Raw genomic sequence first — 113,677 nt, 5'->3', positions numbered from 1 at the left:
GCTTGCTCGGATGTCAGAAACCTGCCGCGTCCACCACGCCTTGATCGCAGCCGAACGAAGTTCTGCCGGCGCTCTGGATCAGTTGCTCGAGCCGCGGCTCGCCGTCTGGCGATGGCTGGATGGCGTCTTCCGACAGGCCGATCGTCAGTTCCGAGATCACGCGAACCTTGCCGACCTGGCGGCAGCTCATCTTCACGCGGTCGCTGGCACCCTCGCCAAAACTTTTGTCGAAAGCCGCCTTGATGGCTGCAGCATCGAGCGTCTTGCCGATATTCTGCGCGAAAAGATCGCGCACGGCGGAAGCGTTGAGTTCATCGATCAACCCCACCGCAGTCCCGAAATAATCATCGGCGCTGAGCTTGGTGCAACTGCCGTGTTTGATCCACTCATGCCGCTCCAGACCGGATTGCGTGCCGGGCATGACTTTATCCAGCGATGCCTTCGTTTCTGCCGACAGTTGAACAGCCGGTAGGTCCTTCCAATCGCGGCTGCGATCGGACTGCTTCAGATCGTCGGCAACATCGCAATATTCCTGCCGCATTGGCCAGAGACCATGCAGCGAAAAATTCTTGGCGTCGAAATTACCGGGTGATTGATTTTGGCATTCCGCCTTCTTCTGGTTCGTCGCGCAGAACGCGGGTTCCCAACTGGCCGCCAGAATAAATCGCGTGCGGCCGCGATTACTCTCCTGCGCCACCGCGCTCGTCGCCATCACCACCGCAGTCAGAACCGCAACTGCAAACCCTTGAAGCCAAGGCCTCATTCGATACCTCCAAAAAAAAGCAGAACAATATGAGAACAAATAAGCAGTTTGATCGGCGGCACGCAACCCTCAATCGCAAAGCCAAAAAGATTTATTTCTGTGAGCATCACGCGCGGCGCATTGCAATCGCGGCAGCGATGACCTTTCGTCCGGTTGGGGAGGAAACGTGCATCATGTTTGCCGAAACAAGGCATCTGGACAGTCCGACGGGTGCGACACTCGCCTATCATCATGCGCCGGCCGCGGGCGGTGCGCGCGGCGTGCTTCTCATCAGTCACGGCCTTGCCGAACATTCCCGTCGCTACGAACGCTTCGCCGAGGCGATGGCGGCGCATGGCTTTCACGTCTACGCTCACGATCATCGCGGCCACGGCGAAACGACGGCTGCAGATGCGCCACTCGGCCGCTTCGCAAGGCGCAACGGCGTCGAGACGGTCATTGCCGATGTGCTGGCGATCCGCGAGCTTGCTGCCGCCGCCCACCCCGGCCTGCCGGTCATTCTCTTCGGCCACTCCATGGGCGGGCTGATCAGCCTCAATGTGGCGGTGACGCATCCCGACAAGTTCGACGCCGTCACGGTTTGGAATTCGAATTTCAATGCCGGCCTCGCCGGGCGCGCGGCACAGGTCATCCTGAAAGCGGAACGCATTCTGAAGGGTTCGGATGTCCCCAGCGGACTGCTACCGAAGCTGACCTTCGGCGCCTGGGGCCAATCGATTGCGAACCGCCGCACCGAGTTCGATTGGCTGTCGCGTATTCCGGACCAGGTGGATAAGTACATCGCCGACCCGCTCTGCGGCTTCGATGCCTCGGTCTCGCTGTGGCTGGATATTTTCGAACTGACCTTCCGCGCGCCACAAAGGACCCATCTCGATCGGCTCCGACGCGACATGCCGATCCATCTCACCGGCGGCGGGCATGACCCGGCGACGAACAATGGAAAAGCGATTTCCTGGCTGTCAAACCATTTGAACAAGGCAGGATTCTCGCATATCAACATGACCATTCACCCGGACATGCGGCATGAGACTCTGAACGAGATCGGCGCGGCCGCAGCCATTTCGGATTTTGCCGACTGGTGTCAGCAAGTCACCGCAAAGCTCTGATTCCCAAAGGAATGTTCGAATGAATGCCATCGGCAGTTCCCGGCCCCGTTTGCATCAATCGGAGCTGACATTCGGCCTGTTGATGATGTTCCTGTCAGTCGTCCTCTCGCCGATCATCGATATCTTCTCAAAGCTTGCCGCGGTTACGATTCCACCGGCGGAGGTCACCGCCGCCCGCTTCATCTTTCAATGGCTGTTTGCGCTGCCGATGATGGCTATGCTCGGCCAATGGGGCACATGGTCGCTGCGTCGCAGCGGGGTGCATGCCATCCGCGCTGCCGTGCTGACGCTGTCGATGATCTCCTTCGTGACGACGCTGCAAGTTATGGAAGTGGCCGACGCCATCGCCATTTTCTTCGTGGAACCGATCATGCTGACCATCCTCAGCAGCATCTTCCTGAAGGAGACGATCGGCTGGCGGCGTTATACGGCTTGCGCCGTCGGCTTCTTCGGCGCGATGCTGATCATTCAGCCGAGTTTCCAGGAAGTCGGCTTCGTCGCTCTGCTGCCCGTCGTCACCGCACTCTGCATCGCCGTCTATGTGATGATTACGCGCGTCGTCTCGCACAGCGAGGATGCTTGGCCGATGCAGTTTCAAACCGGTCTCTGGGGCATGGTGATCTGCCTCATCCTGCTCTCGATCGGACGGGGCACGGGCTCGCCGATCATCGATTCGGTCATCCCCGACGGCACTGCGATGCTCTATCTCCTCGGCGTCGGCCTCACCGCCGCACCGGTATTCTTACTGTCCACGCCTATCGCGCAGCGCCAGCCTCGACGCTGGCGCCGCTGCAATATTTCGAGATCGTCTCGGCGACGATCTTCGGTTGGCTGGTCTTCGACAACTTCCCGGATATGATCAAGTGGATCGGGATATTCATCATCATCGCCTCCGGCCTTTATATTCTCTGGCGCGAGCGGCGCTTTGCTTCCAAGCCCGTATCCGATACATCTGAAAGCACTTTCGCGCCGTAGCCGCCCGTCTGGACCGACATGACCGATCATAGGACCAAGAAACCGCCGCTTTCCGGCATTCGCGTCATCGAACTGGCCCGCGTTCTTGCCGGTCCCTGGGCTGGGCAGATGCTGGCCGATCTCGGCGCCGATGTCATAAAGGTCGAGAATCCCGATGGAGGCGACGATACGCGCCACTGGGGGCCGCCTTTCGTCGAGGGCAAGGATGGGAAAAACCTTTCGGCCGCCTATTACCACTCCGCCAATCGCGGCAAGCGTTCCGTCGTCGCCGATCTCAAAACTGAAGAGGGCCAAGACCTTGTTCGTCGGCTGGTCATGACTGCCGATGTGCTGATCGAGAATTTCAAGCTTGGCGGCCTGGTCAAATATGGGCTCGACTATGAAAGCTTGAGGAAGATCAATCCCAAACTGGTCTATTGTTCGATCACCGGCTTCGGCCAGACCGGTCCCTATGCCGCTCTTGCAGGCTATGACTATATCGTCCAGGGCATGTCCGGCTTCATGTCGATCACGGGCGAGCCGGACGGGCAACCGATGAAAGCAGGCGTTGCGATTGCCGATATCTTCACCGGTATCTATGCGGTCTCCGCGATAGAAGCCGCCCTGATCCATGCGCTGAAGACCGGCGAAGGCCAGCTTGTCGATATGGCGCTGCTCGACGTGCAATCCGCCGTGCTCGCCAATCAAAACATGAACTACCTGGTTTCCGGCAAGGCTCCGACGCGCCTCGGCAATGCGCACCCCAATATTTCGCCCTATGAGGTCGTGCCGACATCAGATGGCTACCTGATCCTTGCCGTCGGCAATGACGGACAGTTCCGCCGTCTCTGCGCAATTCTCGGCATTGAGACCCATGCGGACGACGAGCGCTATGCCACGAACAAGGCTCGCGTCGCCCATCGCGATGACGTCCGCGCTTTCATCTCGGCGAAAACGCTTTCCTGGAAGAAGGCCGATCTGCTGAAAGCCTGCGAGGACAATGCGGTGCCGGCCGGCGCGATCAACACCATCGAAGACATGTTCGCGGACCCGCAGATTGCGGCGCGCAGCCTACGGATCGACCTCGAGGATGCCGCCGGCACCGTCATTCCTAGCGTGCGTACACCGGTCGTGCTGTCGGAAACGCCGCTGACCTATATGCGGCCAAGCCCGCGTCTTGGTGAACATCAGGAGGAGGTCCTCGCCGAATTGGCGGAACTGGAAGGAAGGGCAAAACCATGAATCGCACCGGCGGCCAGCTTATCGTCGAAGCCCTGAAGGCAAATGGCGTCCAGCGCATTTCCTGCGTGCCGGGCGAGAGCTTTCTTGCCGTGCTCGACGCGCTGCATGACAGCGATATCGACGTGCTCGTCTGCCGGCAGGAGGGCGGCGCGGCGATGATGGCCGATGCCTGGGGCCGGCTGACGGGTGAGCCCGGCGTCTGCATTGTGACCCGTGGTCCGGGTGCGACCAACGCCTCTGCCGGCCTCCATATTGCCAGACAGGATTCGATCCCAATGATCCTCTTCATCGGCCAAGTGCAGCGCGATGCGCGCGAGCGCGAAGCCTTCCAGGAGGTGGAGTTCCGCCGCGCCTTTACCGAATTCGCCAAATGGGTCGGCGAGATTGACGATGCCGCCCGCATTCCGGAATTCGTCACCCGCGCCTTCGCCGTTGCGACATCGGGCCGACCCGGCCCCGTCGTACTGACCCTGCCCGAAGACATGCTGCGCGACGAGGTCGAAGCGCCGCATGCCAAGCGCTACATGCCGGTAGCCGCCCATCCGGGCCGCGACCAGATGGACGATCTCCATCAGCGTCTGATCGCGGCCGAACGCCCTATGATCATCCTCGGCGGCACGCGCTGGGACGAGGACGCGGTCGCGAACGTCAGAAATTTCGCCGAGCGCTTCAAGCTGCCGGTCGGCTGCTCCTTCCGCCGCCAGATGCTGTTCGATCATCTGCATCCGAGCTACGCCGGCGATGTCGGTATCGGCATCAATCCGGCGCTGGCAAAGGAGATCAAGGAAGCGGATCTGCTGATCCTTCTTGGCGGACGCCTTTCCGAGATGCCATCGTCCGGCTATACGCTGGTCGATATCCCCTACCCGCGCCAGCAGCTTGTGCACGTCCATCCCGATCCGTCCGAACTCGGCCGCGTCTATCGTCCCGATCTGGCGATCTGCGCCAGCCCCGCCGATTTGGTGGCAGCGCTTGCCGATTGGGAAGCCCCGGCAGAACTGCGTTGGGCCGAGCGGACCGAGCGCATGCATGCCGCCTATCTCGCCTGGTCGGCGACGCCGGAGAAAAGCCCCGGCGCCGTGCATATGGGCCGGATCATGGACTGGATCGAGGCCCATACCGCGCCCGATGCAATTTTCACCAATGGAGCCGGCAACTACGCGACCTGGCTGCACCGCTTCCATCGCTTTCGCCGCTTCAACACCCAGGCCGCCCCTACCTCGGGCTCCATGGGCTACGGCCTGCCTGCGGCGGTTGCCGCCAAACAGCTCTTTCCCGAACGCGAGGTGATCTGCTTTGCTGGCGATGGCTGTTTCATGATGCACGGACAGGAATTCGCGACCGCCGTGCAATATCACCTGCCTTTGATCGCGCTGGTCATCAACAACGGCATGTACGGTACCATCCGCATGCATCAGGAGCGGGAATATCCCGGCCGCGTCAGCGCAACGACGCTCAGCAATCCGGATTTCGCGGCCTTTGCCCGTGCCTATGGCGGCCATGGCGAGACGGTAAAGGCGACGGAAGAATTCGGCCCTGCCTTTGAACGCGCGCGCGCCAGCGGCAAGCCGGCGATCATTGAGATCGTGCTCGATCCCGAGGCGATCACACCCTCACGGACGCTGACGGAAATTTCGCAAACAAAAAGCCGGTGAGAGCGCCCTCACCGGCTTTTGAAAAATACGTCAAATCGGAGATTAGTCGATTGCGGCGGTGACGATGAACTCGACCTTGTATTTCGGGGCAGCGAGCTTGGCTTCGCTGGTGGCGCGGGCCGGCGTGTTGGCCGGATCGACCCAGGCTTCCCAGGCGGCGTTCATTTCGGCGAAATAGGCGATGTCGGAGAGATAGATGATCGTCTGCAGTATCTTCGACTTGTTGCTGCCGGCGGCAGCCAACAGGCGGTCGACTTCGGCGAGTGCCGACTTGCACTGATCCGTAACGCTTTCGCCTTCACCAACCTGGCCGGCGAGATAGACGGTGTTGCCATGGATGACAGCGCCGCTCATACGGGTTCCGACGTCGATACGCTTGATGCTCATGCTTCTCTCCTGATGTTGTGCTGTGACGGGTAACAAACCGGGCGCTGCCCATCGGCAACGCCCTCGATCTCTTGCATGTCTGATTGTAGTCGCTCAGCCGCGAATATGATGCGTCTTCTGATAGATCGCGGTCGAGCGCGCGCCGGAGCGGCAATAGCCGAGCATCGGCCGGGGGAACTCGTCGAGCGCGTCGACCATGCCCTGCACGGCCTCTTCGGTCACGCCCATCGGTCCGACAGGCACATGCGCGATTTCGAGGCCAAGTTCCTTGGCGCGGGCTTCGATGACGGAAAACGGCGTCTGATCCGGGCTCTCATTGTCCGGGCGATGGCAGACGATCGAGTTGAAACCCATGGCCTTGATCTGATCGAGATCCTCCAGGGTGATCTGGCCGGAAACCGAGTATTCGTCATCGATCGGGCGGATATCCATGGTTCATTTCCTCTGTGAAGCCGAGGGCCATGGTCTACGCCGCCATGGGGCAAGCGTCAACCGATTCAAGCCCGTCAGACGAAGGCAAAATTGAGCGCGAAACTCCTGGCTTCCCCAGGCTGAAGAATATTGAACTCACCCGCCTCCTCCAGCTCGGCGCGTGAGACCCAGCGATGCGAAACGGGCTCGATGCCGAGGACGTCAGCCGGCGCGCGCTGGTTGCGCCAGACCTGCAGAAACGGCAGCGTATCCCTGCCGAAGCGGACTCGCAGCGATTTGCCGCCAATGGCCGCGATCGGCCCGAGGCATATTTCGGACCAATCCTCACCCTTCGCGGTTGCCGGCACGCAGAAAAGACCGCCCAGTTCCTCGCCGAAAGTCCACGGGAAGCCGCCGTTCTCCAGCATCTGGCCAGAGAGCCGCACGCCGTCATCGAACCATTTGCCGCCGACATTCATATGGTACATCAGGAAGACCGGCATCGCCTCGATGCTGGTATTGACGACGCGGTCCGAGAGAAAAACCTCGCCTGTCGCGCCGTCGATACGCCAATGTCGCTCCAGCCGCGCCGTGCGGCGTTCGGCGGTGACGATATCGATATCGGCGCGGCACTCCGCATTGCCGTTCTCGAACCTGGTCCATAGGATCTTGGCAGGATGCGAGGAAAAGGAGCCATGCAGCGGATAGCGCTTGCCCTCGAAAGCTCCAAACATAGGTTCGGGATGGCGGATATGATCCGGACCGCAGGTGAAGAGAAATCCCTCGAGCGAATGATCGATGCGCGGATCACCATCATCCGGTATGGCGCGTCCGGGCGCGAGATTGTTGCCGTTGACGATGCAGGCGCCGATGTCCAGCACGGAGCTCTCATCCAGCGTCAGTTTCGGTCCCTTGGCTGCGGCAAAGTCCATCATTTCCTGCAATCCTCCCTCGTGGGCTCCCGATCGACCATCCTCATCAAAGTGGCTCGAAACGGCACAAGCCGAAATTAAATGGTGGTTTGTCTTACTGAACGTTAACTTGACGCCTTGATCACACAAATTTTTATCTTTTATTCAGCATGATACATTCAAATTCCACACTGGCGTCAAAATTGCCATGTGTGTGTCGGCTCAGCCACCATCCGAGGATTCGACAGACGTGAACCGGTTCCTGAAATTCAGCCTTACGCTGGCTTTGACAGCCGCAGCATCTGCTCTCGCATTGACCAATGCGCAGGCGCAATATTATCGCGGCGGGAACGACACTGTTCTGGTGACCCCCGACGGACGAATTCTCGATCAATATCCGGGACAAGGTGTCGTGACCGTAGCCCGCGACGGGCGTGGCCATCGTGTGTTGATCGATCGCTACGGCAACGTCGTCGCCACCGAAATGCGAGCCAGCACCTATTATCCGCGCGCGCCCCGCCGCGACGTTTACAACGACGATGGCTACGGCGACGGCAACCGATATGGCGACACGCAGCTTTCCACCAACGGCGGCTATCGCGACTATCGCCAATATCGGAGCAACGACTACGGGAATGACGGTGGCTATGTCGACGACGGCTATGGCCAGCCGCAGGATCGCGGCGTCGTCACCAGCGGCATTTCGCGGGACGGCAGCATCCAGCGAGAGCCGCTCGACAATCAACCGCTGCCGGACGTGAGCGGCCAATCTCAGAATTCGAACGGCAATGACTATGCCTCGATCGATCCGCAGGACCAGGCACCTGCCATCGAACGCAAGACGCCTGCCGAGCCCGTCATTACCCTGAAGGGCAAGTCGAAGATGGAGATCACGGCGCTTGAGGTCTTCCTCTCCCGCCAGGGCATTTCTCCGGGTGCGATCGATGGCCGTATGGGCGCTAACGTCACCAAGGCGATCTATGCCTACCAGCAGATGACCGGTCAGACGCTGAACCCCAACGACACGGATTCGATCCTCGAACAACTGCGCTTGTCGGGCGGGATGCCGATCATCAACTACACGATCACGCCTGCCGATGCCGCCGGCCCCTATGTTGCATCGATCCCTGAAGACTATGCCGAGAAAGCACAGATGCCGTCGCTCGGCTATACGTCGACCACGGAAATGCTGGCCGAACGCTTCCATATGGATGAAGGCTATCTGAAGGAACTCAATCCCGGTGTCGACTTCACGGTTCCCGGCACCACGATCAAAGTGGTCAACACCGGACCCGGCAAGACCGGCACCGTTGCCAAGATTCTGGCCGACAAGGGCCGCAAGCAGGTTTTCGCCTATGACGCCAGCGGCGCCCTGATCGCCGCCTATCCTGCCAGCATTGGTTCGACCGACACGCCCTCGCCATCCGGCACGGTCACGGTCGAGCGTGTCGCCTTCAATCCGGGCTACACGTACAATCCAAAGATCAATTTCAAGCAGGGTGCCAACGACAAGATCCTCGACATTCCGCCCGGCCCCAACGGCCCGGTCGGCGTTGTCTGGATGGCGCTGTCGAAGCCGACCTATGGCATTCACGGCACCCCAGATCCTTCGAAGATCGGCAAGTCGCAGAGCCATGGCTGCGTGCGCCTGACCAATTGGGATGCGACCGAACTTGCCAAGATGGTCAAGCCGGGTGTGGTGGTCGAATTCGTCGATTGATCGCGTTTGAGAAATGACAAGGCCGCCGGATAGGCTTATCCGGCGGCCTTTATATTGCGAGAATAACTTATGCGGCGCTGCGGATCGCCTCATGGCCGGCGCTGCGGGCCGAAGCTGTAAGCCGGGTCGGCACGAGCCGCATCATCTCCTCGGCAAAGACCCGGGCGTTTTCCTGAGCCTTGTCCAGATTGCTGACCCGGCTCGGATCCATCGTATAGAGCGTCCCGCCACAATCGAAGATATCGCGGAAAGCGGAGCGTTCGATGATCGGCGTTTCGAGAACCGTAACACTCCGCTCGGACAGCAGCGCTTTGACCACCTGCAGCGCTCTGGTCGTCACCATCGAATTGACGCGGGTCAGAACGACCGAATGATTGATGCGGATGCCCGCCCGCTGTTCCAGATATTGCAGCAGTTCCAGCACCTGCGCTCCGCCCCGCGCATCCATCGCGCAGCCCTGGATTGGTATGAGCACATGATCGGAGAGACCGAGCGCCGTTGCCAACAGCGGCGTGCGAGCGCCCGGCAAGTCCAGGATGAAATAGTCCGTCGCACTGTTTTCGGAAAGATGCACAGGCAACGACGCGCTGGTGACGAAATCGATGACCGAGATGTTGGGAACACGGTTGCCGGAAATCTCGTACCAGTGCGAAATCCAATGCTGCGGGTCGGCGTCAAGGATGGTGACGCGGTAGCCGCGTCTCGCCAGTTCGGTGGACAACAGCAAAACCGCAGTCGTCTTCCCCGCCCCACCCTTCGTATTTGCAAATGTGATAACTGGCATAGTCGGTCTCCGGCAAGATGGCGGTGAGCACGAACATCGCTCTTTTCAGCACCATCTGACTCATTGGTGCAGTTAACGTATTGTTTCGAGATATGGTTAATAAAGCCCTAACGGCGCGTTTCGGGCATTAAGATGTTGCATGGGCCGACTTAACCGACTGCCCCATCGGCACACCGCCTGCCGATGAGGATGCGATCGTCGACCTGCCAAACAAGCATAAAAAATCGTGCCGCAATCATCTCGCGGCACGATCGAAAACCTCGGCAATATACCTAGAAGCAGTCGCGGAACAGCGCCTTGGTGTTTTCCAGCGTCATTGCCACAGGATTGCCGCCGGCGCTTGGATCTTCGATTGCCATGGCCGAAAGCTCATCGATGCGATCGGGCGCAATGCCCATAGCCGAGAGGCTTTCGGGAACGCCGAGATCGGCGCGCAGTTTCAATACATAGTCGTAGAAACCGTCGAAACCGCCGGAGATGCCGAGATAGGCAGCGGCACGCGCAATCTTCTCCTCGATGGCTTTGCGATTGAAGCGCAGAACGGGGGGCATGACGACAGCATTGGTCATGCCGTGATGCGTGTTGTAGACGGCGCCGATCGGATGCGACAGCGCATGAATGGCGCCAAGGCCCTTCTGGAACGCGACCGCACCCATGGCGGCGGCGCTCATCATGTTGGCACGAGCTTCGAGGTCGGTCCCTTCCCTATAGGCGCGCGGCAGGAACTCCTTGACCAGCCGCATGCCTTCCAGCGCGATGCCGGCGGACATCGGATGATAAAAGGGTGAGGAATAGGCCTCCAGGCAATGGGCAAACGCATCCATTCCTGTCCCGGCGGTAATGACCTTCGGCATGCCAACGGTCAGCTCCGGATCGGAAATGACAACGCCCGGCAGGAACTTCGGATGGAAGATAATCTTCTTCACATGCGTTTCAGAATTGGTGATGACACTGGCGCGGCCGACTTCAGAGCCGGTGCCGGCAGTCGTCGGCACGGCGACGATCGGAGCGATGCCCTCGACATTGGCGCGGGTCCACCAATCGCCAATATCCTCGAAATCCCAGACGGGCCGTGTCTGACCGGCCATAAAGGCAACGCACTTGCCGAGATCGAGGCCCGAGCCGCCGCCAAAAGCGACGACGCCGTCATGACCGCCATCCTTGAACGCCTTCACGCCGGCATCGAGATTCTTCTCGTTCGGGTTCGGATCGACATCGGCGAAGATGGCACGGCCAAGGCCGGCGTCTTCGAGAATATCCAGCGCCGTCTTGGTGATCGCCATCGAGGCGAGCCCTCGGTCGGTGATCAGGAGCGGCTTCTTGATGCCCAGGCTTTTGCAGGCATCCGCCAGTTCCGTGATCCGGCCGCGGCCGAGCTTGACGGCGGTGGGATAGCTCCAATTGGCTGAGATATTGCTCATGCTGTTACCTTCTTCAAATGGTAGGATTTCGGGCGCGTCAGGTTGTGAAAACCGATTATGGACAGGGAGCCGCCACGGCCCGTTTCCTTGACGCCGGTCCAGCACAATGCCGGGTCGAGATAGTCGGCGCGGTTCATGAAGACGGTGCCGGTCTCGATGTCACGGCCGATCCGCGAGGCACGCTCGACATCCTTGGTCCAGAGCGAGGCCGTCAGACCATAAGGGCTGTCATTCATCAGTTCCAGCGCTTCAGCGTCGCTCTTCACCTTCATGATACCGACGGCGGGGCCGAAGGTTTCTTCGCGCATGAAGGCCATGGAATGATCGACGTCGACGAGGATCTGCGGCGCAAGATAAGCGCCGCCATCATCGGCCGGGAAAAGCTTGGGATCGACGAGCGCCTTGGCACCCTTGGCAACGGCATCGGAAATCTGCTCGCGCACCACCTTGGCGAAACGCTTGTGCGCCATCGGGCCAAGCGTGGTCTCCGGATCGAGCGGGTTGCCGAGCTTGTAGTTCGACACCCAGGCGACCGACTTCTCGACGAAGGCGTCGTAAAGCGACTCATGCACATAGATGCGCTCGATGCCGCAGCAGCATTGGCCGGAATTGTAGGTGGCACCGTCCATGAGGGTGTCGACGGCAGCGTCCAGGTCGGCATCCTCCATGACATAGCCCGGATCCTTGCCGCCAAGTTCGAGACCAAGGCTGGTGAAGGTGCCTGCGGCAGCGCGTTCGATCGATCGCCCGCCTTCGACCGAGCCGGTGAAGTTGACGAAGTTGAAGCTGCCGGCGCCGATCAGAGCCGACGTCGTCTCATGGTCGAGATAGACGTTCTGGAAGACATCGGCCGGAACGCCGGCCTCGACGAAAGCCTGAACCAGTCGCTCACCAACCAGAAGCGTCTGGCTGGCATGCTTCAGAATAACGGTATTGCCGGCCATCAGCGCCGGGGCGACCGTGTTGATCGCCGTCATATAAGGATAGTTCCAGGGCGCGATGACGAACACGACGCCATGGGGCTCGCGTTCGATACGACGCGCGAAATTCGCGCTGTCTTCCACCACCATCGGCGACAAGGCATCGGCCGCGATCGAAGCCACGTAATTCGAGCGCTCGTTGAAGCCGCGATACTCGCCGCCGTATTTGACCGGGCGGCCCATCTGCCATGCGAGCTCCGGCACGACGACATCGGCCATCTCGTTGAGACGGGCAGCACCCTTCAATACGAGCTGGACGCGGTCTTCCAGCGGGCGGCGCGCCCAATCCTTCTGCGCCTTGCGGGCGCGGGCCACCGCTTCCTTGGCCGCATCCAGCGACAACGCCGGACGCTCCGCATAAACCTCCCCGTTTACCGGGGACACGCATGTGATCATGGTCATGATCGAAATCCTGTTTTAATGGTCACGAATATATTCTCGACTGACCGCCGCGAAAGTACGCCAAGAGCTCACGTGGCCAAAAGAAGCGATTTATCGCAGCCACCTCCCTGCCCGCGTCTGACGACGAAAATCAGGCAGAGATCAAAACCCGCAGCAAGGCTTACGCTCTTTCGAATCCTCTCGCCACCTCCCAATCGGTGACGCGGCGATCATATTCTTCCTGCTCCCATTCGGCAGCGCGGGTGTAGTGATCGATGACATCGTCGCCGAAGGCCGCGCGCAGCATCTCGGAGCCGCTCAGCGCAACCGCGGCGTCTCGCAGCGTGCGCGGAATTTCGCGAACCTCGCGGGCACCATAGGCGTCTCCCACGAAAGGTGCTTCCAGTTCAAGCTTGTTTTCGATGCCGTCGAGACCGGCAGCGATCAGCGCCGCAAAGGCGAGATAGGGATTGAGATCGGAGCCGCCGACGCGGCATTCGATGCGGATTCCCTTGGTTTCGGCACCGCAGAGACGATAGCCCGCCGTGCGATTGTCGGTGCTCCAGATCGCCTTGGTGGGCGCGAAGGTGCCCGCCACGAAACGCTTGTAGGAATTGATGTAAGGCGCGAGGAAATAGGTGATCTCGCTGGCATGCGTCAGAAGGCCGGCGACGTAGTGCTTCATCAGCAGCGTCATGCCATGCTCTTGTTCCTTGTCGAAGAACAGCGGCGTCTTGCCGTCGGCACTCCAGAGCGACTGGTGAATATGCGAGGAGCTGCCTGCGGAATTGTAGTTCCATTTCGCGAGGAAAGTGATCGCCTTGCCCTTCGACCAGGCGATTTCCTTGCAGCCGTTTTTGATGATCGCATGACGGTCCGCCATGGTCAGCGCGTCGGCATAGCGGACATTGATTTCCTCCTGCCCCGCCGACGCCTCGCCCTTGGAATTCTCGACCGGAATGTCGGCGCCCTGCAAGCCCTTGCGGATCGCCCGCATCACATCCTCTTCCTTGGTGGTCTGGAAGATGTGATAGTCCTCGTTGTAGCCGCTGGCGAGATGCAGGTTGCGATAGCCCGACTCGCGGGCGCTGTCATAGGTCTGGTCGAACAGGAAGAACTCAAGTTCGGAGGCCATGAAGGCCTTCATTCCCATCGCTTCCAGCCGCCCGACCTGCTTCTTGAGGATGGCGCGCGGCGAATGCGCCACCTCTTCATGGGTGTGATGGTCGAGCACGTCGCAAAGCACCAGCGCCGTGCCCTCCAGCCAGGGAACACGGCGGAGGGTGGCGAGATCCGGCTTCATCGTATAGTCGCCATAGCCCTTCTCCCAACTCGTAGACTTGTAGCCGGAGACGGTCTCCATTTCGAGGTCCGTCGCCTGAAGATAGTTGCAGCTATGCGTTTCCTTCCAGGCACTCTCTACGAAGAACTCCGCCTGGAAGCGTTTGCCCATCAAGCGGCCCTGCATGTCCACCTGACATGCCAGAACCGTATCGATGCGCCCTTCGGCCACATCTCGTCTGAGGTCGTCGAACGTATAGCTGCTGCTCATGATTTGGTCCGCCTGAACAAAGAATTGAAACATCGGCCTGTCGAACGATACCGCACGGCGGCTAGCCCGCGCTCTGCAGCCTTGTCCTTGCCGGTGAAGGGGTCGCAGGCTTGCGACCCCAAGGGTTGAAGAGATCGGCCTGTACTTACTTCTCGCCGACGGCAGCTTCCGCCGCTGCGATTTCGGCCTTGCGGTTGGCGATCGCATCGCCGATCGGCGGTCCCTTGAAACGTCGCTGCTCGAAGCCGAACCAGACAATTGCGGTCAGGACAAGGAAGCCGACGGTGATGATACCGGCCCAGTCATTCGGCGGCTGAATGCCGAGAAGGAAGATCACGATCATCGAGATGATGCTCAGCACGGCAAAAAGCTTGAACACGCCTTCGCCGAGGTTCCACGGACCCATCTTGTCCCACTTCGAGGTGCCCCAAGCGAAGAGGCCGAGCGTGATCGGGATCGCGAAGGAGAAGAAGAGGAAGATGACGGTGCAGGAAACGACGATGGTATAAACAGGCGTATCGCCGATCGATACCAGCGAAGACCCCCAGACGAACAGCACCGAAAGGATCGAGCCGGTCCAGATGGCGGAAACCGGCGTGCGGTGTTTCGGGCTGACCCTGGAGAGCGCCTTCGATGCCGGCAGACCGCCGTCACGCGAGAACGCAAAGATCATGCGCGATACCGAGGTGACCGTTGCAAGGCCGCACAGCCACTGGCTGACGAAGATCAGGAGATAGAGGATGTCCTTGACGACGGGGTTCACCTGAGCATCCATCGCCCAGAAGAACACGTTCCAGCCCTGCTTTGCGGCATCGTCCATGTTCGGGAGCATCAGAACGAACGCGCACAGCATGATATAGCCAAACAGTGCCGACCAGAGCACGGAGGCTACCATGCCGCGCGGAACAGAATGTGCAGCCTTTACCGTTTCCTCCGAGGTATGCGCCGAGGCGTCATAGCCGGTGATCGTGTAGATCGGCAGCAGGAGGCCGAGGGCAAAGACCCAGAAGGTGGAAACCTGCGGCCAGACCGGTGCACCGGTCGCCGACCCATCGGCGGCGATCGTCGCCACACCCGAATAGTTCGTGAAGGTGAAGAGCCGTGCGAAATCGTAGGACGGCGCAGCGATCAGGCACACGACCGCCAGTGCGATCGAGGTCGCGAAGATCAGATAGCCGGAGAAGTCGGTGAGCTTTGCCGTCAGTCCGATGCCCATATGATTTACCAGAGCCTGAAGGCCGGTGATGACCACTAGGAACAGGATACGGATCAAAGTCGTATCGGCCATACCGAAATAGCCACCGAAGGCACCGACGAAGAAATAATAGGTGCCGACATTGATCGCGCCGAGCACGGTAACGAGACCGAGCAGGTTGAACCATGCGGTCAGCCAGCCGGTGAAGCGATTGCCGAGGATCGAACCCCAGTGATAGAGGCCGCCCGCAGTCGGATAGGCCGAGCTGATCTGCGCCATTGCCACGGCAAAGACCAGCGAAATAAAACATCCGACTGGCCAGCCGATGCCGATCGCGGCACCGCCTGCGCCTGACGTTGCCTGAGCAAGAGAATTGATGCCACCCGAAAGAATGCAAATAATGGAAAAGGATACGGCAAAGTTCGAGAACGAGCTCATGCGCCGTTCCAACTCCTGGGCATAGCCCATGGAGTGCAGAATATGCACGTCCTGCTTCTTGTCCAACTCTGTGTAATCAGACATGTCATTCCCCCTAAAACCTGGTCGCCCACGGAATTGCGGGCCACCATGTGCCACATGCGCCGCTGGCTTTTGCCATGCGGCCCGAATGCAGTTGAACTGCTCCCCGGGGTCTTTTCTTTCTATGCTCAGGTTTCCAGACTGCTCTGGATAAGCCCTGTCAGATAATCGGCCACGACCCCTCGGCCGATGTCATCTGCGATGAGGTCGTTGCGGACCTCGATCATAACGTTATGCAAGCCATTGGCGAGCCCATGCAGCTTGAGCGTATGGGTCACGCCGTCTTCCGGCCCGTAAGGCTGGTTTCGTTCAGTACGATAGAGCGGCGCGTTGGCCGCCGCATCAAGCATGCGGTCGGCCAGCCAGCGGTCTTCATCGTGCAAAATACCGAGCTCCACTGCCCGCTGCTTGCCATTGTACACAGGCGTAAAACTGTGAACGGTCACAAGCACGGTTTTTTGCGCCCTCGCCCGACGCTCTTTCAGAAGAGTGCGAATGCGGTCATGGAACGGCACATAGAGAGCGTCGGTGCGTGCCTGCCGGTCAGCGGCCTGCAGGTGCTGGTTGCCGGGAATCGTATAGATCTCGCTGATTTCCGGCATGGCGCCTGCGCTTTCCGGCGGACGGTTGCAGTCATAGACCAACCGCGAGAAGCGTTGGTAAACCAACGTGGCATCGAGGCTGCCAGACATCTTCCTAGCGACAGCCAGCGCGCCGGGGTCCCAGGCGATATGGCTGGAAAGCGCTTCGGCCGAAAGGCCGAGATCGCCGAAATGTTGGGGCAGCGTGCGCGAAGCATGTTCGCAGATAATCAAAACCGCGCTTTTTCCATCCGGTCGTTCGACCGCGACGCAATCGCCATCGGCTTCCGTCAGAATGCCTTGCCCGGCAAGCATCAAGGCGCCCTACCCCTCTTAATAAAATCTTTATAAGAAAAGAATTCTTCAGGTTTCGGCGACTGTCAACTAGGAACTGAAATTATTTCTTCATTTGTGACATTGACTCGAAATGTGACAGCGTAGTTATATTCCCTCTAGGAGACTGGCATCAGACCGGCCCGGGGAGCAAAAATCGAGTGAGCAATGCGTCGAAAACAGTTTCGGACGTAATCAATGCCCAATTTGACGGGCTGACGCGCGCCGAAAAGCAGCTCGCCAAGAGCCTGCTCGACAACTATCCCGTTTCCGGGTTGGGCAGCATTACGACGGTGGCCGAAAATGCGCGTGTTTCCACGCCGACCGTGGCGCGGATGGTGCAGAAACTCGGTTTCAAAGGTTATCCGGACTTTCAGTCGCGCCTCCATCAGGAGGTCGAGGCGACGATCTCGAACCCGCTGACCAAACATGACCGGTGGGCATCCAATGCTCCCGGGACACATATTCTCAATCGCTTCGCAGATGCCATTATGGGCAATCTCCGTCAGACGCTGGCCGACATCGATGCGGCAACCTTCGATAGCGTCGCTGCACTGCTGTCGGAGCGCAAGCGCGGGCTTTATTTCGTCGGTGGACGCATCACCGGCGCGCTTGCGGAATATTTCTTCACCCATATGCAGGTCATCCGCCCGAACACGACCTTGCTCTCCTCCAATTCCAGTTCCTGGCCGCAATATGTTCTGAACATGAACGCCGGCGACCTGCTCGTGATCTTCGATATCAGACGCTATGAGCAGGAAATGGTTAGCCTCGCCGCCGCCGCTCGCCGTAGCGGGGCTGAGATCATCGTCTTCACCGACCAATGGGCGACCCCTGCCGTCAAATATGCAAAGCACACTTTTCGCGTGCAAATCGAAGCACCTTCAGCTTGGGATTCCTCCGTCGTCACCCTGTTTATCGTCGAGGCCCTGATCGAAGCCGTGCAAAGCTCGACCTGGGACGAGGCGAGTGAACGCATGAAAACGCTCGAAGGCCTGTTCGAACAAACAAGGCTGTTCCGCAAGCTAGGTTAGGAGGAAAGGAAAGTATAAAACACAAGCTGAGGATCGGCCAGCAAGACAGAGTCTGTCATCATCGGCGGATAGAAGTAATTCCCGGTGTTTTCAGGAGACGCAACCCATTGGAACCCGTCACACAACCTTCATGCAACGTCATTAACAGCAACGCCAGACACTGAAAACCCAAAAGGAGGAATACCAGTGATCTCGAAAATTCATCGTCTTCTGACGCTCTCGACTGCGATGCTCGTAACTTCGACCGCAATCGCTGCTGCTGAACCGAGCGCAGACCTGATCGCCGCCGCCAAGAAGGAAGGCACGCTGACCACCATCGCTCTGCCCCACAACTGGTGCGGTTATGGCGACCTGATCGCTGCTTTCAAGGCGAAATACAGCATCGATGTCAACGAACTGAATCCGGACGCCGGGTCGGGCGATGAAGTTGAAGCCATCCGCGCCAACAAGGGCAACACCGGTCCGCAGGCGCCCGATGTGATCGACGTCGGTCTCTCCTTCGGCCCGACCGCCAAGAAGGAAGGCCTGCTGCAGGCCTATAAGGTTTCCACCTGGGATTCCATTCCGGACAGCGCCAAGGATGCTGACGGCTTCTGGTACGGCGATTACTACGGCGTTCTCTCCTTCGTCACCAACAAGGACGTCGTGAAGAACCCGCCGAAGGACTGGGCTGACCTGCAGAAGCCGGAATACGCAAACACCGTTTCGCTCGCTGGCGACCCGCGCACCTCGAACCAGGCTGTTCAGGCCGTTTACGCCGCTGGCCTTGCTGCCGGCGAAAAGGATGCCACCAAGGCCGGCGCTGCTGGTCTCGACTACTTCGCAAAGCTGAACAAGGCTGGCAACTTCGTTCCGGTCATCGGCAAGTCCGCTTCGCTCGCACAGGGCGCAACCCCGATCGTCATCGCTTGGGACTATAACGGCCTCGCATGGCGCGACAGCCTGAACGGCAACCCGCCGGTTGACGTCACGGTTCCGGCTTCGGGCGTCATCGCCGGCGTTTACGTTCAGGCGATTTCGGCTTTCGCTCCGCATCCGAACGCTGCCAAGCTGTGGATGGAGTTCCTCTATTCCGACGAAGGTCAGATTGGCTGGCTGAAGGGCTATTGCCACCCGATCCGCTTCAACGACCTGGCGAAGAACAAGAAGGTCCCGCAGGAACTTCTCGACAAGCTGCCGCCGGCTGCCGCCTACGAAAAGGCTGTGTTCCCGACGCTCGAAGAGCAGGATGCCGGCAAGGCCGCCATCACCACCAAGTGGGATTCTGTCGTCGGTTCGAACGTACAGTAATCAGACCTGACATGGCCTCCCCGCTTCAGCGGGGAGGTTTTCCGTTTTTTTGACGCCGCGGATCGGGCCAATCATGAGCATCGTCACGACATCAACGATCAGTTCCACTCCCATGATCAATAAACGCATGGTTGTCGATTGGCTGGGCATAGCGCCCTTTCTGATCTTCGCGCTGCTGTTTCTAATTCTTCCAACGATCTATCTGATTGCAGGCGCTTTTCTGACGCCCGACGGCAGCCTGACGCTGAAGAACATTGGCGATCTCTTCACAAAGTCCATCATGGACTCCTATTTGATCAGCATCAAAGTGTCTGTCGCCTCGGCGCTCGGCGGCGCGCTGATCGGCTTTTATCTGGCTTGGGCCTTGGTCATGGGCGGGCTTCCAGCCTGGGTGCGCCATGTCTTCCTTACCTTTTCCGGTGTCGCTTCAAATTTCGCCGGCGTACCTCTCGCTTTTGCCTTCATCGCCACGATCGGTCGCCTGGGCCTGATCACGCTGCTGCTGAAAAACTGGCTTGGCTTCGACATTTTTCGAGCGGGCTTCAATCTCTACAGCTTCGTCGGCTTGACCATCACCTATATGTACTTCCAGATTCCGCTGATGGTGCTAATCATCACGCCGGCGCTGGATGGCATGAAGAAGGAATGGCGTGAAGCCGCATCCATCCTCGGAGCGACCAACAGACAATATTGGCTGATGGTGGCGCTCCCCATCCTCTGGCCGAGCCTGCTTGGCACGACGCTGCTGCTGTTTGCCAACGCCTTCGGCGCCATTGCAACCGCGATCGCACTGACCGGCAGCTCGCTCAACATCATACCGATCCAGCTCTATGCGCAGATCCGCGGCGACGTGCTGCACAACGCCAATCTCGGCTATGCGATGGCGCTCGGTATGATCGTCATAACAGGCATATCCAACGTCATCTACATCATCATGCGCATCCGCGCAGAACGGTGGCAGAAATGAAGCTGCAAAAATTCTTCGCTTGGATCGCGGTCGTCATCGGCGCCATCTATTTCATCGTTCCTCTTATCGGCACGCTGGAATTCTCGCTGCGTATGCGGCGGGACGCCTATAGTTTCGACGCCTATGCATCGGTCTTTTCGGACACGCACTTCCTGTCCGCATTTGGCTATTCGATGCTCATGGCGTTGCTGACCATCATCTTCGGCATGCTGATCGTGGTGCCCACGGCCTATTGGGTGCGCCTCCGTTTGCCGCAGATTCGCCCGATCGTTGAATTCATCACGCTGATGCCCCTGGTCATCCCCGCGATCGTCATCGTCTTCGGCTATCTGCGTCTCTATAATTCGTCGTCGATCCTGCCTTTGACGGGCTTCGAGCAGACGACGAACTTCCTTCTCGTCTGCTCCTACATTGTCTTGTCCCTCCCCTATATGTATCGTTCGGTCGATACGGCGATGCGCACGATCGATGTCGGCACCCTGACGGAAGCCGCCGAAAGTCTCGGCGCGAAGTGGACGACCATTATGTTCCGCTGCATTTTCCCCAATGTGATGAGCGGCGTTCTTTCCGGCGCTTTCATTACGCTGGCGATCGTTATGGGCGAATTCACGATGGCTTCCCTGCTCAATCGTCCGGCTTTCGGCCCATATATGCAGTTGGTCGGCGCCAATCAGGCTTATCAGTCTTCGGCATTGGCTATCATCGCGCTTGCTGTCACCTGGCTCAGCATGGGCCTGCTGCAGCTCGTTTCCCGCTTTTCAAAACTGGCTCCGGTTACGGCGTAAGGCTTCTCACCATGGCTTTTCTCGAACTCACCCACATCAAAAAATCCTTCGGCGACGTTCAGGTCGTTCACGATTTCAATATGAAAATCGAGAAGGGGGAGTTCATCTCCTTCCTCGGACCATCGGGTTGCGGCAAGACGACCGTTCTGCGGATGATTGCCGGCTTCGAAAGCCCGACGGCGGGCACGCTGACGATCAACGGCAAGGACCAGCGTCCGTTGAAGCCGAACCAGCGCAATATCGGCATGGTGTTCCAGGCCTATGCACTGTTCCCGAACATGACCGTGCATGACAATGTCGCCTTCGGCCTCAAGGTCGCCGGTGTCGCCAAGCCCGAGATCGACAAGCGCGTCAAGGAAATGCTCGGGTTGATCAAGCTCGATCATCTTGCCGGCCGCTATCCCTTCCAGATGTCCGGCGGTCAGCAGCAGCGCGTGGCGCTTGCTCGCGCCATCGCCGTCAAGCCGCAGGTCCTGCTGCTCGACGAACCGCTCTCGGCGCTCGATGCCAAGATCCGCGTTTCGCTGCGCGAAGAAATCCGCGCCATCCAGCAGCAGCTCGGCATCACCACCGTTTTCGTGACGCACGACCAGGAAGAAGCGCTGTCGATCTCCGATCGCATCGTCGTCATGAATGCCGGCCGCGCCGATCAGATCGGCACGCCGTTCGAAATCTACAACACGCCCGCGACCCGCTTCGTCGCCTCCTTCGTCGGCACGCTGAACCTCATCGAAGGCAAGGTCGTCGACCCCGACAACAACCGCATCATGATTGGTGATCAGGGTGTGACGCTGAAGCAGTCAGTCACCGCCTATAAGCCCGGCGACACCGTATCGCTGGCGCTGCGTCCGGAAGCCGGCTCGCTGGCGGAATCGGCCAAGGGCGACACTGCCTTGACCGGTGAGGTCTCCTCGGCGCACTTCCTGGGTTCGGTCATCCGCACCCGTATGAACGTCGCAGGCAACACCATCTCGTTCGACATGTTCAACAGCCCTGGCATGATGCCGCCCAGCGTCGGCGAGCGAGTCACCCTGCGTTTCGCCTCCTCCGATCTGCTGGTCATCCAGGACTGATCGACGGGCCAATTGGACAGATTTTTCGCGAGCGCCGGGTAATTCGCCCGGCGTTTTTCTTTGATTTTTGTTGCACCGCATTTATAGTCCAGCCGTTCTCAGGGCGGGGTGCAATTCCCCACCGGCGGTATGGAGAGTGATCTTCGAGCCCGCGAGCGCCTTCCGCTTCGGCGAAAAGGGTCAGCAGATCCGGTGAGAGGCCGGAGCCGACGGTATAGTCCGGATGGAAGAGAGCAAGCTGGGTCGACGGCTCCTTCGCACAAGGGGTTCCTGCGACCTTGCGTGTTCGCCCAAGGGATATTGAGTCAAACCCTTGAAAGGCAAAGTTAATGACCATTTCCATTTCCACACAGCCGGGTCGCATAGCGTTGATCCGGGCCCGCTGGCATGCCGACATCGTCGATCAGTGCGTCAATTCCTTCGTTGCCGAATGGCAGAAGACCGAGGGGGCCTCCCCCATCGATATTTTCGATGTGCCCGGTGCCTTGGAAATTCCGCTGCATGCCCAGACGCTCGCGCGCAATGGCCGCTACAGCGCGATCATTGCGACCGCTTTCGTTGTCGACGGCGGTATCTACCGCCACGACTTCGTTGCCGATACCGTTCTCGATGCCATGATGCGCGTGCAACTGGATACCGGCGTTCCGATTCTTTCCACCGTGCTGACGCCGCATCATTTCCACGAGACGGAAGCGCATATTCATTTTTTCAAGCAGCATTTCGTCATCAAGGGTCAGGAAGTGGCAAATGCCTGCCGGCAGATCCTGAGCGAGCGCGCCAAGCTGCTGCCATCGGTGACTGTCTGAGTTAAGATGGTGGAGGCGCGGCAAAGGCTCGCCTCCATTTCTCCGGCGAGGAGCATCGCATGACGGTCCTGCGAATTGTCCCCAATCTGCATGCAGCCGATCCCGCCAGCGCTCGGGCCTTCTATGGCGACCTGCTCGGCCTGGATATCGTCATGGACCATGGCTGGATCATCACTTTCGCCTCGAAAGCACAGACCGTGCCGCAGATCAGCATAGCCAGCGAAGGCGGCTCAGACACGATCGTGCCCGATCTTTCGATCGAGGTCGACGATGTCGATCAGGTCTATCAACGCGTGCGATCGATGCAACTCGATATCGTCTATGATCTGAACGACGAACCCTGGGGTGTCCGGCGTTTCTATGTCTGCGATCCCTTCGGCAAGATCGTGAATATTCTGTCACACCGATAGGCCGTTCATCCCAAATCGACCTTGAAGGTGACCCGCTCCGCGGACCATAGTGTCTCGGCATAGGCAATGGGCATGCCATCGCTATCGATGTCCACTTTGAGGATGACCAAAACCGGTGTCGACTTCGGCTGCCGCAATAACCGTGCCTCCTCGGCACTCGGCATGCGCGCCTCGATCTCGGTCGACAGGCGCACGTAGTCATGGACTCCGTAGCTCGCCAGCGCGGCACTGATGGTCTGGTATTGCAGCCTCGCTTTATCGAAATCAGGAAAGCGATCGGCCGGATAATAGCTGTCGCCGAGTTCGACAGGAACACCGTCCGCCGTCATCACGCCGCGACGATGGATGACGGAGGCACCCCGCGCCAGCTTCAGGCGCGCCGCGACACGCTCCGATGCTGCAACGACCTCGTGAATTAATAATTCGCCACCAGGCTCGAAACCCTGCTCGATCAGATTCTGGGAGAACCGCGTCTTCTTCGAGAGCGTATAGTCGAGAGCCCCTCTATGCACGAAGGTCCCCCGCCCCTGTTCGGCGCGCACCAGTCCCCGCTGCTCTAGATGGCCGAGTGCCTGGCGGACGGTGAAGCGGCTGACGCCGAAGCGTTCCATAAGTTCCGGTTCGGTCGGCAATTTGGCGCCAGGAGCAAAGGTCCCGGCGGCGATATCAGCCGCCAGGATTTCGCCGATCTGATGCCAGAGAGCACTGCCGCTCTTGCGATCGATCGTCTCCATATCAGACGCGCTTTTCGAGCCGGAACAATAGCTTGTATTCGGCGGGATAGGCGAGCGCATCGAGGATGCTCGGATAATATTTGCGATCCTTCGTACCGCTGACGAAGCCGTCATAGCCGAAGCGCCGGACGGAGACATTGAATCCTGCGGCAAGGAAGGTGTCGATATAGTCCTGCGGGGAGCGATCCTGGACCGGCGCATTGCTGTTGCCGCCGATCAGCTCGCGCCATTGCGGCCAGAGAGGCATTTCATTGTGGCAACCGGTGACGGCGTAATAGATGCCGCCGTTGCGCATGACCTCGAACATCTGCTCGGCATGCCGCTTCAATTCCGGCAGCAGATAGACGACCTCATAGCTGAACGCGACATCGAAGCCATCGGCAAAAGGCGAAAGATCAGTGGATACATGAAATTCCAGCGGCATGTTGCCCTTCGCCTCGACAGCCGCTGCCACCGATTCCGAGGCGATGTCGATGCCGACGCCGCGGCGGAACGGCCGCATTGCATGAAGCAGCCGCAGGAAGCCGCCGCGATTGCAGCCGAAATCCAGCACGGTCTTCGACGAAAAATCCCGCTCCGGCACGGTCTCGATGAAATGCCGCCAAAGCGGACTATGCGACTCTGCCATCGCGATGTCGCCGTTCGGTTCGGTATGCCACGTTGCGTAGGTGGTTCCTGCGTTTGTCATGATGCGCTCGCTGTTGAAGTGGACTGAGGACGCAATAACGCAGCCGTGTGACAGGCATATGAATTCGTCCGGACGACTGGACTACTTCAGGCCGTCGCTGGACAAATAAAAAGAGGGCCCTGCCGAAGCAGAGCCCTCTTCAATTTACCAGATGCCGAGACCTACGCGCGAATGGCCTGATCGTTCGCGTCGAAGCGATGCATATGTCCCGTGTCCGGTGTCGCATAAACCGTTTCGTCCGGCTCATATTTGTGTTCGCCGAAAAGGCGCACCGTCAGAAGACCGGTCTGGTCGGATTCGAGATAGATGATCGTATCGGCGCCGAGGTGTTCGACATGGATGACCTTGGCCGCCCAGATGCCTTGTTCGCGCGACAACGTGATGTGCTCGGGGCGGATGCCGATGGTTTTGGCGCCGCTCTGTTCGAGCTTTTCCGCCGGAATGAAATTCATTTGCGGCGAACCGATGAAACCGGCGACGAAGATATTTGCCGGACGGTTATAAAGCTCCATCGGCGAACCGATCTGCTCGATCGCGCCGGCGTTCATCACGACGATTTTGTCGGCCAGCGTCATGGCCTCGACCTGATCGTGGGTAACGTAGATCATCGTTGCCCTCAAGCTGCGATGCAGGCGGGCGATTTCGAGGCGAGTCTGGACGCGCAATGCCGCATCGAGGTTCGACAGCGGTTCATCGAACAGGAAGAGTTCCGGTTCGCGCACGATGGCGCGGCCGATGGCGACACGCTGACGCTGGCCGCCGGACAGCTCGGCCGGACGACGGGCGAGATAGGGCCCAAGAGAAAGCATGCTCGACGCCTTCTCCACACGGTTGTCGATCTCATCCTTGGCGGTGCCGGCCTGCTTCAGGCCAAGGCCCATGTTGTCCTTCACCGTCAGATGCGGATAAAGCGCATAGGACTGGAACACCATGGAAATGCCGCGCTTGGCGGGCGGCGTCACCGTCACGTCGGCGCCGTTGATCAGGACTGCGCCCGAGGTCACGTCCTCCAGGCCGGCGATGCTGCGCAAAAGGGTCGACTTGCCGCAGCCGGAAGGGCCGACGAAAATGACGAACTCGCCATCCTTAACCTCGAGGTCGATGCCCTTCAGCACATCATGCGTACCATAGGCCTTACGAATGGATTTCAGTTGAAGCGATCCCACAGTCTCTTATCCCTTACAAATAAACGGGCTTGCCGGTGCGCACGCTCTCATCGGCGGCGAGGCAGATGCGCAGCGATTGAACGGCGTCGGCCATATGGCGGCTGAGGTCGATATCCTCGCGAATGGCCTTCAACATGAAGGCCTGTTCGCGATCGCACAGCTCCTGATGACCCGGCTCGCCGTCCATGCGCAGATCCTGATCCGGATGGATGAACTTGCCGTTTGGGCCGGTCTCGGCGGTGTGCAGCCGGATGACGGAGGTTTTGGTATGCGTATCGATGTCATCAGACTTGGCATTGGGATCCATTACAATCGATACCGCGCCGTTCGGCGACATCACATCCTTCACGAAGAAGGCGGTTTCGGAAATCATCGGCCCCCAGGCGGCCTCATACCAGCCGACCGACCCATCTTCATAGATCACCTGCAGATGGCCGTAATTGTACATATCTGGCGCGATCTCGTTTGACAGGCGCAGGCCCATGCCGCGCACTTCGACGGGCTTCGCGTCAGTGATCTGGCACATGACGTCGACATAATGCACGCCGCAATCGACGATCGGCGGCGTCGTGCGCATCAGCGCCTTATGCGTTTCCCAGGTCGGTCCGCTCGACTGCTGATTCAGGTTCATGCGGAAGACATAAGGACCGCCGAGCTTGCGCGCTTCGGCAATCAGCCGCATCCAGGACGGATGGTGGCGCAGGATATAGCCGATCACCAGCTTGCGGCCGGCTTTCTTGGCCGCGGCCAAAACCCGCTCCGCATCCTCGACGGTCGTCGCCAGCGGCTTTTCGACGAAGACGTCGCAGCCCGCCTCGAAAGCCATGACGGCATAGTCCGCGTGGCTGTCGGAATAGGTGTTAATCGAGCAGAGATCGGGCTTCAACTCTTTCAGCGCCGTCTCGAAATCAGGATGGATCGTATAACCCTCTAGCTCGTCGGCGAGCTTCGGCTTCGAGCGATTGACGAGGCCAACAATCTCGAAACCGGGATTGTTATGATAGGCAAGTGCATGGCTGCGGCCCATGTTGCCAAGGCCGGCAACCAAGACGCGGATCGGCTTATGGGATGAGCTCACTTGACTGCTCCGGAGGTAATGCCACGAATGAGTTGGCGGGAGAAGATGACGTAGAGGATGAGGATCGGCAGGATGGCGAGCGTCAGTGCCGCCAGGACCGCGTTCCAGTTGGTAACGAATTGGCCGATGAAAATCTGCGATCCGAGCGTCACCGTCTTGGTCGCTTCGCTCGGCGCCAGGATCAGCGGGAACCACAGGTCGTTCCAGATCGGGATCATGGTGAAGACAGCAACCGTCGCCATGGCTGGACGAACCAGGGGCAGCACGAGGCGGAAGAAAATCGCATATTCGCTGAGCCCGTCAATGCGACCCGCATTCTTGAGGTCATCGGAGACGGTCCGCATGAATTCAGACAGGATGAAGATTGCAAGCGGCAGGCCCTGCGCGGTGTAGACGAGGATCAACGAAGTCAGCGTATTGACCAGGCCGGCAGCGACCATGCCCTGCAGGATCGCGACCGTGCCGAGACGGATCGGGATCATGATGCCGATCGCGAGATAAAGCCCCATGATCGTATTGCCGCGGAAGCGGTATTCCGACAGCGCGAAAGCGGCCATGGCGCCGAACAGCAGGGTCAAGACAATCGAGACGATCGTCACGATGAAGCTGTTCTCGAAATAGGTCAGGAAATCCCCCTGCCTAAGAACAGTCTGGTAACCGATCAAACTGAAGCTGGAAGGCGTCGGGATGCTCAAGGGCGCACGGAAGATCGAGGCGCGGTCCTTGAAGGAATTGATGATCGTTAGGAACACCGGGAAAACGGCGAGCAACGTGTAGGCGATCAACGCGAGATGCACGAGGCTGGAGCGAACAAGGGAAGTGCGGGCCTTTGACATGGTCGCCTCTCCTCAGAACTGATAGCGGCGGATACGCCGCTGGACGATGAAAAGATAAAAAGAGACGCCGGCGAGAATGATCAGGAACATCACCGTCGCGATCGTTGCGCCCATCGAACGATCGCCGAGTTGTAGTTGGAAGCCGAAGAAGACGCGATAGAGCAGAGTCCCGAGAATATCGGTGGAACCATCCGGCCCCGCCAAAGCGCCCTGCACGGTATAGACGAGGTCGAATGCATTGAAATTGCCGACGAAGGTCAGGATCGAGATGATGCCGATCGCCGGCAGGACCAATGGCAGCTTGATCTTCCAGAATTGGCTCCAACCGGTGACGCCATCGCACTCGGCCGCTTCGATGACTTCTTCCGGAATGTTCAGCAGCGCAGCATAGATCAGCATCATCGGGATGCCGACATATTGCCAAACCGAGATCAGCGCGACGGTGACGAGAGCCGTGCCCGGCTTGCCGAGCCAAGGGGCAAAGAAAGACTTGAGGCCGACGAGGCCCATCAAATCGGGCGCCACACCCCAGAGCGGCGACAGTATGAGTTTCCAGATGAAACCGACGATAACGAAGGACAGCAGCGTCGGCAGAAACATGGCCGTGCGATAGAAGGCGACGAAGCGCAGCTTCGGCAGCGACAGCAGGGCCGCAAGCGCGACACCGATCGGGTTCTGCACGCACATGTGGATGACAAAGAAGATCAGATTGTTGCGCAGCGCATTCCAAAAGTCATGCGACCAGCGATCATCGCCGAATAATACTTTGAAATTGTTGAGACCGACGAAAGTTGACTGGTTATCGACGATATTATACAGCGACAGCCGCAATGTCTCGATCAGAGGCACGATCATCACCGCCGTGTAGACGATGAAGGCCGGAAGAAGAAAAACGAAGATATGCCAACGCATCTGGCGCTTGATCGGGGCCGCATCGTAAGCGGCTGATATATCGGCTTCGCTCATGGCTTTCTGCCTGCTTTGTATTGGCTGCTCATCGGGCGGCAGCGCAAATGTTCAAATTTGCCCGCTGTTCCGGCTCTTCAGCCAAGGTGGAGAAACAATATCGGGCGCGGCACGACTTGGTGTCGCAACAACGGCCGCTCGGCGGCTCATCGGCATAGGAAACAACGATGGCGCCTCATACACTTACTTGCCAAGCGAGAAAGTGGCGACCGACGGCCTCCATCCTTCTTCTGTCTGAATGCACCGGCTGTAGAATGAGGCGAGGAGCCATCAGGCCCCTCACCGATTTGTGTCAAAGCCGGACTACTTGGCCGGCTTGTACCACTTGTCGAGACCGTCCTGCAGCTTCTTGGCAGCAGCTTCCGGCGTATCCGTGCCGTTGATCACGTTGGCGGATTCCGTCCAGGTTTCGTTTTCCAGGTTCGGCGTGCCGCGCGACAGGATCTGGTAAGTCGAACGAACCGTCGACTTGTGATTGTCGCGCCAAGAAACGAATTCCTGAGCGAGCGGATCGGTCATCTTCACCGGATGCGAATTCAGGCTGAAGAAGCCCGGCAGCGCATTGGCGTAAATGTTGGCGAACTCATCGGAAGCAACCCAGCTCAGGAACTTCTTGGCTTCGTCCGGGTGCTTGCTCTTGGCATTCAGGCCGACGCCGATATCCGGATGGTCGGAGATGTAAGCCGTGTCGCCAGCCTTTGCGACCGGCGGCGGGAAGGCGCCCATCTTGAATTGAGCCTGCGTGTTGAAGAGAGCGATTTCCCACGAACCGGCCGGGTAAATGGCAGCCTTGCCGAGCGTGAAGAGGTTCTGGCTGTCAGAGTAGCTCTGGGCTTCGAAGCCGTCGCCGAGGTAAGGCTTCCACTTGGCGAGTTCCTTATACGGATCGACCCATGGAGCATCCGTCAGCTTTTCCTTGCCGGCAATCAAAGCCAGACGGCCGTCCTCGCCCTTCCAGTAGTTCGGGCCGATATTCTGGTAGCCCATGGTTGCAGCTTCCCAGAGGTCCTTCGTGCCCATGGCCATCGGGATGTAGGTGCCGTCGGCCTTGATCTTGTCGAGCAGCGCGAAGAATTCGTCGCGGGTCGCCGGAACCTTGAGGCCGAGCTTGTCGAAGGCATCCTTGTTGTAGATGAAGCCGTGGATAACCGAAGCCATCGGCACGCAGAAGGTCGACTTGCCATTGTCCGTGGTCCAGGCAGCCTTGGCGACGGCCGAGAAGTTGTCCATGCCCGGCAGCGTCGTTAGGTCGGTCAACTGCTTCTTGTTGAAGAGGTCCAGCGAAGCGTCGAACGGACGGCAGGTGATGATGTCACCGGCAGAACCAGCTTCGAGCTTGGCGTTGAGCGATGCGTTGTACTCGGTCGGAGCCGTCGGCGAGAAGACGATCTTGATGCCAGGGTTCTTGGCTTCGAAAGCCGGGATGATCTTCTCCTGCCAAATCTGCAGGTCGTCGTTGCGCCAGCTTTCAACCGTTAGCGTCACGTCCGCCGCATGCGCGAAGCCGACCGAGGTCAGCAGGCTGGATGCGAGGAGCAAGCCTTTCAGAACATTGTTTTTCATTTCCCTCTCCTGTTTAAGCGCCTGGAATAAGGCACTGTTCTCGATATGAAATCCGCCGGCCATATGAGAAAACAGCCAACGCTCCACAAGGACCGCCAACATTGCCGGCCCCAAATGCAAAGGGCACGCAAGGCACTATGCCTGATTGGCCCGACCAATCGTGACCCGCCGGACGTCCGGCCAAGGACACACAACTCAACACACGGGAAATTTGTGACGAACGCCGTCGCGCAGATCCTTTTGATCCACGCGACTCCTGACAACGGCAGAAGTCCGCCACCTTCCGCTGGGCCTTCCGACTATTGTTATCATGCCGGTTCTGCCGATGCCTGTTCAAACTGTTCCCTTGAAAGAATTAAGGCCAAAAAAATACCAATTGTCCAGCCGAAATTTAACTTTTGCGAGCCAGAAAAAGCGATAAAAAATTTTATTATTATTTTTCAATATGATACAGAAGCCAAAAAAGCTGCGCGCTGGCTATTGGTAAATGGTATTTTTTTGGTATTGTAGAAAAAACGGGGAACGAGCGGTATCCGGAGGGTATAATGGCGGAGTTTGCGATCGGTATCGACGGCGGGGGAACAAGCTGCCGCGCTGCTGTGACGGATAGGATGGGCAAAGTTCTCGGCAGCGGCAAGGCAGGGGCCGCCAATATCCTTTCCGATCTCGAAAATTCTTTGGTCAACATCGTCGCATCGGCCCGACAGGCCCTTAGCGATGCCGGTCTCGATCCGGAGTTGGCTCACACACTGCCCGCGATTGTCGGCACGGCCGGTGCCAATGTTCGTGACTATGGCAAGCGCGTCGAAAAAGCCCTGCCCTTCGCGAACAGTCATGTCGTCACGGATGCGATGATTGCGCTCCAGGGCGCGCTTGGCGATACCGACGGGATTATCGGCGCATTCGGAACGGGTTCGGTCTACAACGCCCGCCGCAACGGCATGATCTGGGGTATCGGTGGATGGGGCTTTGTCGTCGGCGACCAGGCCAGCGGTGCGCGTCTCGGCCGCGATCTGCTGGAACACTCGCTTCTGGCGCATGACAAGGTGCATCCACGCTCGCCCATCACCGAAAAGATCATGGCTGAATTCGAAGGCGATCCCGAACGCGTCGTCGAATTCGCGCATGTTTCCAAACCGAAAGATTTTGCGCGCTATGCGCCGATGGTCTTCGAATATGCCGACGAGGGGGATGTGGTCGCCGTCGGCATTGTCAAGACGGCGGTGAACGCCATCGCTGAAAGTCTCGATACGCTGCTCTGGCCCGAGTGCCCATCGATCTGCCTACTCGGTGGCCTCTCGAAGGCATATCAACCCTGGCTCGATCCACGGCATAAGACGCTTCTCACGGAGCCGAAAGGCGACGTATTGCGCGGCGCGGTCGAACTGGCGGCCAAGCTCCTCCAAAATGAGATGGGGAGCACGCAATGACCGAGGATTTGAGTCATATCTTCTCACCGGAACGGCTGCTTGCCGGCGGCACCGGCCCGCTCTATGTCAAGCTGCGCCGTGCGCTTGAAGACGCGGTTAAGGTTGGAACGCTGAAACACGGCGACGCCTTGCCGCCGGAGCGCGACATAGCCGAATATGCAGCCGTCAGCCGCGTAACGGTACGCAAGGCGATCGACGATCTCGTGGCCGAGGGCATCCTTGTCCGTCGCCATGGCTCCGGCACTTTCGTCGCCAAACCAGTCTCCAAAGTCGAACAGCGCCTCTCACAGCTAACGTCCTTCACCGAAGACATGGCGCGGCGCGGCATGACGGCTCGCTCCGAATGGCTGCACAAAGGCGTGCACACCCCCTCGCCCGATGAAATGATGATCCTCGGCCTTGCCGCCGGCACCAAGGTCTCCCGCCTCAGCCGTCTTCGCATCGCCGATGACCAGCCGCTCGCCATCGAACATGCCAGTGTCTCCGGCGAGTTCCTGCCCGATCCATCGACAGTGACCGCGTCACTCTATGCTGAGCTCGAAAAACGCCAGGTCCGCCCGGTCCGTGCCGTCCAGCGCATTTCCGCGACCAACATGAAAGAGGCCGACGCCGGCCTGCTCGGCGTCCCCGTCGGGGCTGCGGGCCTATCGATCGAGCGCATCTCCTACCTCGGCTCTGGCCGCGCCGTGGAATTCACCCGTTCGCTCTACCGAGGGGACGCCTATGACTTTGTTGCGGAGCTGACGATCGGGTCGACCTAACATTCATTCAAAAGTTTGCCTTAGCAGCGGCGTGAACCGCTGCCTCGCATCGCGTCTCACCAGCGTAAGCATCTTTCGCCGGGATTCTTCACTCCGCCTCAAATCAGATCGTCATGCCGCGTCATCCACGGCGGCATCGCGCTTTTCCGGCATATAATTGAGCACTGGCCCGAGCCAGCGCTCCACCTCCGCAACAGCCATGCCTTTGCGGGCGGCATAGTCCTCTACCTGATCTCGCTCGACCTTGGCGACACCGAAATAATAGGAGTCGGGGTGGCCGATATAGAGGCCGGAGACGGAGGAACCAGGCCACATGGCGTAGCTTTCGGTGAGCTTCACGCCGGTCGCCCCTTCGGCATCGAGCAGGCGGAACAGAGTCTCCTTCTCAGTGTGATCAGGCTGGGCGGGATAGCCGGGCGCCGGACGGATGCCGGCATAGGATTCGGATAGCAGCTCGTCGCCACTAAGGTCTTCATCCCTGGCGTAACCCCAGAATTCGCGCCGCACCCTCTCATGCATCCGCTCGGCAAAAGCCTCGGCGAAACGGTCGGCGAGCGCCTTTACCAGAATGGACGAGTAATCGTCATTCGCACGCTCAAAACGTTCGGCAATGGCAATTTCCTCGATGCCGGCTGTAACGACGAAGCCGCCGACGTAATCGCCGACGCCGCTCGAAACCGGCGCGACGAAATCCGACAGAGCTACATTCGGGCGGCCATCCCGCTTCGACAATTGCTGGCGCAGCGTATAGAAGGTCGCAAGCTCGTCGGTGCGGCCCTCATCGGTGAACAATCTGATATCATCGCCAACCGTACCCGCCGGCCAGAAGCCGATGACGGCGCGCGGACGGAACCAGTTTTCCGCGATGATCTTTCCCAGCATGGCCTGCGCATCGGCATAAAGCTGCCGCGCCGCCTCGCCCTGTTTCTCATCTTCAAGAATGGCCGGGAAACGGCCCTTCAACTCCCACGTCTGGAAGAATGGCGTCCAGTCGATATAGCTGGCAAGCTCCCCCAGATCGTAATTTTCGAACACCTTCGTTCCGAAAAACTGCGGCGCCGTCGGCTTGTAATTCGCCCAATCGAGCTTCTCGGAATTCTCGCGCGCCCTTGCAATCGGCAGCCGCACTTTCTCCGCCTCGCTGCGGGCATGTGCCGCGGCGACCTTGGCATATTCGGCGCGAACGGTATCGATATAGCCCTGCTTCGCGTCCGGCGACAACAGCGCCGAGACGACACCGACGGCACGGCTGGCGTCGGTCACATAAAGCGCTTGACCCTTCTCGTAGTTCGGGTGGATCTTTACGGCCGTATGCACGCGGCTGGTAGTCGCGCCGCCGATCAGCAACGGAATATCGAAGCCTTGCCTCTCCATTTCCGAAGCGACATGCACCATCTCATCCAGCGACGGGGTGATCAGGCCCGAGAGGCCGATAATATCGACCTTCTCGGCGATTGCTGTTTCCAGGATCTTCGTCGCCGGCACCATAACGCCGAGATCGATGATTTCATAGTTGTTGCAGGCGAGCACGACGCCGACGATATTCTTGCCGATATCGTGCACATCGCCCTTGACAGTTGCCATCAGAACCTTGCCCGCTGCATGACGTTCACCGCCGCCACCGTTGGCAAGCTTTTCCACCTCCATATAGGGCAGTAGCACGGCGACGGCCTGCTTCATGACGCGGGCCGACTTTACGACCTGCGGCAGGAACATCTTGCCCGAGCCGAAGAGATCGCCAACGACATTCATGCCGGCCATCAACGGGCCTTCGATGACATGCAGCGGCCGCTCGGCATTTTGCCGCGCCTCCTCGGTGTCCGCTTCGATATATTCGGTGATGCCGTTGACCAGAGCGTGTTCCAGCCGTTTTTCGACCGGCCATTCGCGCCAGGCAAGATCCTGCGCTTTGGCTTCACGACCGCCGGCGCCACGAAAACGCTCGGCTATTTCGAGCAGCCGCTCTGTGCCATCAGGCCGGCGGTTGAGCACCACATCTTCGCAGGCTTCCCGCAGCTCCGGATCGATATTGTCGTAGACCGCGAGCTGGCCGGCGTTGACGATGCCCATATCCATGCCCGCCTGAATGGCGTGATAAAGGAACACGGCGTGCATCGCCTCGCGCACTGGCTCGTTTCCGCGGAAAGAGAAGGAGAGGTTCGACACGCCGCCTGAGATATGCACCAGCGGCATCGTCTGGCGGATCGTCCGCGTCGCCTCGATGAAATCGACTCCGTAGTTGTTGTGCTCCTCGATCCCGGTCGCAACCGCGAAGATATTCGGATCAAAGATAATGTCTTCCGGCGGCAGCCCCGCCTCTTCAGTCAAAAGCTTGTAGGCGCGCGCGCAGATATCGACCTTGCGCTGATAACTATCGGCTTGCCCTTGCTCGTCGAACGCCATGACGACCACGGCGGCACCGTAGTTGCGCAACAGCCGGGCTTGCTTGAGGAAATTCTCCTCGCCCTCTTTCAGCGAGATTGAATTGACGATCGGCTTGCCCTGGACGCATTTCAAACCGGCTTCGATGATCGAGAATTTCGAGCTGTCGATCATGACGGGCACGCGCGCGATGTCCGGCTCGGCGGCGATCAGGTTGAGGAACTCGACCATCGCCTTTTCGGAATCGATCAGGCCTTCATCCATGTTGATATCGATCACCTGCGCGCCGTTTTCGACCTGGTCGCGCGCAACGGCTAAAGCGGACGTATAGTCGGCATTGGTGATCAACTTGCGGAATTTCGCCGAGCCGGTGACGTTGGTGCGTTCGCCGACATTGACGAACGGAATATCTTTGGTCAGCTCGAAAGGCTCCAGGCCGGAGAGCGACATGAACGGGCGATGAGGAGCAAGCTGGCGCGGAGGGTATTTCGAAACCGCTTGCGCGATCGCAGCGATATGTTCCGGGGTCGAGCCGCAGCAGCCGCCAACGATGTTGACGAGGCCATCGCGCGCAAAGCTTTCAACGTGCGCCGCCATCATCTCGGGCGTTTCGTCATATTGGCCGAACTCGTTCGGCAGGCCGGCATTGGGATAGGCGCAAACGAAGGTATCGGCAACAGCCGAAAGCTCCTGCAGATGCGGCCGCATGGCGTTGGCCCCAAGTGCGCAATTGAGGCCGATGGTGAAGGGGCTGGCGTGGCGCATCGAATTCCAGAAAGCCGAAGGCGTCTGGCCGGAGAGCGTCCGGCCGGAAAGATCGGTGATCGTCCCGGAGATCATCACCGGCAAGCGGACGCCCTTAGCCTCGAACCGCTCCTCGCAGGCAAAAATCGCCGCCTTGGCGTTCAGCGTATCGAAAATGGTTTCGATGAGGATGATATCGGCACCGCCATCGATCAGGCCGTCGATCTGCTCGCCGTAGGCCAGACGCAAATCATCGAAGCTTACCGCGCGAAAGCCGGGATTGTTGACATCGGGGGAAATCGAAGCAGTGCGGTTGGTGGGGCCGATGGCGCCAGCGACGAATCGGCGCTTGCCGTCTTCGCGTCCGGCACGGATCGCCGCCCGGCGGGCAACTGCCGCGCCTTCCTTATTGAGATCGTAAACCGCGCCTTCCATCTGATAGTCGGCCTGCGCAATGCGGGTCGAAGAGAAGGTATTGGTCTCCAGAATATCCGCGCCGGCCTTGGCGTAGCGGTAATGAATTTCCTCGATCGCGTCGGGCTGCGTCAGAATGAGGAGGTCGTTATTGCCCTTCTGGTGACAGGCGCAGCCGATGAAGCGATCGCCGCGGAAATGATCCTCGTCGAAGCCGAGCCCCTGGATCTGCGTGCCCATAGCGCCGTCGAGCACAAGGATTCGCTCGCTCGCTGCCTGCTTCAGGGCCGCGAACACTTCACGACCATCGCGTTTCGGTGTTTCCGAGCCAAAAAGATTGTCAAACATAAGCGAACTCCGCTGGCCTGATTGCGACTTCATTCAGATCACATAAAGATATCTTTATGTCAATATATCTATGTCTTCGTAAGGCATGGCGCAAGGATTAGTTTAGCTCCCCTGAAAGTATTGAAAGGGGACTGCCGTTTCAAATAGACACGGGCAATGCAAGGCTAGCGATTAAAGCCATGACAGCGCTTTCAGCGGGGGCTATAGGCTTATGGCAAAGAGTCTTGGGAGGATAGCATGAGCATACAGCGTGAAGCGGCAGCACTCGGCAACTGGAGCTCGCGGGCCTATCACCGCCGCTGGTTGCTTGATCAGGCAAACGGGCTTTTCGATTTCTTCCAGTATCGCGGCATCAATCCCAAGGGGGGATTCTACGATATGGACGACGCAGGCGGGCCCCTCGATGCAGTCAATCCTGTGCGGGGAATTCATTCGACCGCACGCATGGTTCATTGCTTCTCGATCGGCTCGCTGCTCGGCCGTCCCGGCTCCGACGATATCGTCGATCACGGCATGAACTATCTCTGGAAACATCACCGCGATGCCGCGCATGGCGGCTATGTCTGGTCGCTCAACAATGACGGCCCCGTCGATGCCAGCAAGCAAGGCTATGGCCACGCTTTCGTGCTGCTTGCCGCCTCCTCTGCAAAGACCATCGGCCATCCGCTCGCCGACGGTATGCTTGCCGATGTCACCGAAATTCTGAATACGAAATTCTGGGAAGAAAAACACGGCGCCATCGCGGAGGAGTTCAACCAGGATTGGTCGCCGATCGACGGCGGCAGCTATCGCGGCCAGAATTCCAACATGCACCTGACGGAAGCGCTGATGGCGGCTTTTGAGGCGACCGGCGACAAAACCTACCTCGACAAAGCCGAGAGCATCGCCGATCTCGTCATCCGCCGCTCGGCGGGCTCCGTTGGTTGGCGCGTCGCCGAACATTTTACCGCCGACTGGGCGCTCGACAAGGACTATCGCGGCAACGAGATGTTCCGCCCCTCGGGCACGACGCCCGGCCACTGGCTGGAATGGGCGCGCCTTATCCTGCAGCTCTGGTCTCTCGGCGGCAAGCAGCACGACTGGATGCCGGACGCCGCCAGGGGTCTATTCTCCCAATCGATGTCACTGGGTTGGGACAGCGACAAAGGCGGCTTCTTCTATACGCTCGATTGGGCTGATGTGCCGGCCAAACGCAACAAGCTCTGGTGGCCGGCGTGCGAGGGCGCCGGTGCGGCGCACTATCTCAACGAACACATGCCGAGCGATTTCCACGAGGAGAGCTATCGCAAGATCTGGGGCACCATCGGCCGCCACTTCATCGACCACAAAAACGGCGGCTGGCATGAGGAGCTAACGGAAGATTTGGCTCCCGCCCATACGATTTTCCCGGGCAAGGGCGATATTTACCACGCTTTGCAGGCCTGCCTCATCCCACTCTTCCCGGCAACGGGCAGCCTGACCAAAGTCATCGCCGAGGCTGGCGGCAAGATCTGAGATCCTGGGCGGCGTCTGCGAGGCATGACGCCGCGATCACCTCTATGACAGGCTGAGATTGTGCAGTTCGTGGCCGAGCGTGAGCGCCAGGGCTTCCACGACGAGATTATGATCTTCACGCTGCGGAAGTCCCGACACGGTGACAGCGCCTATGCAACCTGTACCGTGGACGAAGATCGGAAAGCTGCCGCCGGATGCGGCATAGTCGGCGCTCGAAAGCCCGTTGTCCTCGATCCTCTTGCCCTGCTGTTCCAGTCTCAGAGTGCTCGCATAGCTGCTGCGGAAATAGCGTAAAACCATATTGCGCTTACGGCGAATCCAGTTGGAATTGTCCGGCGTGGAACCGGGCAGCGCGATGTAGAAGACCGGCATGGAATGCAGCGTGATGTCGATCGCGACACCCAAATTGCGTTCGCTGGCAAGATCGTGCAGCAACTTGCCAAGCACCCAGGCGGTCGAAAGATCGAAAGCATCGAAGCGCAGCGTCTCCTCCTGCAGCGCGATGCGGCTGAGGTCGTGTTCGATCGTCATGAAAATCCTTCCTCCGAAATTGCCCGGCCTATCAAACGCGAACGAGATGATTTGTCCACTTATCTCTTCGGTATGTCGAAACCGAGCCGCCACTTCTGGCCGAGCATCAGGTCGTACTCCTGCGGTTCGAAGGCCTCGAAACCACCACCCGGATAGAAGGTCAGCTCCCCGACATAGACCCAATCGGCCGAGGCATAGAGATCGACCCGGACAAAATCGATATCGCGAGCGATCGTCTCGGCAATCTGAATCATCTCGTCCAGCCGCGGTGGCCGCGCCACTTCGCCAGGATAGAGCCTGAGATAATCCGGATCGTAGAACGGCAATTTCTGCCAGTCCGGTGTGTAGTTGCAGGAATAGCCTCGCTCACCTTCACGAATGTCAATCTCGATATGCGAGACTTTGCCCTTGAAGGTGAAAAGCCGGTAGTCCCAGGGAACGCGCCCGTCAGCGAGCAGCATGGTCTCGATGAGAATACGGCGCTCGAGCTGGCTGTAGGCCCATTCCCTATTATAAATGGCATGATCGATTGCCAGCCAATCCGCCGAAGGATTGTCCTTGAGCAAACGGTCGACATCGTTCTTCTCATAAAGAAGCCGTCCGACCCCGCTTGCATGCGTTGGTTTGACGACGGCCGGCAGCGTAATGCCGGACCAATCAACCGCCGCCAGATCGGTGCCGACCCATTGTGTCGGAATGACATATTGGTCGCCGACACGCTCGGCTATCAGCGCCTTGGCGTCAGCCTTGTCGACGAAGCGCGGAAACAAGGGGTTGCGGTCGTAAAGCTTGCGCGCCTGAATTTTATCAGTGAAGGTCTGCGGGGATTTCAGGTTCGGAAACTTGCCGCGGATGACGAAGTATTTGAGCGCGCAATAAGGCCGATCCGGCAACGGCGACATCAGCCGCCAGAGCAGATTGTGCACGCGTTCGCTCAATCCCTTTTGCAGATACCCAGGAATGAGAAATCCATCTCGATCGGCGGTCTTTTCCGTCATGCGGTCGTCTCGAATTTCAACTTTCACGTTAGTGAGAAGTATCAGTCCGCCTTTAACACAAGGTTATGAGACTACCCTCATGATTGATAGTCATGAGTACCCTTGTATCCAACCTTCTCAAGAGCTCGCTGATCAGCTTGGCGGCTACCGTGATCTCGCTTGCCGCCGGTTTCGCCAGCGGCATTATCGCCGCGCGTCTGCTTGGTCCCGCAGGCTCAGGCAAGGTCGCCTATGCGCTGTGGGTCGCAACCTCCGCCACCGCGCTCTCGGATATGGGCCTGCCGCAGACTTTGCTGCGCAATGCCGGTAATCTTTCAGGTGAAGGTGATGCCTGGAAAGCATTGGTGCGGGCAGCGCTCCGCAGCTTCTTGATATCTGTCACAATGGTCGGCGCCGCCATCCTTGTCTTCGCCGCCATCACCTATGCGTATCGCGATGCGCGGCATGCCTGGTTCTGGATTGTGACAGCACTGCTATTCTTGAGCTACGCCTTCTACGTCTTTTCGACTGCCATCGCTCGCGGCCGCCATCGCTTTGGACAGACTGCCCGCAGCACGGCGCTTGGCGGCCTGCTGCAAGTTCCACTGGTTCTTGTCGGGGCTTGGCTGCTCGGCCCGACCGGGGCGCTGATCGGATACGTCGCCCGCTATCTACCGCAGGCTTTGCAACTGCGCGGCTATATCGATCAGAGCGTTCCAGCCTCCAGCTGCGCATTGACACCGGAAATGCAGCGATATGGTCGCTACATATGGCTGAGTGATCTCATCGAAATCCTCGTGCTGTCGCGCGTCGAATTCCTCTTTCTCGGCTTTTTCTTCTCGTCCACCGGCGTCGGCTATTTTGCCGCCGGCCTCGGGCTTGCTGGGTTGATCGAGCAAGTCATGCTGCAGATCTCGCCGGCCCTGATCGTCAGCTTCGCCGACGCCCACGCGAAGAGCGATCAACGGGCACTGCAGGCCGCCTATGGGCGGGTCATCCGTATGGTCGCGCTCGTCATGCTCCCCATCAGCTTCGGCGGCGCGGCGATCATGCCCGATTTGATGCCGCTGATTTTCGGCGACGCTTTTGAGCCCGCCGTTCCGGCTGCCGCAACACTGCTCGCCTTTGTCTGGCTCGCCGGTCTCTCGGTCATCCCTTGGGGCATGATCAGCGCCTGCGGTCGCAGCGATCTGCTACTGCGCGTGCAGATCACCAGCGGTCTGCTGACGATGTTGCTGCTCGCTGCCATGGTGCCGCTGGCCGGTTTGGAAGGCGCCGCACTCGCTCGTGCAACAATTACGACGCTGACCTTCATGCTGCTGGCCCGAACCGCCTGGAAGAACGTCCACACCGTGGTGCCGCTCGGCGCATTGGCAAAGACGATATTTGCGGCAGCCTTTTGCGCGGCTGCGGCCGGTCTTGCCGTCTACTGCCTCGACGGTCTGGCTGCGATCGCGACCGCCATTCCCGCCGGCGCCATTGCCTATATGCTTGCAGTCCGGGTCTTGCGGCTGGTGGAACCGGGCGACAGTCGGCTGCTGATGGACACGATCGGCGGCAAGCTGCCCGGACCATCCCGCCCGCTGATCAACGGCCTGCTCGCCTTCCTCGCGCCAGGTTAAGGCGCGGGCTTCATCTCAAAGGCTGCTTTCAGCGTTTGCAGAGCGACATCATCCCAAGTCAGAATTCCCTTGCGAAAAGACGGTGAGCGCCGCATCGACAGCGCCGCATCGATCTTTTCACGCCAGGCGGTTTCGCCGTCCATGCGGTAAGCGATGGCATTGGAGCGGGTAAAAGGGATCAAGTCAGGCAGGAGGATTGGCAGGCCGCAATAGCTATATTGCGCAAGCTTAAGGCTCGACTCCGCCAGATAGATCTCGTCGGCCGTCAGGCGGTAGGGCGCGATGCCAAAATCCGCATGCTGGAGATAGGGCACGATACTTTCAAAATCACGTTCCCCGTAGATTTTGACATTCGATCGCGGCGGACCACGCCAGCTAGCGCCAAAGATATGGAAATCTATATCCGGTGCCGCGGCTGCCATCGCAGCGACAGCAGCCTCGTCAAACAGCATATTGCCGATCGAGACGGCGTTGCGGCTGCCGAGTGCATAGGGCGAAGGTTGCTCGCGGTCGAACAGAGCCGCGTCAACGCCCTGTTGAATGACCCGTACGCGCCCACCCGGCGGTAGCAATGCCCCAAGCCGTTCCGATGGCACGCAAACAGTATCGAACTGGTCGATCGCAGCGGTCTGGATCCGCTGCAATACCGGGGCAGCACCGACGCTTCGTAGCAGGTCACGGCAGAAATAGAGGGTCCGCGCCTTTGGATTGAGCTTCTTGACATATTTGAAGAAGGCGAGCGCCGAACCGCTTTCGATCAACACCAAGTCGGCTGCTGCGAGGACGCGCCGCGCGAAGCCCGGCAAATAGTTGCCGTAGAGCTGGAAAAGCAACTCGTTTGCGGCGTTGAGTACACGATTGCCGGAACTGAAGGCATGCAGCGGCGGCAGGTAGGCGCCTGCCTGGAGATTTGCCGCAATCGTCTCGAATCGGTTCGCTTGACACTGCGACAGCGCTCGAAACCGTGGACGGTCCTTCAGCAGTGTCAGCCAGCTATGGCCTATGGTAATGAAATGGACGTCGTGCCTCTGCTCTGCCCAGCGGGACGCAACGAAATGGATCGACGCCTTGCGGTAGCCGCGCACAAAAACATGAGATGTCAAAATGACAATCTTTCGTCGCGGCTCGACGGCACCTGCCGTCTTAACCCTTGGCTCCAGGTTTGTCATGGCCGACCCCAAAACGGCGCTTCATGGCCGGCCTCATTCATGACCGACGTCGAAAACGGTGATACAAGCTGCGGCGGCGAACGTTCATGTCCGGGGCGCGGATATCCGCAGGCAAAGCCCAATTTGCATCAAATTGAACCGGAAAGCGTCTAACAGGGGGTTAAAGTGGAATTGTCAATTCATGTAACGGCGTGAATTGATCGCGACAGTTCGGCATCTGCCGCGGATCACTTTCCGAATGCTGCTTCCTCTTGCCGAGCGAAGGCGAACAGGTCATTGATAGTGCTCCAAAATCATCCGCCGAAGGAGCCAACTTTCATGAACGCAAGATATGCACTGCCCGCCATCCTGGCCTGCACTTGCACCTGCGTCCTGACTCCTGCCATGGCCGAGGACCCAGCTCAATTGGTTCTGCACGACGGTTTCGACGGTACCGACTTCGCCCCCTCGGGCCAGCTCTATTATCGCGACAATTCCGAACAGAAGGCTGGCAAGGTCGAATTTCAATCGCAAGTAAAGCGCACCGGCACCGGCGCGCTGAAGCTCAGCGTCAAGCCGCTCTGCCAACCGGACAAGGCGAACTGCAGTGAACGAGCAGAAATTTGGGAACGCACCAAGTACCGCGTCCCTTATAATCAAGGCGTCTGGTACGGCTTCGCGGTCAAATTCGCGAGCCCCATTCCCTCCGGTGATCACCGCTATCTGATTGCGCAGTGGAAGCGCGAAATCGGGCCGAAGGCAAAGGGCGATTTCAGCCCTTTCCTGGCGCTACGACTGAACAACGGTAAACTCTTCGCCACTGTCGAAACCAACTATGTCGCGCCGCCGACGACAGAGGTGAGTGATGCGACGAAAAAATGTGACGACAGTCAGACGCCGGTCTGGTTCCGCTCGGACACCAACCAGATGCGAGCCCTTGTCGCTACCGACCGTAATTGGGGTAAGGAGGACGGCCAGGAATTTACCGGCTGCACCAGCGCCATTACCATTACTGACCGCGGTAACAAGTTGCCGACGCCGGATTCCGGCTGGATCGACTTTGCCATCTACAGCAAGCCTGGTCCCGACGGCACAGGTCATATCGAGATCTTCGCCAATGACAAATGGATTGTCACCATCAAGGGACACATCGGCCATGCCGATAAAGGTCTAGGCAAAAACCAGTATTTCAAGTTCGGTCCCTATCGTGCTGCCGATACGACGGAATGGACACTCTATTACGATGATTTTCGCCGCTCACCCCGTTGCGCCGATGTCCTGTCCGATGCAAACCTCTGCCCACTGAAATGACCGATGTCCGAGCGTTTTATCCACCATGACACCACGGCGAAAAGCCAGTTGCCACGGGTCCGGATTTTCGTAAGATTTGGGTGAACTTTTTTGCCTGTCATTGGTTATCTGCCTCAGCAGAGGAGACCACTGAAATGCTCACCACTCATCGTGACTGCAAACACCATGTGGAGAAAAATGCCATTCCTTCGCTTGGCGAAATCGAAGGGCGTGTCGCAGTCCTCGAAGTCGTAGCCCAATCTGCCCTGACCCATGTCTTCTTCGAAGGCCATGTCGATGTCGATGCGACCTTGCTTTCCGAGATTCGCAGGGCCATGCATCGCAAATGCCGGGAATTGAAACTCGATGGCGAAGATACCGCCTCCGCCTTATCTTATGCAGAGGAATTGATTGAAGCGGCGGTCGAGGCGTCGCACCCGGTTCATCAATGATGCCTTCGCGGCCAAGACTGATCCTTTTGATCATGGTGGCGCTCGCTCTTGCGCTGGGCGCCCTGCTGTTTGCTGTGCCGCATAACGGCAAGGATCAGATCGAAAATCCGGCCCCACACGCACCGGATCAGACGCCGCAATAGTCTCCTTCCAGCGAGCACCTGTGCCGATACGAAACTACCCCTGTGTCAAATCAGGCTGCCGTTAACGCCGGCGACAGAAGCCAGTTGCAAACTTTTGGATTCAAAGCAGTCTTTGCTCCGCCTCCGCTCAAGTTCGAGCTTTCAAACACGGTGCAGCGAATGTCTATGATGGTCAACTCGCCCCTATATCCCGATGATGTCGATATCCTCGCCGGTGCCCTCTACGCCTGGTGTGCCGAACGCAGCATCAAACTGCAAAGCCAGGAAGGCTTGTCTGCGGCGAACGTCGCAATCAGCCTCTATGACGCTGGCTATCATACGCAGGATCAATTGCTCGGCGCCCTTCACAACTACGAATTTCATTGAAATCGTAGCGCCGGTTCAACCAGCCACCGTGCGATTACGCCGCGTTGTCCTTTCGTAACACGCCCGCGATACAATCCCGCTCTTCCAGTATTCCCGACCATTCGTCCTCATAAAACGAAGAGTCATAGATTAACGTGAACGGGCCTTTATAGCCGGCGGCATTGGAAAGCTCGACGCAGCGAATATAATCCTCGGCATCAAGGCCGGTTGCCGAATAATGCGCCTTGGCGTGGCAGAGTTCGGCACGGCCCATGATGTTGGCAAGATCGCCATATTTGCCCGCGCCGCTCCAGTTGCCGAAATCGCCGTTGAGACCAAGCTTTCCATCAAGCGCATCAAGCACACGATGGACCTCGACCGGCCCCGGTAGCAGTGAGAACCAGTTTTCGATCACAAGGCGGACACCGGTGCCGGCGATCCGTTCGGCCAGCCAACGAAGATGTTCTTCCGCCAGGCTAAGCGCGTCGTCGGTCGGCTGCGCCTTTCCGGCGATCACCCGCATATTCTCGGCACCGAGGGGCATGGCGACCTCGATCCAACTCGCCATCCATTCCGCATCGCGACCCGCCGTTTCGGGATCACTAAGGTCGCCTTCTTCAATCAACAGCGTCTGCACCTTGACCCCTGCCCTATTTAAGGCATTCCGCAGGTCGGCAATGTAGCCGGGCGAACGGCTCGGCAAGTGAAACGAGCAGATCTCCATGCGGAAGATGCCGCGGTCAGCGAGCTGTTTCGGAAGATCGACCAGCTCCACCGAGCCTTCCCCGTAGGTCGGCTGGCGCGCCGGGCTGTTCGTGCTGCCCGGTTTATAAGGATAAGTGCCGCCGAGTGCGCGATGCAGCGACCATGTGGAAACGGCGAAACGATCTGCCAAATCAGCCGTGAAAGCCATCGATATCTCCTCCTATTTACCCGCGGCGGACATCGCAATCAGAAATAGAGCGACATAACGATATCCTGATCGAAATCGCCGAAACCCTTGCCGAAAATATTGAGGCCACCGGGATTGCCGGCTGTTTCGTCGATGCCGATGCGAAAGCGGATCGAATGATGATCATGCAGCCCGAGCGATGTGATCGTTTGCATCGAGACCATGGTGCCGTCGATCCAGGTGCCTTGGTCGTCGATGCTCCAGGTCTTCAGCTTGCCGTATTGCGAGCCACTGAGTTTCCACCAGCTTGGCGAATAAAGGCCGCGCCGGTCGCCGAAGTCGCCGGGCGATGTCCAGTGGCCGGCCTTGATGCCATTGATCCAGATAGAAATATCGGATGGCCAATTGGAATTGGTGGCCGGCGTCTCGGAACTGAGTTCCGCAGAGAATTCCACTTTGCGGATGCGACGCCCGCTGACTTTGGCATTGTTCGGAAACTTGTATTCTACATAACCACGCGTGAACCAGAGCAGCGCTGCCTGCATGCGCTGCGGCTCGAGGAATACACCCGGTACATCGAGCATGCCGATGACATTGTGAACCGAGCACAGGCCGCAGGGCGGACCGACTTCGAACTCCGTGAACAGACCGATCGGCATGCTGACGGCGACGACATCCTCGCGCAGGCTGGTAGAGCGATTTTCGAAACGGATAAGGATTTCGCCATAAACGCTGGAACAAATCTTCTGGTTGCCTTTGCTCGCTTTCATCGTATGGGTTTCGATCAGCCCCGCCTTCTCCAGCGATTTGATGTTGATTGCGGCAGTCGATTGCGGCAACTTCATATGCGCTGCGATGTCATTGACATTCAACGGGCCTTTGAGACGGAGCAGATTGAGGATTTCGATACGCGTTGCCGACCCCAGGGCCTCGACGATCTCCGTATCCTTCATCGGATCGACTGTTAGAAGCTTGGTCTCCATATCGAACTGTCATATCTCCGCGTAGCAATCTTTGGCTCATATCACGCTCTTCGGTTGCTTTCCTCTCACTTTTTCAGGGTACCGGCCCGCGGTTCGGGAGAGATACCGCGGGCCGGTCGGGAAAACGCAGCCGCTCACCCCTTGATGCCCGAAGACAGCATCAAAGCCTGCGTCACCCGTTTCTGAAACAAGAGATAGGCAACGGCAACAGGCATGGCGGCGAGGATCGCCACGGCCATATCGCGGGCATATTTGATGCCGAAGGCATCGTCGACCTGGGTGATTCCGACGGTCACCGTCATGGTGTTTTCGGAATTCGATACCAAGAAGGGCCATAAGAAGGCGTTCCACGCCATGATATAGGTTATGATCGCCAGCGCCGTCGTGATCCCCCAATTCAACGGCAGGTAAAGCCGGAAGAGAATCTGGAATTCGCCGCAGCCATCGAGCTTTGCTGCCTCGCGCAGCTCCCTCGGCACAGAATCGAAGAACTGCTTGTAGACGATGACCACAACCGGCACGATGAGCTGCGGCAGAACGATGCCGCTCAGCGTATTAATCAGCCCCAGCTTCTGCATCAGCACGAATTGCGAGATGATCAGCGCCTGCGACGGCACCATGAAGCTTGCTAGAATGACGAAATAGAGCACTCGCCGGCCGGCGAACACGATCTGCGAAAGCGCGTAGGCGCACATCATGCTGATCAAAATGACGATGACCGTGACGCTGATCGATGTCACCAACGAATTCATGTACCAGGTCGGTAGGTTGGTCTGGAATAACGCAAAATAATAGGAGGAGAAATCGAAGACACGTGGAATGAAAGTCGTGCTGGCAATGACGTCCTGCTCCGGCTTCATGGAGGTTATGATCGCCCAGTAAATTGGAAAGGCCCAGAGACCGGCGATGAAAAGCGTCAAGATCAATAGCAGCGAGTTGCCGATCGCGCGTCCTGGCATCAGCTTGCCCTCCTCACTCTCAAAAGCTGGTATTGCAGCACCGACACGACGACGATGATCAGGAACAATATGACCGCGATCGCGGAAGCAGCACCGCCATGGCTGAGGCGAAACCCCTCACGGTAGACGAGCAGCAACAGCACATAGGTAGAATTGAACGGCCCTCCTTCCGTAAGGAGATAGATCTGATCGAAAATCTTCAGTTGCAGAATGAGCTGCAGCGTCAGCACAAGGGTCGTTACCGGCCAGATCAACGGCCAGGTAATGCGACGAAATGCCTGGGAACGGGACGCACCGTCGAGGGCTGCCGCTTCATAATAGTCCTTGGGAATGTTCTTGAGCGCTGCAATGAAAAGCAGCAAGTTGAAGCCGTTCGTCCACCAGATAGTGACAAAGGCGACCATCGGCATTGCCCAGATCGGATCGCGAAAAACGCTGACCGGATGGCCGGTGAAAAGCTGGATTACATTTTGCGCAATGCCGAATTGCTGGTCCAGCACCCATTTCCAGATCGTGGTGACAACGGAGACCGGCAGAATATAGGGGATGAAGAACAGCACGAGCACCAGGCTCTGCAAACGGCCTTCCAACCGAACGACCATCAGCGCCAATGCAAGCCCGATCAGCGTATTGGGCACGGCGCTCAAAAGGACGAAGTAACCGGTATTCCACATTGAAGTGTAGAACAGTTTCTGGCTGAAAAGCTTGGCGTAGTTATCGAAGCCCAACCATTGGCCGTCGCCAATCAGCGGAGCATTCGTGAAGCTCAGCGCAAACATCTTGTAAACGGGATAGGCAAATACGATCAGGTAGACGATCACGAAAGGCGCCACCATCAGCACAGCGGTCAAACCCTTCTTTCGTCCTTCGCTCGCGAACATGGCGTCTCCTCTTGCCGACCGGAGGCCGACCGGAATAATTCCGGTCGGCTTCGCGCTCTAGGCCCCTACTGCTGGCTCTGCAGTTCTTCACGCATCTGATCGATGGCATCCTTCGGATCGAGCTGACCGTTAATTGCCGGAATGATGAAGTTCTGCGCAGCCTCGTAGACCGGCCCAGCAACACCGGCGAGCGGCGAGATCGGATCATAGACAGCGGTATCGGCAAGCTTCGAATAGACCGCATTCGGCTGCATGTTCTTGAAGTCGGCGCTTTCGGTGACAGGCTTATAAGCCGGAATATGGCCGGCACTTGCCCAGGAGATACTGTTCTCGTTCATCCAGCGGATGACTTCGAGCACAGTCTTGACCTTTTCCTCAGAGATCGGTTTTACGGTGCTGTTCGGGATCGCGAAGGAATGGGAGTCGACCCAGGTCGCCTGCTTCCCCATCAGGTTCGGAATTTCGATCGCGCCCCATTGAAAGCCTAGCTGACCTTTCTTTTCCAGGTCGACCATGGTCGGCACTTCCCAGACGCCGTTGATATGCATCGCCGCCTTGCCGGAGGTGAAGAGTGCAATTGACGCTTCATAAGAGATGAGCTGCGGGGAATAGCCGGTCTTGACCCAATTCGTTATTGTATCCAGCGCCTTCAGGCTGGCATCGCCCGGCATGATGTCCTTGCCGTCCATGAACTTCGCGCCCTGCTGCGCGACGAGCGTATAGAAGATGCGCCAGATGGAAGCGCCCTGATCACTATTGATCGACAATGGATATTGGACCTTGCCGAGCGCCTTTAGCTTCCCGAGAACCGCATTGAAATTGTCGAGGCCATCCAACCCCTTCGGCAAACCGTCATCGCCGAGCAGGCCGGCCTGCTTCAGGATATCCTTGTTGTAGTAGAGAATGATCGAATGGACATCGAAGGGAATGCCGTAGGTCTTGCCGTCTGTCGTCGCTGAGTTCCAGGCGGCATCGACATAATTCTCTTTTTTGATGCCCGCCGCCGCAAGCTCATCGGCCGTAAATGGGCGCAGGATGCCGGTCGGCACGGCCAGCGGATAACGCGAGATATGGTAAGTCATGATATCCGGCTGTTGGCCGACGGCCGCCGCCGTCTGCACTTTGGTGTAGAAGGGCACCCCCCATTCCAGCGTCGTCGCGTTGATTTTGATGTCAGGATGCGTGTCATTGAATTTTTGGATCAGCGCCTTCATGCGCACGCCATCGCCGCCGCTCAAGAAATCCCACCAGGTAATTTCCGTCTGCGCGAAAGTAGCCGTTGCCGGCAACAGGGTTAAAGCAGCCGCGATGGCCAATTTCAAAAGTCGTCTCATGTCTGTTTCCTCCAACACAGGGGCATGATTGCCATTGACCCCGGCTCGCTCCACCGAGCCGGAAATCCCATCGGAAACGTCCAGCATCCTCTTGCGGGCCGTATTCCGTCACCTCTAACTGCCTGCTCAATCAAAGTTTTCTGATAAGTATCAGGAAATTTAATATTAACGGATACGCTTGCCGCTTTCGCTGAATGCCAGCAGCGTCTCCGGCATCATCGTCAGCACCACCGCCTCGCCTGGTCTCGGGCGATGATCGCTGCGGCATTCAATCGTCAACTCGGTACCAGTGCGGGTCAGAGCATGCAGGTAGGCGATGCCGCCGAGCTCCTCGACAAACTCCGCCTTTACCTGCAGTGCAGCCGACCGGACCTCGCCGTCCAACACCAATTGCTCAGGCCGCACGCCAATAAAAACCTTGGCTCCCGCCTGCGGCAAAGCACCCTTCAAGGGCAGGACGATCGAGGTTTCGGGCTGGTCATCGAGCGAGATAGTGAGATGACTGCCGGCGTTGCCGGTGACCTTGCCGGCGAGGAAATTCATCCCCGGCGAGCCGATAAAACCGGCGACAAACATGTTGTCAGGATTGCGATAGAGATCGAGCGGCGCCCCAGCCTGCTGCACCACGCCGGACTTCAGTACCACGATCTTGTCAGCGAGCGTCATCGCTTCGACTTGGTCGTGAGTAACATAGACCATGGTCGCACCGATCTGGCGATGCAGCCGGGCGATCTCCATTCGCATCTTCACGCGCAGTTCCGCATCAAGATTCGACAGCGGCTCATCGAATAGAAAAACCCGAGGCTGGCGAACAATGGCGCGACCTATGGCAACGCGCTGACGCTGGCCGCCGGAAAGCTGGCTGGGCTTGCTCTTGAGATAATCGGTAAGACGCAGGATCTCGGCGGCCGCGCGCACCTTCTCGGCAATCTCAGCTTTGGGCCGACCTGCCACCGATAGGCTGAAAGCCATATTGTCGAAGACGGTCAGATGCGGATAAAGCGCATAGGACTGAAAGACCATGGCGACGCCGCGGGTAGAAGCTTCCTTATGTGTGACATCCCGGCCCTCGATCTCGATCCGCCCGCCGGACGTTTCCTCCAGTCCGGCGATCATGCGCAACAAGGTCGATTTTCCGCAGCCGGAGGGTCCGACGAAGACGGCGAACTCGCCCTGCTCTATCTTGATATCAACACCATGAACGACCTTCAGCGCGCCGAATGACTTGCTGACATCGGTCAACTGGATTCCCAAATTCTGAACTTTGGCATTCTGGGCTTTGGTATTCTGAACCTCGGCAGTCTGAATTCCTACCATGAGCCTGATCCTCCCGTGATCAACTCCACCTCTGGGCAGCGACCTCTTCCGCCACCGCCCAGGGGATCAGCCTGTTAGGCCAATGCGACCGACAACAGGATGAAATGGTAGGATTTCGGCGGCAGCTTGCCGGCAAGAGCGCCCTCATCCGTCAGCTTGAGACCGGAGCCATCCTTCGGTACGACGGTATGTTGCGCATCGACCGTATTTCGGGCCCTGAGATCTTCACCAGCCATAACGGTGTGCTTCTCGATCTTGACGTTCTTGAAGCCTTGAAGCGCAACGGAGAGATCGAGCGACTGATCGATGCTGCGGTTAACGGCAAAAATCGCGATGCTCCGGTTGCCTTCATGCAGCACCGCCGATATATCGAGATAGGGTACATCCTGAGCGACTTCGCAATCATAGGTGGGGCCCGAGGCTGAGACGTTGAGCGCCGTGCCGCGTCCGTACTTGGAGGCAAGTTGCAACGGATAATAGATGGTTTGACGCCAAGCAGGGCCATCGGCGCGCGTCAAAATTGGCGCGATGACGTTCACGAGCTGAGCCATGCAGGCGATCTTGACGCGATCAGAACGGCGTATGAACACGTTGAGGAGCGAGGCGACGAACAACGCGTCTTCTAGGTTATAGACCTCTTCAAGCAGCGCCGGCGCTTCCGGCCAGTTCCAACTGGCGATGCGCTCGCCATCCTCCTTGCGATCATGATACCAGACGTTCCACTCATCGAAGCAGATCTTCACATCGCGCTTCGAGCGCTTCTTCGCCTTGATATAATCTATGATACCGCCGACGGTGACGATGTAGCGATCGAGATCCATCGCCTTGGCGAAGTAGTTGAGCGTATTCTGCTCCTCATTGCCGAAATATTTATGCAATGAAATATAGTCGACGCTCTCATAAGCCTGATCGAGAACGGTCGCCTCCCATTCAGGATAGCTCTTCATCTTGTCGTTGGAGGAGCCGCAAGCCACCGTCTCGAGTGTCTTGTCGAAATATTTGAACGCCTTGCTGACTTCATTGGCGAGATGACCGTATTCAGCAGCACTTTTATGACCAACCTGCCAGGGACCATCCAACTCGTTGCCAAGGCACCAGATCCGCACGTTATGGGGGTCCTTGTAGCCATGCTTAGCGCGCAAATCGCTCCAATAGGTGCCGCTCGGATGATTGCAGTATTCGAGGAAATTGCGGGCGTCATCAAGGCCGCGCGAACCGAGGTTCATGGCAAGCATCATCTCGGTCTTGGCGAGCTTCGCCCAATCGGCGAATTCGTTGACGCCGACCTGGTTGGTTTCGCGCGTCCGCCAGGCAAGATCGAGGCGCACCGGCCGCTCATCGCGAGGGCCGATACCGTCCTCCCAACGATAGGCCGAAACGAAATTGCCGCCCGGATAGCGCACGATCGGCATATCCAGATCGCGGACATACTCTAGAACATCTTGGCGAAATCCGTTCTTGTCGGCCGCTTTGTGCCCCGGTTCATAAATTCCGGTATAAACCGCGCGACCCATATGCTCTAAAAACGAGCCGAAGACCCGCTTATCGACGCTGGAAACAGTAAAATCCTTGTTGATGACGGCTTCAGCTTTCATCGTGCTCCCTCGCTTATTGCTGTTGGTTGGTCGCGAGGTTATGATGAAAGATTTTTTTATTCAACTTTTTTGTTTTATATCGTGTTTTTTGATTTACTCGATTAATCCGCGCTTCCGAGCCGTTTCATAAGCGCGAGTGCGTCATTCGCCAAAAGAGCGGTTAGCTCGGCCGACGGGAGTGACTGCGCCAGTTTTGCGGCTTGGCCGGACCAGAGATTGGTGAAATCTCCGGAACTCGCCGCCTCGGCCTTGGCGCGCAATGGTGCCAAGGCGCCCCCGGCCGTGGGAAATGCCGGCGCAAGGTGCGAAAGTGGTCCTACCTCGCGCATAATGCGGTTCATCACACCCCTTGCCGGCCGACCCGTGAAAACATTGGTCAAAGCGGTATTGTCATCGCGCGCGTGTTCCAGAGCCGCGCGGTGAACCGAAGGAATTTTGGCCTCGGGCGTAAACAGATAGCTTGTGCCGATTTGCGTTGCGGAAGCACCAAGCGCAAAAGCGGCAGCAATTCCGCGCCCATCTGCGATTCCGCCAGCGGCAATGACGGGGACCGTGACAGCATCGGCAATCTGCGGGACTAGGGCCATTGTGCCGACCTGCGTTGTCATATCCTGCGTCAGGAAATTGCCGCGATGGCCACCTGCCTCCAAGCCCATGGCAATGACTGCATGGACGCCACGTTCGGCAAGCCACCGCGCCTCTGCCACTGTGGTCGCCGAGGAGATGATCTTCGCTCCGGTTGCCCGTACCCGTTGGAGCAGCTCTGCATCAGGCAGCCCGAAATGAAAGCTGACGACTTCGGGTCGGTAGGACTCCACGATTTCACAGAAGGAGGTATCGAACGGCGCTCGGCCACCAGCCGGAACGGGTGCGGCGGGATCAAGGCCCGCCTCGACATAATAAGGGGCGAGCCGTGCCCGCCATGCCATGTGTCGAGCGGGATCGTCTTCAGGCATAGTGTGCGCGAAAAAGTTCACATTAATCGGTTTTTTCGTCGCCGCTCGTATCATATCCAAAGCCGCGCGGAGTTGCTCGGCATTGTACTGTGCACTCGGCAGGGACCCGAGCCCGCCAGCCTCGCTCACCGCAACCACCATCTCCGGCGTCGTCGCGCCGGCCATAGGTGCCTGGATGATGGGAATGTCGATGTGGAAGAGGTCGAGAATCCGGGTATCTGGCCATGGGATCATCGCAGGCGCCTTTCGTCTTCGGTATCCATCAGCCATCATTAACAGCCCAATGGCGACGGCGATAATGATTAGTGCAGATGAATCCATTGCATTTGTCGACGGACCCAAGACCTCATACTGCGGACTCGACTTACTTGCCTCAACAAACGCAAAAAAGTCCCTCTCCTGCTAGGGAGAGGGAGACAGGGAAATTGCCGGTATAGGGAAATCGACGCATCCACCGGGGAGGCTGAAATGCGATGATGCGACATATCACGGGGTGATCAAGGAACGGACCTTCCACCGCGAATCCATCGGGAAATCGAATTAAAAATCAGGTCGGCGATCCACATGGCGCAGATACCAACCACGAAGGCTGTCGCATTCATGGCTGCGGCGTCCCTTTGCGGCAGCGGCCAATTGATCGCGCGCAAATAGTAAAGCGCAGGCTCCGTCAGATAAACCGCTGCCAGCGCCCCGCAAATAGGTGACGCAGCGACTTCCCGGATAGTATATCGACGACGTGACAGGCCGTACAAGATGCCGCCAGAGAGGCCAGCGATGGCGACGCCGACCTTGATGCCAAGCGAATCGAGAAATTCGTTCACTGTCATGACGTGCCTCTAAAACCTCTGGATTGGAACTACGGCTTCCTTCCGGCGATGTTTGCCAGTAAAGGCGCCATGATTTTGACGGCTGCGGCTGAGGCTTCGCGAAGCTGGAGAGCCAATCGTGGGTAATATTAACCACCGCCGCTTCAAACGGATCAAAACTAGGAAATTGAGAGCAAAACCTCTCAGCAGCCGGATCGGGTCGCGCTTCTAAATTGAAACGACGTCAACTTTAGTGGTTTACACTTTGAGAGATTTAGGACGGATAGACAACGTAGGTATCTCACTAAGGAAAACCGAGCGTCGCCGCATAATGGGTCTTCGCAGGTTGCGATCTTCCTATGTATTGCGCGCAATCTTAATGGGCTGCAACTCCCCAACCGGAATGATCGAACCCACGTCCGCAGCAGGGACGGCCAGTGCATCAAATCAGACTTGACGCGCCGAGAAATGAGGGCCAGCGCTCACTTATGAGCTAGCGCCAGCCGATGCGTTGAAGACTTCTCCCGTCGTGAGCATGCTGTGCATGATGACGGCAAGCTTCCTGGCGACCGCCACCGTAGCGCGCTTGAAGCCCAACCGCTCACGCAGCCTCGTTCCCCAGTCTTTGAGACTGCTTTCCGTTCTGGCGCTGGTTCTCGTGAGGATCACCACCGCTGCTTCGTAAAGCAGGCCCCGAAGATGATTGTCACCTCGTCGGGAGATATGACCGTCATAGTCGGCCTCTCCCGACTGGTAGCGCCGCGTTGTCGGTCCAAGCCAGGCGCCAACCGAGCGCGAGGTTTTGAAGTTGCCGGATCTTCAATCGCTGCAACGTAGGAAATTGCCGTAACGGCACCGATACCCGGGATCGTCATTAGAAGCTTCGTAGCCTTGCTCTTCCTTGCCGCTGCCAATAGCTGGCGGTCCAGATCTGCTGCCTGCATACGGATACCACGCCACGCCTCAAGCAGCGGCATTACAATCGGTGCAAAGTCATCATTGCCGCTCAAAAGCTCTCTCACATGACCATCAAATGCCCGCCCTTTACTTTTGGGAACAATCAGACCAAACGTCTTCAATAGCCCCCGGATCTGGTTGCTGAGCTGAGTTGAGATGCTCAGGAGCTGATTGCGTGCCCCGACCAGCGTGCGCGTCAACATGCTGTCGAATGACCTGACCCGAACCTCCGGCTTCGGCTAGCTGGGCCAGGCCATCCGCATCATTGGCATCCGTCTTGTTGAGCATCTCATCCAGAACCTTCTGCGCGTGCCGCGCTTCGATGCAAATCGCCGGCAGTCCCTCCGCCGTCAGTGCATGATAGAACCACGTCGAGAGCGGTCCGGTCTTGAAGACGACGCGTTTGACGTTCGGAGCATGCTTGCGGATCATCTGCGCCAGAACATGCGGATCGGAGGAGCCATTTTCCTCGCCAGATCCGCTTGCCATCTTCACGAATGGCCGTCGCAGTATTTTCAACGAAACGTCGAGTCCCATATATTGGTCCATGGTTGCCTCCCATTTGGTCCTTGGGCCTGGTTCGAATCGTGAGCCCGTATTTCCATCTTATCGGGGGCAACCCAGCCAAATCCGCCATCATCCAGGAGCATGACCGAGGGGATCGCGCCGCGATTACCCCGTGTATCGCTCTGGTACTGATACGGGCGGAAGAATTGACGCATCCCAATATTCGCGGGCCTACGCCCTGCCGACATGCTGCTGGTTCGTAAGTTTCAGGAACAGTTTGAACCAAAACCGGTATTCAGGGCCGCGATCGAACCAGGCATCGAGTGTGCACCAGGCAACCGAGGCGGGGCCATCTTTCCTGTACTTCTTGATCGCCGCCTCTAATGCTTCCGCCTCGGTCAAAGCGTTCCAGCTCTCGATAACGACGTAGTCCCCACTCATCCTTCATCTCCTAGACTGTTTGAAGTGCTTGTATGATCCCGATCCGACAAGAATACAGTTTCCGTATATAATAGCCAGTTATTTAATTTTGAACAAAATGGTCATGTGACGCAATGACGCCACGTGATCTCCTTGCTTGGAATGTGCGTAAGCTTCGTGTCGAACGAGGCCTCTCCCAAGAGCGCCTGGCACTCGAAGCTGGCTTGGAGCGCGTATCAATTTCTCAACTCGAGCGTAAACGGGTGAATTTCGGTATAGATTCTTTAGGGAAGATCGCGAACGCGCTAGACTGTAAAGTTTACGAGTTATTGGTTGAGCCTGCTGGTGGCGAGCGACCACCCAAGAACCTCCGCCCTGGTCGACGCTCTTAGATGTCGTAACTCGCGGCTGCTACAACGCAAGCGTCGGACGTTCAGGGTTATCGTGAGCTGTTGCCGGAGCTCGGCGCGGCGACCCTCGACTATTATGCCGCCCTGATCCGTAATGTTGTCCGAGAGTGGCGCGAGCGAACCGCGCCGGCTCACCTGAGAATCATAACAAGCGCCTTGCGCGGCTATCTTCGCTACCTCGCGGGTGCCGGCTTGTGCCGGCCCAACCTCGATCACGCCATTCCGCCAGTCTTGCAGTGGCGCCTTTCGTCGTTGCCGCGGTATCTTGCAGCCGCCGATGTCGAACGTGTCATCGCATCGTGCGATCAACTCGCCAGAGGCCGCCTGCGGGACCGTGCAATCCTGCTCCTGCTGGCTCGTCTGGGACTACGGGCCGGGCGTGGCCGCACGCAGGCTCGACGATATGGAATGAACGTCTGGTGTGCTGCGCCTGAGCGGCAAAGCGCCCCGGCAAGTTCGGCTGCCATTACCGCAGGACGTCGGTGATGCACTTCTCGCATACATCGAGCAGTAACGGCCGTGCGTGCCTCAAGAGGCGGTCTTTCTTACAATGATTGCACCCCTACCGGTCATTTGCGCAGTCCAGTCATGTCTCCCCAACCGTGGCGCTAGCGCTAAAACGCGCGGGCATTTCCGATTCCCCCGTCGACTGGAGCGTGCCTGCTGCGGCACCTGCCGCTGCCTCGCTGTGTGGGATCGCTTACCCGCTTACAGTGGTTCCTTGGTGGAGCTGTGCCATGTGATTGGTCCTAATTTATCCCGCCGTTTCTGATCCGCCTCGTCATCGCGCATGACTTTCAGCATATAGTCGAGCGGCGTGTCGCCGGCGGACGCGGTTTTTCGCCGGCGCGCACGCGGCTTGCGCAGCACGACAGGCTTGTCGGCAGTGGACATGCTTTTGGAATTTCCGATGGAACGTTGAAAGGAAACAAGCGGCTGACAGTGAGCCGCCTGCGGTCAAGTCGCTGCAACTATTCTCATCATGCCAAAATGAATACCCCAAATCGGCGCAATTGGCGACACCCTTGATCGATGACGCGGCTGCAAGGATTGGAAAATCTTTGAATATAGCCCAGATAATCACTTGAAATCACGAGAAAAATCCCACTCTGTCGTCCGACGACCGGAGCCAGATTGCTTCCCTTTACCCTTTAAATAGGCTTCAGCGTCAGACAAAACGGATGACCAACAACCAAGATCGATATCGGTCCGATCGAAATCTCTCACAGCTCCCGCCTGTGAGCGAATGGGATTCGAAGATCGACGCCGCACGGGATTTCATCTCTTCCAATCTTCCCATCCAGCCTGTCCCTTCAGCTCCGGAGATTCGCCTGTATAAGGCCGGACCGCAAAGCGGCCTGTGGCGACTTGCCGAGCAGGATCCGGAATTTGGCTCACCCTATTGGGCGCATCATTGGGGTGGAGGGTTGGTACTGGCGCGATATCTTCTCGATCGGCCTGAAGTCGTCTCTGGCCGTCGCGTGCTCGATCTCGGCGCGGGCTCCGGCATTGTCGGCATAGCAGCGGCAAAGGCCGGCGCAGCGGAGGTGATCGCGGCCGATGTGGATCCCTATGCGATCGCGGCGACGGGGCTGAATGCCGCTGTCAATAAAATCACGGTTATACCTGTTCTGGCCGATCTGACCAAAGGCGAGCCTCCCGCCACCGACATCGTCTGCGTTGGCGACCTCTTCTATGACGCCGCACTTGCTGAATGCGTCACGGCATTTCTTGACCGCTGCCTGGAACAAGGCATCGATGTGCTGATCGGGGATCCCTGGCGCGCCTATCTGCCGCATCGGCGGCTCCGGCTGCTGGCAGAATATGCCGTGCCGGATTTTGGCGCCGCCACTGGCGGGAGGCCGAGCGGAGTCTTTGCGTTTGAACGCAAAACGCCCCGGCAAAGCCGAGGCGATGAAGATCAGTCCTGACGACGAAGCCCCTGGGTTTGTACCAGCGCCGATAGCGCGAACCTAAGCTTTCATCTTTGCACGCCGCCGATTCTCTCGCTCCAGCCGCTTCGCCAACGCCGCCAGCTCCGGGCTGGCCGCATCGAAAACCGGCTTTGAATCTTCCGGCAGCCAATGCGTCTCATGCTTTACGGGCGGTGCTTTCACTCGCTCGAAACTGCCGGCCGAATTGGGCATCATCGGCGATATGCGTGACCAATTAGGCTCCTGCAGCGAGGGCGAAACCGCAAGCAGCGCACTGGCAACGTTTTGAAATGCGCTCTGGATGCGCCGTTCCGCCGTTCGCCTCACCCGGCCGGTCCTGACGCAGAAATCGCGGAAGGAACCGACAATATGAGGCGCGGCAAGACAGACCGACCATCGGGAAAGCAGGATGCGGCACTCCTGATCTCCGACATGGGTCAGCAGCCAGTCCTGCAGCACTTCTTCGGCGCGGCTGATAGCCGCCGCGTTCGGACGATAGCGGATGCGGGTGTCGGCGTGGTCTGTCGGTTCGGGAAGAACATCCGGCCAAAGCGTGCGCACCCGGTCCGGGCGTACGCCCCGCACGTCGAGATGGATCATCGTATCGGCAGCCTCGACGAAGCGGGCTCGAACGATGAGGCTTAGATCGGCGATCTCGGCCGCGCGTTCGGAAAAATCGTCAAACTGCAAGGCGCTGTGGTGCATCAAGTCGCTTCTCCAATTCCCGATAGATCAAAATCCGAAGTGTGGCGCGCACCGGCCATGGCCGACGCGCCACCGAATCGGCGCGCAGAGCGCCAAGGGCGATATCATCGAAGGCGGCCAGCAGATCACCGGGCCGATGCAGCGCCCAATCCTGTCGCTGAACCAGGATGTCGGATACGGCTCCGATCGTATCCGACCACAGTTCATCGCGGTTGTTGCCGGTCTGGCGAATACAGCGCAATACGAAAACCAGATGCCCGTCGCCGTGCTGCCCGCGAATTTCCTGCATGGTGCCGCGGGCATGGCTTTGCGCCGGCGCGCGGCGGCGATGAACGGGCACGAGCTTGATGCCGAGCCCGTCGAGAAGAATATCGAGCCTGCCTTTGCTCATGACTATATCGTCTCCCCTCCGGAAGAAAAATGAACGCAATCAACGGCTACCGCTTGGTCACGCCACCTTTCCGTTCGCCACACCGGCATCGGCAAAGGGATGCCGCGGCTTGAACAGGGCTTCCGCCTTGGACATCGCCTCCACCCTCGCGCCGTCGCGCAGCATCGGCTTGTTGAGATAGGCAACCATTGCCTCGCCGGCGGCTGCCTTGGCCGCATCCTGGGTCGGGAAGATGATGGGCTCGCCGCGATGGTCCTTGAGGACTTCATTCGTGGCGCGGTGGACCTTGCGTATCCAGCCGAGATGACCTCCGGCGACAGCTTCGGTACCGATTTGAAATTCGTTCATGGAAACCTCCTGTGGCCACTTCGACCAGGTCTTCGAATTAAGTTTTGAAAGTGGTTCAAACGCCCGGCAGTAGGCGGTTCGCGCTATGTCACCGAGCGCGGAATATCGACGGCAATCCGAATGACCAAAATGCCCGGCGTTCGCTTGAATTGGCCTTTGGCTGAAGCTCATCCTTGCGCATCCGGAAATGGACCAGATCACCCTCCGGCGCGCCGCTGGCGTCATCCTCCTGACCGGCAAGCCTCGAAGACGAAATGATCGGCTCCAGAGCAGCGAGAACGCAGAGGAAGAAAAGCGCAGCGCCAAAACAGGCAAGAAGACCTTGAATCATCTCGCTCATACCGCCTTCTCCATACTGGGCTCGCTGTCGCGATCGGATATTTCCGTCGGCTCGACGTTCTCGTCGCAAGTTTCACAGTGCCGCTCGATCACCTCTCCGAGCGACAATGCACGGCCAAAGCCGGGGCAGCCCCAGAAGAAATCGAAATAACGTGAGCTCAAACCCACTTTTGTTCCCTTCCTTGTCGAGATCATACGATCACTCCCAAAATCGTCGTTTCGCCGGACGTCCTCCGCCTCGGCACTTAAGCCTGCAGCAAATTTCACCGCCGGCATCTTGATGGACACAAAATATGTTGTTATTAATGTCGATGTCAACATGATTTATGTTAATTATTTTGCGAGTGTCGGATCATGCAAAAATCCATGGGCGAACGATTGAAGGCGGCGCGCGAAGCCGCAAATTATCCCTCGGCGACAAAGGCGGCGGAGGCGCTCGGTATTGGCTTGTCCACATATCGTGCGCACGAAAACGGCCAGAACGAATTCGGCCCCGAAATCGCCGACCGTTATGCAAAGAAGTTCGGCACCACCGCCGGCTATCTTCTAACCGGCGAAGGGCCAAGGAAAGTAGAGCGACCAGGCCCCCGTATGGTGGTCACCTCCTTCGATCCCGACGAACAATACACTGAAGGGTTTGTCGAAGGCGGCGAAGACTTCAGCTATAGCCGCGAGCATTGGCAGCCGAAGATCGAAGGCGCGATGCCGGAGGTGGACGTCAAACTCGGCGCTGGCAGCGGCACCGTGGGCGAAGTCATCAATCTGCCGGTGGGCGCAGGCACTGTAGCTGGCCATAAAATCGTCGCCGAATGGCTGATTCCCTCCGGCTATCTGCGCAATGAGGCGAAGGCATCGCCGAACCACACCATCATCATGGAGGTGATCGGCGATTCCATGCAGCCCACCTACATGCCGGGCGACCGCGTCGTCGTCGATCTCTCGCAGAACCAAATGACGACCGATACAGTCTACGCCATCAGTGATGGCTATTCCGAGCCGCAGATCAAACGCCTTCAGCGTGTGCCTTTCACCCAACCCAGCCAGGTCAGGATCATCTCCGACAACTCCGCGCTGGAAACCTTTACGGTGGAATTAGCACGGCTGACGATCATCGGGCGCATCTGCGGACACATTGCCAGGAAGTAAAGCAGAACCGCTCTTTCCTGCGACATCACCCGTCGGCTTCCATCTAAACTGGAATCGGCCGGCCGTCTCCAGCCGACATAGATGAACACTATTTGTGTGTGTTTTGCAACCGATAGACACAAATTATGTTGACATATATCGTGCCATATGACAGCTTGCCTTTCGTGAGCCGATCGGCCCGAGACGGAATGAGCCCGCGCAAGTCCAGAGATATTGCGTGAAGTCAGCGAAACCGGATCGCGATCGGACGAACGTAGATGTGCAGCCCCGGCTGCAGAAAGGGAAAATGCCATTCATGCCTGCGAATTCCGATGTCATGACGACTGCGTGGGCGCTCTATCGCCGCGACACGCGGTTGCGCCGGCACTCGACCGCGGCAGCGCGGCGTAAATGGTTCGCGCGCCCTCTCGACAGCTTGGACATGGTCGCGCGAGCAAGCAACCGATGCGACCAAAACCGAAGACCAGAGCCGCGCCGACCGCATTGCGAACTTGAGACTGGAATTGCTGCGCATCGAGGCCCGGCCATTCAGAATGTCGATCGCTAGGGATCGGGCCATGCTAACGGAAGAGATCCATTGCCTGTCCGCCAAATCACGTGCGTCCATTGCACGAATGGCCGCATGATGAAGCCTGGCGATATTTTCTCCTGCGAATATTCATTCGACGAGCTCACCATCAATCTCTGCGATCGTTGGGAAACCGGCCTGCTGCTTTATGGCTGCGCCGAGTTGACATCGGCGGGAGACGGTTATGATGGCGAGTTTTATGTCTCGGCGATCCGCTTGGATGGTGGCGCGAGATTGGCACGGCCGCACCCGTTCAGCAACGCAGGCAGTTTTGAGACCGAACTGTTCCGCCGTATCGCTGCGGTGATCGAAAACGACAAAACGCCTGATGGCCGTCATGCCGCCGAGCTTTTCGCCAGCGAGTATGAACAGTCTAAGGAGGATGACTACGACATATATCGCAAAATTGAACCGGAAAGAGCGTTGGCGCCAATGGCATGATACCCGGCTGTTTCCCTGCTCTGAAACAGGATGGGAATCAATCGCCTAAAGTTCCGCCTATCCGCAACCGAGAAGCTGCCATGCCGGCACACCTGATGTCGGCACGGCGAAATGGAGTGGCATATCTCCACTGCCATAAGCTCGGGACTGCGACAGACTCTGCCTATACATCCTTCCATTTCGAAAAGGTCGCCGCCTGCCCACGCCGGTTTCCGTCGCGGTCGATGAGCTGCCAGACAATGCCGTCTTCCATCCAGAAGCGCCGTCCCGACTTTGTGATCCGCAGTCCGCGATAACCCGAGATAAAGCCGTCCCGCGTAACCGCATCCAACAATTGCTGCCGTTCGGCCCGGTTGGGTAGTTCCGCCGAAAGCCGCGATGGCAAAGTGATGAATTCATCCCAGGGATATTCGAAACAAGCCTGACCAGCTTTATTGGCATAAATGAAACGCGGGTCGGCATCGGTGTTGTGCGCCACCACCACGAAAGGAGCATCGTAATAGAGCCAGCTCGGTCCCTGCCCTTCGCCGACGAGAAGCGACCCGACGATACGGGCGTAACTTCCAGTGAGTAGATCAAAAAATTCAGGATCAACCGACAGATCGGAGGCATTGCGTTCCGGGCTTATGGCCATGGATATCTTTCCTGTTGAGCACATCCGGCTTTCTTTAGGCCGGATGTGCTGGAAACCAAACAGGAAATCTCGCTGATAAGTGAATCGGTCTCGCTTAGAAATTCAAGACATTGTGACCCGACGACAACCGCAATCGGCGAAAATCGACGGTTTAGACGAAAGGAGAATCGAAAAGCCTTCCGCAATCAATTTCGATCGCCGCTAGGCCTATTGATAGTCGTCGTCTCCCGACGAAGACCGGCGTCCTTCGAGCCTGTTCAGAATTTGATTTAGCTCGTCTGCACATGCTTTCATTGGTTCGTCTTCGGCACATCTGACCTCTATTTTGACGTCGCCGTCCTCGATGCGGAAACGAGCCGCCTTGGAGGCCATCGGATGACGACCCATTGAGCCCCTGTGCCAATCGCGCTTCATGGCGTCGTCATCAGGCCGGCGCTGTGCCAATGGCGGTGATTGCGGCGAGTTTGTCGATGGTGCCGTTTCAGTCTGAGTTGGCGGTTGAGCTGGCTGCTGAGCCGGCTGCGTCGGCGTCGCTGTATCCGGAGTTTGTTGGGCGAAAGCGGCGCCAGCCGAAAGCGATATTGTCAGGGCGGCAATAGATAGGGTCGTTTTCATTCTCTGGTCCTCCTCAAGACTGTGTGAAGAACACGCGAAGCGGAGGATGGTTGCTGGAATGTACGAAAATTTGAACAGCACCATGCCGTTGGGCGCTAACCACAAGGGCGGCGTGACTCCTCTTGGTCGCAGAGCAAAACGAAAGCAAAAGTATCCCGCTCAGAGACGATATCCGGAGAGAAGGGGCGACGAATATGAAACATGCAAAATAAACAATTACTTAGAGAAAAGAATGGTGGGCCCGGAGGGACTCGAACCCCCAACCAAGCGGTTATGAGCCGCCGGCTCTAACCATTGAGCTACAGGCCCGGCACGATGAAAAATGATCGTGCATGCAGCGCCGGAGCAATGGTTCCCCGGGAGCCGACTTGGCTCTAGCCCAATTCGTCTTTTCCCACAAGGGACTGCCGCAATACCTTCACAATCAATCCGCAAAAGCGAACCTCAAGGAAACACCAACCAAGGAATGAGCCATGCCCATGACGAAAACCAGAGATTTTGTTTTTGCCGCTTTTCTCGGCACGACTCTCCTCGTGCCCGCCACCCATAGTTTCGCAGAGGAAGCAAAACCGCGCGAGGCGTTCATCACGGTCACTGGCGAGGGACATTCCGCAATCGCGCCGGATATGGCCGTCGTCACCCTCTCGGTCGTCAAACAGGCGAAAGCGGCGCAGGATGCGCTCGATCAGAACAACAAGGCGATGGGCGCTGTGCTGGCAACGCTGAAGGATAGAGGCATTGCAGAGCGCGATCTTCAAACATCGGGCTTCTCGATCCAGCCGCAATATGACTATCAGAACGACAAGAACGGCCAGTCTCTGCCGCCGACGCTGACCGGCTATCAAGTGACCAATGGGCTGACGGTGCGCGTGCGGGATCTCTCCAAGCTCGGCGCCCTCCTCGATCAGGCCGTCAACCTCGGCATCAATCAGGGCGGCGATATTCAGTTTACCAACGATAAGCCGGATACGGCCCTGGAAGAGGCCCGGAAAAACGCCGTGGCAGATGCCGCGGCGAAGGCAAAAACCTTGACAGATGCGGCAGGCGTCAAGCTCGGCCATGTCATTTCGATCAAGGAAGGTGCCATCGTCACGCCGCCGCAGCCCTATGTGCGTCAATCCATAGCCATGGCGTCTGCAGAAAAGGCGGTGCCGGTGGCAAGTGGCGAAAACACCTATAACGCCGCGGTCAGCATAACCTACGCAATCCAGCAATAGCCCCAAAACAAAACCGCCCTTCGCTCAAATCCGATGAGACCGAGCAAAGGGCGGTTTCGTGGCCCCCGCCGATAAGGCGAAAGCGTCAGGCGGTGGCCGTCGGACGCAATTGCGCGTCCGCAGACGATATCAGCGGCCGATCAGCGGGCAGCCACGAACATTGGCGAACATCATCGTGTCGGGGCCACGGCGGCCGAAACCGTCGACAATGACGCGGCGCGGCGTTACGTCGACCACGCGAGGGCGGTGCAGGCCGTAGCTGCGTGCAACACCCATGGCTTCGCGCGGATCACAGCCACGGCGCTCGTAGCGCGGCGGCGGGATATCGTAATCCGGCGGTGGCGGCCGGTGCCGGCCCGGACCGATATAGATATCGACGCCCTGGGCGGAAGCATATCCCGTAGTCCCCGACAGCGCGGTAACGGCGACCGCGCCAGCGATCCCCAGCTTTGCCAACAATTGCTTCATTTGTCCTCCATGGAACGAAAGGTGTTCCCTCGTGCGCTTGCGCATCACCTGAGGGAATGTCTCGGGAGTAATGGCACGATAATGAACAAGTTCAGAATCAGCCGTTCATGCGCTATTCAGGTACAATGAAAGCAAAAGCCAGACCAGTGGCCGACTCGCCGGACAACAGAAAATAAAAGCCACCCTCTTTTATGAGGACGACTCTCCTAATCTTGAAACATTGCCGCGGCAGCACGACGTGACTAAACGGCTCCGCTATCTGCCGCGGTTCACGATCAGCGGTGAATCAGCGGGCAGCCCGGCACGTTGGCGAAAACGATTCGGTCCGGACCATGTCGGCCAAAACCTTCAACGGCGACGCGGCGCGGGGTGATATTCTGGATTCGGGCGCGGCGCAGCCCCATGGCCCGAGCTTTCTGAACGGCTGTTATGGGCGAGCAAATGCGGCCGCGATGCGGGTCGTAACGCACCTGATGAATGGTCGCTGAAAGATCGTTGGCCGAGGCGGTGGAAACGGTAGCGGAGACCGCGCCGAGTGTGATGAGGGCTGCAATGCCCGCCTTGGCGAAAATGCCGATCATGGATGTTTCTCCTTCAAGTCCTACTGCGGATCGTTGCGATCCCGAATTGGTTCGATACTTTGCCGCGTCTCTGGATTGAAGGCACATTAGGTCAGCCAAGCTGAACCGAACGAGAATTGTCCATTCAGATTGTATTCAGCATAATTGACGATCGGTTAACGGGAAACTTCGCAGCGTCAGCTCGAAAGATGCAGCACGATTTCGCGCCGGTGCGGATGGTCGCGATGCTCGAAAAGGTAGATGCCCTGCCATGTGCCAAGCGCCAGACGGCCGCGCATCACGGGAATCCCGATCGACACCTGCGTCAGCGCCGCCTTGATATGGGCAGGCATATCGTCCGGCCCCTCGGCGGTGTGTACGATCCAGCGCATCGAGGGGTCGGAAGAAGATGGCACGAGCCGGCGGAAGAACGCGTTGAGATCTGTCTGCACGTCAGGATCGGCATTCTCCTGGATCAGCAGTGAGCAGGAGGTATGGCGGACGAAGACGGTGAGCAGGCCCTCACCCGATGCTGAGCCTGCCGAAGTCGCTGCACGGACGAATTCCGCCGCTTGGTCAGTGAACTCGTAAAGTCCCTGGCCATGAGTCGACAGTGTAATGACGGTCTGCGGCATGGCATCTCCGATTGTAATCGCAGCGATGCGCTTGAGGTCGGGCGCGGCGCCCGGAAAGTCAAGCCCAGGCACTGTCGCCGACACAAATCAGAGCTGCAGAAAGATATCGAAGCCGCCATAGATCATGCGCTTGCCATCGAAGGGCATGTTCGCCATCTCGTCCTTCAGCCGCGGATCGGCCATGACTTTTTCCATCACGGCGTCGCGGTGTTGGCGAGATTCATAGGTGATCCAGGAAAAGATCACGACCTCGTCTTCCTTGGCCAGAACGGAACGCGGAAACGATGTCAGCTCGCCATAGGGCACGTCATCTCCGACAGATTCAACGTAGCTAAGCGCACCATATTCCTTCCAGACATCGCCGGACTTCCGCGCCAACGCCTTGTAGATTTCGATCTTGTCTTTCGGAACGGCAATAACAAAACCATCCACATAGGGCATAGCAATCTCCTCTGTTTTGTTTCCACCCCCAAAAGACGATTGACTATAGCGCGATCCGACATGTTATGCACTTTTCCATTCCAATGATCCTGATATCGTCAGCCTTATGCCCCAACTGCAGCCGCTTGCTATGCGGATAAGCTGGGCACTGCGGTTTCAATGACAATCAACGAGGGACGTTATGACGATCGAATTCAGGATCGATCCCTACCCTGAAAACGCGGCGCTCAACGCCTTGTGGGATACGGCTTGGAACGAAGCAGCCGCGCGAGATTTCTCGGTCATTCTATCGAGGAGCCTCGCCCATATCGGCGCGTTCGACGGAGCGCGCCTGGTGGGCTTCGTCAACGTTGCCTGGGATGGCGGCATACATGCCTTTATTCTCGATACCTGCGTCGCGCTGGACTTCCGTCAAAAGGGAATAGCGACCCGACTTGTCGAAATGGCAACGAACGTTGCGCGCAAACGCGGCGCGGAGTGGCTGCATGTCGATTTCGAACCACATCTCGCCGGCTTCTATAGGAAGCTTGGCTTTGCGGCGACAGGGGCCGGCTTGATCAGGTTGCGCGACTGACGGCGATCGGCCTCTCAAGCCGCTGCGTTGACCCGCGATATCAGCCATGTGCGAAACAATGCCGCCGCCGGGTTTTGCAATGCATTTGGCGGATAAAGCAGATTGTAGCTGACGGCCGCCGGCTGAACCTCCACGAAACAACGCAGCAACTGCCCCTCCGCAATGTCTTTGGCGACAAGAGAACTGCGAACGAGCGCAAAGCCGAGGCCGTCCCGACATGCCGCAAGCATATCGGCAAAGGATTCGAATGAAGGTCCGTTCTCCGCCGCGTGACCAATATCAAAATCGGCCACTCCGCCGTCATCGTCATGAGCAATCACTTGTTCGTACCAACGCTGCCAATCCAGCACGGTGTGCCGCATGCCGGTGTAACGCAGCAGCGGTGCGGCTTTTATGGCGTTGCGCTTCGGCAGCCGCTCGGACAGTGTTGGCGAGCTGACGACGAACTCCTCGTCCATCAGCAATTCTTCGACAACGAGACCGGCTTCCGCTCGCCCGAGCCAAATCGCAAGATCGACGCCCTTAGGCCGGAAATCGGGTCGCTGATAGCCGACAACCATCTTCAGCTCGATGTCGGGGTAGTGCTGGCAGAAATCCCCCAGCCTCGAAGCAAGCCATTGGCTGGAAAATTCCGGCGTCACCGACAGCGTCAGCGTGCGAACCGATACACTCGCCCGCGCCTGATAAAGCGCCGTCTCCAATTGAGAGATCGTCTCCACAATCGCCGGGTGGAGACGTGCACCGAGCGGCGTCAATCTCGCGCCTGAGCGGCCGCGATCGAAAAGCCTGCCGCCGATCCAGCCTTCAAGCTGTGAAAGCTGGTGACTGACCGCAGTCTGCGTCAGTCCCATCCGCTCGGCCGCACGGCCAAAACCGCCGGTTTCAACGATGGCGCAAAATGTCTGCAACACGGCCAACGGCGGAAGCGGTCTTTTTCCCATGAAAATCCTTCATGTAAGATCGATGCACGCTTCATTATACACGGCAAATGCGCAGGCGTACTTTTCTGCGTCATAAGACCAAGAGGCTTATGACAGATGAGAAACATTCATGGATTCACGCCGATGTGTCGCCTTCAGAAGTGGATCAGCCGGCTGCTCCGTGCATCTGCTTATATCGGAAAGCTGCGCGCCGAAAAGAAAGCTGGACGCGAAAGTATCTTCTCGATCAACGCCCACCTTCAGCGAGACATCGGACTGGCCGAGAGCGCCTTATCCCTTGAGTGTTTTGACCTTGGTCAAATCCGGAAAAATCCGCATCCAGAGCAGGACGACCACGATCGTGCCGAGACCGCCGACAATGCCCGTGAGAACCGGGCCAAGCACACTGGCGAGCATGCCGGATTCGAATTCGCCAAGCTGGTTGGACGTGCCGATGAACAGGGAATTCACGGCATTGACGCGGCCCCGCATATTGTCCGGTGTCAGGAGTTGCACCAGCGAACTGCGCACGACGACGCTGACCGTATCCGACGCGCCGACGACAAGCAGCGCTGCGACGGAGAGGATGATGTTGCTCGATAATGCGAAGACAACGGTCGCGATCCCGAAAACGAAAACGGCGAGCAGCATTTTCTTGCCCACATCCGTTTGCAGCGGTCGGCGCGCCAGCCAGATCGACATGACCAAAGCACCGATTGCGGGTGCGGCGCGCAGAAGCCCGAGACCCCATGGCCCGGCATGCAGGATATCGCGTGCGAACATCGGCAGCAGTGCCGTGGCGCCGCCGAGCAGCACGGCGAAGAGATCAAGCGAGATCGTGCCCATCATCACCGGCCGGCTCCTGATGAAGGAGACGCCGGCAAAGACTGACCTCAGTGTCACGGGTTCCCGCGACGACGGCTGCTGTCGCTCGACGCGGATCGAAATGACATTGAGGCTCGCGATGACATACAGCACGGCAGATACCGCGAAAGGCGCGATCGGGCTGACGCCGTAGAGCAGACCGCCGAGCGACGGACCGATGATGAAGGCCGTCTGCATCATGGATGTGGAGGTGGCGATCGCTATCTGCAACATCGACGGCGGCACGATATTCGGTAATAGCGCCGCCATGGTCGGACGTTCGAAGGCAGTGGCAGCGCCCATGACGGCGACTGCAGCAAGGATGCCGGCCGGACCGATCCAATGCTGCCAGACGGCGATTGCAAGCACCAGCGCCGTCAAGGCTTCGATTAGCTGGCAGACCAGGCCAATCCGCCGGCGGTCAAACCGATCGGCAACATGACCGACGATGAAGGTCAGGATCACCATCGGCAAAAATTGGCAGAAGCCGACGAGGCCAAGGAAAAAGGCGCTATGCGTCTGATCGTAGATCATCCAGCCCATGGCAACGGTCACCGATTGGAAACCGATGGAGGAAAAGACGCGAGAGGCGGCGAAGGAACGATATCCGGGATGACCGAGCGCGCTTGCCCGGCCTTGGCTCTGCAGGGTGTCCATATGTCTTTCTTCGGCTCCAGGCGCAGCACCCAGAGCAAGTTTATGAGCAATATGAAATGTTTATCGACGTCCCCTGCTCTGCCCGAATGCCGGGCTTGTCAACTGCATTTTTGTTTCTGATCGGCATTTGCCGCGAAAGCTTGAAGAGCTACCGATCAAATCGTGGTGAAGAGCAACTAAGCACCCTAGATTTGACCTCGGCCGACCATACGGCGGCAAGTTCTGCGGCAAGGGTCGCGATCAATCTCGGCACATCGCTGCCGGCCGCCTCATGCATGGCCTCGGCAACGATCAGCACGGATCGCGTCTCCTCGCGAACGGCGGAAAGGCCGCTTTGACGATTGGTCCAGCGCCGCGCATGCGCTTGGCCGACCTCATCGGCAAAGATTACTTCGCGCGGCTCCGGATGCTCCATTTCGCCGGCGAAGGTCAGATAAGTCTCGTTGCCGGTCGCGTGCCTGACTTCGAGATTGCCGGAAATTTTCGCAAGATCGAAGACAGCAATAGGAATGGCGAAAGTAATCGAGATGGCGTTGCAGAGATCGACAAGCGGATGCAATTGCGGCAGCGATTTTTCCTGACGAAATCGCCTCAGCAAAGCCTCGGACGCACAGCGATATTGCGTCGGCTTCAACCCCATTCTCGAAAAAGTGCGCCGCCAGGCCTGGATCTCCGGCATCTCGCCCTCCCAACTGGCCGCCAGCCGCTCGCCGGCAATCGCTTGGAACTTCGCAATACGATCGGCAACGGCCGCGTCCGCGGTGATCCCTTCCACGAAAAGTGCGCCGGGGACCAGATCGGGGAATTCGTTCCACATCTCTTTCGAATGGCGGAAATACATGACTTTCCTCTGCATGGTTCTGATTGGAGCAGAAGAAAACCTCGAAGCTGGCGGTCGGTCTTGAACAAAATTGCAGATGCTTTCAGCGCTTCGTGTCGGCGTAAGTGCGGGGCGACACGCCAAAATTACGCACGAAGACCCGAGTCATGTGGCTTTGATCGGCAAAACCGCAGGCAAAAGCCGCTTCAGCAAGCGGCATGCCCCCAGCGATCAGCCCTCGCGCGCGAAGGATGCGGCGCTGAAGCAGGTAGGCGTGTGGCGTGAGCCCGGTTGCCTTGGCAAAACCGCGCAGGAGCTGGAAACGGCTGAGCCCGCTCACCTCGGCGAGATCGGCAAGCGTCACGGATGCTGCCGGATCATCGTCGATGAGGTTGCGGGCACGCATGATTGCCGCAGGAGCGTCGGCACCCTCATCCGCTTGCCGCTGCTCCCGCATCACGTCCGCAACAAGCGAGAGCAACAGCCCATCTCGCCGCAGCGCAGTTTCCGGACTGCCCTCACTGGTCACTATCGAAAACAGGGCTTTGAATCGCCCCGCGATCTGTCCGTTTCGAATGACGGGAGAAGGAAACTCCCTCTCCCCGTCTTTTCCGACGTCGCCCAGAAGATCTGTCATCAGCCGCGGATCGAAATAGAGCATCGACCAAGTCCGGCTCTCGCCAACCGGCATGCCGTCATGCACCTCGTTCGGATTGAGAGTGATGACATTGCCGGCTTCAGCCCGCACCATCCCACGCCCGCTCAGCGATACCTGCGCGCCGCGTTCGATGACCCCGATGCCGAACTGATCATGCGTATGCTTGGGAAAGCTATGTCCGGTCGCCGCCGCCACGGCCTCGACGCCGGCTAGAGAAGAGCGAAGCATTCTGAACTGGCCGGATCTCATGCGTGCCCCCCTTCCGGCCTGCTGAAATTGGTCATGCTGACGCTCGGCCGGGCAGCGATACGCGACCACCATGACGCCAATTTCGGATGATGCTCGATCATCTCGCATCCTTCCGGCGCCATGAGGAAATAGTCGAACATTGGCGCCACATAGAGATCGGCAAGCGTCAGCTCCGGACCGCAAAACCAGGGAGCATCGCCGATCAGGTCGGAAAGAGCGGCAAGGCTGATTGCGGCTTTGGACAGGCTTGCGGCAATCCGCTCTTCGTCGGCGGCAATGCCTTTGGCCGGCTTGGAGACCCGTTCTACGCAAATGCCCCACACGAGATGAGGATAGAGATATCCGTCGGCAATGCTGACGATCTGGTTCATCCGCGCCCGCTGTCGAGGCGCCGCAGGCTGCAGGCGCGGCCCATCGAATGTCTCATCGACATAGCGCGTGATCGCAGCCGTCTCATAGAGCCGAAAATCGCCATGCTCGAAAGCCGGAATCCGCCCGAACGGATGGCGCTCGAGATAGGATGCCGGCGGCCCGCCCTCGGCGAAAACGTCGATCGGCACCCTTTGATGCTCAACGCCTTTCTCGAGCAGCGCAAGCCGGGCAATTCGCACGTAGACGCTATAATCTGCACCAAAAAGGCAAGGCTTTTCCATATCGCAACGCCATTCCGTTCATCAGCCGGCATCTTTTCGAAGTCGGTCGTCGGGGTCAATGGCAACACGGTTGGCCACGTCTTCCAGCTCCCCGGTCAGCCGCCGCTGACCGGGCTTCAACAGTGTCAAGATCGCCCCAACACTATCCCAAAGACGCGATGATTTCGCGGTAAGCAGCCTCCGGAAAAGCCTTCAGCGTGCGCGATCGCACGTTGCCGTTCATCCCAAGCGTCAGGGCGAAACGGGCCATCACCGCATCATCGGGCGCCTCGCAGACGGCAACCATGTCGTGATCGCCCATGGTCAGGAAAAATTGCTTGAACGAACCGCCCATCTCTTGCAACTGCTTCTTGGCAGCGTCCAGCCGCCGCGGCGATTCCTTTACGCCACGCACTCCTTGATCGGTCCAATTGAGCAGAACGATATAAGTGGTCATCTCACACCTCCTCCGCTGCGCCGCGCACCCATCGAGACGGGCAGGCAGATGACGCAGTAACGGTTTGATCCACACGTAAGCCCAGAAAAAACCAGCCTGGCTCTCGGAATTACGCGCCGCCCTGGTGTTTCGGGCACCGTCTCGTCAACGCAGGTCGCGCCTGACAACCATAGGCTTGTCACCCTTCGGCGACAATAAACCTAATCCCCATTCATTCGGGTGACGCCGTGATGCGATCCGATCGCAGGCCAGGCACATCATCTATCCGATGTCTCGGCGGCCAAGGCGCCTTGCGTATTGGCCGCAACAACGGCAGCCGGCAGGCGTGTGCCGCGTTTGCGCTCGCGCGCGAGCGTCAGCAGGCCGGAAAAAATGATGAGGACAATGCCGAGCGCCATCGCCAGGTCGATACTGTCCTTGAACAGCAGATAGCCGAAACCGATCGCCCAAATCATCTGGCTGTATTGCGGCGGCGCGACGAGATTGGCCGGCGCCAACTGCGCTGCGCTCATCAGCAGAACGGTGCCGGCGGCGCCGAGAAGGCCGTAGCTCGCGAGGAATATCCACTGCCACGCTGTCGGCCACGTCATCTCCGTCAGCATCAGCAATCCACTGACGATGAGCGTGCCGAACAACACCGCGCCATAAAGCGAGATGCGCTTCTCCTTCGAGCCCAGTGCGCGATTGATGACAATCGAGACGGCCCCGCTCACGCCGCCGATCGCCGCGCAGAGATGGCCGATCGAAAGCTCGCGAAAGCCTGGCCGCAGCACGATGAGCACGCCGACGAATCCAAGGATAACCGCTGTCCAGCGCTGCCAGCGCACATCCTCCTTGAGGAAGACGACGGAAAGAATAGTGACGAACGACGGCAGCAGGAACAGCAGCGCGAAAGCCTCTGCCATCGGCAGCTTTGTGAAAGCCACGATCGAACATATGGTGCCGATCGCGCCACAGGCGAAACGCAGCATCCACAATGGCCGGTTCGTTGTCTTGACGACATCGAGCCAATCATCTCCGCGCCTCTTCAGGAAGGGAATGGCCGCAAAACCAAACAGCGCGCCGATGAAGGCTACTTGGTAGGACGGCAGCGTCCCGTGCAATAGCTTGATCGACGCGTCACTGAAGGCGAAAACGGCATAGGATGCGAATGCCACGAGGACGCCACGCAGCGTTGAATGGCCAACGGCCATCGACTTGGAATTAACTATTATCGTTGTCATTGGAGTTGAGCGATGCGAAGGGAGGGAAACTGAATCAAGTACTTGCGAGCAATTGTATGATGAAACGGCCCGAATTTCGACTGGCGGGCGGATAAACTATTGTTTCAAGCTGATGAGACGGGTGTTGCCCATCAATTGCTCGGAACGCCCAGTTTCTCCAATCGACTTGCAGGAATGCGTCCCTTGACGGCATATGAAAAGGCGGCAACCTTCAAAGCATCCTCGTCAACCTGGCATTTGAATTGAACCTGTTGCCATCCTTTTGGCGTTTGAATTGCAACGCCATCGCCATACAAGCCGGTCGTGGAAATCATCGCGGGCGAAAGAGCAGAATTTATGAAGCCGACAGCGCGTAGCTCATGCCCGAATTGCAGCTTTTCCTCGCTGTTGCAAAGCTGCCTGACACGCTCAAGCCGCGGCAGCTTTTTCCAGGCGTCCAATTCGTCCTTCGACATACGCGCCATTTCCGTACCGGAATAGAAGCGCTTGGCTTGGATGAATTTGCCCTGTCGTCCACCGGTCTTGTCCGCAGGCTTTTGCTGGGTCTGCGACGGACCGGATGTCGACGCCTGTTGTGTAGTGTCCGCTGACGACGACTGCTGCGGTCGTGGTTGAGGCTCGGGAACGAAGGTGGTTCCGGCTGTTGAATCGTTGGAGGTGCCGGAGATCGATTGATCCTGCGATTGTTGCTGCGGCTGTGCGCCTCCGGTCGTCGGAACAGCAACATCCGGCGCGACCTTGGGATCAGCCGCAGCCTGCTGTTGTGCATTCTGGTCAACCTGCCCTTCGGCCGTCTTCGATTGTCCCGCAACGGGATCAGACGCCGCTCCGTTCTTTTGATCCGCCTGCATGCCTGCTTGATCCGTCGAAGGCTTATCCGGCTCCGTAACCTGGGTGTCGGACGCCTGGTCCGTCGCCAGCTCCTGCGGCATCGGCGTCGATGCCGGATCACTGGAATTCGGATCCGTTGCAGACGTTGCGGCATCCGCCTTGGCAGCCTTTGCCTCTGCGTCGGTCTTCGCTGCTTCCTCTGCCGGTGCCTCTTGTGAAGCGGCATCGCTTGCGGGCGGCGTCACATTTGTCTGCGGCTGTGCATTGGCCGCTGCCGCAGCCTCGGCCGCCAAAGCGTCCAGCACCGTTTGATCGGCAGTTTGCTGTTGCGGCGGCGGTGTCTGGTCCTGCTTCTGCGCCTCCGTTGCCGGATCGGAGTTAGGCGGCGTCTGGTCTTGCTGCTTCGTTTGAGTCTGATCGCCTGTCGCCGGCGTCTGGTCTTGTGGCTTCGTTTGATTATCGGCTGATGTCGGTGATGGCGTATCACCTGGCTGCGTGGCCGGCGCCGGCTGATCGGCCTTCACATCGGCAGGCTTGTCGACCTGCGCCTGTTCCTGGGATTTGGCATCCTGATCCTGAGCATTCGGAGCGGGCCCCTCCTGCGTCTTCGTCTTGCTCTCGTCGCTCAGTTTGTCGGCGGTCTGCTCGCCCTCCGTTTTGTCGGTGGCGGAGGCGGCCTTTTCCTTCGAAGGATCTTTCTGATCAGGCTTGGGCGTCGGGGTCGGCACGCGGCCGGAGCGCTCGGTCGGTGTCGCAGCATTTTCTGCCTGCTCCTTGGGCTGCGGCACCATCTCGACATGGATGCTGTCTTCCGGCTGCGGTATCGGCATCGCCACCACTGGCAGCAGGAAAAGCGCCGCGAAAAACAGGATGTGCAGCAGGATGGAAGGGATCAGTCCCCATCGACGCTCATCCGGCTTTCGCTGTTCGGCAACGCGCTCCATCGGTCAGCGGCCGAAAGGCTGACGACGCAGGGCAGACGGAGAAGCGCTCAACAATTTCATCCAAATCTTACCGAATAAGCGGCACCCACGATGCCTAGATCCCCAACATATGGTGTTAAACATCAAGGCCAGAAAGAGGCGGCCTGGAAATTGCAGACCCCTAGTCTGACCACAGCTCCGCAGTGCCAGGAAAACAAACCTGCGTGAACCCGGCAAAGTCTGGAGGAAGACCCTCGTCAATACGCTAACATACAAAGCGGCTCCTTTAGAAGAACTCGTCGGGAACCGGTAGTGACATCTGACAAACTAAAAACCCGGCTCGCTTCCACGAACCGGGTTCTAATTTCATAACAGCACAACCGCTTAGCTATCGAGGAACGAACGCAGCTTTCTGGAGCGGCTCGGATGCTTCAGCTTGCGCAGCGCCTTGGCTTCGATCTGACGGATACGTTCGCGGGTAACCGAGAACTGCTGGCCGACCTCTTCGAGCGTATGGTCGGTGTTCATGCCAATGCCGAAGCGCATGCGCAGTACGCGCTCTTCGCGCGGCGTCAGCGATGCCAGAACGCGGGTCGTCGTTTCGCGCAGGTTCGCCTGGATGGCGGCGTCGATCGGCAGAAGCGCATTCTTGTCCTCGATGAAATCGCCGAGATGGCTATCCTCTTCGTCACCCACCGGGGTTTCGAGCGAGATCGGCTCCTTGGCGATCTTCAGCACCTTGCGCACTTTTTCAAGCGGCATGGCGAGCTTTTCGGCCAGCTCTTCCGGCGTCGGCTCGCGGCCGATTTCGTGCAGCATCTGGCGCGATGTGCGGACGATCTTGTTGATCGTTTCGATCATGTGCACCGGAATACGGATGGTGCGTGCCTGGTCGGCGATCGAACGGGTGATCGCCTGCCGGATCCACCATGTCGCGTAAGTCGAGAACTTGTAGCCGCGGCGATATTCGAACTTATCGACCGCCTTCATCAGGCCGATATTGCCTTCCTGAATGAGATCGAGGAACTGCAGGCCGCGGTTGGTGTATTTCTTGGCGATGGAGATGACAAGGCGCAGGTTGGCTTCGACCATTTCCTTCTTGGCGATACGCGCTTCGCGCTCGCCCTTCTGCACCATGTGCACGATGCGGCGGAATTCCGAGATCGAAATGCCGGTTTCGGTCGCAAGATTCTGAATTTCCTGGCGGATATCGCGGATCGTGGTGTTTTCGGCCTTGGCGAATTCCTTCCAGCCGCGAGCGGCGAGATTGCCGATCGACTTCATCCAGTTCGGATCGAGCTCGGCGCCCTGATATTGCTCCAGGAAGCTATCGCGCTTGACGCCGTAGGATTCGGCAAGACGCAGCAGCCGGCCTTCGTTCTGCACGAGGCGCTTGTTGATGTCATAGAGCTGCTCGACCAGAGCATCGATGCGGTTCTGGTTCAGCGAGAGCGACTTGACGGACTTGACCAGCTCGTCCTTCAGCTCCTTGTAGCGGCGCTCCTGCGCCGACGACAGCGTGCCGGAAGCCGACAGGCGCTGCTCGACCTGCTGGTCCTGCAGCTTGCGCAGCTTCTTGTAGGTTTCCGCGATCGTGTCGAGCGTCAGCATGACCTGCGGGCGAAGCTCTGCTTCCATCGCCGCGAGCGAGAGGCTGGATTCGTCCTCGTCCTCTTCCTCCTCCTCGACCGGCATGCCTTCGCCGCCGACATCGGTGATGTCGTCATCGCCGGAGGAACGGCCACGGCGGGCCTTTTCCTTCTCTTCAGCGGCCTTGCGGTCGGCCTCGATCTTTTCCGGGCTCTGGAACTGCGGTGCCGCCTTGGCCTCGGGACCGGAATAGGTCGTTTCGAGGTCGATGATTTCGCGCAGCAGGGTGGTGCCTTCGTTGAGTTCGTCGCGCCAGATGATCAGCGCCTGGAACGTCAACGGGCTTTCACAGAGGCCACCGATCATGGTTTCGCGGCCGGCCTCGATGCGCTTTGCAATCGCGATTTCGCCTTCGCGCGACAGCAGTTCGACAGAACCCATCTCGCGCAGATACATGCGCACCGGATCGTCAGTGCGGTCCGTCGGCTCTTTCTTCTTGGTGGTTGCAAGCGCCGAACCGCCGGAAGGCGCAAGCTCGCCGCCTTCACCATCCTCGTCGCCGCTGGAATCGTCGTCGTCGGCGCCACCGGCTGCCGCGCCCGCCTCTTCGACATCTTCGTCTTCAATGACGTTGATGCCCATATCGGAGAGCATAGCCATCGTATCTTCGATCTGCTCCGACGTCACTTCTTCGGACGGCAGAACGGCGTTGAGCTCGTCCATCGTCACATAGCCGCGCTTCTTCGCGGCCTTGATCATCTTCTTGACCGCGTCGTCGGAAAGATCGAGAAGCGGGCCATCGGAGGCGCCGTCGCGTTCGACTTCAGCTTCTTCGTTCTCTTTGACCTTGGTTGCCATCTCTATATCGTCGCTTTCCCTGACGCTTAAAACTTACACGCGGTGAATAACCGCTCTGGCCCGGCACGCCTCGCGCCAGTCCCGAATCACCGACAAACACCTAACGGAATGACCTTTAATGCCTGATTAACCACGATCACCGGCTCCCGACAGCAAAGCTGGATTGCCTTTGGAATTCCGGCCATGGTATATGTGATCCGCCTGACCCAGTTCACCGTTTTTCCGAGGACAAACGGTGATTCCTACAATTTTTGCTCTCGTCAAGCTTTTCCAGCAAAAAAGCCTGTTAAAATCGTGAAAAAGCCTTATCCACAGGCTCAACACGCCCAGAAACAATTGCTTCCCGTATTTAGGAAGTCCCCGCGCGATGACAAGGGCAGGTCTATGAAACCACCCGCATTTCCGCAGTTGGCGGCAATGCTGACGCGCTTGGACCACAAATTTGCTTAAATCCAGTCCATCACCACCTTGCCGGAATTGCCGGAACGCATAGCTTCGAAGCCATCGCGGAATTCATCGATTTTGATGCGGTGGGTAATGACCGGCGAGACGTCGAGCCCGCCTTGAACGAAGGCGATCATCTTATACCAGGTCTCGAACATCTCGCGTCCGTAGATGCCCTTCAGATTGAGCATCTTGAAGATCACCTTGTTCCAGTCGATCTCGAAGCCGGCCGGCGCGATGCCGAGAATGGCGATCTTGCCGCCATTGTTCATCTTGTCGATCATGTCGCGAAAGGCGGGGGCGGCACCCGACATTTCCAGACCGACATCGAAACCTTCGGTCATGCCGATAGATTTCATCACATCGGCAAGATTTTCCTTGGACGCATCGACGACATGCTCGATGCCGAGCTTGCGGGCGAGTGCCAACCGGTTGGGATTAATATCCGTGATGACCACCTTTCGCGCGCCGGAACGCTTGGCGACCATGGCACCCATGATACCGATCGGTCCCGCGCCGGTGACCAGCACATCTTCGCCCACCAGATCGAAGGAAAGCGCGGTATGCACCGCATTGCCGAAGGGATCGAAGATCGCCGCCACCTCGTCCGGAATATCGTCGGGAATCGGCACGACATTGGATTCGGGAATGCAGACGAATTCGCCGAAGGAGCCCGGACGATTGACCCCGACGCCGCGCGTATTGCGGCAGAGATGCCCCCTGCCCGCCCGGCAGTTTCGGCACTTGCCGCAAACGATATGTCCCTCGCCGGAGACACGTTCGCCGACATGGTATTTCGTGACCGCCGAGCCGATCTCGGCAATTTCGCCACAGAATTCATGGCCGACCACCATCGGCACCGGAATGGTCTTTTGCGCCCATTGGTCCCAGTTCCAGATATGCACATCCGTGCCGCAGATTGCCGATTTCCTGACCCGGATCAGCACATCGTTCGGCCCGACCTCGGGAACCGGAACCTGCTCCATCCACAGCCCGACCTCAGGCTTCGATTTGACCAGCGCCTTCATCATGTTCGACATGAGCTGTCGTCTCCATTCGATTCAAATGATTCCGAGTTCACGTCCCGCGTCGGCGAAAGCCGCAACGGCGCGTTCGACATCGGCTTTTGAATGTGACGCCGACATCTGCGTGCGGATGCGCGCCTGGCCCTTCGGCACGACCGGGAAGGAGAAGCCGATGACGTAGACGCCCTTTTTCAGCATCAGCGCCGCCATCTCCTGCGCCAGCTTTGCATCGCCGAGCATGACTGGAATGATCGGATGATCGGCGCCTGCCAAGGTGAAGCCAAGCTTGGTCATTTCGCTGCGGAAAAACTTCGCATTGCCTCGGAGCCGATCGCGGAGATCGTCGCCGTTTTCGATGAGGTCGAAGACTTTCAACGAGGCCGCCGCAATGACCGGAGCCAGGGTGTTGGAGAAGAGATAGGGGCGCGAGCGCTGCCGCAGCCAATCGACGATCTCGGCCTTGGCCGAAGTATAGCCGCCCGATGCACCGCCGAGCGCCTTGCCGAGCGTTCCGGTAATAATATCGATCCGGCCCTCCACGCCGCAATATTCCGGCGAACCGCGGCCATGCTCACCGACGAAGCCGACCGCGTGGCTGTCGTCGACCATGACCATCGCGCCATATTTTTCGGCGAGATCGCAGACGCCTTCGAGATTGGCGATGATACCATCCATGGAGAAAACACCGTCGGTGGCGATCAGCTTGAACCGACTGCCCTCGGCCTTCTTCAGCTCCTCCTCCAGGGCTGCCATGTCATTGTTGGCGTAGCGAAAGCGCTTTGCCTTGGAGAGGCGCACGCCGTCGATGATCGAGGCGTGGTTCAGCGCGTCGGAAATGATGGCGTCCTCCTCCGACAATAGTGTCTCGAACAATCCACCGTTGGCATCGAAGCATGAGGAATAAAGAATGGTATCTTCCATGCCCAAAAAGGCAGATATCCGCGCCTCGAGCTGCTTATGCTCCTCCTGCGTCCCGCAGATGAAGCGCACCGAGGCCATGCCGTAGCCATAGCGATCAAGCGCCTTCTTCGCTGCCTCGGCCAGTTCTTCGTTATCGGCGAGCCCGAGATAGTTGTTGGCGCAGAAATTCAGCACCCGCCCGCCGCCAGCCACGGCGATTTCGCCCGCCTGCTTGGAAGTGATGACCCGTTCGGATTTATAAAGGCCCGCATCCTTCAGACCGGCGATTTCGGACTGAAGATGGGAGATGAAGGCAGATGTCATGATGAACCCGCTTTCTCGAAAAGAGATGGATCGTCTAACAACGACATCATGGAATTAGCACATCTGTCCACATCATGTCGCGAGGAAGGCGTCAAAGCAGCGGCCAAAAGTGTCGCTGGTTTGAATATCGCGTTGATGACATACAGATATACAAGGGAGATATATCTACGGCACTCTATATTCGCGACGCCGAAGTGGACGCTTTAGCCAACGAAATTCAGAAACTGACAAAAGCACCCACGAAAACTGTCGGAAAGACCTTCCTCTGCGCGAGCGACTGGCACGCTCTAAAGCAATGGCCGACGCTCTAGGCCCAAATGACCCACATTTCGACATGAAGACGTTTAGGGATGAAATGTGGGGCGATGCCTAATGTTTATCGACGCATCGGCAATTGTCGCAATATTAGGCGAAGAGCCCGGCTACGAAGAAATTGAAAAAAGCCTGGCAAAGGTCGATGGCGATTTCTATGTATCTCCGCTCGTGAAGTTCGAGGCAACCTTGGCCCTCGCTCGCCGCAAAACTGCCGCCCCTGGACAAAAACCGTCGCTATCTCTCCTTCTGCGGGCTGGACAAGCTGTTGATGCATTTATCGAAGACATCGGCGCACAAGAAATTGAAATCTCGTCGGACATCGGCAAAGCCGCACTGGAAGCGAGCGCCCAATATGGCAAAGCTGTAGGGCACAAAGCCGATCTCAATTTTGGCGATTGCCTCACCTATGCCTGTGCCAAAATCCTGAATGTCGGCTTGCTCTACAAGGGAAATGACTTCGCTCTCACCGATATTGGATAAAGGAAAGAGCCCGCTGCTCAACTCTCCTCGAACGCCCGGATCACCTTCAGGAACGCATCTCCGTAGCGTTCCAACTTCGACTGCCCCACGCCCGAAATGCTGAGGAGAGCATCGCGACTCGTCGGCCGCTCCGTGGCAAAGGCAATCAGTGTCGTATCCGGGAAGACGACGTAAGGTGGCACGCCGAGCGCCTTGGCGATCCTGGCGCGCTCGCTTCTCAACGCCTCGAACAACGGCTGGGCCTCGCCCGACAGGCTTGACTGCCGCTTTTCGATCCGAGCCGCTTTCTTGGTGCGCCGGCCCGTCTCCGGCCTATCCTTGCGGAAGAAAACCTGACGCTCGCGCTTGAAAACCGCCCGCGCTTCCGGCTCCAGCTTCATTGCGCCGAAAGCAGCGTGATCGATGCTGACAAAACCGCTCGCCAGCAATTGGCGGAAAACCGATTGCCAGGTGCGGGCGGGAATATCTTTACCGGCTCCGAAAACCGGCATGTCTACATGGCCGAAGCGCTCCGTCTTCTCATTGACCGTGCCCATCAGCACATCGATGACGTGGCCGGTGCCGAAGCGTTCGCCGGTGCGGTAGACGGCGGCGAGCGCCTTGATCGCCGCTTCGGTCCCGTCCCAGGTCTCGACCGGTTTCAGGCAGGTGTCGCAATTGCCGCAGCCACCGTCATGCCCCTCGCCGAAATGTGCAAGGATCGCCTGGCGCCGGCAGCCGGGCGTTTCGCAGATGGCGAGCAGCGCATTGAGCTTCGCACGCTCGACACGCTTGATCTCCTCCGCCGCTCCGCCCTCGTCGATCATGCGCCGCCGCTGGATGACATCAGCCATGCCATAGGCCATCCAGACTTCGGAGGGTAAGCCGTCGCGTCCCGCGCGTCCCGTCTCCTGATAATAGGCCTCGACGGAACCGGGCAGATCGAGATGGGCGACATAGCGGACGTTCGGCTTGTCGATGCCCATGCCGAAGGCAACCGTCGCCACCAGGCAAAGATCCTCTTCCTTCAGGAAGGCGTCCTGATTGGCATCGCGGACCGACCGATCCATGCCAGCATGATAGGCAAGGGCGCGAATGCCCTGCCCGTTCAACCACGCCGCAGTCTCCTCGACCTTCGCGCGCGACAGGCAATAGACGATGCCGCTATCGCCCCGATGACCATCGAGGAAACGCAGCAACTGTTGGCGTGGCTGATCGCGCTCGACGATCTCATAGGTGATGTTCGGCCGGTCGAAGCTGGTGGTGAAAACCTTGGCGTTTCCGAGCGCCAGCCGTTCGATGATATCGTCGCGCGTGTGCGGATCGGCCGTCGCCGTCAAGGCAATGCGCGGCACGTCGGGAAAGAGGTCCGCAAGCCTGCCGAGATCACGATATTCCGGCCGGAAATCATGCCCCCACTGCGATACGCAATGCGCCTCGTCGATCGCGAACAAGGCGATCTTCGCCCTGGCGATCATTTGACTGAAGCCGTCGGTCAGGATGCGCTCCGGCGTGACATAGAGCAGATCGAGCGTGCCGCTGGAGATGGCGCGATAGACATCGCTTGCTTCTTCCCGCGACAAGGACGAGTTCAACGCCGCCGCCCGGATACCAAGCTGCTTCATCGCCTCGACCTGGTCGCGCATCAGGGCGATCAATGGCGAAACGACGATACCAACCCCGTCACGGCACAAGGCCGGAATCTGGAAACATAGCGATTTGCCGGCACCCGTCGGAAACAGCACGACCGCATCGCCGCCCGAAACCACATGGTCGACCACCTGCTGCTGCTTGCCGCGAAAGGCCGAATAACCATAAACCCGCTTGAGGATGTCGAGCGGCGCGGCTTCCGAATTGTCTCCCGCGAACAACGCATCATCGGCCGAAAATCGCGGCTCCTGTCGATCTGGCTGTGACATCTATCCCTATTTCCCCGCAGTCCCTTTGATGCGGCCGGAAAGCACGCCAAAGCCATCGATGATCGCTTCCTGATTTTCCAGGCGCAAAGCTTCGAGCTGCACTTCCTGCAAGGCGCGCATGAGCTGTTCGATGAGATCACCGTCGTCTTCTTCCGTGGCCTCGGCGATTGCGCGTTCCAGCTCGATCTTGTGCCAACGCAGCGCTTTCGAACGCTTGTGAAGCGCAAGCGCTTGACGATAGCCCTCCCGCGCATCTTCGGTCGCGGCTTCCTCGGTCGCGGTCCAGAGCCGGGCATTGCGCACCTGCTGGTCGAGGCTCTTCAGCAATGCAGCGAAACCCTGCTCCTCCAACTGCTCGAGCAGTCGCTCGCGATTGAGCTGCGGGCCAGCAATCGCTGCCGCCGTACCAAGCAGGGCGGACCACAGGCGCTGCAATTCGCGGCTTTCATAATCGATCGCGGCAATCTCATCATATTCGTCCTGCAGCAGCGCCGGATGATTGACGATGGTCAGCGCCAGTACGCTTTCGCGCAGCCCCGGTATGTCCTGATGACCCTTGATCATGCCCGAGCGGGTCAAACGGTCGGACGCTCTCATGTTGGCCGCCGGCTGCCGATCCCTGCCTTGCCCCCCACGGCCACCGAAAGTGCGGCCATTGCCGTCGCGCGAAAAACCGCGTCCCTGCTGATTGCCGCCGCGCTGAAACTGCGGCTGGAACAGCCCATTCAGCCTGTCGCGCATGTCCTGCTGATAGTGCCGGCGGACGTTCTCATCCGCGATCACCGAAACCATCTGCTTCAGCCGCGCCTCAAGTTCGGCGCGCGCCTCCGGCGTGTCGAAGGTGCCGCTGCCCGCCTCTCGGGTCCATATCATCTCGGCCAACGGCTTTGCCTGCGCCATCACCTTGTCGAAAGGCGCACGGCCGTCGTGGCGCACGAGATCATCGGGATCCTTGCCGTCGGGCAGCAAGGCGAAGCGCACAGTGCGGCCCGGCTTGATATGCGGCAGTGCCAGATCGGCGGCACGATTGGCGGCGCGAACGCCGGCGCCATCGCCATCGAAGCAGAGCACCGGCTGCGGCGTCATCTTCCACAGGAGTTCGAGCTGGTTTTCCGTCAGCGCCGTGCCGAGCGGTGCGACGGCGTTCTCGACGCCAGCCTGATGCAGCGCGATGACGTCCATATAGCCTTCCACCGCAATGATCGTCCCGGCACCGTCATTGCCCTGGGCGGCACGGCGCGCACGCGCGAAATTGTAGAGCACATTGCCCTTATGAAAGAGTTCGGTCTCATTGGAATTGAGATATTTGGCCGGTGCATCCGGCGACATGGCACGGCCGCCGAAGGCGATGACCTTTTCGCGCGAAGACAGGATCGGGAACATGATTCGATCGCGAAAGCGGTCGTAGGAGACCGGCACATTCTCATGCACGACCAGGCCACAGGCTTCCATCTGCTCTTTCAATACGCCTTTGCCGGCCAAAAACTCCTTGAGCGCATTGCGGCTGTCCGGCGAATAGCCAAGGCGGAAGGTCTCGATGGTCCGGCCGGTCAGACCCCGGTCGCGCAAATAGGCGCGCGCCCTCGCACCATTTGCCGCCTGAAGCTGATCCTGGAAGAACTGGGTCGCCATTTCCATGACGTCAAGCAGCGACGTGCGTTCCTTTTCCCGCTTTGCTTCCATGGGATCGGCGACCGGCATGGGAACACCCGCCATGTCGGCGATCTGCTGCACCGCTTCGGGAAAACTGAGACCCTCCAACTCGGTCAGAAAGCGGAAATGATCGCCCGTGACGCCGCAACCGAAGCAGTGATAACGGCCCTTGCGGTCCTCGCAGTGAAAGCTCGGTGACTTTTCGCCATGAAAGGGGCAGCAGGCCCAATAATCGCCACGCGGCACATTGGTCTTTCGCCGATCCCAGGTCACACGTCGGCCGATCACGTCCGAAATGGGGACGCGGTCGCGAATCTCATCGAGAAACGTATTGGGAAATCGCATGACTACCTCTGGCTTGCTCCCATATAATCAGGAACGGAGTCCATTGCCACGAGAACCCGCCACCACACCCGCTATTCACAGCCCCTCTGTTGCAAAGGTCGAACTCAACTTTTCCGATCACAACTCCGTGAAAACTTCCGCTTAATTCAGCTTTCCGCGCCTGTTTGGAAGGCTGTTTTGAGATCGTCTGAGGCAGTATCCAGGTCAAGTTCCTGCAGCCTATATGTGCATTGCGCAAGCCGGACGGCACAGCCTCACCGTGCAAGAAATCCTCGAAAAAGCAAAGGGTTACCGATAATCAGAGTGAATAACCAAGGACGCAAGACAACACGGCCGGTGACCATTATTAAAGATCGAAAGGCGCGCAATCTTGCCCCTCCACGGCGCATTTGCCGCACGGTTCGTAAGCCAAACATTATTTTTTTGTAATTTGATTGTTGGTGTGCGGCGCAATAGCGTTCTTCTCAAGGGACGAGACAAGCCGGCGAACGAATGGTTCGCGACGCGACATGCCGAGACGCCCCTACGGACGGGAAACCAAAGGTACAGGTTTTCAGTTTAGGAGAATTCGAATGCGCGTTCTGCTCGTACCCTTTGCTGCCGCTGCCCTCTTCGCCACAGCTACCTATAGCTCGGCTACGACAACGCAAGGTGTAGCGCCTGCAGCGACGACGAACGTGCTTTATGCCGGCGCCGACTATCAAATGCCGGTTGATATGACAGTTCCGGCCCTCAAGGCCGGCATTAAGGTTCAAATATCCTGGTTGCAGTCGCAAGGCATGGATTTGCCGCAGCAAGTCAGGATCATCAGATAAAGTTCACCCCATACTCAGGTGAGGCACCATCCCTACCCCCGGCGCCGCCTCACCTGAGTGCCTTTGCAATAGGCGTTTGATTTTTGGGCCCCACCCTGCGTCATCAAACGGCTGCAAAGCGCAAGAAGGCAGGAGCTCCCCCAGCTCCTGCCTTCTTTATTTGTCACACAAGTGATGAGAAGCGCCCAAAACCCGTTTCGATTTTCGGCGATTGCCATCGGCTCGGGTCAATCTCCAGCCGTTGCCAATATATTAGTAATTTCGATTTTACATCGTTGCATCCAAATTCAATTGACAATTGATATCGTAAGCCCAATGAATTCCCCGGCTCATCGGAAATCCCAATATGCCATTTGCTGCGGAAGAACTTGCCTCTGATCTTGGTTTCTTCACGACTGTTCTCGGCTGTGCGCGCGAGATGGTTGCCGCATACGCTGAAAACCAACGTATGAGCTCGATTTTTGCTTCACAGCAGCGATGGCTGATGGCCCAAGCCGGGCTTGGACTCTATTTCGGCGGAATCGACGGAGAGCAGCCGGGCTTCTATGCCCGCCGCTTTGTCGATTACATTCTCAAACATGAGATCGCCAGCCACAATACGGCGCTGAGTTTCATCCAGGAAATGCTGGCCTATCGCTATATGCGCTATTTGCCGGATCCACCCGACAAGCGTCTGCGGCCAATCGAGCCGACCGAAACGGCGGTCGAACAACTCTCAAAATGGCTTTATATCCATCTAATGGCGCTAGACAGTTTGGATGGAGGCCAGCGGACTGCGACGCTTGTCGAACGGCCGGGAATCGTTGCAGCACTGCAGCCGGCAATCGCGGAAAGAATCATTGCCAGCGACCGTGTCCGTCATCCCGGCGAGACTTTCGACCTCTTCACCTGGGCAAATTCCGGCGGCGTGGTGATGGATTTCCTGATCTCCCGCATCGGGACGATCGATCCGACGGCGGCAAGAATGATCATCGGCCCGATTTCGTTCAGCGATATCTGCGATCGGTTCCTGATCTCCAGAACGCATGTGAAACGGCTGATGAGCAAGGCGTCCGCTATGGGCAGCGTGGGCTGGGCCGGCAGTCCGGGCAAGAGCCCCTTCTGGCTGTCGCGGGGCTTCATTCAGGAATATTGGGATTATCAGGCCGAAAAATTCGCCATCATCGGCAATGTCTGGGAAGAGACCGTCGGCGCGCTGCCCGCGCCCGCGCCGACGGAGCAAGAAAGATTTACTTCAGCAGCTCTTTGAGGATTCCCGAAGCCTTGGCGAAATCCATCTGCCCGGCATAGCGCTCGCGAAGGGCGGCGACACATTTGCCCATGTCCTTCAGCCCCTGCGCACCGAGTTCGGCCACGACGGCGATGCAGATCTCCCGCACCTTCTCGTCGGAAAGCTGCTCGGGCATGAAGCCCTGGATGACGGCGATTTCCTCGCGTTCCTTGTCGGCGAGCTCCGGACGTCCGCCATCGATGTAGATTTTCACCGACTCTTCGCGCTGCTTAATCATCTTGGCAAGCAACTGCAGGATCTCGTCGTCGCTCGCCTGTTCCTTGCCGAGGCCACGATTGGCGATGTCTTTATCCTTGATCGCCGCGAGGATGAGGCGCACGGTCGAAAGTCTCGCCGTGTCCTTGGCCTTCATGGCATCCTTCTGGGCGTTGGAAAGCGTTTCGCGGATCATGTTTTTAACTCCCTAAGCAGGCCGGCGACGATCACCTAGCCTCTCATTTCACGTTGCCAGTCTCATAGACCATCAGCGGCGATCATTGCAATTGCGTCCGGCCGACCCGAAAGCCGGCGAATTCCTTGGCGGGAAACGAACGGGGCGCATTGACCGACAGGCCTTGTTTGGCTATGTCCAGCACCTGCACATTAGATCGATATGAAGGTCTCAAGCCGCGACGCACGTCGCCGGCTGCAATCTGCGACAAACATGGCGGACGCCCCCGGCCTTTTCAAGGCCGCGCTCGACGCCGGAAACGGGATGACAATGACCGCGACAGCCCCATGGACAACTGAAAAGCCGAGTGCCCTGCTCGTTCTCGCCGACGGCACCGTGATCGAAGGCAAGGGCATCGGCGCGACCGGCAAGGTCCAGGCCGAAGTCTGCTTCAACACGGCGCTGACCGGTTACGAGGAGATTTTGACCGATCCCTCCTATCTCGGTCAGATCGTAACCTTCACCTTCCCTCATATCGGCAATGTCGGCACCAATGACGAAGACATCGAAGATCTGACGCCTGCCGCCCGGCACGGCGCCGTCGGCGTCATCTTCAAGGCCGACATCACCGATCCCTCGAACTATCGCGCTGCGAAGCATCTCGACCAATGGCTGAAGGCTCGCGGCATCATCGGCATGTGCGGCATCGACACCCGTGCGCTGACCGCCTGGATCCGCGAAAACGGCATGCCCAACGGTGTCATCGCCCATGACCCGAACGGCGTCTTCGATATTGAGCAGTTAAAGGCGGATGCGAAGGCTTGGAGCGGCCTGGAAGGTCTCGACCTCGCCAAAGTCGCCACGTCAGGCCAATCGTCGCAATGGTTGCAGACACCCTGGCTCTGGAACGAAGGCTATGGCGAACTCAATGCCGACGATGCCAAATATCACGTCGTCTGCCTCGACTATGGCGTCAAGCGCAATATCCTGCGCCTCTTCTCCGGCCTCGATTGCAAGGTCACCGTATTGCCGGCAACCGCCTCCACCGATGACGTGCTGGCGCTGAAGCCGGACGGCATCTTCCTGTCGAATGGTCCAGGCGACCCGGCGGCAACCGGCGAATATGCCGTTCCTGTCATCAAGGACCTGCTGAAGACCGAAATTCCGTTGTTCGGCATCTGCCTCGGCCACCAGATGCTTGGCCTGGCGCTCGGCGCCAAGACTGCGAAAATGCATCAGGGTCACCACGGTGCCAACCATCCGGTCAAGGATCATACGACCGGCAAGGTCGAGATCGTCTCGATGAATCACGGCTTCGCGGTCGACTCGAACTCGCTTCCGCAAGGCGTTGAGGAGACTCACATTTCTCTTTTCGACGGCAGCAATTGCGGCCTGCGTGTGTCCGGCAAGCCGGTCTTCTCCGTGCAGCACCACCCGGAAGCTTCTCCAGGGCCGCAGGACAGCCATTACCTCTTCCGCCGCTTCATCAATCTGGTGCGCGAGAAGAAGGGCGAAGCCGCCCTGGCCGAGCGTGCCTGAGCACGTCGACCGCCGAACCACATAAAGAGAGCCTCGGATTGGCAATCAATCCGAGGCTTTCTTTTATGCGTCAAGTTGGGAGGTATATGTCTTCACATCGGCTCACGCCTGCAAGCGACGCTGCTTCACGATTTCAAGCTCGCTCGTCATGATCTCCTGCAGGAACTCGAAATCGGACTGTCCGAAGTCGACGAACCCGAATCTCAATCTGTAACCCCAGTTCTTATCCTGGGTGAAATCCAGCCAACCCAGCAAGGGACGAAGCGGCTGTTCGGGCGCATCGAGCCAATCGACATCGCGCCGATAGGCTTTTCCGCAATCCATTTGCGCCTGATAAACCTCGCCCTCGCGGACAAAACCGATGGCCGTGAAGCTTTGGAAACCGTCCTTGCCTCCCATCGTCAGCGATGGCGAATAATAGACGATGCCGTCACCCGGCCTAATGCGCTTCAGCGGAGCCGGCTTGCCATGGCAAACCTGCATGAAGCCATGTTCCCGTCCGAGGCGAACGTGTTCTGCGGACGCCACAGCCAGCCAATAGGATTTCTCGACAGGCTTGGGTCCGCCGCGAGACACGTTGGCGTGCGGCAGAAGGCGCACCGGTGCGCCCGGATTGATCGATTCTTCCCGCGGGAACAGCGCGGCATCGTTACGATTGCTTGCCTTGAAAATCATGATCGTCTCCCGTCGTTGGTATGGCACCAATATAGACGACCATGCTGTCAATATTTGTCAGTAGTCTCGCCGCTCAGGCGCCAAAATGGCCGGGAATCAGCCGGCCATTTTTTCCGATCGCACCAGGAAATAGAACCGCGTGCAGAGCATCGTCGCAGCCGAGGCCAGCCCCAGAAGAAAGCCGAACCAGATACCGATTCCACCGAAGCCAAGCGGAAAGGCAAGGAGCCATGCCAGGAAGAAACCGATCGGCCAATAGGCGATCAATGCCATGATCATCGGCACGCGCGCATCCTTCAGACCGCGCAGCAGGCCGCTGGCGACCACCTGCAGGCCGTCGACGAGCTGGAACAGGCCAGCCACCACGATCAGCGGCGCCGCATAGGCAAGCACCTGCGGTGCATCAGCCGACTTGACGTCGAGAAACCAGCTTCCGAGCCAGGATGGCGTTGTCGCGAACAGGATGCTGCCGCAGAACGCAATGCAGCTCGAAACGATGAGCACCACGATGGCGGCCCGCTTCAGCCCGAAGTGATCGCCCTGTCCATGCGCGACACCGACCCGCACGGTCGCCGCCTGGCTGAGGCCGAGCGGGATCATGAAGGCGATCGACGCCCATTGCAGGGCGATACCATGCGCGGCAAGCTCGATCGTGCCGATTTGACCCATCAGCAGCGAAGCGGCCGTGAACAGGCTGACTTCAGCCAAAACCGTGATGCTGATCGGAAAACCAAGGCGAACCACTTCCCACAACGCATGCCAATCCGGCCGCCAAAGACGAACGAAGATTTCATAGCGTCGTGTGTCTTGGCGGCTCTGCACATAGGCGACGATGAACAGGAACCCCGCTGTCTGGACGGCGACCGACACCATGGCGGCGCCACGCAGCCCAAGCGCCGGCATGCCGAAATGGCCGAGCACCAGGCAATAGGCGAGCACGGCGTTCATCACCAGCATGCTGAGGGTGACATAAAGGATGACGCCTGCGCGACCCATCGCGCTGACCAGCGCGCGGATGACGTTGTAGAGCAAGCCCGGCAGCACAGCGAAATGGCCGATGGCAATATAATCGCTGGCAAGCTTCGCCACCTCGGGCTTCTGTCCGGCGGCGAGCAGGATCTGTTCGGAATAGAGAAAGGCAGGCTGCGCAACCAGCCAATAGACGGTGACGGCCCAGAGACCCATGCGCAGCGCCCGCCGGACCGAGGTGACATCATGCTGACCATAGGCCTGCGCCACCAGCGGCACGACGGCAATTGCGAAACCGGAACCGAAGAGCAGAATCGTAAACAGGAACTGGCCGGCAAGAACCATGGCGGCCAGTTGCTCGGCACCGAGACGACCGATGATCATCACATCCGTCGTGTTGATGCCAAGCTGCGCCAGTTGCGCGCCGATCAGCGGGACGCCGAGCGCCAAGGTGGCGCTGAGATGCGCAAACCACGAATTATTGTTGTCGTGCGCGAACGAGCGCGCAGCAGCTACCGGCGTATCCATCTTGAGACTCGATTTAAGAACGCGCAAACCACCTACCCAGGCGTGCGCAAGTCTGTCGGCTTAGCGCAACTTGGCGCGAAAAGCCAGCCGACAAAGCCTCGGTGCTGAAGAATTCATCGTATCATCAAAATATCTGATGAATATTTAGGCCACTTCCTGAACCGACGCTTCCATCACGGCATTCGGTTCACTCTTGCGCACCTTGGCAACAAAGAGGATCACCGCAGCCGCAATCAGCACCGCCGACATGATGAATGGAGCGCCGGCGAAAACGACAGGCGCGGACGGTGCGGTAAAATAGCGGAACAGGTAGGGAAACAGCACCGGACCGATGATGGCGGTGATGCTGGTCAAGCTGCCGAGAGCGCCTTGCAGTTCGCCCTGCGCCGATGGCGGCACCTTGCTTGCCGCGATGGAGCGCAAAGGCGCATCCGAGACGTTTTCGATGACCGTTACGACGATCACGGCATAGACCATCCAGCCCTGCCAGGCGAAAGCGTATCCCAGCAAGCCGATGCCGGAAAAGACAAGCCCGAACACCACTGTCTTCCATTCGCCGAGCACCGGCACAATGCGAGGCAAAGCCAATCCCATTACCAGCGCCATGCCGATGCCATAGGTGCCGAGTGAGATGCCGATTTCCCACGAGGTCCAATCATAACGATAGGAGGTGACGAAGGACCAGACCGCCGGGAATACACCGTGCGCCAGCCAGTTGAAGAACATGACCACGAAGACCCAACCGAGCCCCTGATAGCGGCGCACTTGCCGCAACGCGCCGAGCGGACTGGCTCGCCAAAATTCGAAACGCCGGCGGTTCGTCGCTGCCAGCGTTTCCGGCAGGAGGAAATAGGCACCGATAAAATTTAGAAACGACAGCGTTGCCGCGCCATAAAAGGGTGCGCGTGGACCAAATTCGCCGAGGAAACCGCCGATCACCGGTCCGAGCACGAAGCCGACGCCGAAGGCCATGCCGATCAGGCCGAAATTCTTTGCCCGATTCCCGTCATTGCTGATGTCGGCGATGTAGGCGGAGCATGTCGAGAAACTCGCCCCACTGATGCCCGCAAGGATTCGCCCGGCGAATAATACCCAGTAGCTGCCGGCAATGGCGCAGATGAAATTGTCGATCGCAAACGTCAGCACGGACGCGAGCAGAATCGGGCGGCGACCGAAACGGTCGCTGAGATTGCCAATCAGCGGTGAGAACAAAAATTGCATGGCGGCATAGGCAAGCAACAGCCAGCCGCCATCGGTGGCTGCCTCGCTGACCGAAGCGCCCGTCAGTTCCTCGAGATACTTCGGCATGACCGGCATGATGATCGCGATGCCGATGACGTCCAGGAAGAGAATGACGAAGACGAGGAAAAGGCCGCGACGTACGAATTTCTGATCGATCATGGAGTTTGCCTATTGGGGGCTCCATCTCCATGAAGAGACAGAACGTGAACGAAAAACCAAAGTGTCCCCTTACCTAAAGATTTTGCCGGAAACAATGCGTGAACGCTTCAATCTTCTTGATTTACCGAGTGATTCTTTTGATCTTTGCCAGGGAGACGACGCCTACGCTTCATTCATGCGCCGCTGCTCCAATTTCAGAAAATCGACGAAAGCACGAAGCGGTGCCGGCATGTGCCGGCGGCTGGCATAATAGAGAAACGGGCCGGGAAAAGCAGTATCCCAATCCTCAAGAATGGGCGTGAGGTCACCGCTCGCGATCTGCGGCGCGATGAATTCCCGGAAAGTCCTGATTATGCCGAGCCCCTCCAAGGCGGCGCTGCGTTCGATATCGACCGAATTGGTGGCGAGAACCATGGGCGGCGAGATGACGACCGTCTCTCCTTCCCTTTCGAACTCCCAGGGAAAGGCCGAGCTGCTGAGGAAACGGTGACGGATGCAACGATGGTCGAGAATGTCGCGCGGGTGACGGGGCGTGCCGTTCGCTGCAAGATAGACGGGCGACGCGGCGGTGACATAGCATTGTTGCCGCGGCCCGATCGGCACGGCGATCATATCCCGCTCCAGCCGCTCGTCGTAACGGATGCCGGCATCATAGCCCGCCGCCAGCACGTCGATAAAACTGTCTTCGGCGACGATTTCGACCGAGATGCCAGGATAGGTTTTCAGGAAGCGGCTGATAATTCCAGGCATGATGACCATGGCGGCGACGGTCGGTACGTTGAGCCGAAGAGTCCCGACCGGACTGTCGCGAAATGAGTTGATATCGTCGAGCGCGGTGGCGATCTCGCCCATCGCCGGCCCGAGGCGCTCCATCAGCCGCTCGCCGGCCTCTGTCGGCGTGACGCTGCGAGTGGTACGGTTGAGCAGACGCACACCGAGCCGCTCTTCGAGCCGCCGCAGCGCCTCGCTTAGCGATGACGCGGAGACGCGGCGCTTACGCGCCGCCTCCCGAAAACTGCGCTCACGGGCCACGGCGGCAAAAGCATCGAGGTCGGCAAGCGGCAAATCATTCATTATGCGAAATTCCAAACAACCTGTTTCGATTTCAACGGATTATCGCACAACAGCCGATGGAGTAAACCAATCTCGAAGACGCCCTTTGGAGAGCGCTGTTGATGAAGGAGAACTGAAATGCAGATGCGTCAATTGGGTAAGACCGGTCCGGAAGTGTCCGCCATCGGCCTCGGCTGTATGGGCATGTCGGGCATGTACGGCCCCTCCGACCGCGCTGAAAGCATTGCGACCATTCACGCCGCGCTGGATGCTGGCATCAACCTGCTCGATACCGGCGATTTCTATGGCATGGGCCACAATGAAATGCTGATCGGCGAGGCGATCAAAGGGTTGAAGCGCGACGATTTCCTGCTGAGCGTCAAGTTCGGCGCATTGCGCGATCCTGCCGGCGCTTGGTTGGGCTATGATGCGCGCCCGGCCGCAATCCGCAACTTCCTCGCCTATACCCTGCAGCGGCTCGGCGTCTGCTATATCGATATTTATCGCCCTGCCCGCCTCGATCCGAACGTGCCGATCGAAGAGCAGATTGGAGCCATGGCCGATCTCATCAAGCAAGGGTACATCAGGCATATCGGCCTCTCCGAAGTCGGTGCCGACACCATCCGCCGTGCGGCAGCCGTGCATCCGATCGCAGATCTGCAAATCGAATATTCCCTGATCTCGCGCGGCATCGAAGACCAGATCCTACCCACCTGTCGCGAACTCGGTATTGGTATCACCGCCTATGGCGTCCTCTCTCGCGGCCTGATCAGCGGCCATTGGCAAAAGGATGCGGCGCAAAAGGGTGATTTCCGCGCCTTCAGCCCGCGCTTCCAGGCAGGCAACGTCGAAAAGAACCTGGAATTGGTGGAGGCACTCCGCCAGATTGCCGACTCCAAGGGCGTCAGCGTTGCGCAGATTGCCATTGCCTGGGTCGACACCCAAGGCGAAGACATCATACCCCTCGTCGGCGCCCGCCGCCGCGATCGCTTGGCCGAGGCAGTCGGCTCGCTATCCATCGAATTGTCCGAAGCGGATTTCGCAGCGATCGAACGCGCAGTCCCGAAGGACGCCGCCGCCGGCGGTCGTTATCCGGAAGCGCAATTGGCGCATATGGACAGCGAGAAATAGGTGGTTAGCACCTTCTCCCCGGCGGGGAGAAGGTATTTCCCTTTAAACCGGATTGTTCAGCGTATCGCAATCGCTGAGCTTGCCGGATCCAAAGCCCTGCTTGAACCATTTGACGCGCTGCGCCGAGGTGCCGTGGTTGAAGCTATCCGGAACGACATAACCCTGGCTGCGCTTCTGCAGCGTATCGTCGCCGATCTGCTGTGCGGCATTCAGCGCCTCTTCAAGATCGCCTTCCTGCAGAATGCCTTTCTGCTGGGTGAACTTGCCCCAGATGCCGGCAAAACAATCGGCTTGAAGCTCGATGCGCACTGACAACTTGTTCGCATCCGCCTCGCTCATATTCTGGCGGGCCTGATTGAACTTCGGCAGAATCCCAAGCAGGTCCTGCACGTGATGGCCGACTTCGTGCGCGATCACATAGGCCTGCGCGAAGTCGCCGGATGCGCCGAATTGATCCTTCATCTGCTGGAAGAAGGCCATGTCGAGATAGACCTTCTGATCACTCGGGCAATAGAAAGGCCCGGTCGCGGCCGAAGCCGTGCCGCAGGCTGAGGGGAAACGGCCCGAAAACAGCACCAGTTTCGGCTCGGTGTAGGTCTGCCCCATCGACTTGAAGATGCCGGTCCACGTGTCTTCCGTATCGGCGAGCACCGTTGCTACGAACTGCTTCATCTCGTCGTTGGCCGGCGGGGCGTTGCCGCCGCGGGAATCGCTCTGTTCGTAACCAGGCCCGCCATCCAGGGCGCCGCTCTGCTGCAGCAGCCCTATGACGTCGACGCCCATGGCCTTCAGCACCAGGAAAATCACCACCAGAATGATGATAGTGCTGATGCTCAAACCGCCGCCGCGCCGCATGCCGCCGCCGGGAAAGCCCATGCCGCCACCACCGAAGGGTCCACCTCCCGAACCGCCGCCGATTGGCGATGAGCCGCGCTCATCCTCGATATTGTCGGATTGCCGACGTCCTTTCCAATCCATATTGCACCTCCCGGCGATGCACCGATTCAATGTTCCCTAAACTCTTTATATATCCGCGAAGACGCGCAGTACCAGTTGCTCGTGAGGATAGAATCGGAACTTGCATCGGCATATCCGAAAGCAGCTCCGGCGTTCGCCTCCGGATTCCTGTCGATTCCGCGATTTATGGGGTTCCGTTTGCAAATACATTTGCCTATAAGCCGCTTCTAGCCTGAAAAGACTTGCCCATGCGCCCCGGCCGGTGATCTCCCACCCTGGCCGGTTTTTCGCGCAACAAAAAACGGATGTGAGCCATGCCGAAGCGCCAAGATATCAAATCGATCCTCATCATCGGCGCAGGACCGATCGTCATTGGCCAGGCTTGCGAGTTCGATTATTCCGGCACGCAGGCCTGCAAGGCGCTTAGAGAGGAAGGCTACCGCGTCATCCTCGTCAATTCCAATCCGGCGACGATCATGACCGATCCAGGCCTGGCGGACGCGACCTATGTCGAGCCGATCACGCCGGAAGTCGTCGCCAAGATCATCGCCAAGGAACGCCCGGATGCGCTACTGCCGACCATGGGCGGTCAGACGGCGCTCAACACGGCCCTGTCGCTGAAGCGCATGGGCGTGCTCGACCGCTACAATGTCGAGATGATCGGCGCCAAGCCGGCCGCGATCGACATGGCCGAAGACCGCGCCCTCTTCCGCGAAGCCATGGCCCGCATCGGCCTTGAAACCCCGCGCTCGATGCTGGCGAACGCCACCGACATCAAGGATGCCGATCGCAAGACGCATGAGGCCGAGCGCACCAAGCTTAAGGCGCAGCTCTCCGGCGATGAGCTCGACAAGGCGCTGGACGAGCTGGAAAACCAGTGGAATCTCGGCGAAAGCGACCGCAAGCAGCGCTATATGAACCACGCCATGGCGGTTGCCGCCCAGGCGCTCGATCATGTCGGCCTGCCAGCCATCATTCGTCCCTCCTTCACCCTCGGCGGCACCGGCGGCGGCATTGCCTATAACCGCTCGGAATTCTTCGAGATCGTCAGTGGCGGTCTCGATGCTTCGCCGACGACGGAAGTGCTGATCGAAGAATCGGTGCTCGGTTGGAAGGAATTCGAGATGGAAGTGGTCCGCGACAAGGCGGACAATTGCATCATCATCTGCTCGATCGAAAACATCGACCCGATGGGCGTTCATACCGGCGACTCGATCACTGTCGCCCCGGCGCTGACGCTGACCGACAAAGAATACCAGATCATGCGTAACGCTTCGATCGCGGTTCTGCGCGAGATCGGCGTCGAGACCGGCGGCTCGAACGTGCAGTTCGCGGTCAATCCGAAAGACGGCCGCCTCGTCGTCATCGAAATGAACCCACGCGTGTCGCGCTCCTCCGCCCTCGCATCGAAGGCTACAGGCTTCCCGATCGCGAAGGTCGCCGCCAAGCTCGCCGTCGGTTACACGCTGGACGAACTGGAAAACGACATCACCGGCGGCGCGACGCCGGCATCGTTCGAACCTTCGATCGATTATGTCGTCACGAAAATTCCGCGCTTCGCCTTCGAGAAATTCCCGGGCGCCTCGCCGGTGCTGACCACTGCTATGAAGTCGGTCGGCGAAGTCATGGCGATCGGCCGCACCTTCGCGGAATCGCTGCAAAAGGCGCTTCGTGGCCTGGAAACCGGTCTGACGGGTCTGGACGAAATCGAAATTCCGGGCACCGAAGAGGGCGAAGGCAGCCAGAATGCCATCCGCGCCGCCATCGGCACGCCCACGCCCGATCGCCTGCGCATGGTCGCCCAGGCACTGCGTCTCGGCATGAGCCCGGAAGAAGTACACGAAGGCTGCAAGATCGACCCGTGGTTCATCGCTCAGTTCAAGGCGATCGTCGACATGGAAGTCCGCATCCGCGAGCATGGCCTGCCGCAAGATGCATCCAACCTGCGTATGCTGAAGGCCATGGGCTTCTCGGACGCACGCCTTGCGACGCTGACCGGCAAACGCCCGAAGGAAGTTGCGGAACTGCGCAACCGGCTGAACGTCCGCCCGGTCTTCAAGCGCATCGACACCTGCGCCGCCGAGTTCGCCTCGCCGACCGCCTATATGTATTCGACCTATGAGACGCCCTTCGTCGGCGCCGCCCGCACGGAAGCGCAGGTTTCCGACCGCAAGAAGGTTGTCATTCTGGGCGGCGGTCCGAACCGCATCGGCCAGGGCATCGAATTCGACTATTGCTGCTGCCACGCCGCCTTCGCGTTGAAGGATGCCGGCTATGAAGCGATCATGATCAACTGCAATCCGGAAACCGTGTCGACCGACTACGATACGTCGGACCGGCTCTATTTCGAACCGCTGACCGCTGAAGACGTGATCGAGATTCTTAAGGCGGAGCAGGAGAACGGCGAGGTCGTCGGCGTCATCGTCCAGTTTGGCGGCCAGACACCGCTGAAGCTCGCGGAAGCGCTGGAAAAGAACGGCATCCCTATCCTCGGCACCGCGCCGGACGCGATTGACCTTGCCGAAGACCGCGATCGCTTCCAGAAGCTGCTGATGAAGCTCGACCTCAATCAGCCGAACAACGGCATCGCCTATTCGGTGGAACAGGCCCGCCTCGTCGCCGCTGAAATCGGCTTCCCGCTGGTGGTGCGCCCGTCCTACGTGCTCGGCGGCCGCGCCATGCAGATCATTCATTCGGAAGGCATGCTGCAGACCTATCTTCTCGACACCGTGCCGGAACTGGTGCCGGAGGATATCAAGGCCCGCTATCCGAACGACAAGACGGGCCAGATCAACACCCTGCTTGGCAAGAACCCGCTGCTGTTTGACAGCTATCTCACCAATGCCATCGAAGTCGACGTCGACTGCCTGTCCGACGGCAATGATGTCTACGTTGCCGGGATCATGGAGCATATCGAAGAAGCCGGCATCCACTCCGGTGACTCGGCCTGCTCGCTGCCGCCGCGCACGCTGTCGGCTGCCATGATCGATGAGCTGGAGCGCCAGGCGAAGGCCATGGCCAAGGCGCTGAACGTCGGCGGGTTGATGAACGTGCAGTTCGCCATCAAGGACGAAACGGTCTACGTGCTCGAAGTCAATCCGCGCGCCTCGCGCACCGTGCCCTTCGTCGCCAAGACTATTGGCGCGCCGATCGCCAAGATCGCCGCCCGCGTCATGGCCGGCGAGAAGCTGGACGCGACCTTCGCCGCCTATGGCGAAAAGCCCGATCCGCGCAAGCTGAAGCACATTGCCGTCAAGGAAGCCGTCTTCCCCTTTGCCCGTTTCTCCGGCGTCGACATCCTGCTCGGACCGGAAATGCGCTCGACCGGCGAAGTCATCGGTCTGGATACGGATTTCGCGCTGGCCTTCGCCAAGTCGCAGCTCGGCGCCGGCGTCGAACTGCCGCGTGATGGCACCGTCTTCGTCTCCGTCCGCGACGACGACAAGCCGCGCGTGCTGCCCGCCATCCGCATGTTGACCGAGCAGGGCTTCAAGGTCCTCGCAACCGGCGGCACCCAGCGCTTCCTCGCCGAAAACGGCATCGAGGCCTCGAAGATCAACAAGGTGCTGGAAGGCCGTCCCCACGTTGAGGACGCCATCCGCAACCGTCAGGTCCAGCTCGTCATCAACACGACCGACAGCAACAAGGCGATCTCCGACTCGAAATCGCTGCGCCGTGCGACGCTGATGCAGAAGGTACCCTATTACACCACGATGGCCGGCGCCGAAGCCGCCGCCATGGCGATCAAGGCACTGAAGGCCGGCAATCTCGAAGTCCGGCCCCTGCAGAACTACTTCTGAGACCTGTTTTCACGATGACGAGGCCGCATAAAGGCTTCGTCATCACTCGCGTTAACGCTCATTCCTTTCGTCAGAAAGGACGGGCGTGCTATCGCTGTAGCCGCAAGAAGAATTGCCGGCGCTGATCCAGGCAGCGAGTAACGGCCAAGACCAGACTCGCCATAAGTCACCGAATTTTCTGGAAATCGGCTGTCGCAATCTGCTATAGATGACAGGATAATGGCTCTGTATGGTTCCGAAGTACCGCTTCGGGACCGTTTTCTTTTGTGTCTGCGACAGAGCAACGCAGGGAGTGAAGGACAAGAAAAATGGTTGAAAAGGTACCGATGACACAGAACGGGTTCGTCAAGCTGCAGGAAGAACTGCGCTGGCGTCAGCAGGAAGAGCGCCCGCGAATCATCGAGGCAATTTCCGAAGCTCGCGCCCATGGCGATCTTTCCGAAAACGCCGAGTACCATGCCGCCAAGGAAGCCCAGAGCCACAACGAGGGCCGCATCACCGAGCTTGAAGACCTGACGGCGCGCGCCGAAGTCATCGACCTTACCAAGATGTCCGGCTCGAAGATCAAGTTCGGCGCCAAGGTGAAGCTCGTCGACGAAGATACCGAGGAAGAGAAGATCTATCAGATCGTCGGCGACCAGGAAGCCGATGTGAAGGCCGGTCGCATCTCTATCTCCTCGCCGATCGCCCGCGCACTGATCGGTAAGGAAGTCGGCGATTCCATCGAGGTCAACGCGCCCGGCGGCGCCAAGGCCTACGAAATCCTTTCCGTCTCCTGGGGCTGATCGCCCGTGCGCGATCGCGACGCATCGCACTCAAGCGATCTCAGCGAGATCGAGGTTATTGCCACGAATTTCAAACGCCGGCTCTCCGGCGTTACCTCGACGATCGTGCAATTGATCCCGAAACAGCTCGAGCTCGGCTGCCATATCGCCACGCTCGGGCCCGGCTTGCCGGAAGATCTGCCGAAGCTTGGCTGGGCGCGGCTGCCTGGTCTCTGGGTAAAGCCCCGCCGCCACCGCGTTCGCGTCTGGCATGCCCGCCGCAACAATGAGATGCTGGTCGGGCTGCTGCTGCGCTCGGTGCTGCGAATGCCGCTGAAACTAGTCTTCACCTCGGCCGCTCAGCGCCGCCACACGGCCTATACGCGTTGGCTGATCCGCCGCATGGACGCCGTGATCGCTACCAGCGCGCGCTCCGGCAGCTTTCTGCAGGTGCCGCACACCGTCATCCAGCACGGCATCGACCTCAACATGTTTCATCCGCCGGAAGCGCCGCATGATCGCATGGCCGCCACTGGCCTGCCCGGCACTTATCTGATCGGCTGCTTCGGCCGCGTCCGCCATCAGAAGGGGACGGATCTCTTCGTCAAGGCGATGATCGAGCTTCTGCCGAATTATCCGGATTGGACCGCCGTCGTCTGCGGTCGGGTCACCGCCGAACATCGCGGCTTCGCCGACGAACTGGTAAAAATGGTAGCCGCAGCGGGCCTCAACGACCGTATCCGCTTTCTCGGCGAAGTCGACGATATCAGGCCTTGGTATCGCCGTGCGACGCTCTATGTCGCCCCTTCCCGCAACGAAGGTTTCGGCCTGACTCCGCTCGAGGCCATGGCCTCGCGCACCGCCGTCGTCGCCTCCGACGCAGGCGCCTATGCCGAGTTGATCGTACCAGGCGAAACCGGCGCGGTCGTACCCGCAGGGAATGGCGAGGCGCTGACGAAAGCGATCGCTTTCTATCTCGCCAATCCCGAAGAAGCGCTTATCCAAGGGCAAAACGCGGTGCGGCACGTCCGCAGCGAGTTCGCCTTGGAAAAGGAAGCGACGGCGATCAGCGACATCTATCGGCAATTGCTCGGCGGCGCCCGCTGAACCGACGGCTTATTGGCCAAGATCGATGCGGTTGCGCGCGATGAAATCAATCATCGCCCGATCCTCGACCAGGTCTTCCTCGATGCTTTTGACAATCGAGAGAACCTTGTCCCGATACTTGGTCGGAGAAGCGTCGTAAGACCATCCGCGCGCCAGCTTGGTCATCAGCTCTTCGCGGGATTTGGTATAGTAGTGATTGAGCTGCAGGAACCGGTTCGAATAGAAATCCGGCGATTTTCGAGCGCGGCGCGTAAAGCGCTTTCCGGCATCGTTCGCCGTCAGATCGCCGAATGCCCGCGTCTGAAACTGATGCACGGTGACTTCCGTCACTTCGCAGGGATTAACGATGCACTTGAAATTGCTTACATTTTCCTTGCGCGTCATCGGGTCGGCACCGCGCATCGTGTAGTTCAGCGTCAAAGGACCATCGGGGCGCTTCTCGTGACCGCTCGTCGCGAACATGTGCCATGGCAGCGAGACATTTGGAAAGTCGCCGACCGCCGCTAGCGCCTGTTCGACCGTTTGCCCTTCCTTTGGCAAAAGGAATTCATCGACGTCGATGAAGGCCATCCAGCGATATGCGCCGCCGAAATTGAGGATGGCGTGGGCGAAAACAATGACCTGACCATTCAGCGTCGCCTCCGTGGAGGCGTCTATCATGCGGCCAGCCCAAGGAATGATTGTCAGCGTGTCGGCATCGAGAAGGTCTCGCAGGATGGCAGGAGTCCCGTCCGTCGAACCATTGTCATAGATATAGAAGTGGCGAATACCGACGGCGCGGTGGAAACGCACCCATTCCTCGATATAAGGCGCCTCATCCTTGACGCAGGCGGCGATTGCGATGCCGTGCCGGCCCTCCTGCGGCTTCGGCGGATCGATTGCAAGCCGCTTCGCATCCGATACCTTGGGCTTCAGCCAACCCATCCGTCCATTCCCCGCAACTCAGATCATCGATACGGCGGCAAACCGCGCATCATAACCAAATCCATGCTTCAACAGTGCCGAAACCGGCGAATAATTGAAAAACGTCACGCCGCGCTCCGAGGCGATTTCCTTAGCTAAAACAAAGTGTCCGATGATACGGTCTTCCGCCTCGGCGATGCCGGAAAAGGCGGTTTCATCGCTGGTTTCGTAAAAGCGGGGCTCGCCGGCATTGGAAATGTCGATGCCCAGGAAGCCGATCGTTCCGGGCGAGCAATAAAGCGCAAATTGCAGCGCTGACACGGCGACCGAGCCGCCCTGGAAAACACCGCGATCCGGCGCGAAGGAAAAGCCGGCGGAGCCTGTTGCGTTGAGCCTTACGAAGTCGAGCTTCCTGATGTCATCCATGGAGCGGCGGCGAGCGCCGTAAGGCTTGCGGATGTCGTCGATCAGAATGACCGTCTTGTCCGCCAGCCAGCGGCTGTCGAGCTCGGAAAGCGCGCGCAGCACGGCGACCGAAAACAGGCAAATCGTACCGGAGGTGATCCTGCGCCGCATCATTTCGGAATGCCGCCAGACGAAACGCTCGTCCTCCACGGCGATGGCAAGCGGCTTGGCAATCTGCTCGCCGATCAACCCGATAGCGCCGTTCAGCAGGATGGCGCTGCCCTTCTCCAGCCCGCTCAGATCGCAGTCACGGATCGATGGCCCGGAGCCGACGATATGGATGATTGGGCCGGCCTCTTCGCGCAAACGCTCGATGGAAGAAAGGGCCGCAACTTTGGTGCGGTGGTGATACACCTCGCCTAGGCCGTTCCCACGCACGATGTTGAGCCCTGGAAACCAATCCTGCGCATGGGCACGCGAACCGCCGAGCAGCAGGCGCGCACCCGTCTTGATCAGGGATCGGTGCCAGGGGCGGTCCGCCATATCCTAGAGCTCCACCAGGCCGAGTTTCTTCACCTGCCGGATGGTCAGCATGGTGCGCACCGTGTCGACATGCTCGTTCGCCGTCAGCACCTCGATGACGAAATCCTGGAACCGGGTCAGGTTTTCGGCGACGCAATGCAGCAGAAAATCGCTGTCGCCGGAAACCATCCATGCCTGCCGCACCAGCGGCCACTCCGCCGTCACGCCGGCAAAGGCTTTGAGATTGGCCTCGGACTGGTGCTTGAGACCGACCATGCAGAACGCAACGAGATCGAAGCCGAGTTTCGGGCTGTTCAGCATCGCGTGATAGCCCTCGATGACGCCAGCCTCCTCTAGCTTGCGCACCCGGCGCAGGCAGGGCGGCGCGGAGATGCCGACGCGATCGGCGAGTTCGACATTGGTCATGCGCCCGTCGCGCTGGAGTTCCCGCAAGATCTTGATATCGATGGCGTCGAGTTCAGCCCGCAGCACGTTTCTCGCCTTTCTTTAATTCCCAATCGGCAGCTTCTATATAAAGCGGGAAAATACGCAAGAAAGTTTCCCGCGCGTAACCGAATCTTACACAAAGCAGATTTGCTCTGTTAGTAATGCAAGGCTGCCCTTGAATAAATGCATGCGGCAATCATAAATGAGGCGGCGGATCGTGAAATCGCCTGCTTTTGCCCGTTTGAAGCCGCGGCTTCCGAAGCGCTTAGATTGAAAGGACTTATTATGGCTGCCCGCCACACCAAGGTGCTCATCATCGGTTCCGGCCCCGCCGGCTATACGGCCGCCGTCTACGCCGCGCGCGCCATGCTGAAGCCGGTTCTGATCGCCGGTCTCGAACAGGGCGGCCAGCTCATGATCACCACGGATGTCGAAAACTATCCGGGCTTTGCCGATCCGATCCAGGGCCCCTGGCTGATGGAGCAGATGCTGCTGCAGGCTCAGCATGTTGGCGCGGAGATCGTCAACGATCTCGTCACCGAGGTCGATACCGCCCAGCGCCCGTTTGTCGCGCGCACCGATAGCGGTCAGGTCTGGACCGCCGACACGCTGATCATAGCGACGGGCGCCAAGGCCAAATGGCTGGGCATCGAGAGCGAGCAGCATTTCCAGGGCTTCGGCGTTTCCGCCTGCGCCACCTGCGACGGCTTCTTCTATCGCAACAAGGATGTGATCGTGGTAGGCGGCGGCAACAGCGCCGTCGAGGAAGCGCTCTATCTCTCCAATATCGCCAAGTCGGTCACCGTCGTGCATCGCCGCGATTCGTTCCGCGCCGAAAAGATCCTGCAGGAGCGCCTGTTCGCCAAGGCGAACGTGAAGGTTCTCTGGAATACCGAGGTTGCCGAAATCACCGGCACGCCGGCCAAGCCGCCGATGCCGCCGTCTGTTTCCGGCGCGCGCTTGCGCGACACGCGCACGGGCGTTGTCACCGACGTAACGATCGACGGCGTTTTTGTCGCCATCGGCCATGCCCCGGCCACCGAACTCTTCAAGAGCAAACTGAAGCTCAAGGATAATGGCTATCTCTGGACCGCCCCCGATTCGACTGCGACCAGCGTCGAAGGCATCTATGCGGCGGGCGACGTGACCGACGATACGTTCCGACAGGCGATCACGGCAGCGGGGATGGGCTGCATGGCGGCGCTTGAGGCGGAACGCTACTTGACCGGGCATATGCCCGTCGCCGTGGCTGCGGAGTGATGCAGCCGATGAGGGGAAACGGCATGCCATTGGATTGGGACAAGCTGCGTATCTTTCACGCGGCTGCCGAAGCGGGCTCGTTCACGCACGCGGCGGATAAATTGCATCTGTCCCAATCCGCGATCAGCCGCCAGGTCAGCGCTCTGGAGCAGGACGTCGGCATCAAGCTTTTCCATCGCCATGCCCGCGGCCTCATCCTCACCGAACAGGGCGAATTGCTTTATCGCACCGCGCACGACGTTCTCCTGAAGCTCGAAACGGTCAAGATGCAACTGACCGAAACGACCGACAAGCCGAGCGGCAAGCTGCGCGTGACGACCACCGTCGGTCTCGGCCAGGGCTGGCTGACCGATAAAATCCAGGAATTCCTGCAGCTTTACCCCGATATGTCGATCCAGCTCATCCTCGACAATGAGGAGCTGGACGTGAACATGCGCCATGCCGATTGTGCCATCCGCCTGCGCCAGCCGCAGCAGTCGGATTTGATCCAGCGCAAGCTCTTCACCGTCCATATGCATGTCTACGCGGCGCCCTCTTACATCAACCGCTACGGCGAGCCGCAGTCGGTGGAGGCGCTGGACGAGCATCGCATCATCAGCTTCGGCGAACCGGCGCCGAACTATCTGCTCGACGTCAATTGGCTGGAAATTGCCGGCCGCTCGTCGGACAACAAGCGCATTCCGCATCTGCAGATCAACAGCCAGACATCGATCAAGCGCGCCTGCCTACTGGGCATCGGCATTGCCGTACTGCCGGATTATATCGTCGGCCGCGACCCAGGGCTCATTCAGCTCGCGATCAATGCCGACGTGCCGTCATTCGACACCTATTTCTGCTACCCAGACGAAATGAAAAACGCAGCCAAACTCAAGGTATTTCGGGATTTTATCGTCGCGAAGGCGCGAAACTGGAACTTTTAGTTGAGCTAAAGCTCTGCGAAACAAGCCTTTTTTGCCGTAATATATCTGTCACGCGTATGACGCATGGCTGATATGCACAAAACAGAGTTGAAGCCTGCCCGTTTAACTACCATATCGCACATAGCTGATGCACATGGTGGCTTTTCCTCCCAGTTCCACCGCATTGGCTGTTCCCCTCTGGAGGTTTTTAACCTTCATACCTATAGGGCCCTGGTTGTTACCGGTGGCCCTTTTTTTTGCCTTTTTGCACTAGAATTCGCAAATGCATAACTGCCATGCACAAAAAAGCATTGCGCACTGCACAAATTAGCATCATACCGCACGTAGCTGATGCACATGGTGGCTTTTCCTCCCAGTTCCAGCGCAGCAGCTGTTCCCCTCTGGAGGTTTTTGACCTTCACACCTAATAGGGCCCTGGTTTATTCCGGCGGCCCTCTTTTTTTGCCTAAATTCTGACCACACCGCCGAAGTGCCTTGCGCGAAATAATTTGCTGCAGCGCACCTTGATATATCGAAAATCGACGATACATGAATCGCTGATTTGCGATATACTTGTGGTGATCGCCATGGATAGAACTGAGATACTGAAGGCATTGGCTCATCCGGCCAGGCTTGAAATCCTCAATCAGCTCAAGGATCCGCATACACATTTCCCGACCCAGGAACATCCGCTGGAACTGGGCGTCTGCGCCAGTCAGTTCGAGCGTTGCGGCCTATCCCAATCCACCGTTTCCGCCCATCTCGGCACGTTGCACCGCGCCGGCCTGGTGACTACCAAGCGCATCGGCCAATGGATATTCTACAAGCGCAATGAGGAGACCATCGCAGAATTCCTAGCAACCTTGCAGAAGGAGCTTTGATATGCCGCTTGCTCTTTTCGTTCTGGCGCTGAGTTCCTTTGCCATCGGGACGACCGAATTCGTCATCATGGGCCTGCTACCCGAAATTGCCGCCGAGCTGCCCGTTAGCATTCCGCAAGCCGGCTGGCTGGTCACGGGCTACGCTCTGGCCGTGGCGATCGGTGCGCCGATCATGGCTCTCTCGACGGCGCATCTGCGTCGCCGCTCGGCGTTGATCATGTTGATGGGCTTCTTCATTCTGGGGAACCTGCTCTGCGCCATCGCGCCCGGCTATTGGGTCCTGATGATCGCCCGCATCGTCACAGCGCTTTGCCATGGCGCCTTCTTCGGCATCGGTTCGGTGGTCGCTGCAAGCCTCGTCAGCGAGGACCGCAAGGCTCGCGCCCTCGCATTGATGTTTACCGGTCTGACGCTTGCCAATGTACTCGGTGTGCCCCTCGGTACCGCGGTTGGCCACGCCTTCGGCTGGCGAGCGCCCTTTTGGATCGTCACTCTGCTTGGCGTCGCTTCGCTCATCGGCCTGGTCTCTGTCCTGCCCAAAGGCGAAGTCCTTCAGGGCAATCTTATCCGCGAACTCTCGACGCTCCGCGGTCTCAGCCTGTGGCTGGCGCTGCTGACTACCGTATTCTTCTCCGCAGCCATGTTCGCGCTATTCACCTATATTGCACCGCTGCTGCGCAACATCACTGGCGTTTCGCCGCGATGGGTGACCTTGACGCTGCTGTGGATGGGCATTGGCCTGACCGTCGGCAATCTCATCGGCGGCAAGCTCGCGGATTGGCGGCTCGGCGCCACGCTTGCCGGCACCTTCGCGGCAATCGCGCTGACTTCGGCCATCTTCAGCATCACCAGCCACTCCTTCATTCCAGCCGAGATCACCCTCTTCCTATGGGCTGCGGCAAACTTCGCCGCCGTACCGGCGCTGCAGATCAACGTCGTCGGTTTCGGCAAGGAAGCGCCCAACTTGGTGTCGACCATTAACATCGGCGCCTTCAATACCGGCAATGCGCTCGGGGCTTGGGTCGGTGGCGTCGTTATCGATGCCGGCTTCTCGCTGTCGCGGGTGCCCCTCGCCGGCGCTGGCATGGCCCTCCTCGGGCTTGCGACCGTCGGGCTGACCCTCGCGACCGTCAGAGCAAAGCGCGCCCCACTTCCCTCTTCTTAAGCCTCTCCTTCAACACTTCCCCCTCTGTGCAACACGAAAGGACCTTTCATGAGCAAACTCTTTGAACCGACCAAGCTTGGCGATATCTCCCTTGCCAACCGCATTGTCATGGCGCCGCTGACGCGCAATCGTTCTCCGAATGCGGTGCCGAACGACTTGAATGTGAAATACTATGCCCAGCGCGCCACCGCCGGCCTAATCATCACCGAAGCGACCGCCATCACCCATCAGGGCCAGGGCTATGCCGACGTGCCCGGTCTCTATACCCAGGAAGCTCTCGACGGCTGGAAGAAAGTGACCGACGCCGTGCATGCAAACGGCGGCAAGATCGTCGTGCAGATGTGGCATGTCGGCCGTATTTCCCACACGACGCTGCAGCCGAACGGCGGCAACCCTGTCTCCTCCACCTCCAGGCGCGCCAACGCCAAGACCTATCTGGTGAACAGCGACGGCAGCGGCGCTTTTGCCGATGTCTCGGAACCGCGCGCTCTTGAGGCCTCTGAAATTCCAGGAATCATCGAAGACTACCGCAAGGCCGCTCGCGCCGCGATCGAAGCCGGTTTTGACGGCGTCGAAATCCATGGCGCCAACGGCTATCTCATCGACCAGTTCCTGCGCGCCGATGTGAACGATCGCACCGACCAGTATGGCGGCTCGATCGAAAACCGCGCCCGCTTCCTCTTCGAAGTTGTGGACGCCGTCACCAAGGAAGTAGGCGCCGGCAGCACCGCGATCCGCATCTCGCCGGTAACGCCATCAGGCGATGCCAGCGATCCGCATCCGCAGGCGCTCTTCACCTACGTCGTCGAAGGCCTGGCGAAATATGGTCTCGCTTATATCCATGTCGTCGAAGGCCAGACCGGCGGGGCTCGTGACTTCCTGCCCTTCGACTATGACGCCCTGCGCGCCGCGTATCAGGCTGCGGGCGGCAAGGCGGCCTGGATGCTCAACAACGGCTATAATCGCGACATGGCCATCGAAGCGATCGAAAGCGGCATGGCTGATGTCGTTGCCTTTGGCAAGCCCTTCATCTCAAACCCGGACCTCGTTCGCCGGCTGAAGGAAAACGCCCCGCTCACCGCACTGAACCCGGCAACGCTCTATGGCGGCGGCGCAAACGGCTATGCCGACTACCCGACGCTGGACGAAGTGGCTTAACTTGCGTCGCTTCGGTCATGACAGAAAATCCCGCTGCAAGGCGGGATTTTCTTTTTGATGATAGCCGTTAGACTATCCCACATGTTTGATCCCTACCTGAAGCGCTGGTCGCTCACGCCGGACGGCGATGCGATCGTCACCCGTTCCAGCCACCTCCTGCCGGTCATCTGGCGCGGCCTGCCCGCAATGCTGAAGGTGGCGCTCGATATAGACGAGAAGCTCGGCAGTCAGGTCCTGCGATGGTGGGGCGGTGACGGCGCGGCAGAGGTTTATGAACACGATAGCGACGCCGCACTTCTCGAACGGGCGACCGGACAAGGCTCGCTGCTGACGATGGCGATGAAAGGCGGTGACGACGAGGCGAGCCGGATCATCTGCCGCACGGCCGCAAAGCTGCACGCGCCCCGGTCAACGCCGTTGCCGGATTTGGTTCCCCTCGACCGCTGGTTCCGCGAGTTGGAGCCAGCGGCGCGCTCCCATGGCGGCATTCTGACCACCTGCGCCGAGATTGCCCGTCACCTTCTCGCCGATCAACGCGACCTCACGGTGCTGCATGGTGATATCCACCACGAGAATATCATGGATTTCGGCCATCGCGGCTGGCTCGCTATCGACCCCAAGCGCGTTCATGGTGAACGCGGTTACGATTTCGCCAATACCTTCTGCAATCCGGAACTTCCCATCGTCACCGCCCCAGGTCGCCTGCAGCGGCAATTGCCGATCGTCTGCAGCGAAGCGAGACTGGAGCCGAAGCGGATGCTGCAATGGATCATCGCCTATGCCGGCCTCTCCGCCGCCTGGTTTCTCAGCGACGGCGATACCAGGAATGCGGAGTCGGATTTTGCCGTCGCCGGGATAGCGCTTGCCGAACTCCAGACCTGACAGTGCTCCTCATCGCGTCGGCAAACAGCCAATTGCCACAAGGCTCGTCTTCACCGCTTCGTCGATCGGTGTGTGCGGCTCTTCGCCGAGCACAGCCACCAGCCTGTCATTTTTCATCTGCAGCGGTACTTTCCAGAGATAGCACATTTCACGCAGCTCCTTCATCAATGGCACGAAGGGCGCTGCAAGCGGCAGTATCCACCAGGGAAAAGATTTCACCTTCACCTTATGTCCGACCGCCCGCTCGATCGCACCGATCATCTGCCGGCCGTCACCATCCCAATGGCCACGCATGTGATAGACGGCAAAAGTGGGAAGCGCGTCACCCTTCTCGATCAGCCGGATCATCGTTTCCGCCACATCGGGCAGATAGGCCCATTGATGGCCGATGCCAGCCCTGCCCGGATTGGTCACCGATGTCACCGGCTTGCCGGGTTTTACAACGCCCTGCGCAAACCAGCTATTGGTGACGCGCCCGCCGAAGAAATCCCCGGCGCGGAGAATAATGACCGGCGTGCCGGCCTCTGCCGCCGCCTTCAGACGCCGCTCCATTTCGACGCGGATTGCGCCCTTGCGCGTCTGCGGATGCTGCGGGCTGTCCTCGGTCACATCGGGAAGAACATCTGGCCCGAAATTGTAGACCGTACCCGGCAGCACGATCCTCGCGCCGACCGCTTTCGCCGCTGCGATCGTGCTGTCAAGCATCGGCAGCACCAGTTGCCCCCAATTGCGATAGCCGGGTGGATTAACGGCATGCACGATAACGTCGACGCCATCAGCTGCCTTCAACACGTCGCTCGCCTGCATCGCATCGCCTTGCACCCAGTCAAAGCCGGGCTCGCGGCGGGCGGCCTCGGCTGCGTTACGGTTCAGCGCCCGGATGCGCCAGCCACGGGCGGCAAGCCTGCGGGCGGCGGCGCCGCCGATGCCGCCCGTGGCACCTAGTATGAGAGCGGTCTTTCCGTTGTTCATCTGCTCAATCATCGTCATCTCCATCGGTTGATGGGATGACTATGCCGCGCAACCGAAATAAACGAAATTGCCAAAAAATCTGCACATGCTATACAAAAATCTATGGCAACTTCATCGGAACCAAGCTGGGATTTCTACCGCACCTTTCTCGCCGTGCTCCGTCACGGCTCGCTTTCGGCCGCCGCCCGAGAACTCGGCTTGACCCAGCCCACCATCGGCCGCCATATCGACGCGTTGGAAGAAACTGTCGGCACCGAGCTTTTCACACGCTCACAACAAGGCCTTCTTCCGACGGACGCGGCTCTTGCCCTCAAACCCTATGCGGAAACGCTGGCCAGCACGACCGCCGCCCTGCTACGCGTCGCCTCCGAGGCACGCGATCGCGTCAGCGGTACCGTCCGCGTGAGCGCTAGCGAGGTCATCGGTGTGGAAGTACTGCCGCCAATCCTGGCCGAACTGCAGGCTATCCATCCCGATCTTATCGTCGAACTCTCCGCTTCGGATGCGGTGGAGGACTTGTTGCAGCGAGAGGCGGATATTGCCGTGCGCATGGTCGCGCCCACACAGGATGCGCTGCTGGCGCGCCATGTGGGCATTATCTCCCTCGGCTTGTTTGCGCATCGCAACTATCTAGAGCGATATGGCGGGCCCAAAAACATTGCGGAGTTGCGCCACCACAAGCTGATCGGTTTCGACCGCCAGACCGCTTACATCCGCACGATGTTGAAGCGCTATCCCCTGCTCGACGGCATCTCCTTCGCCTTCAAGTCAGATCACAGCATCGCTCTGCACAACGCATTGCATGCCGGCGTCGGCATCAGCTTCTACCAAGTGCCGCTTGCGAAAAGGGATGGAAATCTTGTCCGGCTACTGCCCGAGATCGAGCTGTCGCTCGACACCTGGGTCGCCATGCACGAGAACCTGAAAACGTCGCCGCGTTGCCGCGTCACGTTCGATGCGCTGGTGGCCGGGTTGCTGGACTACATTCGCAGCTAGGCGCCGGGAGCCGTATCGACGGGCGGGAAACGCACCTTGCCATCGACGACCTCGGTTTCCGGCCGGTCGCCTCCATCGGTATATTCTTCGTGCCATTTGCCCCGCTCGTCCTGCCAACTGATCTCGGCCGAATCGCCGCCGACCTGCTGCTCCGCAGCCACGATCCTGGCCGCCTCAACCGCTTCAGAATGAGTTGGAAATGCCTCGGAATAGACTTCGCCGAAACGATATGCCCATCCTCCATCATGTGGCACAATTTCGTAAGTGACCTTGACCATTCACAGCCTCCTTCTCATCTGCCAAGACCTTAAGCTCCGAGTGCTACCCGGCAGGACCGCGGTCCATCTCAGACGATTTGCAAGGATGCCGCGATATTGGGTTGGGCAGACCGATCGGGATAGTATTCCATTAAACGGCGCGGACTGCAAATCTTGTCATCCACGCGCATGCTTGATGTGAGAAATCATTGATTTAGACTGCGAAAGTGAATCCGTGCGAAAGGTAAGGACTTGGCAATATCGAGCTGGCTGAAGCAGGAAAAGTTCCTGATCATCGCATTTGCAATCGCTGTGATCGCTTATCTCGGTGAGCACGCGGTGCTGGATATGGGGCAGGTCGCATCGCTGTTGGCCGCCGCCGCATTGATTGCAACCATCGTCCTTGTCTCGATGCGTGTCGCTCACCACGCCGAGATTTTGGCCACGAAAGTCGGCGATCCCTACGGCACGATGATCCTGACGCTGTCGGCCGTCGCCGTCGAAGTGATCATGCTGGCAATCCTGATGGGCGGCGAAAGCTCGCCGACGCTCGTGCGCGATACGATCTATTCCGCCGTCATGCTCGACATCAACGGCATTCTTGGCCTCGCCGCCCTGCTCGGCGGTCTGAAGCATGGCGAGCAGCCCTATAACGACGATTCCAGCAAAACATACGGCGTGATGATCCTGACCGCGATGGCCATTTCGATGATCGTGCCGGAATTCATCCCCGACGCGAAATGGCACTATTACTCCGCTTTCACCATTATCGCGATGATCGCGCTCTATGCGTTGTTCCTGCGCATGCAGGTGGGCAAGCACAGCTATTTCTTCAGCTACAGCTATCCACGCAACGAGAAGAAACAGGGCGCTCAAGAGGATCATCATGACGAAGGCTCCACCGCGACTTCCATCGTTACGATCCTGCTCGGTGTCGTGCTGATCGGCGTTCTTGCCGAGTTCATGTCCGCCTTCATGGATGTCGGCCTCAGAGGTAGCGGCGCGCCGCCGGCGATCGCCGCCATCGTGGTCGCCGCCATTTCCGCCGCACCCGAAATC

At 58.8% G+C, this 113,677-nt stretch carries 110 protein-coding genes, 1 tRNA gene, 2 pseudogenes and 1 riboswitch (1 of these 114 only partly in view); of the genes and pseudogenes, 44 read left to right on the top strand and 69 right to left on the bottom strand.

Annotated features, from left to right (window positions below):
* Positions 1 to 13: 13 nt before the first annotated feature.
* A complete protein-coding gene (locus QDY28_RS01405) occupies positions 14 to 763 on the bottom strand; it encodes a ribonuclease T2 family protein (protein WP_331379923.1) in 750 nt (249 codons plus the stop codon).
* Positions 764 to 936: 173 nt separating this feature from the next.
* On the opposite strand from QDY28_RS01405, the gene QDY28_RS01400 reads away from it, so the two are divergent.
* The 4 genes and pseudogenes from QDY28_RS01400 to QDY28_RS01385 all read left to right on the top strand — a co-directional run bounded on the left by QDY28_RS01400 (position 937) and on the right by QDY28_RS01385 (position 5,720).
* On the top strand, positions 937 to 1,869 hold the full coding sequence (locus QDY28_RS01400) for an alpha/beta hydrolase (protein WP_331379922.1): 933 nt from the start codon (positions 937 to 939) through the stop codon (positions 1,867 to 1,869).
* Positions 1,870 to 1,888: 19 nt separating this feature from the next.
* Positions 1,889 to 2,844 (top strand): annotated as a pseudogene (locus tag QDY28_RS01395) (DMT family transporter).
* Between the two features lie 18 nt (positions 2,845 to 2,862).
* Positions 2,863 to 4,065: a CaiB/BaiF CoA transferase family protein gene (locus QDY28_RS01390; protein WP_331379921.1), complete on the top strand. Its 1,203-nt coding sequence runs from the start codon at positions 2,863 to 2,865 to the stop codon at positions 4,063 to 4,065.
* Positions 4,062 to 5,720, top strand: coding sequence for a thiamine pyrophosphate-binding protein (locus QDY28_RS01385; protein WP_331379920.1), 1,659 nt, complete (start codon positions 4,062 to 4,064; stop codon positions 5,718 to 5,720). The genes QDY28_RS01390 and QDY28_RS01385 overlap by 4 nt, the downstream gene beginning before the upstream one ends.
* Before the next feature lie 42 nt (positions 5,721 to 5,762).
* On the opposite strand, the gene QDY28_RS01380 is transcribed toward QDY28_RS01385, so the two are convergent.
* The 3 genes from QDY28_RS01380 to QDY28_RS01370 all read right to left on the bottom strand — a co-directional run bounded on the left by QDY28_RS01380 (position 5,763) and on the right by QDY28_RS01370 (position 7,453).
* Positions 5,763 to 6,107: a RidA family protein gene (locus tag QDY28_RS01380; RefSeq protein ID WP_028752424.1), complete on the bottom strand. Its 345-nt coding sequence runs from the start codon at positions 6,105 to 6,107 to the stop codon at positions 5,763 to 5,765.
* Positions 6,108 to 6,200: 93 nt separating this feature from the next.
* Complete coding sequence (locus tag QDY28_RS01375; RefSeq protein WP_028752425.1) at positions 6,201 to 6,539, bottom strand: TIGR01244 family sulfur transferase; 339 nt, start codon at positions 6,537 to 6,539, stop codon at positions 6,201 to 6,203.
* 74 nt (positions 6,540 to 6,613) lie between these two features.
* The gene (locus QDY28_RS01370) at positions 6,614 to 7,453 is read right to left on the bottom strand and encodes a DUF4432 family protein (protein ID WP_331379919.1); all 840 of its coding nucleotides are present in this window, start codon (positions 7,451 to 7,453) and stop codon (positions 6,614 to 6,616) included.
* Between the two features lie 226 nt (positions 7,454 to 7,679).
* Here QDY28_RS01370 and QDY28_RS01365 point away from each other — a divergent pair, with 226 nt between their 5' ends.
* Entirely contained in the window at positions 7,680 to 9,149 is a 1,470-nt protein-coding gene (locus QDY28_RS01365) for a L,D-transpeptidase (RefSeq protein WP_331379918.1), read from the top strand.
* A gap of 67 nt (positions 9,150 to 9,216) precedes the next feature.
* Here the strand turns inward: QDY28_RS01365 and QDY28_RS01360 are convergent, their stop codons facing one another.
* From QDY28_RS01360 to QDY28_RS01335, 6 genes are all read right to left on the bottom strand, one after another.
* Positions 9,217 to 9,933, bottom strand: coding sequence for a ParA family protein (locus QDY28_RS01360; RefSeq protein WP_331379917.1), 717 nt, complete (start codon positions 9,931 to 9,933; stop codon positions 9,217 to 9,219).
* A gap of 272 nt (positions 9,934 to 10,205) precedes the next feature.
* Positions 10,206 to 11,354 carry an iron-containing alcohol dehydrogenase gene (locus QDY28_RS01355; RefSeq protein WP_331379916.1) on the bottom strand — a complete coding sequence of 383 codons (1,149 nt, stop codon included), beginning with the start codon at positions 11,352 to 11,354 and terminating at the stop codon, positions 10,206 to 10,208.
* Positions 11,351 to 12,736, bottom strand: a complete 1,386-nt coding sequence (locus QDY28_RS01350) for an aldehyde dehydrogenase family protein (RefSeq protein ID WP_331379915.1) — start codon at positions 12,734 to 12,736, stop codon at positions 11,351 to 11,353. The genes QDY28_RS01355 and QDY28_RS01350 overlap by 4 nt, the downstream gene beginning before the upstream one ends.
* A gap of 160 nt (positions 12,737 to 12,896) precedes the next feature.
* Positions 12,897 to 14,267 carry a glutamine synthetase family protein gene (locus QDY28_RS01345; protein WP_331379914.1) on the bottom strand — a complete coding sequence of 457 codons (1,371 nt, stop codon included), beginning with the start codon at positions 14,265 to 14,267 and terminating at the stop codon, positions 12,897 to 12,899.
* Positions 14,268 to 14,412: 145 nt separating this feature from the next.
* The gene (locus QDY28_RS01340) at positions 14,413 to 15,984 is read right to left on the bottom strand and encodes an amino acid permease (RefSeq protein WP_331379913.1); all 1,572 of its coding nucleotides are present in this window, start codon (positions 15,982 to 15,984) and stop codon (positions 14,413 to 14,415) included.
* A 125-nt stretch (positions 15,985 to 16,109) separates the two neighbouring features.
* Positions 16,110 to 16,880, bottom strand: a complete 771-nt coding sequence (locus tag QDY28_RS01335) for an N-formylglutamate amidohydrolase (RefSeq protein ID WP_331379912.1) — start codon at positions 16,878 to 16,880, stop codon at positions 16,110 to 16,112.
* A 176-nt stretch (positions 16,881 to 17,056) separates the two neighbouring features.
* Between QDY28_RS01335 and QDY28_RS01330 the strand changes: the two genes are divergently transcribed.
* From QDY28_RS01330 to QDY28_RS01300, 7 genes are all read left to right on the top strand, one after another.
* A complete protein-coding gene (locus tag QDY28_RS01330) occupies positions 17,057 to 17,929 on the top strand; it encodes a MurR/RpiR family transcriptional regulator (protein WP_331379911.1) in 873 nt (290 codons plus the stop codon).
* 186 nt (positions 17,930 to 18,115) lie between these two features.
* Positions 18,116 to 19,219, top strand: a complete 1,104-nt coding sequence (locus QDY28_RS01325) for an ABC transporter substrate-binding protein (RefSeq protein WP_331379910.1) — start codon at positions 18,116 to 18,118, stop codon at positions 19,217 to 19,219.
* Between the two features lie 73 nt (positions 19,220 to 19,292).
* Positions 19,293 to 20,186 carry an ABC transporter permease gene (locus QDY28_RS01320; RefSeq protein ID WP_331379909.1) on the top strand — a complete coding sequence of 298 codons (894 nt, stop codon included), beginning with the start codon at positions 19,293 to 19,295 and terminating at the stop codon, positions 20,184 to 20,186.
* The gene (locus tag QDY28_RS01315; RefSeq protein ID WP_331379908.1) at positions 20,183 to 20,971 is read left to right on the top strand and encodes an ABC transporter permease; all 789 of its coding nucleotides are present in this window, start codon (positions 20,183 to 20,185) and stop codon (positions 20,969 to 20,971) included. Before QDY28_RS01320 ends, QDY28_RS01315 begins: the two co-directional genes overlap by 4 nt.
* Before the next feature lie 11 nt (positions 20,972 to 20,982).
* A complete protein-coding gene (locus QDY28_RS01310) occupies positions 20,983 to 22,044 on the top strand; it encodes an ABC transporter ATP-binding protein (protein WP_331379907.1) in 1,062 nt (353 codons plus the stop codon).
* 90 nt (positions 22,045 to 22,134) lie between these two features.
* A riboswitch (FMN riboswitch) is annotated at positions 22,135 to 22,283 on the top strand.
* 90 nt (positions 22,284 to 22,373) lie between these two features.
* A complete protein-coding gene (locus tag QDY28_RS01305; protein WP_331379906.1) occupies positions 22,374 to 22,850 on the top strand; it encodes a 6,7-dimethyl-8-ribityllumazine synthase in 477 nt (158 codons plus the stop codon).
* A gap of 59 nt (positions 22,851 to 22,909) precedes the next feature.
* Positions 22,910 to 23,260 carry a VOC family protein gene (locus tag QDY28_RS01300; protein ID WP_331379905.1) on the top strand — a complete coding sequence of 117 codons (351 nt, stop codon included), beginning with the start codon at positions 22,910 to 22,912 and terminating at the stop codon, positions 23,258 to 23,260.
* A 5-nt stretch (positions 23,261 to 23,265) separates the two neighbouring features.
* Here the strand turns inward: QDY28_RS01300 and phnF are convergent, their stop codons facing one another.
* The 7 genes from phnF to QDY28_RS01265 all read right to left on the bottom strand — a co-directional run bounded on the left by phnF (position 23,266) and on the right by QDY28_RS01265 (position 30,291).
* Positions 23,266 to 23,994: a phosphonate metabolism transcriptional regulator PhnF gene (gene phnF / locus QDY28_RS01295; RefSeq protein WP_331379904.1), complete on the bottom strand. Its 729-nt coding sequence runs from the start codon at positions 23,992 to 23,994 to the stop codon at positions 23,266 to 23,268.
* Position 23,995: 1 nt separating this feature from the next.
* Positions 23,996 to 24,682, bottom strand: coding sequence for a class I SAM-dependent methyltransferase (locus QDY28_RS01290; RefSeq protein ID WP_331379903.1), 687 nt, complete (start codon positions 24,680 to 24,682; stop codon positions 23,996 to 23,998).
* Positions 24,683 to 24,843: 161 nt separating this feature from the next.
* Complete coding sequence (locus QDY28_RS01285) at positions 24,844 to 25,848, bottom strand: ABC transporter ATP-binding protein (protein ID WP_331379902.1); 1,005 nt, start codon at positions 25,846 to 25,848, stop codon at positions 24,844 to 24,846.
* Positions 25,849 to 25,861: 13 nt separating this feature from the next.
* Positions 25,862 to 26,926 (bottom strand): Gfo/Idh/MocA family protein, encoded by a 1,065-nt coding sequence (locus QDY28_RS01280; RefSeq protein WP_331379901.1) that lies wholly within the window; start codon positions 26,924 to 26,926, stop codon positions 25,862 to 25,864.
* On the bottom strand, positions 26,923 to 27,762 hold the full coding sequence (locus QDY28_RS01275) for a carbohydrate ABC transporter permease (RefSeq protein ID WP_331379900.1): 840 nt from the start codon (positions 27,760 to 27,762) through the stop codon (positions 26,923 to 26,925). The genes QDY28_RS01280 and QDY28_RS01275 overlap by 4 nt, the downstream gene beginning before the upstream one ends.
* 12 nt (positions 27,763 to 27,774) lie before the next feature.
* Entirely contained in the window at positions 27,775 to 28,728 is a 954-nt protein-coding gene (locus QDY28_RS01270) for a carbohydrate ABC transporter permease (RefSeq protein WP_331379899.1), read from the bottom strand.
* A 303-nt stretch (positions 28,729 to 29,031) separates the two neighbouring features.
* A complete protein-coding gene (locus QDY28_RS01265) occupies positions 29,032 to 30,291 on the bottom strand; it encodes an ABC transporter substrate-binding protein (RefSeq protein WP_331379898.1) in 1,260 nt (419 codons plus the stop codon).
* Between the two features lie 213 nt (positions 30,292 to 30,504).
* Between QDY28_RS01265 and QDY28_RS01260 the strand changes: the two genes are divergently transcribed.
* Genes QDY28_RS01260 through QDY28_RS01250 form a run of 3 tightly spaced genes read left to right on the top strand, consistent with a single transcriptional unit; the run spans position 30,505 to position 32,482 of the window.
* Positions 30,505 to 30,801 carry a hypothetical protein gene (locus QDY28_RS01260; protein ID WP_331379897.1) on the top strand — a complete coding sequence of 99 codons (297 nt, stop codon included), beginning with the start codon at positions 30,505 to 30,507 and terminating at the stop codon, positions 30,799 to 30,801.
* 35 nt (positions 30,802 to 30,836) lie between these two features.
* On the top strand, positions 30,837 to 31,721 hold the full coding sequence (locus tag QDY28_RS01255) for an N-acetylglucosamine kinase (RefSeq protein ID WP_331379896.1): 885 nt from the start codon (positions 30,837 to 30,839) through the stop codon (positions 31,719 to 31,721).
* Entirely contained in the window at positions 31,718 to 32,482 is a 765-nt protein-coding gene (locus QDY28_RS01250; protein ID WP_028752451.1) for a GntR family transcriptional regulator, read from the top strand. Before QDY28_RS01255 ends, QDY28_RS01250 begins: the two co-directional genes overlap by 4 nt.
* A gap of 111 nt (positions 32,483 to 32,593) precedes the next feature.
* Here the strand turns inward: QDY28_RS01250 and metH are convergent, their stop codons facing one another.
* Positions 32,594 to 36,370 (bottom strand): methionine synthase, encoded by a 3,777-nt coding sequence (metH, locus tag QDY28_RS01245; protein WP_331379895.1) that lies wholly within the window; start codon positions 36,368 to 36,370, stop codon positions 32,594 to 32,596.
* 237 nt (positions 36,371 to 36,607) lie between these two features.
* Between metH and QDY28_RS01240 the strand changes: the two genes are divergently transcribed.
* Positions 36,608 to 37,864: an AGE family epimerase/isomerase gene (locus QDY28_RS01240; protein WP_331379894.1), complete on the top strand. Its 1,257-nt coding sequence runs from the start codon at positions 36,608 to 36,610 to the stop codon at positions 37,862 to 37,864.
* 42 nt (positions 37,865 to 37,906) lie between these two features.
* Here the strand turns inward: QDY28_RS01240 and QDY28_RS01235 are convergent, their stop codons facing one another.
* On the bottom strand, positions 37,907 to 38,395 hold the full coding sequence (locus QDY28_RS01235) for a heme-degrading domain-containing protein (RefSeq protein WP_183937728.1): 489 nt from the start codon (positions 38,393 to 38,395) through the stop codon (positions 37,907 to 37,909).
* 59 nt (positions 38,396 to 38,454) lie between these two features.
* Entirely contained in the window at positions 38,455 to 39,393 is a 939-nt protein-coding gene (locus QDY28_RS01230) for an ATP-grasp fold amidoligase family protein (protein WP_331379893.1), read from the bottom strand.
* Between the two features lie 92 nt (positions 39,394 to 39,485).
* Between QDY28_RS01230 and QDY28_RS01225 the strand changes: the two genes are divergently transcribed.
* The gene (locus tag QDY28_RS01225; protein WP_331379892.1) at positions 39,486 to 40,994 is read left to right on the top strand and encodes a lipopolysaccharide biosynthesis protein; all 1,509 of its coding nucleotides are present in this window, start codon (positions 39,486 to 39,488) and stop codon (positions 40,992 to 40,994) included.
* Here the strand turns inward: QDY28_RS01225 and QDY28_RS01220 are convergent.
* Positions 40,991 to 42,163, bottom strand: a complete 1,173-nt coding sequence (locus QDY28_RS01220; RefSeq protein ID WP_331379891.1) for a GumK N-terminal domain-containing glycosyltransferase — start codon at positions 42,161 to 42,163, stop codon at positions 40,991 to 40,993. The genes QDY28_RS01225 and QDY28_RS01220 overlap by 4 nt on opposite strands.
* Positions 42,164 to 42,481: 318 nt before the next feature.
* Between QDY28_RS01220 and QDY28_RS01215 the strand changes: the two genes are divergently transcribed.
* From QDY28_RS01215 to QDY28_RS01200, 4 genes are all read left to right on the top strand, one after another.
* Positions 42,482 to 43,453, top strand: a complete 972-nt coding sequence (locus QDY28_RS01215; RefSeq protein WP_331379890.1) for a polysaccharide lyase — start codon at positions 42,482 to 42,484, stop codon at positions 43,451 to 43,453.
* Between the two features lie 80 nt (positions 43,454 to 43,533).
* Positions 43,534 to 43,884, top strand: a complete 351-nt coding sequence (locus tag QDY28_RS01210) for a hypothetical protein (protein ID WP_331379889.1) — start codon at positions 43,534 to 43,536, stop codon at positions 43,882 to 43,884.
* The gene (locus QDY28_RS01205) at positions 43,884 to 44,027 is read left to right on the top strand and encodes a hypothetical protein (RefSeq protein ID WP_331379888.1); all 144 of its coding nucleotides are present in this window, start codon (positions 43,884 to 43,886) and stop codon (positions 44,025 to 44,027) included. The genes QDY28_RS01210 and QDY28_RS01205 overlap by 1 nt, the downstream gene beginning before the upstream one ends.
* A gap of 159 nt (positions 44,028 to 44,186) precedes the next feature.
* The gene (locus QDY28_RS01200; protein ID WP_331380062.1) at positions 44,187 to 44,393 is read left to right on the top strand and encodes a hypothetical protein; all 207 of its coding nucleotides are present in this window, start codon (positions 44,187 to 44,189) and stop codon (positions 44,391 to 44,393) included.
* Positions 44,394 to 44,427: 34 nt separating this feature from the next.
* Here the strand turns inward: QDY28_RS01200 and QDY28_RS01195 are convergent, their stop codons facing one another.
* From QDY28_RS01195 to QDY28_RS01145, 11 genes and pseudogenes are all read right to left on the bottom strand, one after another.
* Positions 44,428 to 45,285 carry a sugar phosphate isomerase/epimerase family protein gene (locus tag QDY28_RS01195; protein ID WP_331379887.1) on the bottom strand — a complete coding sequence of 286 codons (858 nt, stop codon included), beginning with the start codon at positions 45,283 to 45,285 and terminating at the stop codon, positions 44,428 to 44,430.
* 38 nt (positions 45,286 to 45,323) lie between these two features.
* Positions 45,324 to 46,247 (bottom strand): ArsR/SmtB family transcription factor, encoded by a 924-nt coding sequence (locus tag QDY28_RS01190; RefSeq protein ID WP_331379886.1) that lies wholly within the window; start codon positions 46,245 to 46,247, stop codon positions 45,324 to 45,326.
* A gap of 134 nt (positions 46,248 to 46,381) precedes the next feature.
* On the bottom strand, positions 46,382 to 47,206 hold the full coding sequence (locus QDY28_RS01185) for a carbohydrate ABC transporter permease (protein ID WP_331379885.1): 825 nt from the start codon (positions 47,204 to 47,206) through the stop codon (positions 46,382 to 46,384).
* The gene (locus tag QDY28_RS01180; protein ID WP_331379884.1) at positions 47,206 to 48,087 is read right to left on the bottom strand and encodes a carbohydrate ABC transporter permease; all 882 of its coding nucleotides are present in this window, start codon (positions 48,085 to 48,087) and stop codon (positions 47,206 to 47,208) included. Before QDY28_RS01180 ends, QDY28_RS01185 begins: the two co-directional genes overlap by 1 nt.
* 65 nt (positions 48,088 to 48,152) lie before the next feature.
* Positions 48,153 to 49,421 carry an ABC transporter substrate-binding protein gene (locus QDY28_RS01175; RefSeq protein WP_331379883.1) on the bottom strand — a complete coding sequence of 423 codons (1,269 nt, stop codon included), beginning with the start codon at positions 49,419 to 49,421 and terminating at the stop codon, positions 48,153 to 48,155.
* 165 nt (positions 49,422 to 49,586) lie between these two features.
* Positions 49,587 to 50,675, bottom strand: coding sequence for an ABC transporter ATP-binding protein (locus QDY28_RS01170; protein WP_331380060.1), 1,089 nt, complete (start codon positions 50,673 to 50,675; stop codon positions 49,587 to 49,589).
* Between the two features lie 137 nt (positions 50,676 to 50,812).
* Positions 50,813 to 52,333: an arabinosylfuranosidase ArfA gene (gene arfA / locus QDY28_RS01165; RefSeq protein WP_331379882.1), complete on the bottom strand. Its 1,521-nt coding sequence runs from the start codon at positions 52,331 to 52,333 to the stop codon at positions 50,813 to 50,815.
* Between the two features lie 101 nt (positions 52,334 to 52,434).
* On the bottom strand, positions 52,435 to 53,523 hold the full coding sequence (locus QDY28_RS01160; RefSeq protein ID WP_331379881.1) for an NAD(P)H-dependent flavin oxidoreductase: 1,089 nt from the start codon (positions 53,521 to 53,523) through the stop codon (positions 52,435 to 52,437).
* Between the two features lie 263 nt (positions 53,524 to 53,786).
* Complete coding sequence (locus QDY28_RS01155) at positions 53,787 to 54,116, bottom strand: hypothetical protein (protein WP_331379880.1); 330 nt, start codon at positions 54,114 to 54,116, stop codon at positions 53,787 to 53,789.
* Between the two features lie 465 nt (positions 54,117 to 54,581).
* Positions 54,582 to 55,601, bottom strand: a pseudogene (locus tag QDY28_RS01150) (IS110 family transposase).
* A 189-nt stretch (positions 55,602 to 55,790) separates the two neighbouring features.
* Complete coding sequence (locus tag QDY28_RS01145) at positions 55,791 to 56,000, bottom strand: hypothetical protein (protein ID WP_331379879.1); 210 nt, start codon at positions 55,998 to 56,000, stop codon at positions 55,791 to 55,793.
* Positions 56,001 to 56,113: 113 nt separating this feature from the next.
* Between QDY28_RS01145 and QDY28_RS01140 the strand changes: the two genes are divergently transcribed.
* Entirely contained in the window at positions 56,114 to 56,371 is a 258-nt protein-coding gene (locus QDY28_RS01140) for a helix-turn-helix domain-containing protein (protein ID WP_331379878.1), read from the top strand.
* A gap of 726 nt (positions 56,372 to 57,097) precedes the next feature.
* Here the strand turns inward: QDY28_RS01140 and QDY28_RS01135 are convergent.
* Positions 57,098 to 57,283 carry a hypothetical protein gene (locus QDY28_RS01135; protein WP_331379877.1) on the bottom strand — a complete coding sequence of 62 codons (186 nt, stop codon included), beginning with the start codon at positions 57,281 to 57,283 and terminating at the stop codon, positions 57,098 to 57,100.
* Positions 57,284 to 57,570: 287 nt separating this feature from the next.
* Between QDY28_RS01135 and QDY28_RS01130 the strand changes: the two genes are divergently transcribed.
* On the top strand, positions 57,571 to 58,320 hold the full coding sequence (locus QDY28_RS01130) for a class I SAM-dependent methyltransferase (RefSeq protein ID WP_331379876.1): 750 nt from the start codon (positions 57,571 to 57,573) through the stop codon (positions 58,318 to 58,320).
* Between the two features lie 42 nt (positions 58,321 to 58,362).
* Here the strand turns inward: QDY28_RS01130 and QDY28_RS01125 are convergent, their stop codons facing one another.
* From QDY28_RS01125 to QDY28_RS01105, 5 genes are all read right to left on the bottom strand, one after another.
* Entirely contained in the window at positions 58,363 to 59,028 is a 666-nt protein-coding gene (locus QDY28_RS01125; protein ID WP_331379875.1) for a DUF6362 family protein, read from the bottom strand.
* Entirely contained in the window at positions 59,003 to 59,419 is a 417-nt protein-coding gene (locus QDY28_RS01120) for a hypothetical protein (protein ID WP_331379873.1), read from the bottom strand. The genes QDY28_RS01125 and QDY28_RS01120 overlap by 26 nt, the downstream gene beginning before the upstream one ends.
* 57 nt (positions 59,420 to 59,476) lie before the next feature.
* Positions 59,477 to 59,767: a hypothetical protein gene (locus QDY28_RS01115; RefSeq protein WP_331379872.1), complete on the bottom strand. Its 291-nt coding sequence runs from the start codon at positions 59,765 to 59,767 to the stop codon at positions 59,477 to 59,479.
* 88 nt (positions 59,768 to 59,855) lie between these two features.
* Positions 59,856 to 60,107 carry a hypothetical protein gene (locus QDY28_RS01110; protein WP_331379871.1) on the bottom strand — a complete coding sequence of 84 codons (252 nt, stop codon included), beginning with the start codon at positions 60,105 to 60,107 and terminating at the stop codon, positions 59,856 to 59,858.
* Entirely contained in the window at positions 60,104 to 60,394 is a 291-nt protein-coding gene (locus tag QDY28_RS01105) for a hypothetical protein (protein WP_331379870.1), read from the bottom strand. Before QDY28_RS01105 ends, QDY28_RS01110 begins: the two co-directional genes overlap by 4 nt.
* Before the next feature lie 66 nt (positions 60,395 to 60,460).
* Here QDY28_RS01105 and QDY28_RS01100 point away from each other — a divergent pair, with 66 nt between their 5' ends.
* Together QDY28_RS01100 and QDY28_RS01095 are read left to right on the top strand one after the other, a co-directional pair.
* Positions 60,461 to 61,252: a S24 family peptidase gene (locus tag QDY28_RS01100; RefSeq protein WP_331379869.1), complete on the top strand. Its 792-nt coding sequence runs from the start codon at positions 60,461 to 60,463 to the stop codon at positions 61,250 to 61,252.
* Between the two features lie 622 nt (positions 61,253 to 61,874).
* The gene (locus tag QDY28_RS01095; protein WP_331379868.1) at positions 61,875 to 62,261 is read left to right on the top strand and encodes a hypothetical protein; all 387 of its coding nucleotides are present in this window, start codon (positions 61,875 to 61,877) and stop codon (positions 62,259 to 62,261) included.
* Between the two features lie 163 nt (positions 62,262 to 62,424).
* On the opposite strand, the gene QDY28_RS01090 is transcribed toward QDY28_RS01095, so the two are convergent.
* The 3 genes from QDY28_RS01090 to QDY28_RS01080 form a co-directional block, all read right to left on the bottom strand.
* Complete coding sequence (locus QDY28_RS01090) at positions 62,425 to 62,895, bottom strand: MEKHLA domain-containing protein (protein ID WP_331379867.1); 471 nt, start codon at positions 62,893 to 62,895, stop codon at positions 62,425 to 62,427.
* 207 nt (positions 62,896 to 63,102) lie between these two features.
* Positions 63,103 to 63,615, bottom strand: a complete 513-nt coding sequence (locus QDY28_RS01085; protein ID WP_331379866.1) for a hypothetical protein — start codon at positions 63,613 to 63,615, stop codon at positions 63,103 to 63,105.
* Between the two features lie 128 nt (positions 63,616 to 63,743).
* Positions 63,744 to 63,819 (bottom strand) — tRNA-Ile (locus QDY28_RS01080).
* A gap of 164 nt (positions 63,820 to 63,983) precedes the next feature.
* Here QDY28_RS01080 and QDY28_RS01075 point away from each other — a divergent pair.
* Positions 63,984 to 64,727, top strand: coding sequence for an SIMPL domain-containing protein (locus QDY28_RS01075; protein WP_331379865.1), 744 nt, complete (start codon positions 63,984 to 63,986; stop codon positions 64,725 to 64,727).
* A 129-nt stretch (positions 64,728 to 64,856) separates the two neighbouring features.
* Here the strand turns inward: QDY28_RS01075 and QDY28_RS01070 are convergent, their stop codons facing one another.
* From QDY28_RS01070 to QDY28_RS01055, 4 genes are all read right to left on the bottom strand, one after another.
* On the bottom strand, positions 64,857 to 65,195 hold the full coding sequence (locus tag QDY28_RS01070; protein WP_331379864.1) for a hypothetical protein: 339 nt from the start codon (positions 65,193 to 65,195) through the stop codon (positions 64,857 to 64,859).
* A 275-nt stretch (positions 65,196 to 65,470) separates the two neighbouring features.
* Positions 65,471 to 65,776 (bottom strand): hypothetical protein, encoded by a 306-nt coding sequence (locus tag QDY28_RS01065; protein ID WP_331379863.1) that lies wholly within the window; start codon positions 65,774 to 65,776, stop codon positions 65,471 to 65,473.
* A 176-nt stretch (positions 65,777 to 65,952) separates the two neighbouring features.
* Entirely contained in the window at positions 65,953 to 66,390 is a 438-nt protein-coding gene (locus QDY28_RS01060; protein ID WP_331379862.1) for a secondary thiamine-phosphate synthase enzyme YjbQ, read from the bottom strand.
* Positions 66,391 to 66,477: 87 nt separating this feature from the next.
* Positions 66,478 to 66,831 (bottom strand): DUF1428 domain-containing protein, encoded by a 354-nt coding sequence (locus tag QDY28_RS01055; protein WP_331379861.1) that lies wholly within the window; start codon positions 66,829 to 66,831, stop codon positions 66,478 to 66,480.
* Between the two features lie 181 nt (positions 66,832 to 67,012).
* Between QDY28_RS01055 and QDY28_RS01050 the strand changes: the two genes are divergently transcribed.
* Positions 67,013 to 67,405: a GNAT family N-acetyltransferase gene (locus tag QDY28_RS01050; RefSeq protein WP_331379860.1), complete on the top strand. Its 393-nt coding sequence runs from the start codon at positions 67,013 to 67,015 to the stop codon at positions 67,403 to 67,405.
* Between the two features lie 14 nt (positions 67,406 to 67,419).
* Here the strand turns inward: QDY28_RS01050 and QDY28_RS01045 are convergent, their stop codons facing one another.
* From QDY28_RS01045 to rpoD, 9 genes are all read right to left on the bottom strand, one after another.
* Positions 67,420 to 68,346 carry a LysR substrate-binding domain-containing protein gene (locus tag QDY28_RS01045; RefSeq protein ID WP_331379859.1) on the bottom strand — a complete coding sequence of 309 codons (927 nt, stop codon included), beginning with the start codon at positions 68,344 to 68,346 and terminating at the stop codon, positions 67,420 to 67,422.
* Between the two features lie 270 nt (positions 68,347 to 68,616).
* Complete coding sequence (locus QDY28_RS01040) at positions 68,617 to 69,846, bottom strand: MFS transporter (RefSeq protein ID WP_331379858.1); 1,230 nt, start codon at positions 69,844 to 69,846, stop codon at positions 68,617 to 68,619.
* 148 nt (positions 69,847 to 69,994) lie between these two features.
* Complete coding sequence (locus tag QDY28_RS01035) at positions 69,995 to 70,687, bottom strand: B3/B4 domain-containing protein (RefSeq protein ID WP_331379857.1); 693 nt, start codon at positions 70,685 to 70,687, stop codon at positions 69,995 to 69,997.
* 82 nt (positions 70,688 to 70,769) lie between these two features.
* A complete protein-coding gene (locus tag QDY28_RS01030; RefSeq protein WP_331379856.1) occupies positions 70,770 to 71,573 on the bottom strand; it encodes an AraC family transcriptional regulator in 804 nt (267 codons plus the stop codon).
* Complete coding sequence (locus tag QDY28_RS01025; protein WP_331379855.1) at positions 71,570 to 72,226, bottom strand: glutathione S-transferase family protein; 657 nt, start codon at positions 72,224 to 72,226, stop codon at positions 71,570 to 71,572. The genes QDY28_RS01030 and QDY28_RS01025 overlap by 4 nt, the downstream gene beginning before the upstream one ends.
* 142 nt (positions 72,227 to 72,368) lie before the next feature.
* The gene (locus QDY28_RS01020; protein WP_331379854.1) at positions 72,369 to 72,662 is read right to left on the bottom strand and encodes a GYD domain-containing protein; all 294 of its coding nucleotides are present in this window, start codon (positions 72,660 to 72,662) and stop codon (positions 72,369 to 72,371) included.
* 257 nt (positions 72,663 to 72,919) lie between these two features.
* Positions 72,920 to 73,885: a DMT family transporter gene (locus QDY28_RS01015; RefSeq protein ID WP_331379853.1), complete on the bottom strand. Its 966-nt coding sequence runs from the start codon at positions 73,883 to 73,885 to the stop codon at positions 72,920 to 72,922.
* A gap of 131 nt (positions 73,886 to 74,016) precedes the next feature.
* The gene (locus tag QDY28_RS01010; RefSeq protein ID WP_331379852.1) at positions 74,017 to 75,660 is read right to left on the bottom strand and encodes a DUF930 domain-containing protein; all 1,644 of its coding nucleotides are present in this window, start codon (positions 75,658 to 75,660) and stop codon (positions 74,017 to 74,019) included.
* A gap of 363 nt (positions 75,661 to 76,023) precedes the next feature.
* Positions 76,024 to 78,087: an RNA polymerase sigma factor RpoD gene (gene rpoD / locus QDY28_RS01005; RefSeq protein WP_331379851.1), complete on the bottom strand. Its 2,064-nt coding sequence runs from the start codon at positions 78,085 to 78,087 to the stop codon at positions 76,024 to 76,026.
* Positions 78,088 to 78,270: 183 nt separating this feature from the next.
* On the opposite strand from rpoD, the gene QDY28_RS01000 reads away from it, so the two are divergent.
* The gene (locus QDY28_RS01000; RefSeq protein WP_331379850.1) at positions 78,271 to 78,537 is read left to right on the top strand and encodes a hypothetical protein; all 267 of its coding nucleotides are present in this window, start codon (positions 78,271 to 78,273) and stop codon (positions 78,535 to 78,537) included.
* On the opposite strand, the gene tdh is transcribed toward QDY28_RS01000, so the two are convergent.
* Both tdh and QDY28_RS00990 read right to left on the bottom strand, forming a co-directional pair.
* The gene (tdh, locus tag QDY28_RS00995) at positions 78,534 to 79,571 is read right to left on the bottom strand and encodes an L-threonine 3-dehydrogenase (protein WP_331379849.1); all 1,038 of its coding nucleotides are present in this window, start codon (positions 79,569 to 79,571) and stop codon (positions 78,534 to 78,536) included. The genes QDY28_RS01000 and tdh overlap by 4 nt on opposite strands.
* A 21-nt stretch (positions 79,572 to 79,592) precedes the next feature.
* On the bottom strand, positions 79,593 to 80,780 hold the full coding sequence (locus QDY28_RS00990) for a glycine C-acetyltransferase (RefSeq protein WP_331379848.1): 1,188 nt from the start codon (positions 80,778 to 80,780) through the stop codon (positions 79,593 to 79,595).
* A 372-nt stretch (positions 80,781 to 81,152) separates the two neighbouring features.
* Between QDY28_RS00990 and QDY28_RS00985 the strand changes: the two genes are divergently transcribed.
* Complete coding sequence (locus QDY28_RS00985) at positions 81,153 to 81,575, top strand: type II toxin-antitoxin system VapC family toxin (protein WP_331379847.1); 423 nt, start codon at positions 81,153 to 81,155, stop codon at positions 81,573 to 81,575.
* 17 nt (positions 81,576 to 81,592) lie between these two features.
* Here QDY28_RS00985 and recQ read toward each other — a convergent pair whose 3' ends face one another.
* Positions 81,593 to 83,473 (bottom strand): DNA helicase RecQ, encoded by a 1,881-nt coding sequence (gene recQ, locus QDY28_RS00980; protein WP_331379846.1) that lies wholly within the window; start codon positions 83,471 to 83,473, stop codon positions 81,593 to 81,595.
* 6 nt (positions 83,474 to 83,479) lie between these two features.
* Positions 83,480 to 85,471, bottom strand: coding sequence for a DNA primase (gene dnaG / locus QDY28_RS00975; RefSeq protein WP_331379845.1), 1,992 nt, complete (start codon positions 85,469 to 85,471; stop codon positions 83,480 to 83,482).
* 572 nt (positions 85,472 to 86,043) lie between these two features.
* Between dnaG and QDY28_RS00970 the strand changes: the two genes are divergently transcribed.
* Together QDY28_RS00970 and QDY28_RS00965 are read left to right on the top strand one after the other, a co-directional pair.
* Positions 86,044 to 86,286, top strand: coding sequence for a hypothetical protein (locus QDY28_RS00970; RefSeq protein ID WP_331379844.1), 243 nt, complete (start codon positions 86,044 to 86,046; stop codon positions 86,284 to 86,286).
* Positions 86,287 to 86,632: 346 nt separating this feature from the next.
* A complete protein-coding gene (locus QDY28_RS00965) occupies positions 86,633 to 87,535 on the top strand; it encodes a hypothetical protein (protein ID WP_331379843.1) in 903 nt (300 codons plus the stop codon).
* Here the strand turns inward: QDY28_RS00965 and QDY28_RS00960 are convergent.
* Positions 87,516 to 87,968, bottom strand: coding sequence for a GatB/YqeY domain-containing protein (locus QDY28_RS00960; RefSeq protein WP_331379842.1), 453 nt, complete (start codon positions 87,966 to 87,968; stop codon positions 87,516 to 87,518). The genes QDY28_RS00965 and QDY28_RS00960 overlap by 20 nt on opposite strands.
* 309 nt (positions 87,969 to 88,277) lie before the next feature.
* Between QDY28_RS00960 and carA the strand changes: the two genes are divergently transcribed.
* Positions 88,278 to 89,486: a glutamine-hydrolyzing carbamoyl-phosphate synthase small subunit gene (gene carA / locus QDY28_RS00955; protein WP_331379841.1), complete on the top strand. Its 1,209-nt coding sequence runs from the start codon at positions 88,278 to 88,280 to the stop codon at positions 89,484 to 89,486.
* A gap of 102 nt (positions 89,487 to 89,588) precedes the next feature.
* On the opposite strand, the gene QDY28_RS00950 is transcribed toward carA, so the two are convergent.
* From QDY28_RS00950 to QDY28_RS00935, 4 genes are all read right to left on the bottom strand, one after another.
* Positions 89,589 to 90,161 (bottom strand): EVE domain-containing protein, encoded by a 573-nt coding sequence (locus QDY28_RS00950; protein WP_331379840.1) that lies wholly within the window; start codon positions 90,159 to 90,161, stop codon positions 89,589 to 89,591.
* A 96-nt stretch (positions 90,162 to 90,257) separates the two neighbouring features.
* A complete protein-coding gene (locus QDY28_RS00945; protein ID WP_331379839.1) occupies positions 90,258 to 91,658 on the bottom strand; it encodes an MATE family efflux transporter in 1,401 nt (466 codons plus the stop codon).
* 144 nt (positions 91,659 to 91,802) lie between these two features.
* Positions 91,803 to 93,059: a TCR/Tet family MFS transporter gene (locus QDY28_RS00940; protein WP_331379838.1), complete on the bottom strand. Its 1,257-nt coding sequence runs from the start codon at positions 93,057 to 93,059 to the stop codon at positions 91,803 to 91,805.
* 162 nt (positions 93,060 to 93,221) lie between these two features.
* Entirely contained in the window at positions 93,222 to 94,133 is a 912-nt protein-coding gene (locus QDY28_RS00935; protein ID WP_331379837.1) for a LysR family transcriptional regulator, read from the bottom strand.
* 117 nt (positions 94,134 to 94,250) lie between these two features.
* On the opposite strand from QDY28_RS00935, the gene QDY28_RS00930 reads away from it, so the two are divergent.
* A complete protein-coding gene (locus QDY28_RS00930; protein ID WP_331379836.1) occupies positions 94,251 to 95,243 on the top strand; it encodes an aldo/keto reductase in 993 nt (330 codons plus the stop codon).
* A gap of 42 nt (positions 95,244 to 95,285) precedes the next feature.
* Here the strand turns inward: QDY28_RS00930 and ypfJ are convergent, their stop codons facing one another.
* On the bottom strand, positions 95,286 to 96,221 hold the full coding sequence (ypfJ, locus tag QDY28_RS00925; protein ID WP_331379835.1) for a KPN_02809 family neutral zinc metallopeptidase: 936 nt from the start codon (positions 96,219 to 96,221) through the stop codon (positions 95,286 to 95,288).
* Positions 96,222 to 96,514: 293 nt separating this feature from the next.
* On the opposite strand from ypfJ, the gene carB reads away from it, so the two are divergent.
* The 3 genes from carB to QDY28_RS00910 all read left to right on the top strand — a co-directional run bounded on the left by carB (position 96,515) and on the right by QDY28_RS00910 (position 101,871).
* A complete protein-coding gene (carB, locus tag QDY28_RS00920) occupies positions 96,515 to 100,000 on the top strand; it encodes a carbamoyl-phosphate synthase large subunit (protein WP_331379834.1) in 3,486 nt (1,161 codons plus the stop codon).
* Positions 100,001 to 100,308: 308 nt separating this feature from the next.
* Positions 100,309 to 100,785 (top strand): transcription elongation factor GreA, encoded by a 477-nt coding sequence (gene greA / locus QDY28_RS00915; protein ID WP_028751624.1) that lies wholly within the window; start codon positions 100,309 to 100,311, stop codon positions 100,783 to 100,785.
* 6 nt (positions 100,786 to 100,791) lie between these two features.
* The gene (locus QDY28_RS00910) at positions 100,792 to 101,871 is read left to right on the top strand and encodes a glycosyltransferase family 4 protein (RefSeq protein ID WP_331379833.1); all 1,080 of its coding nucleotides are present in this window, start codon (positions 100,792 to 100,794) and stop codon (positions 101,869 to 101,871) included.
* Positions 101,872 to 101,880: 9 nt separating this feature from the next.
* On the opposite strand, the gene QDY28_RS00905 is transcribed toward QDY28_RS00910, so the two are convergent.
* The 3 genes from QDY28_RS00905 to QDY28_RS00895 are packed head-to-tail and all read right to left on the bottom strand — an operon-like array spanning position 101,881 to position 104,193.
* Positions 101,881 to 102,795, bottom strand: a complete 915-nt coding sequence (locus QDY28_RS00905; RefSeq protein WP_331379832.1) for a glycosyltransferase family 92 protein — start codon at positions 102,793 to 102,795, stop codon at positions 101,881 to 101,883.
* A gap of 18 nt (positions 102,796 to 102,813) precedes the next feature.
* Complete coding sequence (locus QDY28_RS00900) at positions 102,814 to 103,722, bottom strand: glycosyl transferase (RefSeq protein WP_331379831.1); 909 nt, start codon at positions 103,720 to 103,722, stop codon at positions 102,814 to 102,816.
* Positions 103,723 to 103,725: 3 nt separating this feature from the next.
* Positions 103,726 to 104,193 (bottom strand): Lrp/AsnC family transcriptional regulator, encoded by a 468-nt coding sequence (locus tag QDY28_RS00895; protein ID WP_331379830.1) that lies wholly within the window; start codon positions 104,191 to 104,193, stop codon positions 103,726 to 103,728.
* Positions 104,194 to 104,433: 240 nt separating this feature from the next.
* On the opposite strand from QDY28_RS00895, the gene trxB reads away from it, so the two are divergent.
* The 6 genes from trxB to QDY28_RS00865 all read left to right on the top strand — a co-directional run bounded on the left by trxB (position 104,434) and on the right by QDY28_RS00865 (position 110,393).
* Positions 104,434 to 105,408, top strand: a complete 975-nt coding sequence (gene trxB / locus QDY28_RS00890) for a thioredoxin-disulfide reductase (protein ID WP_331380059.1) — start codon at positions 104,434 to 104,436, stop codon at positions 105,406 to 105,408.
* A gap of 23 nt (positions 105,409 to 105,431) precedes the next feature.
* Positions 105,432 to 106,328: a LysR family transcriptional regulator VtlR gene (locus QDY28_RS00885; protein WP_028751630.1), complete on the top strand. Its 897-nt coding sequence runs from the start codon at positions 105,432 to 105,434 to the stop codon at positions 106,326 to 106,328.
* Between the two features lie 566 nt (positions 106,329 to 106,894).
* A complete protein-coding gene (locus tag QDY28_RS00880) occupies positions 106,895 to 107,188 on the top strand; it encodes an ArsR/SmtB family transcription factor (RefSeq protein ID WP_331379829.1) in 294 nt (97 codons plus the stop codon).
* Position 107,189: 1 nt separating this feature from the next.
* On the top strand, positions 107,190 to 108,353 hold the full coding sequence (locus QDY28_RS00875) for an MFS transporter (RefSeq protein ID WP_331379828.1): 1,164 nt from the start codon (positions 107,190 to 107,192) through the stop codon (positions 108,351 to 108,353).
* Positions 108,354 to 108,401: 48 nt separating this feature from the next.
* Positions 108,402 to 109,511, top strand: a complete 1,110-nt coding sequence (locus tag QDY28_RS00870; RefSeq protein ID WP_331379827.1) for an alkene reductase — start codon at positions 108,402 to 108,404, stop codon at positions 109,509 to 109,511.
* Between the two features lie 81 nt (positions 109,512 to 109,592).
* Complete coding sequence (locus tag QDY28_RS00865) at positions 109,593 to 110,393, top strand: aminoglycoside phosphotransferase family protein (protein WP_331379825.1); 801 nt, start codon at positions 109,593 to 109,595, stop codon at positions 110,391 to 110,393.
* A 9-nt stretch (positions 110,394 to 110,402) separates the two neighbouring features.
* On the opposite strand, the gene QDY28_RS00860 is transcribed toward QDY28_RS00865, so the two are convergent.
* Positions 110,403 to 111,377, bottom strand: coding sequence for an SDR family NAD(P)-dependent oxidoreductase (locus QDY28_RS00860; protein ID WP_331379823.1), 975 nt, complete (start codon positions 111,375 to 111,377; stop codon positions 110,403 to 110,405).
* A 90-nt stretch (positions 111,378 to 111,467) separates the two neighbouring features.
* Between QDY28_RS00860 and QDY28_RS00855 the strand changes: the two genes are divergently transcribed.
* The gene (locus QDY28_RS00855) at positions 111,468 to 112,361 is read left to right on the top strand and encodes a LysR family transcriptional regulator (protein ID WP_331379819.1); all 894 of its coding nucleotides are present in this window, start codon (positions 111,468 to 111,470) and stop codon (positions 112,359 to 112,361) included.
* Here QDY28_RS00855 and QDY28_RS00850 read toward each other — a convergent pair.
* Positions 112,358 to 112,639, bottom strand: coding sequence for a DUF2188 domain-containing protein (locus QDY28_RS00850; RefSeq protein WP_028751637.1), 282 nt, complete (start codon positions 112,637 to 112,639; stop codon positions 112,358 to 112,360). The genes QDY28_RS00855 and QDY28_RS00850 overlap by 4 nt on opposite strands.
* A 231-nt stretch (positions 112,640 to 112,870) precedes the next feature.
* Here QDY28_RS00850 and QDY28_RS00845 point away from each other — a divergent pair, with 231 nt between their 5' ends.
* Positions 112,871 to 113,677: the 5' portion of a calcium:proton antiporter gene (locus tag QDY28_RS00845; protein WP_331379817.1), read on the top strand. 291 nt of this gene lie beyond the right edge of the window; the window shows 807 of its 1,098 coding nt (coding positions 1-807); the start codon lies at positions 112,871 to 112,873; its stop codon lies beyond the right edge, outside the window.

The organism is Rhizobium sp. BR 362 (genome assembly GCF_036528765.1).
Lineage (GTDB): Bacteria > Pseudomonadota > Alphaproteobacteria > Rhizobiales > Rhizobiaceae > Rhizobium.
Note: the sequence above shows the minus strand (reverse complement) of the source record. Positions and strands in the feature narration are given on the sequence as shown.

Bases quoted from the DNA above. Each gene is read 5' to 3' on its own strand.
- QDY28_RS01405 (WP_331379923.1), bottom strand. From the start codon at position 763: ATGAGGCCTTGGCTTCAAGGGTTTGCAGTTGCGGTTCTGACTGCGGTG.
- QDY28_RS01400 (WP_331379922.1), top strand. From the start codon at position 937: ATGTTTGCCGAAACAAGGCATCTGGACAGTCCGACGGGTGCGACACTC.
- QDY28_RS01390 (WP_331379921.1), top strand. From the start codon at position 2,863: ATGACCGATCATAGGACCAAGAAACCGCCGCTTTCCGGCATTCGCGTC.
- QDY28_RS01385 (WP_331379920.1), top strand. From the start codon at position 4,062: ATGAATCGCACCGGCGGCCAGCTTATCGTCGAAGCCCTGAAGGCAAAT.
- QDY28_RS01380 (WP_028752424.1), bottom strand. From the start codon at position 6,107: ATGAGCATCAAGCGTATCGACGTCGGAACCCGTATGAGCGGCGCTGTC.
- QDY28_RS01375 (WP_028752425.1), bottom strand. From the start codon at position 6,539: ATGGATATCCGCCCGATCGATGACGAATACTCGGTTTCCGGCCAGATC.
- QDY28_RS01370 (WP_331379919.1), bottom strand. From the start codon at position 7,453: ATGATGGACTTTGCCGCAGCCAAGGGACCGAAACTGACGCTGGATGAG.
- QDY28_RS01360 (WP_331379917.1), bottom strand. From the start codon at position 9,933: ATGCCAGTTATCACATTTGCAAATACGAAGGGTGGGGCGGGGAAGACG.
- QDY28_RS01355 (WP_331379916.1), bottom strand. From the start codon at position 11,354: ATGAGCAATATCTCAGCCAATTGGAGCTATCCCACCGCCGTCAAGCTC.
- QDY28_RS01350 (WP_331379915.1), bottom strand. From the start codon at position 12,736: ATGACCATGATCACATGCGTGTCCCCGGTAAACGGGGAGGTTTATGCG.
- QDY28_RS01345 (WP_331379914.1), bottom strand. From the start codon at position 14,267: ATGAGCAGCAGCTATACGTTCGACGACCTCAGACGAGATGTGGCCGAA.
- QDY28_RS01340 (WP_331379913.1), bottom strand. From the start codon at position 15,984: ATGTCTGATTACACAGAGTTGGACAAGAAGCAGGACGTGCATATTCTG.
- QDY28_RS01320 (WP_331379909.1), top strand. From the start codon at position 19,293: ATGAGCATCGTCACGACATCAACGATCAGTTCCACTCCCATGATCAAT.
- QDY28_RS01315 (WP_331379908.1), top strand. From the start codon at position 20,183: ATGAAGCTGCAAAAATTCTTCGCTTGGATCGCGGTCGTCATCGGCGCC.
- QDY28_RS01310 (WP_331379907.1), top strand. From the start codon at position 20,983: ATGGCTTTTCTCGAACTCACCCACATCAAAAAATCCTTCGGCGACGTT.
- QDY28_RS01305 (WP_331379906.1), top strand. From the start codon at position 22,374: ATGACCATTTCCATTTCCACACAGCCGGGTCGCATAGCGTTGATCCGG.
- QDY28_RS01300 (WP_331379905.1), top strand. From the start codon at position 22,910: ATGACGGTCCTGCGAATTGTCCCCAATCTGCATGCAGCCGATCCCGCC.
- phnF (WP_331379904.1), bottom strand. From the start codon at position 23,994: ATGGAGACGATCGATCGCAAGAGCGGCAGTGCTCTCTGGCATCAGATC.
- QDY28_RS01290 (WP_331379903.1), bottom strand. From the start codon at position 24,682: ATGACAAACGCAGGAACCACCTACGCAACGTGGCATACCGAACCGAAC.
- QDY28_RS01275 (WP_331379900.1), bottom strand. From the start codon at position 27,762: ATGTCAAAGGCCCGCACTTCCCTTGTTCGCTCCAGCCTCGTGCATCTC.
- QDY28_RS01270 (WP_331379899.1), bottom strand. From the start codon at position 28,728: ATGAGCGAAGCCGATATATCAGCCGCTTACGATGCGGCCCCGATCAAG.
- QDY28_RS01265 (WP_331379898.1), bottom strand. From the start codon at position 30,291: ATGAAAAACAATGTTCTGAAAGGCTTGCTCCTCGCATCCAGCCTGCTG.
- QDY28_RS01255 (WP_331379896.1), top strand. From the start codon at position 30,837: ATGGCGGAGTTTGCGATCGGTATCGACGGCGGGGGAACAAGCTGCCGC.
- QDY28_RS01250 (WP_028752451.1), top strand. From the start codon at position 31,718: ATGACCGAGGATTTGAGTCATATCTTCTCACCGGAACGGCTGCTTGCC.
- metH (WP_331379895.1), bottom strand. From the start codon at position 36,370: ATGTTTGACAATCTTTTTGGCTCGGAAACACCGAAACGCGATGGTCGT.
- QDY28_RS01240 (WP_331379894.1), top strand. From the start codon at position 36,608: ATGAGCATACAGCGTGAAGCGGCAGCACTCGGCAACTGGAGCTCGCGG.
- QDY28_RS01235 (WP_183937728.1), bottom strand. From the start codon at position 38,395: ATGACGATCGAACACGACCTCAGCCGCATCGCGCTGCAGGAGGAGACG.
- QDY28_RS01230 (WP_331379893.1), bottom strand. From the start codon at position 39,393: ATGACGGAAAAGACCGCCGATCGAGATGGATTTCTCATTCCTGGGTAT.
- QDY28_RS01225 (WP_331379892.1), top strand. From the start codon at position 39,486: ATGAGTACCCTTGTATCCAACCTTCTCAAGAGCTCGCTGATCAGCTTG.
- QDY28_RS01220 (WP_331379891.1), bottom strand. From the start codon at position 42,163: ATGACAAACCTGGAGCCAAGGGTTAAGACGGCAGGTGCCGTCGAGCCG.
- QDY28_RS01215 (WP_331379890.1), top strand. From the start codon at position 42,482: ATGAACGCAAGATATGCACTGCCCGCCATCCTGGCCTGCACTTGCACC.
- QDY28_RS01205 (WP_331379888.1), top strand. From the start codon at position 43,884: ATGCCTTCGCGGCCAAGACTGATCCTTTTGATCATGGTGGCGCTCGCT.
- QDY28_RS01200 (WP_331380062.1), top strand. From the start codon at position 44,187: ATGTCTATGATGGTCAACTCGCCCCTATATCCCGATGATGTCGATATC.
- QDY28_RS01195 (WP_331379887.1), bottom strand. From the start codon at position 45,285: ATGGCTTTCACGGCTGATTTGGCAGATCGTTTCGCCGTTTCCACATGG.
- QDY28_RS01190 (WP_331379886.1), bottom strand. From the start codon at position 46,247: ATGGAGACCAAGCTTCTAACAGTCGATCCGATGAAGGATACGGAGATC.
- QDY28_RS01185 (WP_331379885.1), bottom strand. From the start codon at position 47,206: ATGCCAGGACGCGCGATCGGCAACTCGCTGCTATTGATCTTGACGCTT.
- QDY28_RS01180 (WP_331379884.1), bottom strand. From the start codon at position 48,087: ATGTTCGCGAGCGAAGGACGAAAGAAGGGTTTGACCGCTGTGCTGATG.
- QDY28_RS01175 (WP_331379883.1), bottom strand. From the start codon at position 49,421: ATGAGACGACTTTTGAAATTGGCCATCGCGGCTGCTTTAACCCTGTTG.
- arfA (WP_331379882.1), bottom strand. From the start codon at position 52,333: ATGAAAGCTGAAGCCGTCATCAACAAGGATTTTACTGTTTCCAGCGTC.
- QDY28_RS01160 (WP_331379881.1), bottom strand. From the start codon at position 53,523: ATGATCCCATGGCCAGATACCCGGATTCTCGACCTCTTCCACATCGAC.
- QDY28_RS01155 (WP_331379880.1), bottom strand. From the start codon at position 54,116: ATGACAGTGAACGAATTTCTCGATTCGCTTGGCATCAAGGTCGGCGTC.
- QDY28_RS01145 (WP_331379879.1), bottom strand. From the start codon at position 56,000: ATGAGTGGGGACTACGTCGTTATCGAGAGCTGGAACGCTTTGACCGAG.
- QDY28_RS01140 (WP_331379878.1), top strand. From the start codon at position 56,114: ATGACGCCACGTGATCTCCTTGCTTGGAATGTGCGTAAGCTTCGTGTC.
- QDY28_RS01135 (WP_331379877.1), bottom strand. From the start codon at position 57,283: ATGTCCACTGCCGACAAGCCTGTCGTGCTGCGCAAGCCGCGTGCGCGC.
- QDY28_RS01130 (WP_331379876.1), top strand. From the start codon at position 57,571: ATGACCAACAACCAAGATCGATATCGGTCCGATCGAAATCTCTCACAG.
- QDY28_RS01125 (WP_331379875.1), bottom strand. From the start codon at position 59,028: ATGCACCACAGCGCCTTGCAGTTTGACGATTTTTCCGAACGCGCGGCC.
- QDY28_RS01120 (WP_331379873.1), bottom strand. From the start codon at position 59,419: ATGAGCAAAGGCAGGCTCGATATTCTTCTCGACGGGCTCGGCATCAAG.
- QDY28_RS01115 (WP_331379872.1), bottom strand. From the start codon at position 59,767: ATGAACGAATTTCAAATCGGTACCGAAGCTGTCGCCGGAGGTCATCTC.
- QDY28_RS01110 (WP_331379871.1), bottom strand. From the start codon at position 60,107: ATGAGCGAGATGATTCAAGGTCTTCTTGCCTGTTTTGGCGCTGCGCTT.
- QDY28_RS01100 (WP_331379869.1), top strand. From the start codon at position 60,461: ATGCAAAAATCCATGGGCGAACGATTGAAGGCGGCGCGCGAAGCCGCA.
- QDY28_RS01095 (WP_331379868.1), top strand. From the start codon at position 61,875: ATGATGAAGCCTGGCGATATTTTCTCCTGCGAATATTCATTCGACGAG.
- QDY28_RS01090 (WP_331379867.1), bottom strand. From the start codon at position 62,895: ATGGCCATAAGCCCGGAACGCAATGCCTCCGATCTGTCGGTTGATCCT.
- QDY28_RS01075 (WP_331379865.1), top strand. From the start codon at position 63,984: ATGCCCATGACGAAAACCAGAGATTTTGTTTTTGCCGCTTTTCTCGGC.
- QDY28_RS01070 (WP_331379864.1), bottom strand. From the start codon at position 65,195: ATGAAGCAATTGTTGGCAAAGCTGGGGATCGCTGGCGCGGTCGCCGTT.
- QDY28_RS01065 (WP_331379863.1), bottom strand. From the start codon at position 65,776: ATGATCGGCATTTTCGCCAAGGCGGGCATTGCAGCCCTCATCACACTC.
- QDY28_RS01060 (WP_331379862.1), bottom strand. From the start codon at position 66,390: ATGCCGCAGACCGTCATTACACTGTCGACTCATGGCCAGGGACTTTAC.
- QDY28_RS01055 (WP_331379861.1), bottom strand. From the start codon at position 66,831: ATGCCCTATGTGGATGGTTTTGTTATTGCCGTTCCGAAAGACAAGATC.
- QDY28_RS01050 (WP_331379860.1), top strand. From the start codon at position 67,013: ATGACGATCGAATTCAGGATCGATCCCTACCCTGAAAACGCGGCGCTC.
- QDY28_RS01045 (WP_331379859.1), bottom strand. From the start codon at position 68,346: ATGGGAAAAAGACCGCTTCCGCCGTTGGCCGTGTTGCAGACATTTTGC.
- QDY28_RS01040 (WP_331379858.1), bottom strand. From the start codon at position 69,846: ATGGACACCCTGCAGAGCCAAGGCCGGGCAAGCGCGCTCGGTCATCCC.
- QDY28_RS01035 (WP_331379857.1), bottom strand. From the start codon at position 70,687: ATGTATTTCCGCCATTCGAAAGAGATGTGGAACGAATTCCCCGATCTG.
- QDY28_RS01030 (WP_331379856.1), bottom strand. From the start codon at position 71,573: ATGAGATCCGGCCAGTTCAGAATGCTTCGCTCTTCTCTAGCCGGCGTC.
- QDY28_RS01025 (WP_331379855.1), bottom strand. From the start codon at position 72,226: ATGGAAAAGCCTTGCCTTTTTGGTGCAGATTATAGCGTCTACGTGCGA.
- QDY28_RS01020 (WP_331379854.1), bottom strand. From the start codon at position 72,662: ATGACCACTTATATCGTTCTGCTCAATTGGACCGATCAAGGAGTGCGT.
- QDY28_RS01015 (WP_331379853.1), bottom strand. From the start codon at position 73,885: ATGACAACGATAATAGTTAATTCCAAGTCGATGGCCGTTGGCCATTCA.
- QDY28_RS01010 (WP_331379852.1), bottom strand. From the start codon at position 75,660: ATGGAGCGCGTTGCCGAACAGCGAAAGCCGGATGAGCGTCGATGGGGA.
- rpoD (WP_331379851.1), bottom strand. From the start codon at position 78,087: ATGGCAACCAAGGTCAAAGAGAACGAAGAAGCTGAAGTCGAACGCGAC.
- QDY28_RS01000 (WP_331379850.1), top strand. From the start codon at position 78,271: ATGGTATATGTGATCCGCCTGACCCAGTTCACCGTTTTTCCGAGGACA.
- tdh (WP_331379849.1), bottom strand. From the start codon at position 79,571: ATGTCGAACATGATGAAGGCGCTGGTCAAATCGAAGCCTGAGGTCGGG.
- QDY28_RS00990 (WP_331379848.1), bottom strand. From the start codon at position 80,780: ATGACATCTGCCTTCATCTCCCATCTTCAGTCCGAAATCGCCGGTCTG.
- QDY28_RS00985 (WP_331379847.1), top strand. From the start codon at position 81,153: ATGTTTATCGACGCATCGGCAATTGTCGCAATATTAGGCGAAGAGCCC.
- recQ (WP_331379846.1), bottom strand. From the start codon at position 83,473: ATGTCACAGCCAGATCGACAGGAGCCGCGATTTTCGGCCGATGATGCG.
- dnaG (WP_331379845.1), bottom strand. From the start codon at position 85,471: ATGCGATTTCCCAATACGTTTCTCGATGAGATTCGCGACCGCGTCCCC.
- QDY28_RS00970 (WP_331379844.1), top strand. From the start codon at position 86,044: ATGCGCGTTCTGCTCGTACCCTTTGCTGCCGCTGCCCTCTTCGCCACA.
- QDY28_RS00965 (WP_331379843.1), top strand. From the start codon at position 86,633: ATGCCATTTGCTGCGGAAGAACTTGCCTCTGATCTTGGTTTCTTCACG.
- QDY28_RS00960 (WP_331379842.1), bottom strand. From the start codon at position 87,968: ATGATCCGCGAAACGCTTTCCAACGCCCAGAAGGATGCCATGAAGGCC.
- carA (WP_331379841.1), top strand. From the start codon at position 88,278: ATGACCGCGACAGCCCCATGGACAACTGAAAAGCCGAGTGCCCTGCTC.
- QDY28_RS00950 (WP_331379840.1), bottom strand. From the start codon at position 90,161: ATGATTTTCAAGGCAAGCAATCGTAACGATGCCGCGCTGTTCCCGCGG.
- QDY28_RS00945 (WP_331379839.1), bottom strand. From the start codon at position 91,658: ATGGATACGCCGGTAGCTGCTGCGCGCTCGTTCGCGCACGACAACAAT.
- QDY28_RS00940 (WP_331379838.1), bottom strand. From the start codon at position 93,059: ATGATCGATCAGAAATTCGTACGTCGCGGCCTTTTCCTCGTCTTCGTC.
- QDY28_RS00935 (WP_331379837.1), bottom strand. From the start codon at position 94,133: ATGAATGATTTGCCGCTTGCCGACCTCGATGCTTTTGCCGCCGTGGCC.
- QDY28_RS00930 (WP_331379836.1), top strand. From the start codon at position 94,251: ATGCAGATGCGTCAATTGGGTAAGACCGGTCCGGAAGTGTCCGCCATC.
- ypfJ (WP_331379835.1), bottom strand. From the start codon at position 96,221: ATGGATTGGAAAGGACGTCGGCAATCCGACAATATCGAGGATGAGCGC.
- carB (WP_331379834.1), top strand. From the start codon at position 96,515: ATGCCGAAGCGCCAAGATATCAAATCGATCCTCATCATCGGCGCAGGA.
- greA (WP_028751624.1), top strand. From the start codon at position 100,309: ATGGTTGAAAAGGTACCGATGACACAGAACGGGTTCGTCAAGCTGCAG.
- QDY28_RS00905 (WP_331379832.1), bottom strand. From the start codon at position 102,795: ATGGGTTGGCTGAAGCCCAAGGTATCGGATGCGAAGCGGCTTGCAATC.
- QDY28_RS00900 (WP_331379831.1), bottom strand. From the start codon at position 103,722: ATGGCGGACCGCCCCTGGCACCGATCCCTGATCAAGACGGGTGCGCGC.
- trxB (WP_331380059.1), top strand. From the start codon at position 104,434: ATGGCTGCCCGCCACACCAAGGTGCTCATCATCGGTTCCGGCCCCGCC.
- QDY28_RS00885 (WP_028751630.1), top strand. From the start codon at position 105,432: ATGCCATTGGATTGGGACAAGCTGCGTATCTTTCACGCGGCTGCCGAA.
- QDY28_RS00880 (WP_331379829.1), top strand. From the start codon at position 106,895: ATGGATAGAACTGAGATACTGAAGGCATTGGCTCATCCGGCCAGGCTT.
- QDY28_RS00875 (WP_331379828.1), top strand. From the start codon at position 107,190: ATGCCGCTTGCTCTTTTCGTTCTGGCGCTGAGTTCCTTTGCCATCGGG.
- QDY28_RS00870 (WP_331379827.1), top strand. From the start codon at position 108,402: ATGAGCAAACTCTTTGAACCGACCAAGCTTGGCGATATCTCCCTTGCC.
- QDY28_RS00865 (WP_331379825.1), top strand. From the start codon at position 109,593: ATGTTTGATCCCTACCTGAAGCGCTGGTCGCTCACGCCGGACGGCGAT.
- QDY28_RS00860 (WP_331379823.1), bottom strand. From the start codon at position 111,377: ATGATTGAGCAGATGAACAACGGAAAGACCGCTCTCATACTAGGTGCC.
- QDY28_RS00855 (WP_331379819.1), top strand. From the start codon at position 111,468: ATGGCAACTTCATCGGAACCAAGCTGGGATTTCTACCGCACCTTTCTC.
- QDY28_RS00850 (WP_028751637.1), bottom strand. From the start codon at position 112,639: ATGGTCAAGGTCACTTACGAAATTGTGCCACATGATGGAGGATGGGCA.